Below are 115,343 nucleotides of genomic sequence, written 5' to 3'. Positions count from 1 at the left end.
GTCTGGTATTGAAAGTAAAAAGTTTGATGATGCCACCAAGATTATTTTTGAACAAATGGAGGCCATGAAAGCTGGTGATTTCACTGAAGACGATTTAGAACAAACAAAGGCTGTGTTTAAAAACCAATTATTAGAAACGATGGACGTACCGAGGGGACGAATTGAGTTAGAGTACCATAATCAATTGTCAGATAAGAAAAGGCCAATTGAAGAATGGATCAAAGAAATCGATAATGTAAATAAAGAAGACATCGTACGGGTAGCAGGAAAAGTCCAATTAGATACTGTCTATTTCTTAAAGGGAAAGGAGGAGACCAATAATGGATAAAGTAACCTTTGATCAATTGCAGGAAACCTTATATCACGAAGAACTGCCTAATGGGTTACACGTTTATATCCTTCCAAAACAAGGGTTTAATAAAACGTTTGCCACGTTTACTACAAAGTACGGTTCCATTGATAACAACTTTATTCCATTAGGGAAAGAAGAGGCAACAAAAGTTCCCGATGGCATTGCCCATTTCTTAGAGCATAAGCTCTTTGAGGATGAAGAGGGGGATGTATTTCAGCTTTTTAGTAAGCAAGGGGCATCTGCTAATGCCTTTACAAGTTTTACAAGAACCGCTTATTTATTTTCGAGCACCATGAACATTAAACAAAATCTAAAAACCCTATTGGATTTTGTACAGAAGCCTTATTTTACAGACGAATCGGTGGAAAAGGAAAAGGGCATTATTGAACAGGAAATTCGGATGTATGATGATAATCCAGATTGGCAAAATTATTTTGGTTTAATTAGAACCATGTATGAAACGCATCCTGTAAAAATTGATATTGCCGGTACAGTAGAGTCCATCAACAAGATAACAAAGGAGATGCTGTATACATGCTACGAAACATTTTACCACCCGAGCAATATGGTATTTTTCGTTGTTGGAAATATTGATCCTGAAGAGACAATGGCTATTATTAAGGAAAATCAAGCTGGTAAGAAATTTTCAGATCAGAAGGAAATTCAACGGTTCTTTGAAACGGAGAAAAAAGAGGTTCATGAGAAAGAATTGGTCTTGCCTATGAATGTAAATACAGGTAAATGTCTTGTTGGATTCAAGGACAGCAATCCTATTCTTCAAGGGAAGGATTTACTGAAACATGAACTGTCCATTCAATTGCTACTAGAAATGATGTTTGGGCAGAGTACGGAGAATTATCAGAAATTATATGATGAAGGGCTAATTGATGATAGCTTTTCCTTTGACTACTCCGGAGAACAGGGCTTTGGATTTTCTGTTATAGGTGGAGATAGTGATAAACCTCAGCAATTAGCTGAAAGAATTAAGTCAATAGTGGATTCCTTTGAAAAAACAGACCTTGACGAAAATTTAATGGAAGGATTAAGGAAAAAGAAAATTGGCTATTTCCTACGCTCATTAAATTCACCGGAGTATATTGCTAACCAATTTACTCGGTATCGTTTCAACGATATGGATTTGTTTGATGTAATACCTGTTTTAGAAACCATAAAGAAAGAGGATTTACAAACGGCGTTTAAAGAACATTTTATAACGGAAACACAAATGAGCCGTTGCCTTGTAACTCCTAAAGGGGCGTAACAAAATTAAATGAGAGGGAAACCAGTAGCATTTTTAACAGGGGCAAGTGGGGGAATAGGCAGTGCAATTGCCACAAAGCTTGCCGCTGATGGCTATGATCTTATCCTTCACTACAATAGTGGTGAAGGGAAGGTTCAGGAGCTAAAGGAAACAATTCAAACGAAGTACGGGGTTGATTGCTCCTTATTTCAAGCTGACTTTACGGATATAAAAGTATCCATGGAAAAGGTAACTTCCTTACACGTCAAACCGGATGTTGTTGTACACAATAGTGGAACATCCAGCGTTGGGTTAATAACAGATGTAACCTATGAACAGCTACAAAAGGAAATATCTATTGGAATCACTATGCCATTTTTACTTACACAAGCCTTCCTCCCTTCTATGATAAAGGGGAGGAAGGGAAAGATAATTGTTATTTCATCCATATGGGGGTTAACTGGTGCGTCATGTGAAGTGCTTTACTCCACCGTAAAAGGAGGACTAAATACTTTTGTAAAGGCACTTGCTAAGGAAGTGGCTCCAAGTAATATTCAAGTAAATGGAGTCGCTCCTGGAGCAATCGAAACCCCTATGTTAGATCATTATGATGACGAGGAAATAGCCAATTTAACAGATGAAATACCAGCTGGCAGGTTGGGGACGCCAGAAGAGGTAGCGTCTCTTGTTTCCTTTTTAGTGTCTGATCAAAGCCAGTACATAAATGGACAAATTGTCTCCATCAATGGCGCGTGGTACTGTTAACAATATATTCACAATCTAGGGTATTATCTAATTGTTGACGATGAATAAATTTCCTTCCCAGTGAAAAACTATGTATGAATTTTAACACAAGGAGGAATTCATCAATGTCAGTATTAGATAATTGGCAACAATGGAAAGACTTTTTAGGTGATCGTTTAGAGCAAGCGAAAAGCGAAGGTATGAATGATCAAGTAATTTCTGATGTTGCTTATCAAGTCGGTGAATACTTATCTGAGCAAGTAGAACCTAAAAATGAACAAGAAAAAATACTTGCAGACCTATGGCATGTAGCTTCTGAGGAAGAACAGCATGCCATTGCGAATATGATGGTAAAGCTTGTTCAAAAAGGATAGCATGATAGAAAAAGTGTCGCCCCTGCGGCACTTTTTCTTCTTAAGCTTTTAAATAAAAGGCTGTTTTTGTAAATTTTGTTGCTTTTTTTAAATGCTTGGGAAGCGAAAGGCGGCGACTCCAGCGACGAGCGTTTACTTCACGAGTAATCTACGAGTTGTCTCGGAGCGTCATCGTTTACGATGACTCTTTGATGCAGCTCCAAAGCGAAGCTAGTAGAGGAAGAGACACAGTTTTCCCGAGGGGGCCTATCCAATCAATAATATATGCTTAAAAAATAACAATCTATACGAAAAGAGCCAAATAAATAGAAACATTAAAAGGAATTATTATTTATCATATAAATCACTTTAAATGGGGAAAAAAATCAATTATGATTAGTATAAGTTACATGAAATAGATAGAAATGGGAATATACATAAAGGAAGGGGTTGAACAATGGAGGAGAAAGAATGGTATTTAGAGTATCAAATTAATAAAAATCGGCCAGGCCTTTTAGGAGAAATAGCTTCATTACTTGGAATGCTGCGCATTAATATCGTAACCATCAACGGTGTGGAACATATGAGAAGGGGAATGTTAATAAAAAGCCAGGATGATGAGGCGATCATGCGTTTAAAATATATTTTAGAATCCATGGACGTTATTTCATTACGTAAAATACGTGAACCGAAGTTAAGGGATCGATTAGCGGTTCGCCATGGGAGATATATTGAAAGGGACGAGGATGAAAAGAAATTGTTTCGTTTCGTTCGTGACGAATTGGGATTACTCGTTGATTTTATGGCCGAGCTATTTAAAAAAGAAGGTCACCGCTTGATAGGTATTAGAGGAATGCCCAGGGTTGGGAAAACGGAATCTATTGTTGCCGCAAGTGTTTGTGCTAGTAAACGTTGGTCTTTCCTTTCTTCCACGTTATTAAGACAAACCATTCGCAGCCAGTTAGCAGATGATGAGCTTTCCGAAGACCATATTTACATCATTGACGGGATCGTTTCCACCATGCGAGCCTCCGAAAGGCACCAAATGCTCGTTGGTGAAATTATGCGATTACCAGCAACGAAAGTAGTGGAGCATCCTGATATTTTTGTGAGAGAAACGGAATATTCTTTAGATGATTTTGATTATATAATAGAGCTCAGAAGCGAAGAAGGTGAGAAAATAACCTATGAAGCGGTAGATTCAGGCTTCTCATCTTTCGATATTAGCTAAGTTGGTAGGTGTTTTCATTGTCAGAGTTAGGAATTCGGTTAAAAACCGCTAGAGAAGAAAAAGGATATTCGCTGGATGAACTTCAAAAAATCACGAAGATTCAAAAGCGTTATTTGGCAGCTATTGAGGATGGGGATTTTTCTCGATTGCCAGGGGATTTCTATGCCCGTGCCTTTGTTAAAAGCTATGCTGAAGCAGTGGGAATCCATCCAGATTTGCTTTTTGAAGAGCATAGTGATGAACTTCCCCAACCAAAGCGAGAGACAGCCACTTTACCACCAAGGGTTAACCGATCTAAACCTAAAGTGGTTAAGAAAAAATCAAAATTTGCTTCCCTTCTTCCGACTATCATAGTCGTTCTCTTCATATTATTTATAGGAATAGGACTTTGGTTCTATTATCAAGGGAATAATGATGAATCTGGTGCAGTGTCGCGAGAAGAGCAGCAAAATGACCCATCCGTCGACATTAGTGACACAGCAATTGATGACGAAGAAGTGGAGCCAGAACTCGAACCAGAGCCGGAACCAGAGCCAGAACCCGAACCAGAACCCGAACCGGAGCCCGTGCAAGTCCTGGAATTAGACCGTACAGAAGGATCCCGTTCCTACTTTATCCTTTCTAACACAAATACTTTTAATATCCGAATGGAGTTTTCTGGAGACAGTTGGGTAGAAGTGTATGATGCAGATAACAGTAGATTAGCATTTCAAATGTTTAATGATGGTAATGAGTGGCAATATGATTTTAGTGAGGAAAGCCTAGCTCATATTAAAATAGGAAATATAGCAACTACAAGTTTATTTATTAATGATGAATTGTTAGAGTTTCCTCTTGACACAACGACGCAACAAATTTTTATTCAGTATGAGCCATTAGTTAACGAATAATAGTAAAACGAACCGCTAAAAAAAACAGCGGTTCTTTTTTTAATGGTTTTAGCAAAAAATTAATGAGAATATTTTTTCTTTACAGTTTCCATTCGCATTATGTGTTGTATTTTGGTAAAATTGATAAAGCTTATGTACGGTTTTATTTTATAACTGTTTTTACATACCATGGTGTAAGGAGGATTACGGTGAACGTACCTAATCAAATTACGATTTCACGCATTTTACTAATTCCCGTTTTCATGATCTTTTTACTCATTCCATTCACGTGGGGCGATGTTCACTTATTTGGGGCAAATATCCCCATTCACCATCTTATTGCAGCAATTATTTTTATTATTGCTGCTTCCACAGATTGGTTGGATGGATATTATGCCAGAAAGTATAACCTTGTTACTAATATGGGAAAGTTTTTAGATCCATTAGCTGATAAATTATTAGTTACTGCCGCTTTTATATCCTTAGTAGGGTTGGGACTTTTTCCTGCTTGGGCAGCAATTATTATTCTAAGCCGAGAATTTGCCGTTACAGGACTACGCTTAGTAGCATCCGGCGAAGGGAATGTCATTGCAGCCAGTATTTGGGGAAAGTGGAAAACGGTAAGTCAAATAATTGCTGCTTCTGCTGTAATGTTACACAACATGATCTTTGAGTGGTTATCTATTCCGTTTGCATCCATCATGATCTATGTTGCTGTATTCTTAACGATTTTATCAGGTGTAGATTATTTTATAAAAAATAAGCATGTTTTAATTAAATGATTTGTTTAGTCGGAAGGATGTTTTACTTTGAACGGAGAAATTATTGCTGTAGGATCCGAGCTTTTGCTTGGACAAATTGTAAACTCTAATGCTAAATATTTATCAGAGCAATTATCTCACATTGGTATAAATGTTTATCATCATTCCGTTGTTGGCGATAATGAAACCAGGCTTTCTGAGGTTTTAGCAGTTGCATGTAATCGATCTGATTTAATTATCATCACTGGTGGTCTAGGTCCAACAAAGGACGATTTAACAAAGGAAACAGTAGCTAAATTTCTTGGCAGGAATTTAGTTTATGATCAGGAAACGGAAAAGCGAATTGAAGCTTACTTTAAACAGCGGGACCGTACAATGACAGAAAACAATAGGAAGCAGGCAATGATTATAGAAGGGGCACATGTCTTTCCAAATGATCATGGCCTAGCTTGTGGGATTGGTATAAAAGCTGATGTTCAGATCATCATGCTTCCAGGTCCACCGAGTGAACTTAAGCCTATGTTTGAAACATACGTAGCCCCTTATTTAGGAAAACAATTGAAGAAACAGGCCTTCATAGAGTCAAGGGTACTTCGTTTTTTTGATATTGGTGAATCACAGCTTGTTAAAGAAATAGATGATCTATTAGAAACACAATCCAACCCCACGATAGCCCCATTAGCATCAGATGGAGAAGTAACTTTACGTCTTACTGTGAATGGCGATCAAAAGGAGTTAAACCGTACATTATTAGATGAAACACAAGAAAAAATCCTCCAGCGAGTTGGAAAGTATTTTTATGGTGTTGGGGAGGAATCCCTTTTTCATAAGCTTGTTTCATTATTAAAGGAATACAATAAAACCGTTACAACAGCAGAAAGTTTAACAGGAGGGTTATTTGCTAGTGAAATAACTACTATTCCTGGTGTCAGTAATGTTTTTTCAGGAGGATATATTACGTACTCCAATAAAATGAAGATGGACCAATTGTTTGTCCCTGAGTCTTTGCTCTCTGAAGCAGGTGCTATTAGCTGTGAATGTGCAAAGGAGATGGCGAAAAATGCAAAGGCAAAGGGTAAAAGCGACTATGGAATTAGTTTTACTGGGGTCGCTGGACCTGACCCGTTAGAAGGGAAGCCCCCGGGTTTAGTTTATATTGGAATCTCCTCTGAGGAAAAAACAGAATGCTTTGAATTGAAATTAGCCGGAAGCCGCCCTAATATTCGAGGCCGCTCCGTTAAGTATGGAGCATATTATCTGTTACAATGGATTCGTAAGGAAATGGAAAAGGTGGATGAATAAATGTTGAAATTTGAAGATTTTCAAATCTCCGATGATATTAAACGTGCAATAAAGGATATGGGCTTTGAAGCACCATCGCCCATTCAAGAAAGAGTAATTCCTGAAATACTAAAAAAGCAAGATGTAATTGGACAAGCTCAAACGGGTACTGGTAAAACGGCAGCTTTTGGAATACCTCTCTTGGAGCATGTGACAGAGCAGCGCCACGTACAATCATTAATTTTAACTCCTACGAGGGAATTAGCGATCCAAGTATCTGGAGAGCTTCAAAAGCTAGCAAGGTATAAGCGGGTACAAATTCTCCCTATTTATGGTGGCCAGTCCATTGGTCATCAAATAAAAGCCCTAAAGCGTGGAGTTCAAATTGTTGTTGGTACTCCGGGACGTGTTTTGGATCATTTAAGTAGAAACACGTTGCAGCTTAGGAAAGTTCATACGTTGATTTTAGATGAAGCGGATGAAATGCTGGACATGGGCTTTATTGATGATATTGAAAAAATACTTCAGCAAGTGAATGTGGATAGGCAGACATTGCTGTTCTCAGCTACCATGCCGCCACCAATCCGAAAACTATCTAATAAATATATGAATAAACCAAAACAGGTGACTATTAGTAAAGGGGAAGTTACTGCTCCTTCTATTAATCAGGTTTATTTTAAGGTGTTGGAAAAAAATAAACTCGATTCCCTTTGCCGTGTTATTGATAGTGAAACAATTGAATTAGGAATTATCTTCTGTCGTACAAAAAAAGGTGTAGCAGAGCTGACAGAGGCTTTACAAGCAAGAGGATACATGGCAGATGGATTACATGGTGATTTAACACAATCACAACGAGATCTAGTTATGAAAAAATTCCGTGACTCTTCCATTGAGTTTCTTATCGCTACAGATGTTGCAGCCCGTGGAATTGATGTGGAAAATGTGTCTCACGTTATTAACTATGATATTCCTCAAGATCCTGAAAGCTATGTACATCGAATTGGACGTACCGGCCGTGCGGGACGAGAAGGGGTAGCTGTAACCTTAGTAACACCAAGGGAAATGAAGCATCTCCGCTCCATTGAATCGGAAATTAAGATGAATATCCCATCTCAACGACTCCCGTCCGTTGAGGAGGTAGTAGAGAAGCAACAGCACGTATGGAAGGGACAAATCATTGATCTGATTGAAAGTGAAGATGATGAGCCTGGATTGTATGATGCTTTAGTTAGCGAACTTTTAGATCAATACCCACCAGATAAGATCATTAGATCATTGTTGAAACTGGCATTCTACAGCCATGAAGACTTAAATGATGATGGTTACGATTTTGGTGAAACAGGCGCACAGCAAGGGATGACGAGGTTCTTTATCAATGTAGGACGTAATGTAGACTTAACACCAAAAATTTTAGCGGAAGAAGTTTCCCAGTTAGTTGGCATTCCAGCTAAGTCCATTGGAAAAATTGATATTTTTGATAACTTTACCTTTATGGAAGTCCCACAAGATGTGGCACCATTTGTATACGAAGGATTAAAATACTCCCGAGTAAATGGAGCCCGAATCAACCTAGAACCAGCAAAACCAAGACCTAAGCGCCGATAGAATTCGATATATCAATTAAATTACAAGCATGCATTTCCATCCCATACGGAAATGCATGCTTATTTATTTTATAAAAGTTCGGGGACCCGGTCCCCGAACTTTTTGTGAACATTGGATTTTCTTCTCGTTAAAATACAGGACTACTAAGGGGGGCTAGATAAAACTAGTCTGAATTATTCCATTTCGCAAAATGGCGAACGAACGTTTGCAAATCTATTGGCAAATAGATAGAAAAAGGGTAAGATAGATGTAGAAATGATAAGAGCCTATTTGAGGTATCTATTATTAATTCTATGAATTAAATTTTGAAAGAAAAAGGAGAGGAAAACATGTCAGATCGTAAACAAGCCCTTGACATGGCCCTGCGCCAAATTGAAAAGCAATTTGGTAAAGGATCGATCATGAAGCTAGGTGAACAAGCAGAGCAGCGAGTATCGACAGTATCCAGTGGTGCCCTTGCTTTAGATATTGCCCTAGGAGTAGGAGGGTACCCAAAAGGAAGAATCATTGAAATTTATGGTCCTGAATCATCTGGTAAAACGACAGTAGCATTACACGCAATTGCAGAAGTACAACGTAATGGTGGACAAGCAGCTTTCATAGACGCGGAGCATGCGCTCGACCCTGTTTACGCTCAGAAACTAGGCGTAAACATTGACGAGTTATTATTATCACAGCCAGACACAGGAGAGCAAGCCCTAGAGATCGCAGAGGCACTTGTTCGAAGTGGAGCTGTTGATATGATCGTAGTTGACTCGGTAGCAGCATTAGTACCAAAAGCAGAGATTGAAGGGGAAATGGGAGACAGTCACGTTGGTCTTCAAGCGCGATTGATGTCTCAAGCCCTTCGTAAACTGTCTGGTGCCATTAATAAGTCCAAAACGATCGCTGTATTTATCAACCAAATTCGTGAGAAAGTCGGAGTTATGTTTGGTGAACGGGTGCTATTTAATTTATAAGCACTTTGCCGTCTAAAAAAGAAATTTTTTAGATTATGAATGCGGGATGAAGCGGGGATGCTGAAACGCAAATCCGAACCGAAGGCTATTTGTAAAATTATAGTCAGGGGCAACGCATAGAAGGTGAACCTGTTAGTAGCAGAATATAATCCTTCCAAGAGACCGCATCATCTTAACGAGTAATGTCGCAGATGAAAAGATATGCTGAGCTGGACCAGAATGGACTGGTCGTAGTCCACTTGTTGGACATGAGGGAATATAAACCTCCAGAAACAAGGGATAAAAAACTCTTGTGATAACAATACTGAATCCAGAAACGACACCTGGTAGGATTTTTTAATTTCCTAACGATAGAAAAGGAAATTAAAGCACACTGCCGTCTAGTAGAGAAATCTTCTAGATTATGAGCGGGGAAATTCGATGAAGGCTGAGATGCTAATATCGAGCGGGCTATGATCAGTAGTCTGTGTAACGCATAGGGATTGAGCGCTATGATAGCAAAAATATCCCCACGAGGCTCCGCCGCCTTAACGGATAATGCCGAAGGTGAAAATGTATGCTGAACTTGCTCGAAAGAAAGAGTAAGAGCTATCGGATAAAAAGCCGGTAGGATAACAAATTGGGTCGTGCATTAAAATTCTATTCCTCTGTAAGACTAGAAGTACGCCGTGCTGAAACTTTAAAGCAAGGCAACGATATGGTTGGTAACAAAACAAAGATCAAAGTTGTGAAGAACAAAGTAGCTCCTCCATTTAAAGCAGCGGAAGTTGATATTATGTATGGAGAAGGGATCTCCCGTGAAGGATCTATTCTAGATATTGCGTCAGATTTGGATATCGTTCAAAAAAGTGGTGCATGGTATTCCTATAATGAAGAGCGTTTAGGCCAAGGCCGGGAAAATGCAAAGCAATTCTTAAAGGAAAATCCAGACATAACGGAAATCATTGAATCTAAAATTCGTGAATTTCATGGTTTAGATGTACCGCAAACAGTACCTGCAGAAGATGACAAAGATTTAGCACTAGATTTAAAATAATTTCATATTTAAAAAGAGTAGTTGCTCTCCTGAGTAACTACTTTTTTATAGGCTCTGTTAAACTTTGACGATGATTTCCGCTTCAGGCACTCCCTTGCCGGGGGTGTTCTGTAAATATTTCAAACTTCCAATCAATGGTTAATTCGCCCTCGGTAAATGTCGATTTAAAAAGGACGAAAAGCCCCATGGTAGAACTGTTATAGTATAGTTTTCTAACACCTATATCAGTGTTATTTAAACGGAATAATCCCCAACATATAGCACCAGATACTAAATACTTGTTTAAAGCTTAATATAGAAGTGTTACCAATGCTTGACATTAAATACTATGAAGCATACAATTAGGTAGAATACTGTATTACCTTAATCATACTCAATCTGTATTTAAACTGTGCTGGATGTGCGCTTTAATGAAAAATGACAATCAAAAACATGAAAACTGAGTTTCATCGAGAAATAGCATGAGGAGGTGAATCAGTCTTGGAAAACTTGGCCGTTCAAATCCTCATTTTGCTATTCACTGCAGTAATCGGTGTTTTAATTGGATACTTCGTTCGCAAATCCATCGCCGAAGCCAAAATCTCTAGCGCAGAGCAATTGGCAAAACAAACGATAGAAGATGCGAAGCGTGAAGCGGATGCTAGCAAGAAAGAAGCTATCCTAGAAGCAAAAGATGAAGCTCATAAGCTTCGTATGGAAGCGGAACGTGAAGTCCGTGATCGCCGCAACGAAATTCAGAAACAGGAAAACCGATTAGTTCAAAAAGAAGAAGTTTTGGATCGCAAAAGTGAAACGTTAGACAAAAAGGAAGAGTCTCTTGAAAAAAGAGAAAATGAATTGTCGAAACGTCAACAACAAATCGACGAGATGAATAGCAAAGTCGAGGAAATGTATCAACAGCAATTACAAGAATTAGAACGTATTTCAGGATTTACAAAAGATGAAGCACGTGACATCATCATGAAAACAGTTGATGAGGAATTAACACATGAAAAAGCCGTGTTAATTAAGGATGCTGTAACAAAGGCGAAAGAAGAGGCTGATAAGAAAGCGAAAGAGATCTTATCAATATCCATTCAACGATGTGCAGCGGATCATGTTGCAGAAACAACCGTATCCGTTGTTAACTTACCAAACGATGAAATGAAGGGTCGAATTATCGGTAGAGAAGGTCGAAATATTCGAGCTTTAGAAACCTTAACAGGTATCGATTTAATTATTGATGATACTCCAGAAGCAGTAATTTTATCTGGTTTTGATCCTATTCGAAGAGAAATTGCAAAAACGACTTTAGAGAAACTTGTACAGGATGGTAGAATTCACCCGGCTCGTATTGAAGAGACAGTGGACAAGTCTCGACGTGAAGTAGACGAATTAATTCGTGAATACGGAGAGCAGTCAACATTTGAAATGGGTATTCACGGGTTACACCCAGACCTTATTAAAATCCTTGGCCGTTTAAAATTCCGTACAAGCTATGGACAAAATGTTCTTAAGCATTCTATGGAAGTGGCATATCTCAGTGGTCTAATGGCAGCTGAAGTAGGGGAAGATGTTCAGTTAGCCCGTCGTGCAGGTTTGTTACATGATATTGGAAAAGCAATTGACCACGAAGTGGAAGGAAGCCACGTAGAAATAGGCGTTGAGCTTGCAACAAAATATAAAGAACATCCGGTTGTTATAAACAGTATTGCATCACATCACGGGGATACCGAAGCAACTTCCATCATTTCTACCCTTGTCGCTGCTGCAGATGCCTTATCAGCAGCAAGACCTGGTGCGAGAAGAGAAACTCTTGAAACGTATATTAAACGTCTAGAAAAGCTAGAAGAGATTTCTGAGTCTTTCGAAGGCGTAGAGAAAACATATGCTATTCAAGCAGGTCGTGAAGTTCGAATTATGGTTAAGCCTGACTTCATTACAGATGAAGATTCTTATCGATTAGCTCGTGATATTACAAAGAAAATAGAAGACGAGCTCGATTATCCTGGCCACATTAAAGTGACCGTGATTCGTGAAACAAGGGCAGTTGAGTATGCGAAATAAAGTGGCGTTTTTATGCCACTTTATTTTTATACATAATACGAAAAAAACATACAGGGTAATATAAGCAATATAAGATCTTATCGCTTTTCTTATAAAAAGGAGATATTATTAAAATGAAGGTATTATTTATTGGTGATGTTGTTGGTTCACCAGGGAGAAAGACTCTAAAAGAGTATTTACCGAAATTGAAGCAGAAATACCGTCCCGATGTGACTATTGTTAATGGTGAAAATGCTGCAGGGGGAAAGGGATTAACAGATAAGGTTTATTACGAAATTCGCGAAACCGGTGCTGACATTATAACCCTTGGAAACCATGCTTGGGACAAAAAAGAAATTTTTGATTTTATTGATAAGACAGATGAATTAGTTCGTCCCGCAAACTTTCCAGAAGGAACTCCTGGTGTAGGCTATGTAATTAAAAAGGTTGGAAGTCAGAAAATTGCAGTAATAAATGGACAAGGGCGTGCATTCATGCCTGCAATTGATTGTCCATTTAGAACTTTAGAGAATATAGTTAATGAAGTTAAAGAAAAGACCCCTATCATCTTTGTTGATTTTCACGCAGAAGCTACGAGTGAAAAACAGGCAATGGGTTGGTTTTTGGATGGAAAGGCATCAGCTGTCGTTGGTACGCATACACATGTACAAACGGCAGATGAAAGAATTTTACCTGGGGGAACTGCTTTTATCACGGATGTAGGTATGACAGGACCTTATGACGGTATTTTAGGTGTAGAAAAGGAAGCGGTTATTCACAAATTTTTAACTAGCTTACCTGTAAGATTTGAAGTAACTTCAGGTAGAGAACAGCTTAGTGGTGTATTCATAACCATTGATAATAAATCAGGATTAGCTGAAAGCATAAAACGAATCTCCATTAACGATGATCGTCCCTTTTTTGATTAATTTTATGTATTAAGAATAATTAAAGAGGTTTTGAATATATACAAAGAGAGAGTAAAACAGTGGTGCATAAAAAATGAAGCAGTAACATATCAGTAGTTTGGAAAAATATAGAGAACAACACTGCTAGATATGTCATTATATACCACCAATTCATCCTTAAGGAGGTTCTGAAGTGGAAGTATTAAAAGTTTCAGCAAAATCTAATCCTAATTCTGTTGCCGGTGCTTTGGCTGGAGTAATTCGAGAAAGAGGCGCAGCTGAGATTCAAGCAATAGGGGCAGGTGCTCTTAATCAATCGATTAAGGCCATTGCCATCGCTAGAGGATTCGTAGCACCTAGTGGTATTGATCTCATTTGTATTCCTGCATTTACGGACATTCAAATTGATGGAGATGAGCGTACAGCAATTAAATTAATTGTTGAACCTCGCTAATAAAAAATTTATTCGCCTGCTTAACATGTCATTGGGTTAAGCAGGTTTTTTGTGTTTTTAAGAGTAAAAGTGTAAAAAATTATAAAAAGGTTTTATGTAAAAAAATCGTTAGAACCTTAGTAAATCTAGCATTTTAGTAGATAAGTTATAAAACTTAACAAAATAGAATGAATATTCATGTTTAAGTAAATATGAAAGTTATGTTACAATATAAAGAGATTGTACAGATTTAGGGAGTGAAGACGCTTCTATTAATAAATCTATAATTGCGGTTTTGCTTCGTAGTCTGATTATAAACGAAGCCTGTAATACGGTGTCGATGAAAGTTGAGGTGTTTCTTGGACGTCTTCGTTTAAAGGGTATACCGAGGATCACATGTACATATTTTTTATTGAAAATGAATGTGTTCACATTCACAAGTAATGTACATCTAGTTTCATTGTCAGAATAAAAGGGGTGTAGAAAAGATGATCAAACAACTTTCATGGAAAGTTGGAGGGCAGCAAGGTGAAGGTATTGAAAGTACTGGAGAAATTTTTTCAATAACATTAAGTCGATTAGGTTACTATTTATATGGCTACCGACATTTCTCTTCAAGGATTAAAGGGGGACATACGAATAATAAAATTCGTGTAAGTACCAAACCTATGAATTCCATTTCCGATGATTTAGATATTCTTGTAGCATTTGACCAAGAAACAATAGATTTGAATCATCACGAATTAGTCTCAGGGGGGGTTATTATTGGTGACAGCAAATTTTCACCACAACTTCCAGAAGGGTGTACTGCAAATTTATTTTCCGTACCATTTACTGAGATTGCTACAGAACTAGGTACTTCTTTAATGAAAAACATGGTAGCAGTTGGAGCTTCCGCTGCACTATTAGGCGTTAAAGCAGAAGCATTCTATTCCGTTGTAGAACAAATTTTTGCTAAAAAAGGTTCATCTGTAGTAGAGAAAAATATGGATGCTATCCGTAAAGGAATGGAATATTTCCAAAGTGAGGCACAAGGTAATGTTGGGGACTTCCGATTAGAAGAAGCAGATGGTAAAAACCGTATGTTCATGATTGGAAATGATGCCATCGCTCTTGGAGCTTTAGCAGGGGGAGCACGTTTTATGCCTGCTTATCCGATTACCCCTGCTTCAGAAATCATGGAGTATTTAATTAAAAAACTTCCTGAATTCGGTGGAACAGTAATTCAAACTGAAGACGAAATTGCTGCTTGTACAATGGCAATCGGAGCAAACTATGCGGGTGTCCGTAGTTTAACTGCTTCTGCAGGCCCAGGATTATCCTTGATGATGGAAGCAATCGGTTTAAGTGGTATTACGGAAACGCCATTAGTAGTTGTAGATACTCAACGTGGTGGTCCAAGTACAGGCTTACCGACAAAACAAGAGCAATCTGATATTTTTGCCATGATCTATGGAACACATGGTGAAATTCCAAAGGTTGTTATGGCTCCATCTAGCGTAGAAGAAGCTTTCTATGATGCAGCAGAAGCTTTCAATATCGCAGAAGAATATCAAGTCCCAGTAATTTTAGTTACAGACCTAGCACTATCTCTAGGAAAACAAACGGTTGAACCTTTACAATACGATAAAGTTCAGATCCGCAGAGGTAAATTAAACGTATCAGAAGAATTACCTGAATTAGAAGGTAAAGAATATTTCAAGCGCTATGAAGTAACAGAGGATGGTATTTCAAAACGTGTTATCCCTGGTATGAAAAATGGAATTCACCACGTTACTGGTGTTGAACATAATGAACAAGGGAAACCGTCAGAAAGTCCTGAAAACCGTAAGGCACAAATGGATAAGCGTATGAAGAAGCTTGATAAGCTTACAGAAGTATTCCCGACTCCTGTCGTGAAAGATGAGCGACACGAAGAAGCGGATTTATTGATCCTTGGATTTAACTCTACAAGAGGTACTATCCAAGAGGCAATTCCTAAATTAGAGGCAGATGGCCTTAAAGTAAATCATGGCCATGTTCGTCTTCTTCACCCATTCCCTACGGAAGAAGTAGCTGAAATGGTCAAGAAGGCGAAGGAAGTAGTTGTGGTTGAAAACAACGCCACTGGACAACTAGCACAGCTGGTAAAAATGAATTTAACTTATGGAAATGTAAAATCCATATTAAAATATGATGGAAACCCATTCCTGCCATCTGAAATCTACAACCAATGCAAGGAGCTGTTCTAATATGGCAACATTCAAAGACTTTAGAAATAATGTAAAACCTAACTGGTGTCCTGGATGTGGTGATTTCTCTGTACAAGCGGCTATTCAGCGTGCAGCAGCAAATGTTGGTGTAGTACCGGAAGAATTAGCGGTTATTTCAGGGATTGGTTGTTCTGGTCGTATTTCCGGTTATATTAATTCATACGGATTCCATGGAATTCATGGTAGATCCCTTCCTATTGCACAAGGTGTAAAAATGGCAAATCGTGATTTAACTGTTATTGCATCTGGTGGAGATGGAGATGGATTTGCTATTGGAATGGGTCATACCATTCACGCTATCCGCCGTAATATCGATGTGACTTATATCGTAATGGATAACCAAATTTATGGGTTGACGAAAGGACAAACTTCTCCACGAAGTGAAATGGGCTTCAAAACAAAAAGTACACCAGGAGGATCCATTGAATCTGCTCTTGGCGTAATGGAGTTAGCCATTGCTTCTGGAGGATCCTTTATTGCTCAAAGCTTCTCCAGTGACTTAAAAGAACTTACGTCACTTATTGAGCAGGGGATCCAGCATAAAGGATTTTCATTAATTAATGTATTTAGCCCTTGTGTAACTTTCAATAAGATCAATACGTATGATTGGTTTAAGGAAAACTTAGTTTCCCTTTCTGATATTGAAGGATACAACCCTCACGATCGCTTACAAGCAATGAATACATTAATGGAAAACAATGGCCTTGTTACAGGATTAATCTATCAAAATAAAGAAAAACCTTCTTACGAATCCCTTGTACAAGGATTTAAGGAAGAACCCCTTTCTGCACAGGATCTGCAGCTAGAAGAAGAACAATTCGATAAATTAATGGCTGAATTTATGTAAGCTTCAAAATAAGGTGACTCCACGGAGTCACCTTATTTTATTTGGAAAAAATTAAAATTTTTTCTAAGAAATTTTCTAGGGGAATCAAATGTTTTTCTCCGGTGGACAGTACTGTTTACGTGTACAAATACCCGTGATAAAATGTAAATGTATAATATAATGTATCTTTTAACATAGATTGTTGTTCTTTTAATAACTCGAAGGAGTGTAAGGCGGCGACTCCAGCGGGAAAAGCAACAGCTAAAAACAGCGCAGGGCGGTTTTCCCGAGGAGGCTGAAGCGTTGCCCGCGGAAAGCGTCCGCCTGTAACGGAGTCGAGTGATAACCTAATTTAAAAGCAAGATTCATTTAGAAAACAGTCTTTATAAATTTATAATTTATCACATCAAAGGGTGGGATCTATAGATGGAAAAGAAAACAATGAAAGCCATAGTAAAGGATAAACGTGCCCCTGGAGCAACTCTAAAGGAGGTTCCTATCCCTGAAATAGGAGACCAAGAGGTGCTCATTCAAGTAAAGGCAACTTCCATTTGTGGAACAGATGTTCATATTTATGCTTGGGATGAGTGGTCCCAAAGCCGTGTAAATCCACCGTATGTTTTTGGTCATGAATTTTCCGGTATTGTTGTGAAAAAAGGGAAGTATGTGAACAATGTAGAAGTAGGGGATCATGTTTCTGCAGAAACTCATATTGTTTGTGGCCACTGCCCACAATGTTTAACAGGGCAAGCACATATTTGTGCAAACACCCAAATCATTGGTGTCGACCGAGACGGTTGTTTTGCAGAGTATGTCGCCCTCCCTGCCGAAAACATGTGGAAAAATGATCCGGAATTACCATTTGATGTAGCTAGTGTTCAAGAACCATTTGGTAACGGTGTCCATACTGTTTTAGCTGGAGATGTGGCAGGAAAATCCGTTGCAATTATCGGTTGTGGTCCAATTGGAATTATGGCTGTAGGTATTGCTAAAGCGGCAGGTGCTTCCCAAGTCATTGCTTTTGATTTAAATGAATACCGGTTGGACTTAGCTAAAAAAATGGGAGCAACAACCGTTGTAAACGCAAGTAAAGAGAATCCACTTGAGGTAGCTAAGAAACTAACAAACGGCCATGGCGTAGATGTCGTTTGTGAAATGAGTGGGCATCCAGTGGCCATGAACCAAGGTTTTAAAATGGTTACAAACGGTGGTAGAGTATCTATCCTAAGTTTACCAGTAAAGCCTGTTGAGATTGATGTAACAAATGATATAGTATTTAAGGGAATTACAGTTCAAGGAATAACAGGCCGCCGCATGTATGAAACTTGGCAGCAAGTATCAGGGTTATTGGGCTCCGGTCAAGTGGACGTAAAGCCAATAATAACTCATCATTTTCCTCTTGAAGAGTTTGAAAAAGGGTTCGACCTAATGCTACAAGGGAAATGTGGAAAAGTCGTTTTACATCCTTAAAAACATAGAAATTGAGGGAGGTTATTTGATTGAAAGGATTTGAATATCTAGAACAAGAATTGCAAGAAATGAAAGAGGAAGGTTTATTTCGTACCCTCGTTCCTCTTGAGTCTGATCAAGCTGCAAAAGTAGTGATTAACGGCAAGGAAGTGATCCAGCTTTCTTCTAATAACTACTTAGGGCTGACAAACCATCCAAGAATGAAAGAAGCAGCCATTAAAGCTGTGGAAAAATACGGTGCTGGTACAGGCTCTGTTCGTACCATTGCAGGTACTTTTTCCATGCACGAAGAATTTGAGAGAAAGCTTGCTGAGTTCAAGCACACAGAGGCAACGCTAGTACTTCAATCTGGTTTCACAGCTAACCAGGCCATTCTGTCTTCCATATTAACGAAGGACGACGTGGTGATTTCTGATGAGTTAAATCATGCATCCATTATCGATGGAATTCGTTTAACCAAGGCAGCACGTAAAATCTATAAACATGTGGACATGGAAAGCTTAGAAGCAGCATTAAAGGAATCTGCTGACTTTCGTAAGCGACTTGTCGTTACAGACGGAGTCTTCTCCATGGACGGAAATATTGCTCCGCTTCCTGAGATCGTAGAGTTATGTGAAAAATACGATGCATTAGTGATGGTAGACGATGCTCACGCTAGTGGTGTTTTAGGTCGTAACGGTCGTGGAACAGTGGATCACTTTGATCTAAATGGCCGTGTTCATATTCAAGTGGGAACGTTGAGTAAAGCCATTGGCGTACTTGGTGGATATATCTCTAGTACCCAAGCAGTTAGAGACTACTTGATCCATAAAGGACGTCCATTCCTATTTAGTACTTCTCACCCACCAGCAGTAACAGCAGCTTGTTCAGAAGCGATTGATATTTTGCTGGATGAGCCGGAACGTATTGAGAAGCTGTGGGAAAACGCAAGGTTCTTAAAAGAAGGATTGAAAGCGTTAGGATTTGAAACAGGAATTAGTGAAACACCAATTACACCTGTTGTGGTAGGTGACGGTGCAAAAGCACACGCTCTTTCTGATAAATTGCTATCCTACGGTGTGTTCGCCCAAGGAATTGCCTTCCCAACCGTTCCTAAAGGTGCTGCACGTGTTCGAACGATTGTCACTGCCGACCACACGAAAGAGCTCCTACAAGAGGCACTAGATGCCTTTGAAAAGGCAGGAAAAGAGTTAGGGATAATTTAATGGGGTTTATGAACCAATTCATTCTTTTTTGATGAGTTGGTTCTTTTTTGTTTTGCTTTTCAATCACCATCCACTGCACCAAACCCTAAGCTCAGCTCTTGTTTCGTGCACTACATACCTCCGTACCAAACATATTCATAAACGAACTAACCGTTTATAAACAAAATACAGTTAGTTTATCGGGAATTTTAAACTTTTTAAGCAGGAAAGTTTAAAAAGTATGTTGAATTAAAAAGAGTGTGACTTATTTGTGACAAAACCACAACTATAAATGACAAGAAAAGGATGATTCAAATGGCATTAACGTTTAAACAAATGCTAGCAGAAGCTAGAGAGCATGTATCTGGAGTTACTACAGCAGAAGCACGGGAAAAAATTAACAACAACCCAGAAACATTAGTCATTGACGTACAGGATGCTGCAGATGCTGGTGCATGTGGATTAATCCCAAGCAGCTTAAACATCTCCCTAGGGATGCTGCCAATTCGTGCAGACCTTGAATTACCTGAACAATTAAGGGAGCCTCAATTAGCGGACCGCAACAGACCTGTATTAGTTACTTGCGGTGCTGGGGGTCAAGCGACCCTAGGAGCGTACCTCCTAAAACAAATGGGATTCACAGACGTTGCGTACATTGAAGGCGGTACAAAAGCTTGGAAGGCAGAGGGATATGAGGTAGAATAATACCTATACCACAAAAGAAAATGAAAGATGAGGCTGGGACATAACTAAAGTGTTTAGATGAAAATACGAACAATGTATTATTGTAGCGGAGGAAATATACGTAGACTCCTGCGGGAGCAAAGGCAAAGATGAGACCACACGTGCGTAAGCACGAGGGGGCTCACCAGCCGCCCGCGGAAAGCGAAGTATATTTCCGAAGCGATTTATATGCTTCGTTCGGAATTCTCATTGATAAAACGCTTTTGTCCCAGCCTCATCTTTTTTTACAATTTATTTGTTATTACCTTAAACACCATATTTATTGTAAAAATTGGTCAAATCTCAAATGATATTGTTTGTTTTCCCATAAGGGTTTATAATGATAAGTTGTATGTCAACAATACAAAGGTAGTTTCACATTACCAATTAAGGTAATAATAAAACTTTTTGTATTCGTTGAAATACAAAATTTTTCATAAAAAGCTAGAAAACGAAAGGAGCTTGGAAATGAACGAACAACAACGTAAACAGCAAACACAAGCAGCGGAGGGAACTTATTCTGCGGACAAAAAATCCGACCAGGGTAAAGACTTCTCTCAATATTTCCAAACAACGTATATTCCACCAGATTTAAAACAAGCAAAAAAGCGTGGGAAAGAGAATGTTGAAATCCACTATGATTTCGAGATTCCAGAAGATATGAGAGAGATTGGAAAAGGGAAGAAATTCCTTATTCGCACCTATGGCTGTCAAATGAACGAGCATGACTCTGAAAACATGGCTGGAATCCTATTAAATATGGGCTTCGAATCCACTACGGAAACAGAGGATGCAGATGTAATTCTATTAAACACATGTGCCATTCGTGAAAATGCGGAAAATAAAGTTTTCGGTGAGATTGGTAACTTAAAACCGTTGAAGCGTGAAAGACCGGAGCTTATTGTTGGCGTTTGCGGCTGTATGTCACAAGAGGAATCAGTAGTAAATAAAATCCTTCAGAAACACCAGCAAGTTGACCTTATTTTCGGTACGCACAATATTCACCGTTTACCTACTCTATTAAAGAATGCTATCTTTAATAAAGAGATGGTTGTTGAGGTTTGGTCTAAAGAGGGGGACATCATTGAGAACATGCCACGTGCCCGCAAAGGCCAAATTCAAGGTTGGGTAAACATTATGTACGGCTGTGATAAGTTCTGTACGTACTGTATCGTTCCTTATACTCGTGGTAAGGAAAGAAGCCGTCGTCCTGAGGATATCATTGAAGAGGTACGTCACCTTGCTCGAAATGGCTACAAGGAAATAACGCTACTTGGTCAAAACGTAAATGCTTATGGTAAAGATTTAGCGGATATGAACTACGGACTTGGTGATCTAATGGATGAAATTCGTAAAATAGATATACCTAGAGTTCGTTTCACCACTAGTCATCCAAAGGATTTTGACGATCATTTAATTGAAGTGTTAGCCAAAGGTGGAAACCTTGTAGAACATATCCACCTCCCAGTACAAAGTGGTAATAGCGATGTATTAAAGTTAATGGCAAGAAAATACACCCGTGAAGAGTATGTAACATTAGCTAATAAAATTAAAAAAGCAATTCCACATGCGTCATTTACAACGGATATTATCGTAGGATTCCCTAATGAAACAGAGGAGCAATTCCAAGATACACTATCCTTAGTGAAGGAAATGGAATACGACAGTGCCTATACGTATGTTTACTCTCCTCGTGAAGGAACTCCAGCTGCGAAAATGCGGGATAATGTTCCTCTAGAAGTGAAAAAAGATCGTTTACAACGATTAAATGCTGTAGTAAATGAAATTTCAGCAAAGAAAAATAAAGCATACGAAGGGCGTATTGTTGAGGTATTGGTTGAGGGAGAAAGTAAAAAGAACCCAAACGTATTAGCTGGTCGAACCAGAACGAACCGTCTCGTAAACTTTGAAGCACCGAAATCAAGCATTGGTCAAATTGTTCATGTAAAAATTACAGAAGCAAAATCATGGTCACTAAATGGTCATGTAGTAGAAACTGCCGAGGTGAAATAACAATGTCAAAGCAATACACAAAGCAACAAATTGTAGATCATGCAAAGGAACTTGCAAAAATGATCGCCGAAACGGAAGAAGTAGATTTCTTCAAGCGTGCAGAACTGCAAATCAATGAAAATTTACGAGTACAAGAAATTATTGCACAAATTAAATCCCTACAGAAGGAAGCAGTTAACCTTCAGCATTATCAAAAGCAGGAAGCACTAAAAGCAGTGGAAGAGAAAATTGATTCCTTGCAAGATGAGCTAGATGAAATTCCTTTAGTAAAAGAATTTAAGCAGTCACAAACGGATGTTAATCATCTTCTTCAATTAGTCAGCACTACCATATCTAATAATGTAACAAATGAAATTATTAAGTCCACTGGTGGAGATGTATTAAAAGGTACAACGACGAAGAGTCCTTTCGATGCCCACGGATGTGAACATTAATACTGTGAACATTAATACAATGGATGCTATAAGGTTTCTACCTTATGGCATCTTTTTTATTTTTAGAAATGACAAAAAGCTTTTAGAGTAGTTTAGATAGGAGTTTTTAATATAAAAAATAATTATTTATCACTTCTCAATCATGAACTTCATTATTGTTACATATACATAATTGAACTATTAGAATAATAGACATTTCTATGAAGTGATGTGCACTAGCAGCCTGGATTCATGCCCTTCGGTAAGAAAGGACCAATGAAAAAGGAACCATTTAGAAGAAAGCTTCATAGGTTGCAGTAGGCAGATAATTTAATTATCACATTGGTCATTTGTCTTGCATATCATGCAAGTGAAACCGTCTTGATTCCTAGGAATTTCGTTTGCTGCGCGCAATCAATTGTTTGAGGAGGGAAAAGCATGTCACCAGCAGACAGAGAGCTTAATTACAGAGAGATTATTACGAAAGCCGTGTGTGGAAAGGGAAGAAAGTTTTCGCAGGCAAGTCACGCAATAGCACCTGCAAACCAACCTACTAGTATTTTAGGATGTTGGATTATTAATCACAAATATGAGGCAGCAAAAAAAGGTGATGCTATCGAAGTACGTGGGAAGTACGATATTAATATCTGGTATTCCTACAGCAATAATACGAAGACAGACGTAGCCACTGAAACGGTTACGTATACAGATGTGGTACCTTTAGCCATGCAGGATAAAAACGTCCTGTCAGATCAATTAGAGGTAGTAGCAAGAGCGGTGCAGCAGCCTAATACGTTAGAAGCAACAATCGCCTCCAATGGAACAGACGTAAACGTACAAGTGGAAAGAGAATTCCTAGTGGAAGTAATCGGTGAAACGAAGGTTTGCGTTTACGTGAATCCAGATGGTGTAAGTGACGACTGGGACGACAAAGTTTGGGACTATGATGTGGCAGATGAAGACTTTGAAGACTTAGATCCAAACTTCCTCATGGGTGATTTAGAAGAATAATGCATTAGGAAGAAGATTTGTCTCTTCTTCCTTATTTCTTTTTATTAGGCCGTTTTCGTAAACTCTTTTTCTATTTTTGAAAAGCTTCGAGAAGCGGAAGGCGGCGACTCCAGCGGGAAAAGCAACGGCTGAAGACACCGCAGGGCGTTTTTCCCGAGGAGGCTGAAGTGTTGCCCGCGGAAAGCGTCCGCCTGTAGCTTATCCAAGCCTCTTTATATATAAAGAAAAACAATAGTGGTCTTTATACGACGAGTAATCGCAGGAGAAAATCTTTAGAATACAGCATTTATATAGAAATAGAACCCTTTTAATAGTAAGGGTTAATGAAGGCATAAAAAGGAGGGGAATGATATGGAAGAAATTTTAAGCGTACATAATATAAAAGTCACTAATGAAAATAACAATGCCTTTCAGCTAATTGTTCACGGAGAAGAATTTTTCCCACAACGGATACAAGTACAACTTCCTGGTGAACAATCCTTTTCTATGATAAGGAGAAAGGAGATTAATCGTTTTTATTTAGGACAAGAGTTGTTAGATTTAGCTATGATGTCTGCTTATTACTTGAATATTCCTGCCTTCACTTCCCATATACAGCGGCGAGGGAAAGAAATATCCGTTATTTCTGTTCATCACAGTTCGACTCCTTCTCCGTATATTGGAGATAACAATCCCTATAAGAATACTCAAAAACTATTAGGTGCAGATTTAGAGGTGATGGCTAGGAAGCGGATAAATGGCTCCTTTGTGGCAATTCCAGTGTCCGATGTATCCCAGGAGCAGATTGGAGTAGATCGTGCACTTTTGAGGAAAGGGAATAAGTTTTTCCAACCGATCATTGAATTAAGGGCGAGGCCACAAGAGACGGGATTAAAGTTACAGAGAGAATTCCTACGTTTAAAAAAGGCTTTAGAAAATCGCGCCGTAAAGAATCAGTTAAATATTGTTGCAGAAGAAAATCCTAAAGGAAGATTTCTCCTTGGGGGACACATTCATATTTCCAATGAACGTCCAAGTTATCGAAAAGTAGCATTATTGGATGCTTTAATAGCACTGCCCTTTAGCTGCAAATATGAACACACTAATCCCTCTCGTAGACAAAGCTTCGGACGCTTGGGAGCCGTACGTATCAATTCCTTTAATGGGTTCGAGTACCGCACATTACCAACCTGGTATAAATTTATAGACGATGGGGAGACCTTTTTTCGATGGTTGGAAATAGTTTTTTTAAACGAGAAAATTCCGTTCGTCACCATTCCTCCAGAAGCTATAAGAGCCTATTACAGTGAAGAAAAGAAAGTGTTACAAAGGGAAGTAATCAAAATATTTTCTGGAATTCAAGAATTTTTGACCCATAAAGAGAAAGAAGTCATGAAAAATTGGCTCCGTTGGCTGGATATTCCTTATACAATAGATTAGCAGATATGCTGTCGTATGTTATAATATTTTGTAGACTAAAAGTTAGTATTTGGAGGATTACCATGGCAGCAAAACAAACGCCAATGATGGAGCAATATTTAAAGATTAAGGCACAGTATGAGGATGCCTTTTTATTTTTTCGCTTAGGAGATTTTTACGAGTTATTTTTTGAAGATGCGAAGAAAGCAGCGAAAGAATTAGAGATTACATTAACGAGCAGAGGAAAGGGAGAAGAAAGTGAACGTATCCCTATGTGTGGTGTTCCCCACCACTCTGCGGAACAGTACATATCTCAATTGATAAAGAAAGGCTATAAAGTAGCTATTTGTGAACAAACGGAGGATCCTCAGCAAGCGAAGGGAGTTGTCCGCAGGGAAGTAGTTCAGGTAATTACACCTGGAACGGTGATGGAAGGAAATATTATTGAGGAAAAGGATAATAACTATCTATTATCTATTACCCCTTTTACAGAAGATAAATTTGGGTTAGCTGCAGTGGAAATGACAACGGGAGAATTTCTAGTTACGAATATTTCCGGTGGACTGGAGGATCTTATCCACGAAGTAGCCCGCTTCCGGCCAAAGGAAGTAGTTGTCTCTTCTTCCTTTCCCAATGAAGGACAGGCTATGCTGAAGGAAAGATTAGGAGCAGCCCTTTCCTTTGAGGATGAATTGGCTAACGATGGCCTAGTAAATAATTTAATAGAGGAGATTAAGGATAAGGAGCTTAAGAACACCTGTCTTCAATTAATTCAATATTTATTTAGGACGACGAAGAGGAGCTTAGATCACATCCAACGGGCATTCTATTATTTACCCAATGATTATATGGGGATTGATGTACATTCCCGTAGAAACCTTGAATTAATAGAAACCCTACGAGAGAAGAAAAAACAAGGGTCCTTGCTTTGGGTTTTGGATGAAACGGAAACTGCCATGGGTGGGAGACTGTTAAAACAATGGATTGAGCGTCCTCTTATTTCAAAAACGATGATTGAGAACCGTCACCAGCTAGTGGAGACTTTAATGGAAAGATTCTTTGAAAGGGAAGCCTTGAAGGAACAGCTTAATGGAGTATATGATTTGGAACGCCTTTCAGGGAAAGTAGCTTTCGGTAATGTGAATGCTAGAGACATGCTTCAGTTGAAGAGATCCCTGCAGGAAGTTCCACGAATTTTTGACACGGTAAAGGAATTAGGAAACGAATTTGCCTTGAAACTTATTGAGGGTGTGGATGACTGCCATGAGCTTAAAGAATTACTGGAAAAAAGTATAAAAGAAGATCCCCCATTAACCATAACAGATGGTAATGTAATTAAAGACGGTTATCACCCTGAATTAGACAATTACAGAGATGCGATGCGTAACGGAAAAACGTGGATTGCCTCCCTTGAACAGAAGGAGAGACAAGAAACGGGGATAAAATCCTTGAAAATCGGCTTTAATAAGGTTTTTGGCTATTATATAGAGGTTACAAAGGCAAATATCCCTAATCTTCCAGAAGGTCGTTATGAAAGAAAGCAGACACTAGCCAATGCAGAACGGTATATTACGGAAGAACTGAAGGAAAAGGAAGCACTAATCTTAGAAGCAGAAGAGAAAAGCGGGAAGCTTGAATACGAGTTATTCATGGAAATTCGGGAGCAGGTAAAGGCGTTTATCCGTCCCCTCCAGCAACTAGCCAATGTTCTCAGCACTATCGATGTTCTTCAAGGATTCGCAGAGGTGGCCGAACGAAATCACTATGTAAAACCAGTTATTAAAGAAAACGGTGAAGTGAACATTGTGGACGGAAGACACCCTGTAGTGGAGCAGATGATTGACTCCGGAGATTATGTAGCCAATGATATTCAATTAAATGAAGGACGTGGGATGCTTCTTATTACTGGTCCTAATATGGCAGGTAAAAGCACGTACATGCGCCAGCTGGCATTGATTTCTATCATGGCACAGATTGGAGCCTTTGTTCCTGCAACGGAGGCAAGTCTTCCTATTTTTGATCAAATATTTACGAGAATAGGCGCTGCCGATGACCTTGCCCAAGGACAGAGTACCTTTATGGTGGAGATGCTAGAGACAAAGAATGCCGTAACCCGTGCAACGAAAAATAGTTTGATATTATTAGATGAAATCGGCAGGGGTACCTCTACGTATGATGGAATGGCATTAGCCCAATCTATCATGGAATATATTCATAATGAAATTGGTGCGAAAACCTTGTTTTCTACCCATTATCACGAATTAACCACATTAGAGGAGCAATTACCTTTACTAAAGAATGTGCACGTGTCAGCTGTGGAAGAGGATGGTAAGGTAGTTTTTCTCCATAAGGTTATTGACGGAGCAGCGGACAGAAGCTACGGGATCTATGTAGCGGAGCTGGCAGACCTGCCACAACAGCTCATTTCCCGTGCAAAAACGATTTTACATTATTTTGAACAGGGGACTCATCGAGAAGATCATTCAAGTCGTAATATAGACTCCGCTCATCAGGAGATTGTACAAGCCCGGGAGGAAGTTGCACCGTCCATCACAGAAATGCAGCTAAATCTATTTGGAGAAGAATTGTCTCCTAATAAAAAAGAGCTAGAAAAGCTGACAACGAAAGAAAAGCAAGTACTAGACAAACTTAAATCTCTCAATTTGCTTCATATTACACCAATAGAAGCAATACAAGTACTAGACGAACTACAACGCAAAATATTTAAAAAATAACGGGGTGCTATCTATGGGGAAAATCTTTCAATTAAGCGATCAGCTATCTAATAAAATAGCCGCCGGTGAAGTGGTAGAACGTCCTGCCTCTGTAGTGAAAGAGCTAGTAGAGAACGCCCTTGATGCAAACAGCAAGCATATTCGAGTGGATATTGAAGAAGGTGGCCTGTCTTTCATACGGATATTGGATGATGGAGATGGGATGGAAGAGGATGACGTGGAAACGGCCTTCAGTCGTCATGCAACCAGTAAAATCCGAGAGACCCAAGACTTATTTCGTATTGCAACATTAGGTTTTCGTGGTGAGGCACTACCGAGTATTGCATCTGTCAGTAAACTTACATTAAAAACTAGCAGTGGGGAAGGAAAAGGACATGAAATAAGGTTAGAAGGTGGCAGGATTACGCATAAGGGCTCCACCTCTGCCCGCAAAGGAACAGAAATAGTTGTTACGGACTTGTTTTATAATACCCCAGCACGTCTTAAATACTTAAAGACGATTCATACAGAACTGGGGCATATCTCTGATGTAATTAACAGAATGGCCCTTGCCCACCCAAATGTGGCTTTCCACCTGACACACAATGATAAAACGTTGTTAAAAACAGCAGGGAATGGGGATATATTACGGGTAATAACGGCCATTTACGGTTCATCTATTGGAAAAAATATGCTACCTGTGGAAGGGGAATCATTAGATTTTAAAGTGAGGGGCTATATTGCGAAACCGGAGGTAACCCGTTCCAATAGATCCTACATGTCTACTATTATTAACGGCCGGAATATTCGAAATTATGCTTTAGTGAGAGCAATACAAGAGGGCTACCATACCCTCCTTCCTATTGGGAAACATCCCATTGTCATCCTTCATATAGAAATGGATCCAATCCTGATCGATGTGAACGTTCACCCATCAAAATTGGAAGTTCGTTTAAGTAAAGAACAAGCATTACAGGAATTAGTAACAGAAGCTATTAAAAAAGTGTTTCAAAAGACAAGATTTATACCAGAGGTGAATAACACTAGAAAGGAAAGGCCGAAATCGGAACAGCTTACATTCACCTTAGAGCATGAACTAGAATCCAAGACTTCCTTCGGGCAACCTGACCGACAGGCCTTGAAAACACCCAAACATGAAGACTCATTACGTAATGAGGATAGTGGAGTGGCACTCCCATTCACTACCTCCCAAACATCTACGTCTGCTACTGTTGATACGGAAGATAGGCAGGAAGATAGGAATCTCCAACTCAATAAGGCAGTAGAGTATGAAGGGGCTTCACTTGTAGAAGAACAGGCTGCTGTATTGGATACTCCAATAGAGGAGCTCCCATCTACAAAAACAGCCTCAATCATCAAAACGGATGACAACATTGATAAAGATCTTCCCACTCTTTATCCCATTGGACAGTTACATGGGACGTATATTTTGGCCCAAAATGACCAAGGATTATTTATCATCGACCAACATGCAGCACAGGAACGTATTAAGTATGAATATTTCCGAGAAAAAGTAGCTGATGTAGACCACACCCTTCAGGATTTATTAGTACCTCTCACCTTTGAAGTGACACAAGGGGAAGAAGAACGAATAAAGGAAAGGGGACACCTTCTAAAGGAAATAGGTATTGAACTAGAGCCATTTGGAACGAGAACCTACCTAGTCCGTTCCCATCCAACATGGTTTCCAAAGGGACAGGAAAAGGATCTAATCGAAGAAATGATGGAACAAATAAAGGATAAAGATAGTATAGATATAGGCAAACTAAGGGAAGAAGCGGCAATTTTAATGTCCTGTAAAGCAGCCATTAAGGCAAATAGATATTTAACAAAGGATGAAATGTTTCGCCTCTTAGAAACGTTACGGACTTGTGAAGAGCCTTACACATGTCCACACGGCAGACCTGTCATCATTCATTATTCTACGTATGAGATGGAACGAATGTTTAAAAGAATTATGTGATGAGGAAGGAATAAGATGAAAGATGTAATAGTAACCACATCTGGACGCCCTAATGACTCCATCATTCGTGAGGCCGAAAAGATTGCAAAAGAGTTGAACATCCCTTATAAGTCAAGAAATAAACAATCGGTGGATGGTATGATCGCTAAGCACAAAGCTTCTGTTATCGTTGTTGGGAAGGAGCGAATTACTGCCCAAGCCCTGCAAGAGCAGGATCCCTTTTTCTTCCATCCCAATGCGGCCATGTTTCGGGCAAAGCGATGGATGAAAACAAAGGAAGATCCCCTCGTCCAAGCGTGTAATTTAAAGGAAGGGGATAGCTTTCTTGATGCCACAATGGGCCTTGCTTCTGATGCTATCATAGCAAGCTTAGCTACAGGCCCTAATGGAGAGGTAATAGGGATAGAAGAATCAGAAATGATTGCTTTTATAGTAAAGAGTGGGTTATCTAACTATGAAAGCAATGTTTCTGAAATCGATGAAGCATTAAGGCGAATTCGGGTATACTCCCATTCCAATCTAGAGTGGCTAAGAAAGGCCGAGACAGATTCTATGGACGTCGTTTATTTCGACCCAATGTTTGAAGAAGAAGTCTCAGGGTCTAATGGATTTGACCCGATGCGTCCTTTTACGGTAAAATCTTCCTTTACAGAGGAGGTTTTGGAGGAAGCGAAAAGAGTGGCGAAGAAACGTGTCGTATTAAAGGACCATTTCAGAAGCGACCGCTTTCAAAAATTTGGCTTTTCAGTTCAAGTACGCCCTTCGGCAACCTATCATTTTGGTACTATTGAAATGGAAGGATCTAACTAATGATGACAAATTTAGTTGTAATTGTTGGACCTACCGCTGTAGGTAAAACAGAAACAGGAATTACGTTAGCAAAAAATCTAAATGGTGAAATTATCAGCGGAGACTCGATGCAGGTTTATCGCGGTATGGATATAGGTACTGCAAAGGTAACGGAAGAAGAAATGGAAGGGATTCCCCATTATCTTATTGATATTAAAGATCCACTGGAGTCCTTTTCCGTTGCAGAATTTCAGCAAAGGGCAAAAGAATACATACAAACGATCCACGACAAAAATAAACTTCCTCTCATAGTAGGCGGTACAGGCCTGTACGTAAATTCTGTCATATATGATTATGATTTTTCTAAATCAGAAGGAGATGAAGCATTCCGCGAAGAATTAGAAAACTATGCTAATCAATATGGTAATGAAGCTTTGCACGAAAAACTAAAGGAGATAGATCCTGTAAGCTATAAGGAACTTCATCCGAACAATGTTCGCCGGGTGATCCGCGCTTTAGAGGTATTCCATTTAACTGGAAAAACCATAGGTGAAAGACCACAGCAGCCAGTAACCTCACCTTATAACACCATCATTGTTGGATTAACGATGGAGCGGGAAAAACTTTACGAACGAATTAACCTAAGAGTAGATATGATGGTCAAAGAGGGACTTATTGAAGAAGCAGAGCGGTTATATAATCAAGGCATCCATGATTGTCAATCGGTTCAAGCAATTGGTTATAAGGAAATATACGAATATTTGCGAGGAGATGTCTCCAAAGAAGAGGCCATTGAAACATTAAAAAGAAATTCCAGAAGATATGCAAAGCGCCAATTAACATGGTTTCGAAATAAAATGGACATCACCTGGTTTGACATGACAAAGGATCGAAAAAAAAAGGTTAGAGAAATAAATCATTTTGTTGAAGGAAAGCTGTTTTAAATATCGAATATAGATAATAATGTGATAAGAGGGAGGCCTGCTGACGATGAAACAACAACCAGTAAATATCCAAGACCAATTTTTGAATCAGTTGAGAAAAGAGAATATTCCAGTAACAGTTTTCTTATTAAACGGATTCCAACTCCGTGGGTATGTAAAAAGCTTTGATAATTTTACCGTTATCTTAGATACAGATGGAAAGCAGCAATTAGTATATAAACACGCTATTTCCACCTTTTCTCCTCAACGAAATGTTCAACTGAATCAAGACAAAGACAGCTAAGCTGCAAAAGAAAGGTACTCTCAACCAAAGAGAGTACCTTTTTACATTGGTAGACCTCCATGGAAATGATAATTCCCACCATGGAAAATGAAAATTTTAATCTACGTTGGAATGAGCGGAGTTCCACGACACTCCTGCGGAAGAACGAGCAAGCCAAGACCACACAGGGCAAAGCCCGTGGGGGCTTGACAGGTCACCCACGGAAAGGGAGCGGGCCGTAGCAAATGAACTCATGATTTGTTTTTCAGGGTAAAAGTCGATGCAAGTGAATTTGCACCAAGGAATATAAGATATATCAACCCACTTTTCCTAGCTTTAAAAAACAATAAAGTTTGCGAAAATAGCCTTGCTTAATACTTCTTTTCCAACTTCTCTGAATATGGTCCGAGCCCTTGTAAATAAGTATTATAAGAGGGGTATTATTATATAAGAATTTCGTGGGCATTTGTCACGAGTTCGATTCATTTGCGTATAGTAGTTGTGAGTAAATAATTTCCACTATACAATAGAGGATGGTGACCTCGTTGGAACAGGCAGCAAGAATGAGAAAAAAAGGACAAATCAATGTTGTACTAAAAAAAACATCAGAGCAGGAAGCTCTCCTCTCCCATAACGAATCGGACATGTTAACAAAGCCCGAGCATAGGGCATATAAGCAAATACAAAAAGAGCTAGATGAGTTTATTGGGCTTTCTAATATTAAACAATTTATGAAAGAAATCTATGCTTGGCTTTATTTAAATCAAAAACGTCAGGAAGAAGGATTAAAAGCCGGCAAACAAGTATTGCATATGGTGTTTAAAGGGAATCCTGGTACTGGTAAAACAACAGTTGCAAGATTAATTGCGAAACTTTTCAAAGATATGGGGGTATTAGAAAAAGGCCATCTAATTGAAGCAGAGAGAGCAGATCTTGTTGGAGAGTATATAGGACATACAGCTCAAAAGACGAGAGAACTTGTGCAAAAATCCCTTGGTGGGATATTATTTGTAGATGAAGCTTATTCATTAGCCAGGGGTGGGGAAAAGGACTTTGGTAAAGAAGCAATTGATACATTAGTAAAAGCAATGGAGGATCAGCAGCATTCGTTTGTTTTGATCTTAGCTGGTTATCCTAAAGAAATGGAAAGGTTCTTAAAACTTAATCCAGGTCTTCCATCTCGATTTCCCATGAAGGTAACCTTTCCTAACTACTCGATCAATGAATTAATCAGAATGGCACATAAGATGGCTAAGGAAAGGGATTATCGATTAGATGCGAGGGCAGAGGCAACTTTACAGGATCTGTTAAAGTATACGAAGGAAAAGCAGGAGGCCCATTTCAGTAACGGTAGATTTATCCGTAATTTATTAGAGCGTTCCATTAGAGCACAAGCTGTAAGACTACTAGAAGAAGGAAATTATGATACGGAAGATCTAATGACCATTAAAGGTGTAGATTTATCACATGCCTTTTATCATACGGATCTTTCCTTGGAATAGGGGGAGCAACAAACTCATGAACGAACACAGCAACATCCAGGAAGAAAAAGTACTCCTCGTTGGACTTAAGACTCCTCATATTAATGAGGAGGATTTTCTTTATCGCATGGAGGAACTGGAGGCATTAACGAAAACAGCCGGCGGTGTCGTGGTGATGGAAATGACCCAAAATCGGCAAAAACCAGATTCCGCCACTTATATCGGACGTGGAAAGGTGGAAGAGTTAGAAGCGGTTATTGAGGAGAAGGAAGTGGAGCTCGTTATTTTCAATGATGAGCTTTCCCCATCTCAGCTTCGCAATTTATCTAATCAATTAGACATTAAAATAATTGACCGTACCCAGTTGATTTTAGATATATTTGCTAGAAGGGCCCAATCTAGAGAAGGTAAGTTGCAAGTAGAACTGGCTCAGTTGAATTATTTACTTCCTCGCCTACGAGGTCAAGGTCTCGCCCTTTCCCGTTTAGGGGGCGGGATTGGAACACGGGGACCAGGAGAAACACAACTAGAAGTGGATCAAAGACATATCCGTTCCAGAATGGCAGATATTCGGGAACAATTGGAGCAAGTAGTTTCCCATAGGGAACGATACCGTAGCCGCAGAAAGAAAAATCAGGCCTTTCAAATTGCCCTTGTAGGATATACAAATGCTGGGAAGTCCACTTTGCTCCATAAATTGTCCGAGGCCGAGGTGTATATGGAGGATCAGTTATTTGCCACATTAGATCCAACAACAAAGAAAATAAAGCTTCCTTCTGGTATGGAAGTGTTACTAACGGATACAGTTGGATTTATTCAGCAGCTACCAACGGCATTAATTGCCGCCTTCCGTTCTACCCTAGAGGAAGTAAAGGAAGCTAATTTAATTTTACATGTAGTTGATGCATCCAACCCTGATTATACGAATCATGAGAAGACGGTATACAAGCTGTTGGAAGACCTAGACGCCGAAAATATCCCGATCCTTACCGTTTATAATAAAAGAGATCTCCTTACAGACGATTTCTTTTCCTATTCAACAGGGGCATCTACCTTAATTAGTGCACACGACACTTCCGACCTGGACAAGCTTAAGAAAAAGGTGGAGTCCATTATGGAAGAGAACTTTTCCCCTTATGTTGTTCATATTGAAGCAGAGGAAGGGAAATGGCTGCACCGTCTACAAAAGGAGACCATTCAGACAGAGCAACAATTTGATGAAGAGAATGAATGTTATATTGTTCGCGGCTATGCTACTGCAGAATCAGCTATCTATCATGAAATGCAAACAAGAGAGAATAGAGGAGAAGTAGAAACAGATGAACGATGATAACGTAAATTTAGATCAGTTAGTATCACAGGTTGAACAGGAATTACAACCAGCTTTTTTTGAGCGAGGAAAACTTAGTGAAGCAAATCAACGGAAAGTATTAAAGGCATTTAAAGAACATCAAGTATCGGAGTACCATTTTCAAGCATCAACTGGATACGGTTATGATGATGTAGGACGTGAAACGTTAGAAAAGATTTATGCTCAAGTTTTCGGGGGAGAAAAGGCAATTGTAAGGCCCCAAATTGTATCCGGTACCCATGCCATAAGCACAGCCCTTTTCGGCTTACTTAGGCCGGGTGACGAGCTCCTGTACATTACTGGAAAGCCATATGATACTTTGGAAGAGGTTATTGGAATTCGCGGGGAAGTAAACGGGTCGTTAAAGGATTTTGGAATTACCTATCAATACACTCCATTGAAGGAAGGTCGTATGGATTACCCTGCTGTTCAACAAATGATCCATGAAAAAACGAAGGTAATTGGAATACAGCGTTCCAAAGGATATGATAACCGTCCTTCCTTTACGGTGGCTGAAATTGGTGAGATGGTACGTTTTATTAAAGAAATCAATGAAGATTTAATTGTATTTGTTGATAACTGCTATGGAGAATTTGTAGAGCTGCAGGAACCGGGAGATGTTGGTGTCGATGTGATGGCGGGATCATTAATTAAAAACCCTGGTGGCGGAATTGTTAAAACCGGTGGATACCTTGTAGGTAAGGACAAATACATTGAACAATGTGCTGCTAGATTAACAGCACCTGGCATCGGATTAAAGGGAGGAGCAACCTTATATAGTCTTCTAGAAATGTATCAAGGACTCTTCTTGGCTCCCCATGTGGTAAATCAAGCGGTTAAGGGTGCCATGTTCACTTCTAGGTTTTTATCAGAAATTGGCATGGAAACATCTCCAGTGTGGAATGCTACAAGAACAGATTTAATTCAGTCTGTATCCTTTCCAACAAAAGAAATAATGATTGCTTTTTGCCAAGCCATTCAAGGCTCATCTCCAGTTGATGCACATGTTATGCCTCATCCTAGCCCCATGCCTGGGTACGAGGATGCTGTCATTATGGCAGCAGGAACCTTTATTCAAGGGGCGAGCATTGAATTAACGGCAGATGGACCCATTCGTCCCCCATATACAGCTTATGTACAAGGTGGACTTACTTATGAACATGTAAAAATAGGTGTAGTGGATGCCATAAGATCCCTATTAGAAAAAGGGTTGTGGGAGATAAATAACATTTAATGGAATATAAAGTTATTTTTTTCCGAACAATAACTAATAAAATTTAAAATATTTTCGTCTTTCTGAAAACGCTGTAAAGCCTATTACCACAGTAGTTAGCAAATTTACATTGATGATGTCAGATAAATTACCATGTCAGATAATCTGACATCATTCAACACAAGTGATTCAATCTTCGTTACTATATACATAAGCCAAGAGGAACACGAGGAAAAAGGATTGTTAGAAAATTGAAACTCGTTGTTGCTGCATTGATGTTTTGATAGGGAACGTGGTAATTTTCTATTAATCTTCAATGGATTATTCACAAGGAGGAGAAAGTTAATGAGCAAATATTCTAAAGAAGACATTTTTAGTATGGCAAAAGAAGAAAATGTACGGTATATCCGTTTACAATTTACTGACCTGCTAGGAATTATTAAAAACGTGGAAATTCCAGTAGACCAACTTCCTAAAGCATTAGACAATTTAATGATGTTTGACGGATCTTCCATTGAAGGTTTTGTACGAATCGAAGAATCTGATATGTACTTATATCCGGATCTTGATACTTGGGTTATCTTCCCTTGGAACCAAGAAAAAGGAAAGGTTGCACGTTTAATCTGTGATGTTTACAATCCAGATGGTACGCCATTTGCTGGTGATCCACGTGGAGCATTGAAGAGAGTTTTAGAAGAAGCGAAAGCAATGGGCTTTACAGATTTCAATATTGGTCCAGAGCCTGAGTTCTTCCTTTTCAAAACAGATGAAAAAGGAGAACCAACTTTAGAATTAAACGACAAAGGTGGATACTTCGACTTAGCACCAGTTGACCTAGGGGAAAACTGCCGTCGTGATATCGTGCTTGAGCTAGAGGATATGGGCTTTGAAATTGAAGCATCTCATCATGAGGTAGCTCCAGGACAGCACGAAATTGACTTTAAATATGCGGATGCTGTAACTACTTGTGATAACATCCAAACATTTAAATTAGTTGTTAAAACAATTGCACATAAGCACGGATTACACGCTACATTCATGCCGAAGCCGTTATTCGGTGTAAACGGAAGCGGTATGCATGCTAACATGTCTTTATTCCGCGGTCCAAAGGACAATGCTTTCTTTGATGAAAATGCACCTGGTCAATTAAGTGAAACAGCATTACAATTCCTAGCAGGAATTTTAAAGCATGCCGCAGCATTCACTGCAATTGCTAACCCAACAGTAAACTCTTACAAGCGTTTAGTACCTGGATATGAAGCACCTTGTTATGTTGCTTGGTCCATGAGAAACCGTTCTCCATTAGTGAGAATTCCTTCTTCAAGAGGTCTAAGCACACGTGTTGAAGTTCGTAGTCCAGACCCAGCGGCAAACCCTTACCTTGCAATGGCAGCAATGCTTGCAGCTGGTTTAGATGGTATCCGCAACGAGTTAACTCCTCCTCCTGCAACAGATAGAAATATCTATGCAATGGACGAAGGGGAGCGTGCAGCAGAAGGAATTGATGCCCTACCATCTACTCTTAAAGAAGCTCTTGAGGCACTTAAGAAAAACGAAGTTATTACAAGCTCTTTAGGTGAGCACGTACTAGAACACTTCATCGAAGCGAAAGAAATCGAGTGGGATATGTTCCGTACGCAAGTGCACCCATGGGAGAGAGAGCAGTATATGACTAGCTACTAATAGTGAAAGAAAAGCCCCTGATACACTTCTCGTATCAGGGGCTTCTATGTTTTGGAAAAAAATTTAATAACCATAAATGACTTTATCCCTCATACAATTTAAATAACAATTAAAAAGGGGGAGGTTCAATGAGTCATTTTACTTTAGAGGAAACAAAACGAATATTGGAGAAAATTGATGATATCCAAAGGATTGCATCGGAAAATTATGAAGACAACAGTACGTTGATGGCTACAATTGATCACTTAGCTAGGGTTGCTGGAATGTTTGCTGATATTAAAATACAAGAGTTAGAAGGAGAAGTCAAAACTTCCAATCCTCAAGTATATATTCAAAATAAATTAGATATTGCCTATTCTAAAATGAGAAAATATGAAAATGATAAAAGTTACTATGGATTTTAAAAAAAAGCTACCCTGAAAATACGAATTTGGATGTCATTCGCTACGGTCTGTTGCTGCACCACTTCGTTTCCTCGTCACAACTCGTCGCAAAATGCTTTCACTCCCTTTCCGCGGGGCATCTGTCGAGCCTCCTCGAGCTTCGCTCTGAGGTGTCTCGGCTAAACCCTTCTTCCGCAGGAGTCTCGTTGACCTGCGCTCACTCCAAGGAGACTAAAATTTTCATTGTCCATGGTGGTCTTTGTTAAAGGATATTTTAGTCACCCTCTTTGTTTCCTTTTTATTTCGTTTTTGGAATGATAAGCAACCTTATTTAATACTCTTGCCAATTTCTGAATTTTTTTCTTTCGTTGCTTTAACATCATGCATTCTAAGCAGGCCCCCCTATTGGAGCGGCTTCTTCGTTTTGCTGGAAATTCCTTTGCATGTTTTATTTGACCGCATTTAGAACATTTACTATAAACAAAAACGGTGAATTTTGAAAATATACTAGCTTGGTTATTTTTCTCTAAAGTAATGTGTGGGTAATAAAGCATTAGAATCCTAGAAGTGTTGATAGCATCATCGATAGCGCTGTGCTGATTTCCTTTTACAGTTAGACCCGCAAGCTTTAAACTATTAGTCAATGAAATTTGCTGTTTCACCTGGATCATTTCCCCAAACTTTTCTTGGAGATCATTATAGTTTTGAATCCAATTTAAGTTGAACCTTTGGGAAAAAGCATAATTCCGAATAAGTATGTGTAGATCAGACTCACTCCATGTGCATAAGTAATGTGGCTCATTTCCAATCCATCGAACAAATTCATTCATGGCACGATTTAATTTTTTGGCATGTTTGAAATCATCCTTTGTAGCCTTTATAAATTCCCGATCCCCTTTTCTCACATATAAAGTAGGGGGTAGAACATAGCATTGGAAGCTAGAGTGATATTTAAACTGGTTTCCCGCTTTAATAAGCTTAACAGCCCCAATTTCTATAATGTGCTGCATAGGATTTCTTTTCGTTTGTCTTGTAGTTTCCAAGTCTAAAACAATCACGTTCATGAATTAACACCCGCACTTTTAATTTATAACTCTTAAAAAAATTATAACAGAGATTTTTCAAGTTACGGGGAATCAATTTCTTTTATTTCAGGAAAATAAGGAAGTCCTAGATTGACACAAGGCACTGCCTCAAGGGTTAATTCATAAAAGGGAAATTAATTTTTCTATTGTGTGTTTTTTGGTCATGCTATTAGCAGCGTTAATGTTCTTCAGCTCTATTGCAGTTTTAATCTAATCATTTTACAAATGTAATGCAACACTAAAAAAGACACGTTTTCATCTCCCTTTCCGTAAGCTTGAAAATGTGTCTCTCTTATGGTTAATGAATGGTTCGGAAGACTCCGATGACTTTTCCTAATATAGATACATTTTTTAAAAGGATAGGCTCCAATGTTGAATTCTCCGGCTGCAATCTTATATAATCCTTTTCTTTGAAGAAACGTTTTACGGTGGCTTCATCTTCCTCTGTCATTGCCACAACGATATCTCCGTTGTTTGCTGTTTTCTGTTGTTTTACAACTACATAGTCTCCATCGAATATTCCAGCCTCTATCATAGAGTCCCCAGAAATCTCTAAAATAAATGAGTTTTCGTCATGGGCAAATTGTGCAGGTAATGGGATATATTCTTCAACGTTTTCAATAGCAGTAATAGGTTGTCCTGCTGTAACCTTCCCGATAATTGGCACATAAATAGAAGGTGTCTCTGTTACATTCCTGCTGTCTTCGTTTTGCCCTATTACCTCAATTGCCCGGGGTTTTGTAGGATCCCTCCGGATGTATCCCTTTTTTTCCAATCGTGCTAAGTGACCATGTACAGTAGAACTGGAAGCAAGCCCTACAGCTTCCCCTATTTCCCTAACGGAAGGGGGGTAACCCTTTACACGAACCTCTTCCTTTATAAATTTAAGTATATCTTGCTGTCGTTGCGAAAGATCTGTCATTATTTCCCACCTCTAATTTGTTGTATTTGCTATGTCAAACTTTCGTGAATTGAAAATATGTAGAATCTTCTAATCTTACAGGAACATTATACCATGTACTAGGAAACGGTGCAAACATTCGTTCTACAAAAACATTGACACGAACTAATGTTCTTGTTAGACTGATTTTAGAACATACATTCTGTTAGGGGAGATAAATGATGAGTTTTATTTTAAATAAAGTAAAGAAGAGTGCAGATGCATCCATTTTTATATTAATATTGTCGGCGGGATTATTTTTTTGGACATCAACAGCTGCAGGAGAACCTAAGGAAATGAAAGAATACATAACGTCTGAATGGACAGTAACTCAAGGGGAATCTTTGTGGAGCATTGCGACAAGCAATGGTATAGGGAGTGACATGTCAACAGAGCAGATGGTCCACTGGATCAAAACTTATAATAACCTCACTAATGAAACTATTTATCCTGGGCAAAAAATCCATATACCTGTAGTATTAGATACATTTGCATCCAATTAAATCCGCTATTTTATTAACGTATAGGCTACCGAGAAGATACGAATCAGATTTGTAATTCGCTGTGGTCCATTCCAAGTAGAGTAAAATTTTCATTTCCATGGGGGCCCTGTTAAAGAACAGTGTTGAATTTGAAATAGTGTTAATTGAAGCGGGGGATGCGAAACTCCGGTGAGAAAAGTAACAGTGCTCTTAATGGGACGAGTAATCGCAGTAGTATCCTGAAGGGACAATCAACATTAAATTTTTAACAGAGATAACCGATAAGGATTCTATATAAGAAGTGACTTCCGAAGTGAAAACTTGAAAGATTTACATCAGTTGGGTACCATAAGGGATAATGATAGTACACACGGAGGTATGTTATGCTTAGTAACGAAAAGCTTCAACGAATAAATGAACTGGCTGCTAAATCGAAAAAAGAAGGTCTTTCCTTAAAAGAACAAAAGGAACAAAAGGATCTTCGGGAAGCGTATTTAAAAAATGTAAGAAAATCACTGAAAAATCAATTGAAGTCAGTAAAAGTAGTTGATAAGGAAGGTAATGATGTAACCCCAGCAAAATTGAAAGAAGAAAAGGAAAGAAATCCGTTCCAACACTAATAATGGAGTAAAAAAAGCTGCTGACTAACCTGTAGCTTTTTTTATTTATCCTTACTACTTCATTAACTTAAGCTATTTTCGTAAACTTTGTTGTTTTTTTAGAGCTTGTTGAAGGGAAAGGCGGCGATATCAGCGACAAGCAAAGCTTCCTGAATTCGCTACGAGTTGTCTCGGAGCATCATCGTTTACGATGACTATTTGATTCAGCTTCGGAGCAATACTCACAGAGGAAGAGACATGGCCCGAGGGGACTGAAGCGTTGCCCGCGGAACAAGGACGCGGGCTGCCTTTAGGTATAATTGTTCCGCTTGTAGCTTATCCAAGCCAACTATTTTATTATAAAAACAACAATCTTTTACAGCTTTAACTTAAATTAGATTAATTTAAAGTAGGCTGGTTACAATATGTTAAGATAAAATAGTTTTTTTCATTAAATTACATTAATTTGTGAGAAACGTATGAAACGTAGGATAAACTATTGTTTTGCAAGGTAAGAAGGTATATGATAAACACAGAGGTCAGACAACTACTTGTAAGGAAGGATGAAAGAATTTATGGGAATTAATATTCATGATCTATCAATAGCAACCATCAGAACATTATCAATTGATGCAATTGAAAAGGCAAATTCGGGTCACCCGGGAATGCCAATGGGGTCTGCACCAATGGCATATAAGCTATTTACAGACTTTATGAATCATAACCCTAAGAATCCAGATTGGTTTAACCGTGATCGATTCGTATTATCTGCGGGACATGGCTCCATGCTCTTATACAGTTTATTACATCTTCATGGTTATAATGTTTCAATTGAAGATTTAAAAGAGTTTAGACAATGGGGGAGTAAAACTCCAGGACACCCGGAATATGGACATACACCTGGAGTAGATGCAACAACAGGACCACTTGGCCAGGGGATTGCGATGGCTGTTGGGATGGCAATGGCGGAGCGTCACTTAGCAGCAACGTATAATCGTGACCAATATAACATTGTTGACCATTATACATACAGTATTTGTGGGGATGGAGACTTAATGGAAGGTGTTTCTGCTGAAGCAGCTTCATTAGCAGGTCATTTAAAGTTAGGACGATTGATCGTACTTTATGATTCCAATGATATTTCACTAGATGGTGATTTACATCGCTCCTTCTCTGAAAGTGTGGAAGATCGTTTCAAAGCTTACGGTTGGCAAGTGATCCGTGTTGAGGATGGAAACGACCTTGAGGAAATTGGCCGTGCAATTGAGGCGGCAAAGGCTGATGACAGACCATCTATGATTGAAGTAAAGACTACAATTGGTTATGGTTCCCCTAATAGAGCAGGAACATCCGAGTCTCACGGGAAACCACTTGGTGAAGAAGAAGCTCAATTAACGAAGGAATATTATAACTGGACCTTTGAGGAAGACTTCCATGTACCTGAGGAAGTTGCTGAGCATTATCAGAAGCTTGCTGACGAGGGAATTCAAAAGGAACAGAAATGGAACGAACTATTTGAGGCCTATCAACAAGCCTATCCGGAATTAGCACAACAGTTAACAGCTGCAATTAACGGAGAATTACCTTCTGGATATGACCAAGGACTTCCTGTTTATGAAACAACAGATAAATTAGCAACGAGACAATCTGCTGGAGAAACCTTAAATGCATTGGCTAAAAATGTGAAATCAATGTTTGGTGGATCTGCTGATTTGGCTTCATCCAATAACACAATGTTAAAAGGAGAAGAGGATTTCACTAGGGAAAATTACGCTGGTAGAAATGTATGGTTTGGAGTTCGAGAATTTGCCATGGCAGCAGCTGGAAATGGAATGGCTCTCCATGGGGGATTAAAACCGTATGTAGCCACATTCTTTGTTTTCTCTGATTATCTCCGTCCAGCGGTACGTTTATCAGCATTAATGCAGATACCAGTAACTTATGTATTTACACATGACAGCATAGCTGTAGGAGAAGACGGACCGACACATGAACCAGTAGAACAACTTCCTGCTTTAAGGGCAATGCCTGGTCTATCTCTCATTCGCCCTGGGGATGGAAACGAAGCGGTTGCTGCATGGAAGCTGGCAGTAGAAAGTACAGATCAACCAACCGCATTAGTCCTTACACGTCAAGGTCTACCAACAATAGAAGGTACAAAAGAAAAGGCATACGATGGTGTTAAGAAAGGGGCATATGTTATTTCTGAAGCTAACGGAAATCCAGATGGGTTGCTCCTTGCATCAGGTTCGGAGGTTTCTTTAGCTGTCGAGGCTCAAAAAGCCCTTGAAAAAGAAGGAATCCATGTTGCAGTTATTAGTATGCCAAGCTGGGATCGCTTTGAAAAGCAATCTCAAGAATATAAAGACTCTGTTCTTCCAAAGAATATAAAGGTACGACTAGGAATTGAGATGGCTAATCCATTAGGTTGGGAGCGTTACACGGGAGATCAAGGGGCTGTATTAGGAATTGATGGTTTTGGAGCTTCTGCACCAGGTGAACGTATCCTTAAGGAATATGGTTTTACTGTTGAAAATGTGGTAGCTAATTTTAAACAATTGTTAAATAAGTAAGAATGAAAGAGGGTGACTCGTGGAGTCACCCTCTTTGAATAAGACTGTTTAAAAAAGATTGCTCCTTCGCCACTTGGTATGCTCCTGCGATTACTCATCGCATTAGACCATGTTGTTTTTGAGAGAATATAATGTGGCTTGGATACGCTACAGGCGGACGCTTTCCGTTTCTCCAAATTTTTAAATAAGCAAAACTCCAACCCTTAGCGACAAAATTAGTCATGGTTCATTGCATGAACTGACAATTCTTGTATAGCTTGTCCTATATAATAGGTAATGAGACAGGAAGCTTCGGGGGGTTGGAAATGTGAGAGAGTATGACATCTATATTATTCGGGAAGATATCGCAAATGACTACTATGGATTAGAAGGTAAACTGTTTCGTCTGTTTGATGAGAATAGATTCGCCAAAGGAGAACTAAAGAATGTCACAGACAATCAAATTGATTTTATTATTGAACCGATAGATGTAATCCGTTTACAAAGAATGCTTCAAAAGAATCTTTCTGGCACTGTTGGTTATGAAATGGAAGATAATAAGCATTTTATACGTATGAAAGAAAAGAACAGTCAGGCTGGTCTATATATAGATGAAAACCATTTAACGTTATTTTCCGAGGGTACCCTTGATGCAGAGGCATGCTTTTTTGAAGTCCTGCGTCATTATCATCCGTTTTTTATCGCAATGGAATTTGACCAAAGGAGATATGGATGGCTCCGTCCAGTAAAATCGTTAGAAATTGTTCATCAATCCTAGACAAAATAACGCATTTTTTTGACTTTCCCTTTTATTGTACGGGTCAATACGTTATAATAAATGAGGTTATAACAAATAGTTAAGTTTTTCCGAGAGACAACATAGAGAGAAGGAGGGTCATTGTAATGTGGCCATACATTTTAACAGGCTTCCTAGCATTGCTTGCAGGAATTGCTATCGGTTTCTTTATTGCAAGACAATACATGATGAATTATATGAAGAAGAACCCACCAATTAATGAAAAAATGCTTCGCGTCATGATGATGCAAATGGGTATGAATCCGTCACAAAAGAAAATTACCCAAATGATGAAAGCAATGCAAAATAATATGAAATAAGTTAACACTCCACTACGGAGTGTTTTTTCATATTAAATAGAAGGCTCATTAAAGGAGAAGTGTTGATTGAAGCGAAAATCAGCATTCAAAGTTTAACAGATCTAAACGGAAGTAGGTGTTGATGATGGAGGTTACCTTTTCACTTCCAAAAATTAGTCATAAACAGTTTTCCTCAAACAAATATTATCTCATAGATGTTCGATCTCCAGGGGAATTTAAAGAATTTCATATTCCAGGCTCCATTCATCTCCCTCTATTTACCGATGATGAACGAAAAGCCATTGGTACTTTATATAAACAGGTATGTCCAGATTCTGCCAAGAAAGAAGGAGTAGCCATCTTTTCGAAGAAATTGCCAGCTTTTTATGTAGAGTGGCAGAAGCTAGAACGTGTTGCGGAAGGGAGAAAAGCTGTGGTGATGTGTGCCCGTGGAGGGATGAGGAGTGCTACTTTTGTATCCATGATGCAGACCCTTGGAATAAATGCATATCAGCTCTCCGGTGGAATACGTAGTTTTCGTGAAGAGGTAAGAACGCAACTGAACCATTTTGCCAACCTACAGTGGAAGGGTATCGTCCTTTCCGGAAATACTGGAACGGGAAAAACGAGATGGATAAGGGTGTTAAATGATAAAGGTTATCCTGTCCTTGATTTAGAAGGATTAGCCAATCATCGGGGGTCCATTTTTGGTCATATTGGACTGGGATCACAATCACAGAAACAGTTTGAGTATGATCTTGTCAAAACTTTAGAAACATATGAACAAAATGGGGTTGTGATTTTGGAGGCGGAAAGTAAACGGATTGGGTCGATTATCGTTCCTGAATTTTTACTGCAGTTAAAAAATCATTCCCAACATATTGAAATCAAAGATTCATTAGATAATAGAGTGAAGAGAATTATAGAGGATTATCATCCGGACAAACATCATGATGCATTTATTGCAGCCTTTAATCATTTAAAAAAGCGAATACCTTCATCCATTCGTCATATTGTTTCAGCGGCTTTCGAAAAGAAGGATTACGAATTAGCTTTTTCTCAATTACTACTGCACTATTATGATCCAATGTATCAGTATAAACGCCAGAAGTATACGAATGAAAATATAGATACATTAGATATTTCATGTTATAGCAATATAGAAGTTTTGCGGCTATTAGAGAATAAAGTGAAAGAAGCTATAAAATAAATATTTATTTTCTTTTCCGTCAATTCCTTTTCTGATATGATGAAATTGGTCTTTTTAAAGACACAAATAGGATAAGGGGCAGCACGATGAGAGTTTTTATCGATTTACTATGGTATTTTAAGAAAGAAAAGTGGAATTACGGCGGAGGAATATTCGTTCTTGCTTTAGTATCTTTTCTATCCTTATTACCTCCCTATGTGGTGGGGGTAATCGTCGACCATATAGACAGGAATACTTTAACAGAAGAAATACTTCTCCAATGGATGCTATTATTATTTGTTTTAGCAATTATCGTATATATATTACGCTATCTTTGGAGAATCTTAATTTTTGGTCCTGCCATTCGTTTAGCAAGACTATTGAGAAATGATCTTTATGAACATTTTTCAAAGATGTCTTCCTCTTTTTTTCAAAAAAGAAGAACAGGAGATTTAATGGCTCATGCTACCAATGATATTCGTGCTATTGAACAGACGGCAGGGGTAGGGGTTCTTACCTTAGTAGATTCTATTACAATGGGAAGCTTTGTCATTATCACAATGGCTGTTACTATCAGCTGGGAGCTTACATTAATTGCTTTAATTCCTATGCCATTTATGGCTATAGCGACAAGCAAATATGGCTCGATGCTACATAAGCGCTTTTCGAAAGCCCAAGCTGCATTTTCTTCTTTAAACGATAAGGTACAGGAAAGTATGTCCGGAATTCGTGTTACAAAAACGTTAGGGTACGAAGGGGAAGAGGTAGAAGCCTTTAAAAAGGAATCGGCTGATGTGGTAAAGAAAAATGTTCAGGTGGCAAAGGTTGACGCTCTATTCGATCCAACTATTGCTGTTATTGTCGGGTTTTCCTTCTTTTTATCTATCGTTTTTGGTGCTAGATATGTAGTAATAGAAGAATTAACGATAGGACAGTTGACTAGTTTTACAGTGTATCTTGGCTTATTAATATGGCCTATGCTCGCTTTTGGCTGGTTGTTTAATATTGTGGAGCGAGGTAGGGCCTCCTATGATCGTGTATCGGCTCTCCTTAAAGTAAAGCAAGATATTGTGGACAACCCAGAAGCAGTCAATGAAACTCCCAAAGGGGATTTAGAATTCCAAGTGAATGAATTTGTCTACAAAGAAGGAGAAAATCCAGCATTGAAGGATGTTTACTTTCAAATTAAGAGGGGGCAAACCCTTGGGATTGCTGGGAGAACGGGAAGCGGTAAAACAACACTATTAAAAGGCTTAATGCGTGATTTTAATATAAAAAATGGAAATATCTATTTGGATGGACGGGCCATCGACAATTATACGTTAGATGCATTGCGGTCTGCTATTGGTTATGTACCACAGGATCATTTCTTATTCTCAGCAACCATTGCAGATAATATTGCCTTTGCTAATCCTGATGCTAGTTACCAGGAAATCATTGATGCTGCCAAACTAGCATCCATTCACGACGATATTATCCGTTTTGATGAAGGCTATGAAACAATTGTAGGAGAACGAGGGGTCACCTTATCTGGTGGGCAAAAACAGCGCATTTCCATCGCCCGTGCTCTCCTTGCTAACCCAGAAATACTTATTTTAGACGACTCCTTATCTGCTGTTGATGCAAAAACGGAAGAGGAGATTCTACATGCTTTACGAGAGATAAGAAAAGGAAAGACCACCTTAATTACAGCCCATCGTTTAAGTGCAATTAAACATTCTGATCTTATTCTTGTATTAGATCAGGGAGAAGTGCTGGAGCGAGGAGACCATGATTCCTTAATGGACCAGGACGGCTGGTACCGACGTATGTATGAGCATCAACAATTGGAATCTCTAGTGGAGCGGGGAGGGAAATCATCATGATTGAAAGACATAAACATCTACTTATCCCTTTAGCTCAAGGACTAGTTTTTAAACGTTTAATACAATATGCCAAGCCACACTGGCAGTGGCTGCTCGTAGCCTTCCTTTTATTAGTGGGAGGTACGGCTTCTCAGTTAATTGGCCCGATTCTTATTCAGATATTTATTGATGATTATTTAACACCGAGAATATTTGAAGTACAAGCGCTGCTAATACTAGGAATAGGCTATATCGTTTTGCATATTGCTTCTGCAGTAATGAATTATTTCCAATCCTTACTGTTTCAGAAAACGGCGTTGGAAATAATCCAGGAGCTCCGTATTGATATTTTTTCAAAGGTGGAGCGTTTAGGATTATCCTTTTTTGATCAATTCCCTACAGGGGGACTTGTGTCAAGAATTACGAATGATACGGAGCAAGTAAAGGAATTATATGTTAGTGTAATGGCTGTTTTTGTCCAAAATATCATTTTCTTAATTGGTGTTTTTATTGCCATGTTCTATTTGAACGTTCAACTCGCTCTATTTTGTTTAGTTATTTTACCGATTATTATTGTAATCATGCAACTATATCGTCACTTTAGTTCCAAGTATTACTCAGAAATGAGCGAGAAGCTAAGTCAATTAAATGCAAGGTTAAATGAATCCATCCAAGGAATGGCTATCGTTCAGATTTTTAGACAGGAAAGAAGAATGAACCGTGAATTTCAAAAGACGAATCAAGAGCATCATGAAGCTTGGTTCAAAAGCATCAAGTTAGATGGGTTATTGTTACGTCCTGCTGTGGACTTTATTTCCATTATGGCTCTCGTTCTCGTTCTAAGTTATTTTGGAATTACCTCGTTAAATAGTCCTGTTGAAATTGGGGTATTATACGCTTTTGTGAATTATCTGGACCGCTTTTTTGAACCAGTGAACCAGATGATGCAGCGCCTTTCTATTTTTCAACAGGCGATTATCTCCGCTGGCCGTGTTTTCCGTTTGATGGATCACGATGAACTGGCTCCTGTAAAACAAGGAAGTGAGGAGCCTACAGTTAAATTCGGGGAAATTGAATTTAGAGATGTTACTTTTTCTTATGACGGGAAACAGGATGTTTTGAAAAATATTAGTTTTAAGGTTCGTCAAGGGGAAACGTTAGCCCTTGTTGGGCATACGGGAAGCGGGAAGAGCTCTATTATCAATTTATTGATGCGCTTCTATTCCATTAATAAAGGTCAAATCCTTATTGATGGTACTCCCATTGAACAATATAGCGACGAAGAGCTGCGCTCTAAACTAGGTCTTGTACTTCAGGATCCATTTCTATTTGTTGGAGACATTAAGCATAATATCCGTTTGTACGACCCGTCTATTACGGATGAGGATGTGGTGGAAGCAGCGAAGTTTGTTCATGCCCACGGATTTATTGAAAGATTACCAAAGGGTTATGAGACTCCAGTAGGAGAACGAGGATCAACTTTTTCCAGTGGGCAGCGCCAGCTTATTTCCTTTGCTAGAACGATGGCACGGAACCCGAAAATTCTTGTCTTAGATGAAGCAACTGCAAGTGTTGACACGGAAACAGAAACAGAAATACAAATTGCCCTAGAAAAAATGAGACGTGGCCGAACAACAATTGCCATTGCTCACCGATTATCCACCATTAAGGACGCTGATCAAATTCTAGTCCTTCATCAAGGGGAAATCGTAGAGCATGGAACACATGGAGAACTATTGGATCAAGAGGGACTATATCATAAAATGTATTTATTACAGCAAGGAGCAGAAAAGTTAGAGGAAATAACAGTAGAAGATTAAATAGTAGAAATGGAAGGCATTTATGAACGGAGGTTAAGCCAATGGCTGATTTACATGAAGAAACGATAATCGATAAACCCTTAAGTGACATTTATCCCTTTCTAGCCAATCCAGAGAATCGAACAGAAATTTTTACGAATGTAGTTAAAGTGGAGAAGCTGACAAACTCAGGTGGAGAGGCAGGCTCCCGTTATAAAGAGGTAAGACAACTTTCGCCGACCCGTAAAGTTGCCTCCGAATTAGAGATTTTGGAAGTAGTCCCAAATAAAAAAATTTCCTTTTTCACAGAATCTAACGCCTTAAAAGTAGAATATATTTATACATTTGAGGAAGTGGAAGAAGGGACAAAGGTTGTTTTTGAAGGAACTGTTCAAACAAACAGTCTCCGTACAAAAATCATGAGGCCCTTTCTTGTAAATATGGTAAGGAAGGAAGATGGAGATAATCTTCTAAGTGTGAAAAAAGCTTTAGACAGCTAATTATTTTGGTAAATATTACTTATAGGAAGCTCGCAATCAGTGTAAAAACGTTGCGGGCTTTGTTTAGAGGTGTTTGTCTGCCTGAATATCAACTTAATAAATGTGACATGTTTATCTTTTGGCTGGTATATTATTGACAAGAGATACGTACCAGGGGTATGGTATAATCAGATCAGAGGTGATAGATAATTGGATAATAAATTAAACATTCCATTAACAGAAATAACGAAACCGGGAATGATGAGAACAGATGAGGAAAAGCAAGAGCTTCTGAAAAGATTAAGACGTGTAGAGGGACAAGTAAGGGGTATCCAGCGAATGATAGAAGAGGATCGTTATTGTGTGGATATTTTAGTTCAATTATCTGCCATTAGCGCAGCCTTAAAAAAGGTTGGATTTCACTTGCTGGAAGACCATACACGGGGATGCGTCTCCAATGCGGTAGCAAATGGAGAAGGATCTGAAGCCATTGAGGAGCTTATGAAAGTTATTCAGCAATTTTCGAAGTCTTAATTATCATGTTTTACTTTATTTAGGTAAAGCGTAATAATATTTTTTACTAGTAGAAGGAGAGTGTTTTTGTATGAAAAAGGAAGTAATTAGAGTAGATGGAATGACTTGCAACCATTGTAAATCAACTGTGGAAGGTGCCCTTAAAAATGTAGCAGGTGTAACTTTAGCTGAAGTGAATTTAGATGAAAATAATGTTTCCGTTGAATTCGATGAATCAGCTGTGACTCTAGATAAACTTAAAGAAGAAATTGAAGAGCAAGGCTATGATGTAGTATCCTAATCTATAATATATACGCTGGTTTGTTCCAGCGTTTTTTTCATGTTTTTTCAGGCGTGAAAATGGATACTTTTTCGTGAGGGATTGAGATGTTAGTTAAACGAACTATTTCCATATTACTTATCATAACTATTGTATTTTTCCTATGGATGGGTCAAGAGCAACGGCGTTTTATGGAATACGGAAATGTAGAGATGCATGGGTTGCCACATATCGGTCATTTAGCACCGGATTTTACTTTAGATAACTTACTGACTCCTCATGAAACCATTCAGCTATCATCTACAATTAATAATAGTCAACAGGGGACAGTAATTTATTTTTGGACATCCTGGTGCCCCTTTTGCGCTTCATCTATGGAAGCTTTGCAAAGGGCCCATGCTACTTACGAAAATGAAATTACCTTTCTAGGGGTTAATGTTACGAGTCAGGATTCAAAGGAAGCTGCCGAACAGTTTATAAAGGACCATGATATTGAGTTTCTAAATGTATCTGATGTAAATGGGCGTGTATCTTCCGCCTACTTTGTCCCCCCAGTTCCTGCCACTCTTTTTATCGATAAGGAAGGTTTTATCGTCCATCGTAAGGTCGGGGCTCTAACATATCAAGAAATTACACAGACCATCAGCCAGCTTGGAAGGGGGAGCGAGTAATGCTTGAACCATTACATACATTTTCATTTGGCCCCTTAACAGTCACTATGGAAATGTTATTTTTCTTGCTAGGGACCGCTTTTGGATATGCTATTATTCATTACTATTTAAAACGTTTAAAAGTAAATGTAAGGGAAGAGTTCTTAGATTCTGTGTTAATGGGAATTGTTATTGGAGTTATTTTCTATAAATTTTGGCCGTTTCTATTGGAGCCAAGTTTGTTATTGGATTTGAGAAATATTCTTTATTTTGCAGGTGGTCCTTATGCTTCTTATGGGGCTATAGGCATTGGTTTTTTGTATTTAATTTTTCAAGGTTATCGAAAAAAATGGCCTTACCACTGCTGGGATAGTTTATTATTTGGAACGGTATCTATGTTGCTTTTTTATTCCCTGTGCGTTAAAGCTTATGGGGCGCCAACTCCTTTTTCTTTCGGTTTTACAGTAGAAAATACTGTTTACCACCCTGTAAATGTATATATGACTTGGCTTTATTTATTGCTATTGGGAGTTAGCATTTTTCTAGTTTCTCCTAAGGTAAAGTATGCAAGGACAGCCGTTTTATTAATAGGAATGGTGTTCATTCATCTTTTGGTTTCACCTTTTAGTATATAATTTGTCCTATGTTTTATTAATTAACAACACAATTGTGTTATAATTATTGCATAAGTTGATAAACAGAGGAGCGCACCCCTATGATAGGCATTTTTTTAAGTATTGTAGCAGTAATGATGGCATTATTAGCCCTATTCATTAGAATGAAGGCAATGAAAAAACCAGCAACAGTAAGAAAAATTATGATACCACCTTTAGCCATGTCTACAGGTTTTCTTATGTTTCTATATCCACCAGTAAGACCCTCAGCACTTGAACTTATTGAAGCATTTTCTGTTGGTCTATTATTTTCTATATTGTTGATTAAACTATCCTCTTTTGAAATCCGTGATAATAATATATATATGAAACGGTCAAAAGCATTCCCATTCATATTATTTGGATTATTGGCCGTACGTTTATTGGCAAAAACTATTTTGGGGATCCATTTTGAATACGAAGTATTAGCAGGAATGTTTTTTGTATTAGCGTTTGGAATGATTCTCCCATGGCGATTGGCCATGCTATACAAGTTTAAGCAAGTGGAAAAGGAATTTAAGCTAAAGCAGAATTCCAATGCTAATTGGAACTTCCAATCAGAAAACCCAACACCAAGGGAGAGTTGATCTCCTAGAGTGTTGGGTTTTATGTTTTGATTGGTTCTTTTCGGAACCTTTGTTGATTTTTAATAAGCTTGGAGAAGCGGAAGGCGGTGACTCCAGTATTGCCCGCGAAAAGCATCCGCCTGTAGCGTATCCAAACCATACTATTGCTGGAAATAAGCAGCATATTGATTCATGTCAATTTCTTTTTCTTTTAACTTCTTCTTTAGAAACTTATGATCTCGCTTAGGTGTGGCAGCAATATATCCTTTGATAATTAAGTCCTCGGTCATTCTCGTTGCATTTTCTTCTAAAGCTAGCTCACCAATTTTGCCGGCAATCTTTCCTTTAGCAACATCACGAAAAAGCTCTGGAACAGGCTCTAAGAGCTCGTCCAAAAATGCTTTATTTTCCTCTGTCCATAAATGTCTTGTTTCATTAATATAATGTTCCTGCCAGTCAAGTATGGACTTCCCATCCTCCTTTGGCAGCTTTTTGAGAAATTTACGAAACATAAAATAGCCGCCGATACCAATGATCACCGTCATAAATAGGGACCAAAGGACGATAAACCACATAAATAGATCGTTTGGCATCAGACATCACCTCTCCCTTATACCTGTTCTATATTGTACGACATTCTTTTGCATATGAAAAGGGAGAGAAGGTTTTTTTAAGGAATTGAGGTTTAAGATGAGGTTGTTGAAACGCGAGAATGGAGTGATGGAAGAAGTTGGCGTTTCAAACTCCTCTTGCTCACTAAATAAGATTAACTAATACTATATCCCTCTAGTCATTATTTCTTGGGTATAGTGTAAATACTCTCTAGCTTCCAAAAGATCCTCGCGCTGCTTTGGAGTTGCATTCGCTAAATAATCTCCCATATCCTCGTTCAACTGTTGCAACTGCTGCATTAAGTAGCTGTAATCTGTTGGGTCATTTTCCCTTACTATTTTAACTTCAGCTAGTTCCTTCTGAGCCTCGTTTATTGTTTCTTTTATTTTATTTATATACTGTTCCACTTGTTCATTAGTCATCAAATATCCCCCTAAATAGTATTCCTAAGTGTAAAGTTCCAAATTTCAACTATTCTTATACTTTCTAATACAAGTAAAGAAACTTAACAGGTGAGGTGATACCTTTGAGTTAGTCTATTTTTCTTTGTGACATTTCGCCCTTTTCCCTGCATATGATGGAATAAACATAAACGAGGGGGTATGTTGATGGATTTTTGTAAGGAGTGTGGTCAGCCTGCTGTTTTAATTACTCATATCCGTGACAATGGTCGAGAATGCCAAACCTGTGGAGCTTGGTATTGCCCCAGTTGTACGATTTCCCTTATTAACATTGGAGACATTTGCCCCTATTGTGAGAACAGTTAACTTTTTGGTTTTTTTCGACAGATTTTTGTTTAATTATCTCGAAGGAGTGAGAGGCGGCGACTCCAGCGACGAGCCAGGGCTTCTAGAGTTGGCTACGAGTTGTCTCGAAGAATGCGCTACGAAGCAATGCTTGTAGAGGAAGAGACAGGTATAACTGCTGAAGACCCCGCAGTGAGCTGTTTTTGCGAACGAAGGAGGCTAAAGCGTTGCCCGCGTAACCAGGACGGTGACATTACGCCGTTGCCCACAAGCGGGACCTGAATGCTTCCTTGAATAGTTTGCGTCGAGTAATCGCAGAAGCAGGACGTGGGCTGTCTTTAGGCGTAATTGATCCGCCTGTAACGGAGTCGAGCAATAATCATATTATCAAAGCAATGATCTATTAGAAAACAGCCACTATTTCTTAACGAACTAATTTTTAATTTATTCCAAAAATAAAAACCAAAAATGACCCAAAGGGGATCCTTTGGGTCATCTTTCTAACTAAATGTTTTATTTACTTCAAGGTCTTTATTATCAAGTACTTCTACGAGGTTCATTTGTGTTTTCCCTAACTTTTTTGTCCGTTCCACCAGGCTGATAATATTTCCGTACGTTTGCTTTGCCCCCTTTACTAAGAGGGGTACTCCGATGAAATCAATATGTAGCCTTCTTGAGAAAAGGCCACCAAATGTCATTGCCAATGGAACAGTAGGGGAAGCGTTGGAGAAAATCACCTTGTCCTTCAGTTTTTCATTGCCATTCATCATCGTAAGAAGGTTCGTCAATGCTGGCATTACCACTTTAGAGTTGCTTCGTCCGAAGGTATAAACCTTATCTCCATTTTCGTCCATCCCGTGATAAATTATCCTTCCCATATCTTTGGGTGTCAGCTTGTTGAAAATATCGATGCCTAATATTTCCTCCTTCGTAGGAAGGCGGTCTTTCGGAAGTTTGTTTAAATGATAAGCAGCTGCTAATGCAGAGGAATGGGTACCTGCATAGCAATTGTAAATATAAATCATTCGCAACCTCCTATTAGTTTTTAATGGCAATATTTCCATTGTTAAATGGATACAAATTACCACCGGTTTCTAATAAGTGTTTCAAACTTTCGCTTGATTGATACATTCCAAGGCTCGTGTTCCGGTTCTACGGGATGTACAAGGACGGTCTTCATCCCTAAACGCTTCCCGCACCACACATCTGTAAAGAGTTGATCACCTAAAAATATACTTGTTTCAGGAACTGCTCCTACCTCTTTCATTATCCCTTTAATTTTACTAATTGCAGGTTTATTGGCCATACCATACCCCTTAATTCCATATGGTTCGGTAAACTTGTCTACTCTTCCTTGACTGTTATTGGAAAGGATAACGAGTTGAATATTGTGTTGGTGGAGGCGATCTAACCATTCTTCAAATTGTACGGAACCTTGTTGGTTATGGGCTGCCAGTGTACTGTCCAAATCAGAAAAAATATGGGTTATTCTATTGTTATCTAACCATGTCATTGTAATATCGGAAAAATGCTCGAACAAAAAATCAGGCTTGAAATAACTCATAATGAATATATAATCTCCTTTTTTTCTTAGTTTGTACGTAATTGATAAAAAAATGAACGGTGCAACGATAATTTATATCTCCACACTGTCTAATATTTTCATTGTAGGAGAAATGAGGTATTTTTTACAGTTACTTTTTTATATTTCTTGTTAAAATCTCTTGATATTTTCATTTAATTTGTTCTTTGCTTATATTATACACATACATTTAAAAGTGTCACATATAAGTAAAAAAAGGGTTAAAAGGGGTGAGAACCGTTAAATTTTTAGCACTAGTTCTAGGGTTAGCTGTTTTTACTTTTTTAAGTAATAGGTATAGGGATAATTTCACGGAAGCACATTCCTTTAGTAAATTTCATAAACATGGGGAAAAAACAACATTAGAAAAGAAGTCAATGGATGGAAACATAGGTAATTTTGTGGATAGTGGTGAATAGACAAAAATTAAAGTTCAGTTAGACAATTATTTACCTTCATCAATGGGAATGGTATGTGTAAATACTTATTTATGGGGTGAAAAAAATTGTCTAACAAGGAATATTTAGATAATAAAATAATTATTAAAGATGATAGCGGCTATGAAAAAGAATTCCATGTGGAAGCAATGTTTAAAATGGATGGAGAGTCCTATGCCATTGTAACTGGTGATACAGAGACCTTATTAATGAGGATCGAAGACGAGGGAGATGAGCAGTACCTAGTGGGTATTAATGACCCTGAAGAGAGGGATGCCATCCTTAGTGCTTACGAAATAGCGATGAATACAAATAAGATGGAAAGTGACTAATACAAAAAAATAGTATAACAGAGAAAAACACCTTGAATTTCAGGTATTCGAGGTGTTTTTTTATATGGAGGGAGTAGATCATGGGGACGAAGGATTTACGCGAACTTTTCAATGAAGAAAGCATAGTATGATTGAAGGGAAAACGGTTTATCCGATTTCAAAAATACTCCAAATACGTGCTCCTTCCATATTTTTTCATTGCAATCAACCTAGTGAAAGGGGGGAATTGCTTGGACTGGAACAACTTTGATCCACTTAAGTATTTTATGCCTAAGATAGATGAAAGAAATAATATGGTAAACGGAATTGATAAATATGTCCAAAATATGTTAAATCAATATTTAAATGGGCTAGGGAATGTACAAACGGATGAAACAAATTCAACGACAGAAGATCCAAATGAAAATCCACAACCTAATGAGGCTCCTCCTACAAATAATAGCGAAAACCAAAATAATAATGGACCAGCTTTTCTTCCAAATCTTAATTCTAACCAAGGAGGTCCAACCAATCCTCAAGCTCAAGCAAATCCATCTAGTATGGAAAATTCTCCTCAAAGAACCCCCCCCCAATCGAGGGTGATTGAACTACATGGATTTATTATTATTCAAATATTAATTCCGAAACATATCGATATTAATGATATTAATGTAGAGCATGATGCCACAAGGATTGTTGTCAGCGGGTTTCCATCAGGGGAACCATTTGAAATAAAACTACCAAACTTGGTGCGAAGTAAAGGTGGGAAGGCTATCTTTAAGAAAAATATTCTCGAAATTAGATTAGTGAAACATGAAGATGACCATTTACACCCCATACCCATACGGAGGAAGTGACATAACTTAAAGTTCAAGGCTAGTCGGAGACTGGCTTTTTTTATGGTTTAGAAAATTATATTTTTCACTCTTGTGGAAAAGTTTATTTATTATTAATCACGTCTAGCTTCAGCGCCTTCTCGCTCGAGGTTAAATGATCTGCCCGATTAAAAGTAAAAAGCACTTTTTATCGGGGCAGATGCATTTGCTGGTCGCTCGTGGACAAGGCGCATTGCACTTTTGTTCTTTTGGAAAAGAATTTTTTAGCAAATGTTGTTACTTTAAAAAAACTTGGAGAAGCGTCACCAGTAGCGTATCCAAGACAATATTCTCCTCAAAGCAATCTTTTAGAAATTAGCATTGAAAAAAATAAAACGAGCTTGCTTAAGCTCGCGGCTATACCAAATGTGATTATTCAAATACTAGTGGTACTTCTTGGTATTGGATATTTAACTCTTTAGGGATATTTATTTCTAAAATATTATTTTTCACTACAGACATGGCTCCATCCGTTTTGCCGATGACAGGCAATTCGATAATTTGAGGTCCTAAACTTTCAATCCCGTCTATTCTAATCCTATTAGCAGCATGATATATTTTTAGTTGATTGGGATGGATAGGGTGGGGAAGTAAGACTTTAACAATGATATTGTAATGGCCTTCAAATACTTCTTTTTGAAGGGGCGGTGGGGGTTGATTAGGGTTTGTTGACTGAGACTGATGCTGGTTTGGATTGCCACCCCGTTGGTCCATGTTTGGCATGGACTGGGATAAAACACTTTGAATGTATTCTTCAATCCATTGTGGGTCCTTGGATGAAGATCCGAAAAAAGGATTTCCCATAAATCCTTTATTTTTAAAAATATTTTGGAATTGGTCCCAATCTATTTTCCCTGGAACAAATTTATCCTTACCAACCATTCTTTATCCCCCTTTCTTTAAAAATCGATGAATGTACTTACATACTTAAAGCTTGCAAGATTCCTTCACTGATTCATATTAAGAATGACTTCAAAATAGAATATGAATAAAAAAGAAATTAGGTGATTGTAAATGGGTACCAAAATATCGTTTAAAAGTTTAAGTATAAACCAAGTTTCCAGTTCTTCAGGGGTCTTTTCTGGAAGAAATAAACATATCGGGTGGAAAAGCTCATCGAAACTAAATGAAGGGTTTGGAAAGATTGACGGGCAGGATAATATTGTGGAAAACAACTATAACATTACCTTTGACCCGGATTATATTGATGTATATCAACCGCAACGAAAAAAGGAATAATCAAAATTTGATAAAATGATTGAGGAGGGTTCCATGGCTTCATCTTTTTCCCCTACATTTTATATTGGGTCGATTCGTATAGGTACAGTGGAGGGTGCATCCAGTGTTAATATTGGACATAATACGAACTCAGGCTTTAAAAGTGAAAAAAAGCATAATCAAGGTTTTGGATCTGTAAGCGGGGATAGTAATGAATTTAAGGATGCTAGAACCCTATTAGATGATGCTGATTTTCTGGATATGTTTAATGGTAGTGATGATATCCCTGATTGGTTAAAGGAGAAAATTTTGGCATCCCTAGAAGAAGGAGAAGAAATAGATGTGGAAGGAGAGGCCGATTTCTCAAATGACCTTAATGAAACAAATGAATCAGATGATAATAATGAAAACAAAGATTCGACTCTAAAATAATGAGGGAATCTTTGTTTTCTTTCCTTATGTTTCGAAAAAATTTTAACCTCTTTGATCTAGGAATCCAGGTTTATAATCTTGATCATTGATCGGAGTGTCAATATAATCATTGTCTTCCAAATGATTATGGTTGTTATTTGTCACATTCGTACCGGAAAATTTCCCATTTCCAAAATTCCGTTTACTATGTCCACTCCAACCGTACATATTATTTTCTCCAATTGCTACGGAAGAATTGTTTATAAGGGTATTTACATTAATATCCTGGAAATCAACTTGATTTACTCGATTCATTGGAAGATTTCTACTAACAAATACATCACGATCATCGAATGGAGAATCGATGAAATCATTATCCAGTACAATGGAAAAATTATTTGAAGAAATGGTATTACTCATGGAGCCAAAGCCGAAATTCGCTTTATACATGGTTGACCAACCATTTGCAATATTAGTCCCGGAAAAGATTCCTGAAGTATTTTCAATGGTGGTAACATACAAGTTTTGGACAGCAATATGAACATGTGATCCGTTACCCAGTTCACTCTCCTCCTATGCCTGCTGATTGTTTAAACCAGGTTTAATATCTTGGTCATTAATTGGAGCGTCAATAACATCCGTATCTGCCACGATATTTATATTATTGGCTGATCCATTAATACCTAAAAATTGACCACTTCCATAACTAAACTTTTGATGTCCATCCCATCCCACTTGATTATTACTCCCTACAAATAAACCAGTACTGTTTGACTGCGCATTAATATTTACAGCAGCAAAGTTGATTGCTAATGCCATACACATTCCTCCTCATTTTATAATTGCTGATTATTTAAACCAGGTTTAATATCTTGATCATTAATTGGAGCATCAATGATATCCTGGTCCATTAAAATGTTCAGGTTATTAATCGTGCCGTTCATACCTAAAAATTGTCCATTGCCGTAACTGAATTTAGAATGGGAATCCCAACCTACTTGATTATTAGAACCTATGAAAACACCAGAGTTGTTACTTTGCGAGTTCACGTTAATTGCCAAAAAGTTAATAACAACCGCCATAAATAACCTCCCTTTTTCCTTTAGGTTACTAAGGCTAGAAACAGGGTTTATATTTTAAACCTTATCAATTACCTCATCACCACTCATTTTGATTTGGAAAAGATATTTAATAAACCCCATATTAATTGATAAAGTCTTATCTTTTTTAGAGTATTCAATCCAGTGGATAATGTGCACCTGTCAAATGGCTCCGAATGAATGTTTCAAGTATCTTTATTTAAATCGCATATATAGTTTTCCGTTTTTTTTTACTGCTGCATAAAATACCTCTTCCAACGAGGTTACCCCCGCATTCCGAAGTTCCCCTTCCATTATTTTTTCGTTTTTAACTAATATAATAGACTTTCCTTCCAATGCTTTACGGGCATCTAAAGTATCCACTATCCCCATTACTATTGTTAGAACACTCCCATCCCCCTAAAGCAATGAGGCCATTTTTTATACTCAAGTTTTGATTGACTACAAGGGTGGTACCGATAGAACCGATGGAAATCCCCGAAACAAAATTGAAAAATGTCATTTAAGTAAGTTCTTTTCTCCCCATAATTCTTGTTAAAAGGATAAGGGTGAAAAAGGTTAAAACAATACGCAGAACAAGTTAGAACAAATAATCGAAAAGTTGGATGATAAGAAAATTGAGTATCACATTAACGTGGAAAAATTGGATATTAATGATCCAGTTATAGAGAACTTAACCTTTCGCTTAGATAACTTGGATATTAAAGATTTAAGTGGTGCTTTGAACTTAGGAACTAATTTCGGAATAACAGTTAATCAGGATGAAAAAAAGAAAAAAACGCCGAGTGAGTCGAAGGAGTCGGGAAAGTTTCAAACGAAGAAAACATCAAATGCAAAGGAAACGGATACAGTTGTGAATCAAAATAGCAAAGGCTATTCTTTTAAATTCAATAACGGGAGAGAATAGTTTATTACTACTAAAGGGTGTTCAAAAACTGTCTTTCAAGTCTGTTCAAACGGGGAAAAACAGCCCCTTTTTATACGAAAACTATGAATTAATACATTGTTTATTATCAAAAGAAGTTGATTGAAGCGAAAGGCACGAGACTCCCGCGGAAAGCGAGTGCCTGAAGCATAAATCAATTTCCAAATTTAGCACAGTCAAAAATAGTTTTCATTTATCGTGGTGTCTATAAAGACATGGGAGTTTTGAACAGACTCTACTAAATTAATTGAAAAAGTTAGGAAAAGTATTCAATAATTTATTCTAGATATATTGCATTATATTAAAAAATAGTTTATCATTACTTTTATACTAATAAAATTGGATAAATTATGAAAAAGGCAAACTATTTGAAAGAATAGGACGCAAAGCCTAGGGTCTAAGGTCTTGAAGACTATGATCGCCTGGTTACCAATGTAATTCTTTTGTACTATAAAATGCTTTGGCTATTCATTCAACGAGTAGTCATTTTTTTGTTTTAAAAGAATTACAGTATGCCTTTAATAATTTTCATGAAAGGGGTACTATTTATGCAATTAACAAGAGAAAGCATCGCAACTGCAAATTCAAGAATTATTTTTATTGATCATCAGAATGAGATATCATCGAAAACAAGGGAATCCATTTCTAAACTTTTAAAAGAATCATACACCAAGAAAGTAATGAGCCGGGATATAATCTTTTACCTAATGGACGAAAATAATAGTGAAAGATTGGAAGCAGTAAAATCCCAGCTTCAGTCAATGAGTAGCCAATCCCATTTTTTGATTGTAAGCAAAACACCTTTACATAATGGATTAATCTCCTACTTATCCTTATCCATTAGCGGAATTGTTTCTTTAGATTTTTTAGAAAAAAATACCTCCATCGTAATAAAATCACTTATGGAAAAGGGAATATTCTTAGATCCTGACTTCCACAAGGATATGGTTTGTGAAATTGAAAAAAGACAAAAGAAGGATGCGCCCATCAAAAAATTTGTTTTAAATGAAAAGGCAGGGGAAGTACTTTCCCAAAAGGAACAAGAGGTTCTTCAATTAATTTTAGATGGTAATAATAATATAAAGATTGCTGAAAAATTATTTTTTGCTCAGTCTACCATAAATTCTATCATTAGTAGGTTATTAAAAAAGCTAGATGCTAACGATCGTACCGATGCGGTTATTAAGATCATTCGTAGCGGCTGGGTAGATGCAATCCGTTAATAGTTACGAAAAACTTTAAAATTGAACTTAAATGTCTAACAAATGGTTGTCCGATTTGTTAGACATTTTTTATTTATAATAGTTGATCTGAAACTGGTTAACATTTATCCTTAGAAACCACCTTTTCTGTGTATAAATATTTATAACCATCATCAATATAAGGAGAGATAGTTGTTTTTGATGTAGTACGTAAAGGAGATTCGAAAATGAAGAAGAAATTTGATCTCATCGCACTAGCATCAATACCACTGATTGTAACGTTAGGGAATTCCATGTTTATACCAGTATTACCTACAATGGAAAGAGAATTGGACATTACAGCCTTTCAATCTAGCCTTATTATTACGGTGTATTCCATTGTTGCCATCATACTTATACCCATTTCAGGTTATTTATCTGATAAATTCGGACGTAAAAAGGTTATCATTCCGAGTTTGATTTTAACAGGAATTGGGGGAGCAATAGCTGCATTTGCTTCATGGAAATTATCAAATGCATATACGTTTATATTACTTGGACGATTTATTCAAGGAATAGGTGCTTCAGGTGCATTTCCAGTTGTCATCCCGACAGTTGGTGATATGTTTGACGATGAAAAGGATGTAAGTAGGGGATTAGGTTTCATTGAAACCTCAAATACAATGGGGAAAGTTTTAAGTCCCATTTTAGGATCATTATTTGCGTTAATCACTTGGTTTTTCCCATTTGTTGTAGTCCCTGCAATTACGCTTATTTCCATATTGTTAGTTGGATTTCTTGTAAAGCCCCCAAAGGAGCAAGAAGAGCAAAAAAATTTCACGGAGTTTTTCGAAAATTTTAAGATTATATTTAAAAACAATGCAAGATGGTTGATTGGGGTATTCCTCATCGGTTGTATCAGTATGTTTGTATTATTTGGGTTTCAATTTCATTTATCTAATCTTTTGGAAAATCAATATCGTATAAATGGAATCAGTCGTGGTCTCATTCTAGCTGTGCCTCTCCTGTTTTTATGCAGCGCCGCTTTCTTAACTGGAAAGAAAATAGGTAGTAGCAGGAATTTAATGAAATGGCTTACTTTCTCTGGATATGTTTTAGTTTTTGGATCACTGATCTTTATTCAACCTGAACAAAAATTAATGTTTATTTTAAGCCTGATGACCATTGCAGGTATTGGTATTGGGATTTCCCTACCATGCTTAGATTCCTTGATTACGGAAGGAATTGAAAAAGCAGAAAGGGGTACCATTACTTCCATCTACAGTAGTATGCGATATATTGGAGTTGCGGCTGGGCCTCCTGCCATTGCATTAATGATGAATAGCATACCCAATTTTATTTACGTTGTCTTATCCTGTTTTGGGGGATTAGCGGCTCTCGCTTCCATCTTCTTGATTAGACCGAATGAACGCAAACAAGAAGATACACATGGATTAGCCCAAAAAATAACCCTGCAGCATAATACGAGTAGTCTTTTTAAGCCAAAACAGGAAAAAGACTAACTATATAAAGGTTAGTGTTAATTTTTTTTCGAAGTAAAGAAATAGACGAGGGTGCAACAAAAGGTTTTTGGCCTTTTGTTGCACCCTCTTACTATTAGAATTCCGAATTTGCAAGATAGTAAATGGCTCTAGCGTAAATGGCTGTTGCCTTTAAGAGATCGTCCACCTCAATATATTCATCCTTTTGATGTGCGGTCATGACCTTTCCGGGGAACACAGCACCGTAGGCTATACAGTTTGGCAACAGACTAGCATAAGTGTTCCCGCCACTAGATAGCAAAGTAGCTTCTTCGTTCATTTCTTCCTCGTAAGCTTTTTGAAGGGCCTTAATCATTGGCGTATCCTTGTCCACATGATGAGGATTTTTATTCCTAATTTTCCCCCATGTGAAAGGGGTTTGTTCAACTACACTGTGAAGTTGCTTTTCTATGGCTTCATATGTTGCTGTCACAGGATAACGAATATTTATATGGATGGAACCACCGGACTCTTTATCATAATGAAAAATTGCAGGATTAACGGTTAGTGGTCCGGTAATCTCATCTTCATGGTCAATACCTAATTTTTTTCCTCATATTGCTCGAATCCGTTACAGGCGGACGCTTCCCGCTGGAGTCGCCGCCTTTCACTCATTCGAGTCATGGAATTACAACAATCTATGTGAAATGAGCCTGAATAAAAAAGGGATAAATACTTCGAATGTCGAAATATAAGTTAAGCTGTTAAAATGGAGGGATTTCTTATGCTTAAAACAAGGAAAAGTGATATTATGGAGGATTTCCACGGTACGAAGGTGGCAGATCCTTACCGTTGGTTAGAGGATGCAAACTCGGAGGAGACGATTAGTTGGGGAAAAGATATCGAAGAAGAATGTAAAAAGTACTTTTCTACAACGGAAAGAGAAGAAGATAGAAATAGATTAACGGAGCTTTGGAATTACCCTAAATTCTTTGTTCCTAAACAAGTGGAAAATCAATTGTTTTATCAAAAAAATAATGGATTGGAAAATCAAGCCGTTCTCTATAGGAAAGATGGGAAAATAGAAAAGGTTGTCATTGATCCAAATCTCCTTAGTACAGATGGCACAGTCGCTATGACGAACTATTCCTTTAGTGGTGACGGGAAATATGTAGCCTATGCCACATCCACCCACGGTAGTGACAGACAAGAGATTCGTGTAAGGGAAATTTCCAGCGGTGAAGACCTATCAGATCATATTCAATGGGTGAAATTTACAGGTATTTCATGGGCTCCAGATCATACCGGATTCTATTACAGTCGTTTTCCTGAGCCAGGAACCGTAAGTGAAGAAGATGAAAGTAATTATAACAAGGTCTATTTTCATAAGGTAGGAACGACACAGGAAGAAGATAAGCTTATATATGAGCATCCTGATAATAAGGAATTTCTCTTTCACCCTGCCGTATCTCATGATGAAAAGTATTTATATTTAAATGTATATTATGGTACAGCAGCGGAAAATCGTTTTTACATTAGAGAACTACATTCATTACATCCATTTACACGATTGTTAGACGAGCAAGATGCTCAATACACTTATATTACGAATGATGGGAGCATTTTTTATTTCAAAACAAATTTACATGCACCTCGAGGAAGAATTATTGCCATTGATTTGGAGAATCCGGAACGGGATGCCTGGAAAGAGGTTTTACCTGAGCAAGTGGATGTTATGGATGGAATAAAATTCGTGAACGGACAATTTGTTATTGCTTACTTGCATGATGCCCACCATCAGCTTCATGTTTATAACAAAGATGGATCTTACGTAAAAAAGATTAATTTGCCAATCATCGGCACGTTGACTGAAATGTCAGGGAAAAAGGATGAGAAGGATCTATACTTTGGTGTTACTTCCTTTCTAGAACCGACAGTTGTGTATCATTATGATTTTCAAGAAGAGAAGCTAGAGGTTTTTGCTCAATCGAATCTTCCAATAGATACTTCAGAATTCGAAACGAAGCAAACTTTTTACCGTTCTAAAGACGGGACCGAGGTTCCAATGTTTATTACCCATCGAAAAGGTTTAGAGCTAAATGGGGGAAATCCTGTCATCCTATACGGCTATGGTGGGTTTAACATTAGTGTAACTCCAGCATTCAATCCAGCTATTTTAAGATGGCTAGAAAAGGGCGGTATTTACGCTGTGGCTAATCTCCGTGGTGGCTCTGAGTACGGGGAAGAATGGCATAAAGCCGGAATGCTTGATAATAAACAAAATGTATTTGATGATTTTATTGGAGCAGGAGAATGGCTGATCGAGAATAAATATACTCGTCAAGGGAAGCTTTCCATTATGGGAGGATCTAACGGAGGGTTACTCGTTGCAGCATGTATGGTACAACGTCCTGACTTATTTGGCGCTGTTATCTGTCGTGTACCCGTTATTGATATGCTTCGATATCATAAGTTTACCATTGGCCGGTATTGGATTCCGGAGTATGGAAATGCGGAGAATCCTGAACACTTTCCATTTCTATATGCCTACTCTCCATTACACAACGTTAAGGAAGGGGAGAAATACCCACCTGTCCTTATCGCAACTGCCGAAAGTGACGATAGGGTAGTACCTGCTCATGCGAAGAAATTCGCTGCCACATTATTGGAAAAAGCAGATAAAGAATCCACAATCGTTTTGCGCTTAGAGGCTAAAGCTGGCCATGGATTAGGAAAGCCAACTTCTAAGCTAATTGACGAGTGGGTAGATTTCTATGCGTTCTTAGACAAGGAACTAGGTTAACATTTAAAAATATAAATCTTTTTTGTCAAATCCTGCGCTTACCAGGGAAATAAGTTTTAAAGTAATGCTTATTGAGGCTGGGACAAAAGTATTTTTACTAATAAGAAATCCGAACAAACTAGATGTGGTGCAATCTACCTGCTTCGGAAATATACTTCGCTAAGGAAGTGCATTGTTCGTATTTCCGATTAAACACTTTAGTTATGTCCCAGCCTCAATATTATTTATTGGTATCTATTTAGGTTTTGTTGTATTGTTGGTTGTTGATACAAGTGTGCTTGATTTAAACGTTGATTCTCTTGAATAATTTGAGAATACATAGTTGCTAACTGTTGCGCTTGCTGGCTAGCCATACTTTCATGTTGTGCAATTTGCTGTAACTGATTAGCAATATTTCTTAGCTGTTGAGCATGCTGCTGCTCCATTTGCTGCATTTGTTGGAGCATTTGTTGTGCTTGAGCACCCACATTTGTTAAATTAATTTGATTTTGGTACATAGATGATTCCTCCGAGTTGTTTAGATTTTAAGAATAATTATAATTAAATGCATTAAACTGTAGCGTGAAATTTAAAAATAGAGAGCTTTAAGAAATCTCAAGGCTCTCTTTCCATCGTTCTAGTTATTACGGTTGTTACGATTGTTTCTTTGAGCGTTATTGTCTCGATTTTCATTTGCAAATTCAACATTTGCATTGTTTACATCTAAATTGTTGTTATCAGCATTGTTGCGGTTATTGCGTGCGTTGTTACGGTTATTGTTCTTAGCCATTTTTAATCACCCCCACGGGTAATAATATTTGATTGTTTAAGTCAATTTAATCTTGTAAGTTTTGCTAAGTTGGAAAATTACTTTTGAATTACAAAAAGCTAATTTTGTCAAATTCTGCGCTTGCCTGGGAAATTTACGTGAAGGAAATACCATAAAACAGAATAAAAAGGAATTGAACTGTCTTATCCAGAATGGTACATATGTAGATGACTCTGAGCCATTAAAAATACATGAAAATAAAAATCCGGAGGTGATTCCATTGGAACCGAAGTGGTTGGAATATGCGAAGAAATTGCAATCTATAGCTCAAGCAGGTCTTGCTTATTCTAAGGATAAATTTGATAAGGAAAGGTTTGAACAAATTCGGGATTTAAGTATAGACATTATTCACAACTATACAGATATAGAACATGAAAAAATAAGGGATTTGTTCGCAAATGAAACGGGGTATCAAACACCGAAAATAGACGTTCGTGCAGCAATTTTTGAAGGTGAAACCATTCTACTCGTAAAAGAGCAGAATGATGGTCGTTGGTCTTTACCAGGTGGTTGGGCAGATATGGATACGTCTTTAGCCGATGCTATTATAAAGGAATCGAAAGAGGAAGCAGGTCTTGACGTCTTGCCCAAAAGGGTGATCTCTATTTTTGATTATAAAAAACACCACTCGAAGCCATTACCATATGGGATTCTTAAAATATTTGTAGAGTGTGAGCCCATAAAAGGGGACTTTATAAAAAATATTGAGACCTCAGAGGCTAAGTTTTTTGAACTAGAAGCTTTGCCCCCATTATCTTTAAACAGAAACACGAAAGAACAAATTGAATACTGCTTTCAAGTGAGAAAAAAAGATCATCACGAAGCAGCCTTTGATTGATAGTAAAAATTAACGTTTTTTTGTAAACTTTTTGAGAGGCTTGGAGAAGGGGAAGACGTCCGCCAGTAGCGTACCAAGCTAATCTATATTCTTCTATTAACAATCTTTTAGAAAGCAACCAAATAAAAAAGAACACGTTTGGAGGGGAGCCATTTGTTTTATACAGAAGAGTCTTCTAATTGGATGGAAATGGGAATAGGTATTTTATAACCCGAAATATTGGAATGGCGGTTATGGCAAAGGAAGGAGCTGTTTCCCATCAAAAAAGTTTTTTTAGGTTTGTTCGTTCTTGTGGTCGTATGGGTTGGGAATATGTATTATTTTCAATCTAACCAGTTGAGCAAACCTGTTTTTTTAGAGCATTATCATGAAAGGCCAATTTATGAAGGGTGGGACTCTATTAATTTTAGTTTGCATTATTTAACAAATATAGATGACCCTACGAGGATAGCTTCTATTTCTATTCCTGAATACGGTATTTATCTACGACAACACCAGGAACATACTACTAGTACTTATCAATATGTAGAAATGCGGGAAGTGAGAGTTGACCTGAATGTAGATTTGTGGAGAGAGCAATGGTTTTCATATACCCTTTTGAGACCCCCTCAAGCCCACCCGAGGCCACTGAAAAAGGACGTTTTTCCCTTTTTCAGTGGTCTTGCTCATCAATTGGACATTTCCTTATATTTTACTGCTAGTTCTTCTTTTTCTTCATCCGATAACATTTTCTCAGCCATTGGAAACAACACTTGTTCTTCTTTCATAAAATGATCCGTCAAGGTAGCATAGACAATTTTCAGATGCTGAAAAACCTCCAATGCTTTTTCCCTAGTCAATGTTTCATTAGTGGATTTAGTACTTGCCACTTTTTCAAAGAAATACTTTAGGTGAAGTTTAGCCGTATTATGTTCGTGTTCCATCACTGCAATAGGTCCGCTTTCCCTGCCAATGTACTTTACCATCATTTCGAATAGGATATCTTCCTCACGGTCAGCATGTGGTTCTAACTCCGCAACGAATATTTCCAACTTCTCATGTAGTTGTTCGACTGCTTCATTCCAATTCGTGTAAGAGTCATTTGCTTCAAAGGCTTGTACCATATTTTTAAACTCAGCCATCTTCGCTAATAGTGGTGGGTGTTCGTCAAATAATTGTTGCAAAGGGGCACAAAAATCAATCTCCCCCAGATCTCCAAAACCGCCAGCACAAGGTGAATGTTGATTCATCAGCTATTCCTCCTATTTAGAACTTTTAATTAGTTACTATATAATTAAGTTTAACTAATAAGTATTGTTTTGTTAGTGATACTAATCACAAATGAATGAATTACTTCTAAAAAGGAAAATGTAATGACGAGGTGATGGATAAATGGGTAAAAATGATGAGTTGCAGCAGCTACTGCAATCTTCACTAGATCATGAGGAAGAAATGATGCGTACATACTTAATAGCAGCGGAACGGGTTCACCATAACGACGAATTGAAGCTTAGGCTTCGAGAATTTGCAGAAGGAAATGCCAAACGCTCACGGCAATTAATAGACGAAATAAATCGTTTAACAGATTAGAGGGACGGTACCTAACTTCGAGTGATGAAGCTAGGTACCATCCCTTACTTTATCTCTGATATATCAATGATAAGCACTCCGGCGTTAACCCTTTCGTGCTGATTACTCCTAGTGACCGCATAGTCATTATAGGTTGCGATGATTTTCTCGGCACTTACTGGGAAGGTTACTTCCGTATGAATTTCTGAATGATGTCTTTCTCCTGGTTTTACTTCAGAAGAAACATGTGCATCTAATGTACCGGTTGTATAGGAAACAGCGTCGTATAATGTCTCCCCATTATCATCTATCACAGTAATGGGTCCCACTAAGCTTTTATGATAAAGAATAATCGGCTCTTCTCCGTGATTCTCAATAAACCCCCGAAAGGTAATGACATCCTCCTCCACCGAGGTGTATTCTACACCATAAGTGAATAATTCATTAGAAGCAGTGATTTCATTTTCAAAGTTTGGTAAAGTCAATAAATAAAAACCAATGGGACTTAAAACAATAATAAAAAATCCAAGGGAAAAGTAAAAGACCTGATTATTTTTAATCATTTTCAGGAGGCTCCTTTTATGTGTATTCTCATTAACACTATTAGAATACCATTATTTATCGTAACTTTGACCATGTTCACAATTAGTTCAGATTTTTACAGAAAAAAGTATTTGTCTTGTCTCACTTTATTTTTTTCGTAATAGCCAATTAAAGGAAATTAATGTTAAGATGAATGTAGATATTTTTCTAAATGCTCAGACGGAGAATGGTACCTGATTGCATTAGGACGGTCGGCATTTAATCCATAAGAAAAACAAGGTTTAGGGGGAGTAGAAGTGATACATCAGTTAAGGGAAAAAGATAGAGAACAATTGATGGCATTTGTAAAGGAGAAACCTGCGGAAAACCTTTTTATTATCGGAGACGTTGAGGCATTTGGTTTTGAAGAGGATTTTCAAGATGTATGGGGTGATTTTAACGAAGAAGGTCAGTATAGAGCGGTTGTTCTTCGATACCGAGAAAACTATATTGTGTATGCCCCAGGAAAATTTGATGCTGCTAGTATTGCAGATATAATTGATCAAGACAATAGACCAAATAAGATGATCTCTGGCATATCCGCTACTGTGAACAAACTAATGAAACATTTGCAGAGGAAACCAGCAAAAACAAGGGAATTGTATTATGCAAAATGTGAGTCCCTTCAAGAGCTGGAGGTGCCTCCTGTAGAGATAGAGAAAGCTACTGTAAATGACGTCCCACGACTGGTAAAGTTATATGCACAAATTCCTGAATTTGAAACAAGAGATGATCAAGGAGAGGGTATTGCTCGGAACATGGAAGAGGGAATCGCCCGCTGCTATTATATAGAACAGGATGGAGAGATGGTGTCAACGGCGATGAGCACTGCTGAAAACAGCATGTCAGCCATGGTTATCGGCGTTTGCACCTTGGACGGATACAAGAAGCGGGGATATGCGAGCGCCTGTATGATGAAATTATGCGCTGAATTATTAGAAGAGGGGAAGTACCTTTGCCTATTTTATGATAACCCGGATGCAGGCACAATCTATAAAAAATTAGGATTTGTAGATATAGGAAAGTGGGTTATGAACGCATACTAAAATCTCTCAATATTGGTGGACCTTCCCATTCATCTTGATATTGTCTATTTAGTCCTAAAACATTCTCATACCAAGTTATGGACTCTTCTAAGTTGCTAACTGTAATGACAACATGGTCAATATGATTAACATTAAACATTGTATTCTCCTAATCTATAATAATTATTTTACTTCCAATAGCTTATCATTCAGCATTGTGAAATATCCACTTTTGCAAATTACGTTGTAATGATTAGAACAAAAAGGGAGAGCGACGGATGGAAATCGTTCTCCCTTTATCATTCATTTATACTTAATCCTTCTTTTTGGCGACGCCCGTTTCATAACCAGCTTTTATTACTGCTTCGCGGATTTTAGGAACTACTTGATCGTTGAACACACCAGGGATGATATAATCTTCATTTAGCTCTTCCTCACTTATGGTGGAGGCAATGGCTTCTGCTGCAGCTAGCTTCATTTCTTCATTTATATCCGATGCTCTGCAATCGAGCACCCCTCGGAACATACCAGGAAAGCATAGTACATTGTTCACTTGGTTTGGATAATCAGATCTTCCTGTGGCCATTACCTTTACATAAGGCTTTGCTACTTCAGGAGATATTTCCGGATTAGGGTTGGCTAGGGCAAAAACGATTGGCTCATGTGCCATGTTTTTCACGTCTTCTACCTTAAGAACATTAGGAGCGGATACTCCAATAAAGACATCGGCACCCTTTATAACAGATGACAGTGGCCCTTTTTCATTGGACGGGTTGGTATTACTGGCGTACCAGTTCCACATCTCATTGTCATAGGTTTCATCTCGATTTAAAGCCCCATGACGATCTACCCCTATAACGTTCTTTGCTCCTCCGGCTAAAAGCATTTTTGTAATGGCAATTCCTGCAGCACCTATCCCACAAACAACAATCTTACAGTTTTCTATCCTTTTTTTCGTAACCTTCAGGGCATTCAGTAAGCCAGCTAAAGCTACTATTGCCGTACCGTGCTGGTCATCATGAAATACAGGGATATCCAATTCTTTCTTTAGCCTTTGTTCAATCTCGAAGCATTGTGGGGAGGCAATATCCTCTAAATTAATACCTCCAAAGGATGGACTTAGTGCTTTAATGATTCGAATCATTTCCTCCGTATCGTTGGAATGAAGGCAAAGTGGGTAAGCATCCACTCCTGCAAACTGTTTGAAAAGCATCGCCTTTCCTTCCATTACTGGCATGGCAGCTTCTGGACTAATTTTTCCCAGTCCTAAAACAGCGGTTGCATTAGAAACAACAGCAACTGTATTTTTCTTAATGGTTAAATTATAAGCTAGTTTAGGGTTTTCTTCGATTGCCATACAAATTCTTGCTACTTCGGGAGTATAAACTTGGGATAGTTCTTCCCTGTTGTCAATGGTCGTTTTTGATTTTACCTCAATTTTTCCACCTAAGTGGAGCAAGAATGTCCGGTCTGACACGTGTTTCACGCTGACTCCAGGTAAGTTATGGATGGAATCTATAATCATTTTTTGTTTTTCATCGCTGTTAACATTAACACTAATATCCCGTACGGTCATTTCCGGTCCTTCTTTAATAACGTCAATCGCTATCATGTCCCCACCGGATTTACTAATAACCGTAGCAATTTCACCAAAGGTAATTTCCTTCTTATGTATTTCCAAGCGTAATATAATGGTCATATTTGTTCGAGGCAATTCACTCAATCCTTTTTTAAAAGTATATGGATAGTATTACTTATATGGTAAATTTTTATAAATTAATACAAAAATCAATCTTTTTTTACAAAAGATGATGAAAGCAGTGGGGAAAAGTATTAAATATTTTACTCAATAAAAAAGTTGTGGAAAGCTTTCATCAATCAGGACTTGAAATGTAGAAAAAGCAAGTGAAGTAGATAGGTAAATTAACTAGTTAAAATTGATAGAAAAGTCTTGTAGAAATACAGAACGTATGTTTGGTATAATAGTTGCAGCAACTACATAAAGCAGGTTGGCGGCAGAACTCCCTGGGGAAAGGGGGTGATGCATTGACGATATATGAGTCTCTAAGCTTAATAGCGCTGTTTGGACAAGTCCTGATTGCCCTTCTAGTACTAGTTGTCACCATAGTCGTCTTTCTAAACAAAAAGAAATAGCCACCCTGCCGGCAAGTAAGGTGGCTATTTCTGTAGTAAACACTATTTGTTGCCGCTAAACGGCTGTAGTTGCTGTGACCGGACGTTCCTGCGTTCGGTCTTTTTTTTCATTATATTCTCATCTTAACCTTAGTATACAAAATGGACGGTATTTTAGCAATTGTCTACTAATGAGTTTACTCTGACAAAATTAAATATTCTCCTGCTTTAATGTTTCAATAATATTCTCTTTTCTCACCTTGGAAGTGGAGTATAGCATTGCGGCAGCGACAATGATAAATACAGCCACGATAACATAGATAATACTTATCCATGGAATTTCAAATTGATAACTAAAGGTGTGCATCATAGAACGGTAGAAAAGATACATGATCCCGATACTAATTGGCAGTCCATAAAGTAAGGACTTTACCCCGTAGAAAATACTTTCGTAATTAATCATTTTCATAAAGGATTTTGGTGTCATTCCAACAGATTTAAGCATAGCAAACTCTCTTTTTCTTAGAGAGATGCTCGTTGAAATGGTATTGAATATATTAGCGATAGAAATGGCCGTGATCAATACGATAAAACCATAGATAAATACGGACATTAACATCATCATCTGTCTATCCTGTTGTCGCGCACGGTGGTGGTTGTACACCGTCATTTGATTTGTTTTCAATTCCTCAATTTGATATTGCGTATCAAGGGGTTTAGAGCTATTTAGATAAATATAATTATTGTAATGGATTCTTTCCTCGGTGCGTACCAGTTCTACAAAGACATTATCCGAAACAATTACATTCAATCCGCCCAGATTAGCAGTGAATATCCCCATTGGAACCACATCCGTCAATAATCCAATCTCTACTTCGTTAACAAAGACAGATTCATTTGTTTCCCAATTCTCGTAAAACAATTCAAGGGTTTCCCCAACGTTGGCATGAATAGCCTTCGTTTCAATGTATCTACCCGATTCCCAATCATGATATTGAATAGTGTCCACAATAATAGCCATTTTTTCTTCCGTATGAAAATATGCTTCTGGATCTACACCAACTTCGCTAGCATATTCTCGTAAACTATCCTCATCTAATCCATGTATACTTATATAATAAGGATATTTATCATCCTTCAAAATCTCTGGATTATATTGAAGGTTCTCTTTTAATATCTTATTTATTTGCTGTTCCTCAATCCAAGAATTTAGCTGAGTCTCTTTTACTCTAGAAAAATCCGTTACATCCTGTAATTGTGTTATGGAATTTACTATCCCTTCGTCTTTAGATGTTAGCTTTCCACCAGCATATACCTGTATATCATAATTAACCCCTTGACTGGACAGTTCCACGGATTTTTCTAGGCTGTAGGTAAAGAAGGAAACAGTAAGAAAAAGGACAATACTTACAACAAGGGAAAAAACAGTTACCTTATATTTCCGTTTATTTCGTTTTAAGTTCTTAAGGCCTAATTCCCCTTCAATTCCAAAGACCTTTCGAACTAACTTCGTCGTTTTTACCCCTTTACGGGTAAGTTTAATATCAGCTGTTTGACGGATGGCATCAATAGCTGAAATCTTCGATGCCCTTTTTGCCGGAATGTACGTAGAAATAAAGATAGTTAGAATGGAAACGAAACAAGCAACAATAATCGAACCGCTTGTTACCGTTAGCATAAATCTCTCCGAAATACCTAAAGCATCTTCAATAAACCTATTAATAAAGTAGAAAGTGATCCCGATGCCTCCAATACCAGCAAGGATACCTATAGGAATACTAATGGCACCAATGACTGTCCCTTCAAAAAATACAGAGTTCCTCTTCTGACGCTTCGTTGCACCTACACTGGATAGCATCCCTAAATGACGGGAGCGTTCCGAAACGGAAATAGCGAAGGCATTATATATTAATGCAACGGAACCTACAATAATAATAGAAATAATAATTGTCGATAAGCTATAAAGTGTTGCTCTTAATCGGTCATCATTCGTTACACCATAATACCGAAGTAAGGAAGTGTTATATTGAACAGATTCATCTGTTAGGCCCATTGCCTGTGCCAATGCTTCGGCATCAGTAAATAGATTTCTATGGATACTGTTTAACACAACGGAGACACGAACGGTATCCCCTTCTACAAGTCTATCTTTGTCTAAGTATCCAACAATAGTGTAACCTGGAGCCCAGGATGGTTCCCATGTAGGTCGTTCTACCGTACCAACAATAGTATAGGTTTCTGTTGTAACGTTTTCCAATGTTTCTGCGATTTCTCCATCCGTGTGCATAAGGGAGTAGGTCTGGTTTAGTTGTTGCGTATATTCCCCAGTTCCGTAACGATCTCCCACATCAAGGGTTAATTCTTCTCCTATTTCATAATGAATATTTGCATTATTGGCAATTTCCTCTGAAATAACAATTTCATTTTCCTTCTCAGGGAAACGACCTTCGCTCAGGGTAATGGGAAAGTGTTCGAAGCCATTTTCATCATATTGTCTTATAAACAAGTAGGGTTTATATTGATTTTCACTTCCTTCTAAATAGGCATAGCCTCGATCATTGGAAAGGATGACATCCTTCGTATTTTTATCATTTTGAATGGTTTCTACTTGCTCTTGATCCACACCATGATATTGAACATGCCATTCTCCAGATTGGGCAATTTCATGCCGCTGCATTAAATCAAAGAAAGAGACAACCAAGGTTGAAACGGCCGTGATCATAGCTACGGAAATAATGGTACCAATAATGGTAACAAGGGTGCGCCGTTTATTTTCCTTTAAATGTCTTAAGGTTAATTTATTGACGATATTCATCCCCGGATCACCTCGTCCTTGGCAATCCTTCCATCCTCAATAGAAATTAACCGGTCCGCTTGAAGGGCAATCCGTTCATCGTGAGTGATGACCATAAGGGTTTGATTGTACATCTTATTAAACATTTTTAATAGTTCAATAATTTCGCTACTGTTCTTACTATCTAAATTTCCTGTAGGTTCGTCTGCGAGCATAATAGCGGGGTTACTAATTAGTGCTCTGCCAATGGATACCCGTTGCTGCTGACCTCCTGAAAGTTGGTTCGGTAAATGGGATAGCCGATCTCCTAAATTTAATACTTTAACGATATCTCCCAATTGCTTTTTGTCCACTTTGTGTTGATCTAAGAGAAGGGGGAGCGTGATGTTTTCTTCTACTGTTAAAATTGGGATAAGATTATAAAATTGATAGATTAACCCAATTTGTCTCCTTCGAAAGATAGCCAGCTGCGTTTCATTTAAAGCGTAAATATCCGTATTATCCACTAATACTTTCCCACTAGTAGGGTGGTCTACACCACCAACAAGGTGTAATAACGTAGACTTACCAGATCCAGATGGTCCAATAATGGCAACAAACTCTCCTTTTTTAACGGAAAACGATACATCATCCAGCGCCTTTACTGCCGTTTCTCCTTTCCCGTAAACTTTAGACAGATTTTCAATTTTTAATATTTCCATAAGATTACCTCCATGCCATTCATAATGACCTCAGTATATCTGTCCAAAATGACTATCAAGTGACTCCAAAGTGACAATTTAGTCACTTAAGTCAACTCGAGAGGAATATAATGACTTGTTCAATTACTCGAAGGAGTGAAAGACGGTGACTCCAGCGACGAGCGTTACATCATGAAACAGCTCCGAGTTGTCTCGACGCAAGTTTCTACAGAGCGATGCTAGTAGAGGAAGTGACACAGTTTTTTTCCCGAGGAGACTGAAGCGTTGCCAGCGGAAAGCGACCGCCTGAAATGGATTCGAGTAAAACCTCATTTTAGTATTATAGTACTTGCTTATAAAACTTCAGTCTAAATTTCGTCCCCTTACCCACTTCACTTTGTACATCAATGGTTCCATTCTGACTTGTAACGATGGTCTGAGTCATTGCCAAGCCAATTCCTACCGTTTCTTCACCTGCATTTTTCCCTTTGAAAAAACGCTTAAATATGTATGGAAGTTCTTCCTTAGAAATCCCTTTACCATTATCGGTAATGACAATTTCCGTAAATAAGGGATTTTCAGAAAAGGATATTTCCAATTCTCCCCCATGAGGTGTGTGTTCCACAGCGTTTTTTACGATATTGATTAATGCTTCAGTTGTCCAGTTGAGGTCACCTAAAAAGGTCACAGAGTCATCCCCTTTTATGGAAAGGGTTTGCTCCTTTATATCCATCGGTATGAGCAATGGTGTCACTGCTTTCTTAACTAAGTCCTTGACTTGTATAGGATTCTTTTTGAATTGAATCGTACCAGCATCAATTTTTGAAAGCTTCAATAAGGACGAAACAAGCCACTCAATTCGCTCCAGTTGCACCCGAATGTTCCTCGTGAACTCCGAGCGTTTCGCTGGTTGTAAATTTTCATCCCTTATTAAATCCGTCATGACAACCATGGAAGTAATGGGTGTTTTTAATTGATGGGAAATGTCAGAGATGGCATCCGTGAGCGTTCCTTTATCCTTTTGCAGGTGAGAGCTTTGTTCCGAAAGCATCAATGTTACTTTGTAAATATCATTTTTTAATATACTCAGTTCTCCCTCCTTATTATCACGAACATCTAGTGCATAATCTCCAGCGCTAATCTTTCGCAAATAGCTCGATAGTTTTTCAATTTCCCGATATCTCCAGGCAGTAAAGAGAAGGGTACAGGTGAGGAGGAGAGACGTAGTAATAATCATGATCAACGCTGCTTCTGTGGAAAAAAACGAGACTGCAAACGTTGAAAGGAAACCGATCGTTCCCATAACGAATAAAAGAAGCTTGAATTCTTTATTTCTGAACAATCTATTCACCTACTTTATAGCCTAAACCACGGACTGTTTTTATGATTCTAGGCTGTTGAGGATTATCTTCTAGCTTCTCACGGAGTCGTTTAATATACACCGTTAATGTATTATCGTTCACAAAGTCTCCCGCAACATCCCAAATCCGTTCTAAAAGTTGATTTCTTGTAAGGACTTGTCCAATATGATTGGCGAAGATAAGTAATAACCGATATTCTAAAGTGGTGACAAGGATCTCCTTACCGTTTTTATATACTTTTCCCTCAAGTGTATTTATAAGGATATTCTCCAGTTCAATGGTGGATTTCGTCTGTGTTTGTTTATTGTAACGTCGCAATACGGATTTAATTCTTGAAAGAAGTTCGCGGATACGAAATGGTTTCGTTATGTAATCATCAGCACCCATGTCTAGTCCCATAACAACATTCACTTCTTCTTCCATAGCTGTTAGAAAAATAACGGGAATGTCTCGCTGTTTTTTTACTAGTTTACAAAGCTCGTAGCCATTTCCATCAGGCAAAGAAATATCAAACAAACATAAATCAATGTTGCCGATCTCATCCGTTATAACTTTTGCAGCAGTAGAAGCATCATAACATAACTCCGTAGTATAGTTATCCAGCTGCAATGAATACTCAAGACCGGAAGCAATTGTTTTATCGTCCTCTACGATCAGTATTTTCATTCGTCTCACCCTAACTTTTCCAAAGAGAAACTGTTTTCCCCATTATATTACATCATTCATTAATGTTAAATAATTGTTAACACTGTAGGAATCCTATATTTGTGAAAAAACGTCACTGGCGTTTACTGACTGTCACTGGCCTTCACTGAAGGAGGTGAGTAGCCAAAATGGCGAAATTCCAACTTTGACCATTTTAAATGCCGTATGCTAATTTTAATTTAACAACACGCCGGCAGTGTAAAAGTTTTTGAAAATATAGGTTCTGTTAAAGTATACTGTTGTTTTTTAAACAGTGTTGATTGAAGCGGAAGGTGCGAGAACTGTCTCTTCCTCTGCTAGCATTGCTCTGTAGCATGATGCGTCGAGACAAATCGATGAGTATTCGACGAAGCAACGCTCTTTCCTGCGGGAAAAGCAACAACGCTCTTCCGTGCGACGAGTAATCGCAGGAGCAGCTGAAGACACCGCAGGGACGAGCGTTACTTCAGAGAGGCAACACGCATGATGCCACTTGAGTAAGCTTCGAGTTGTCTCGGAGCGTCATCGTTTACGATGACTCTTGTATGCAGCTCCAGAGCGACACTCGCAGAGGAAGAGACATGGCCCGAGGAGGCTGAAGCGTTGCCCGCGGAAAGGAAGCACTTTTTATCTGCGACGAGTAAACGAAGTGACGCAGGAGCATCCTGTAGCGAAAATCAACATCAAAGTTTAATAGAGCTAAAATAGAAGAGGTGACAAACAAATGACGAAAGAAAGGGAAAAGTTGAATTTAATAGATACAGATATTCATGAACGAGTTTCCTATGAGGAGTTATTACCCTATTTAGAGAATCCATGGAAACGATATATAACAGACTGTCATTGGATCCAAGAAAAACGGATGCCTTATACGCAACCAGCTGTGGCAGGGGTGGACCGAGCAGATGCAAGAGTACCTGATGGCCGACCAGCAGGTTCAGACCTTGGGTTTATGCAAAAACAACTGTTAGATGATGTTGGTCATGAGTTTGGTATTTTAACAGGGGCCTTAGATCCTTCCCCGTCTTCCATGCATGGTTGGTACGAGATGGCTTCAGCTTTGGCAAGGGCTTATAACAACTGGCAGATTGAAAATTGGTTGGAAAAAGATGATCGTCTGTACGGTTCCGTTCACATTTGTGCAAATGATGTGACGGAAGCAGTAAAGGAAATAGAGCGAGTTGGTCCCCATCCGAAAATGGTTCAAGTATTACTTCCAATAGATGATTTCATGTGGGGCGATCCCTATTACCATCCGATTTATGAAGCGGCACAACGTCATGATTTAGTCATTGGTATGCACCATAACGAGCCTCCTCTTTATTATGGAAAATGGCCAAGGTATTTTATCGAATGGCATACCTTATTGCCTACTTCTCATATGATGCAGGTAACGAACATGGTCTTTAATGGTGTTTTCGAAAAGTTTCCGAAGCTAAAGCTACTCATGATTGAGGGTGGATTTACACATATGCCTCATCTTATGAGAAAAATGGACCAGCAATATAAAGACCTCCGCCATGAAGTCCCTTGGATAAAACGCATGCCAAGTGATATTGTTCGTGAGCATATTAAATTTACCACACAACCGTTGGAGGAAATGTCAAAAAGGGAGTTTATGCAACTCATTGAACAAATGGGTTCAGAAGATCTTGTGTGCTTTTCCACGGACTATCCGCACTGGGATTATGATTCACCATTTGCCGCCTTACCTCCAAATTTAGATGAGGGGTTACGTAGAAAAATATTTTCAGAGAATGCAAGGGCCCTTTACCCGAAATTACCTCAATCAAAAGGAGGTAATTAAAATGAGGACAGTTGTTTGTAACAAAAATGATATGGCCCCTGGAGATATGAAAGAGGCCACATTAGGGAGAGCATCCATTGTCATTTGCAGAACATCCGATGGGGAGTTCTACGCTTTTGCTAATCGTTGTATTCATCAAGGAGCACCATTATCGAAAGGGAAGCTTTGTGGTGCACCGGAACCTACAGATAAGGTTGGCGAATACAAGTTTTGCAGAGAAGGGGAAATTATTCGCTGCCCATGGCATGGAAGGGAATTTGATGCAAAAAACGAAGGTCGTACCTTATCCAACCCTAAATTTAAGTTAAAGGAATATAAGGTAGAAATCGAAGAAGACCAGGTAGTTGTTTATAAATAAATCGGAGTAAATCGAGGTGAATACTATGTTAAAAATGTTCATCAATGGGAAATGGGAAGAGTCCCTTTCTGGGGAAACTCGTGAAATTATCAACCCATTTAATCAAGATGTGATTACACTTGCAACAGAAGGAAATCGCTTGGATGCACAAAGGGCCATAAAAGCAGCTAGAGAAGCCTTTGATACAGGTGAATGGAGAGACGTTTCTAGTGTGGAAAGGGGACATCTCCTATTTCAAGTGGCAGAGAAAATAAGGGAATATAAGGATGAACTTTCCCACCTTGAAACCTTAGATACGGGAAAAACATTAGAGGAAAGTAAAGCAGATATGGATGATATTGCTGGCGTGTTCCAGTACTATGCAGGTTTAGCGGATAAAGATACGGGGGATGTAATAGAGTCACCCATTCCAAACTCTATAAGTAGAGTCGTAAGGGAACCCGTTGGTGTTTGTGGTCAAATAACACCATGGAATTATCCTCTTCTACAAGCATCTTGGAAGCTTGCCCCTGCCCTTGCAGTCGGAAATACGATCGTTTTAAAGCCAAGTGAGATTACTCCATTGACCACCATTAAAATGGCGGAGATATTTGAAGAAGTAGGATTTCCTCCAGGAGTGATTAATATTGTTTTAGGATCTGGTGCCACTGTTGGTGCCGAATTATCCGAGAACCCTGATGTGGATCTCATCTCCTTTACTGGTGGTGGGAATACGGGGAGAAAAATTATGCAGGCAGCCTCCGGCAATTTTAAAAAGATTTCCTTAGAATTAGGAGGCAAAAACCCAAACGTTGTCTTTGCCGATGCCCATATGGAAACAGCAGTTGATTATGCATTAAATGCCGTTTTCTTTCATTCAGGACAAGTATGCTCAGCTGGTGCACGATTACTCGTTGAATCCACTATTCACGACGAGTTTATTGAAAAACTGAAGGAGAAGGCGAGTAAGATTCGTATGGGAAGCGGATTAGACGAAAAAACACAAATGGGACCTGTCATTTCCAAAGAACACTTAGAGAAAATTGAAGACTTTATTCAACTAGGGAAAGAAGAAGGGGCTGAACTTGTTTTAGGTGGGAAACGTCCAGAAAATCCTGCATTACAACAAGGGTTCTTTATGGAACCTACCATTTTTACAAACTGTCATACTCGTATGCGGATCGTGCAGGAGGAAGTATTTGGCCCTGTCTTAACGGTGGAAACATTTGATACGGAAGAACAAGCCATTAAACTAGCCAATGATAGTGTTTATGGTTTAGCAGGAGCCGTTTGGACACAAGATGGGAATCGTGCAGAGAGGGTTGTTAAACAGTTACGAATGGGAACCACGTGGATCAATGACTTTCATCCTTATTTTCCACAAGCTCCTTGGGGTGGCTATAAACAATCTGGAATTGGCAGAGAACTCGGGTCTGCGGGTCTTGAGGAATATACAGAATTAAAACATATCTATACAAACCTTCAGCCACAACCAATGGGTTGGTTTTAGTAAAAGTACGGAGATTTTTGAGGCTGGGACAAAAGTATTTTTACTAATAAGAAATCCAAACAAAACTAGATGTAGGTTGCAATCTACCCGCTTCGGAAATATACTTCGCTAAGGTAGTGTATTGTTCGTATTTCCGATTAAACACTTTAGTTATGTCCCAGCCTCGATCCTACATAATTTTTTATAACAAATTTAATTATTGAGAAAAGTAGTAAATTTATTATTAATTAATAATAATTATTTAAAAAATATTATTATAATCAATGGAAATACTATTTTTTCCCTATATTCGTGCTAAATCACGAATATGTCCTTTGAACTTTAATCGATTATCGTGATAGCATATTAAAGTGTTATGGAAAGGAGGTTAATAAAACGTTGAAAAATAAAGTAGAAGTGAAGCAAGTAACCAAGTTATTTGGTACGAGAAAAAAGGAAGCAATTAGTAAGCTGATTGAAGGGAAGTCGAAGGAAGAAATACTTAAATCAACAGGTGTTACGGTAGGTGTTAACCAGGCATCATTCGATGTAAAGCCTGGAGAAATATTTGTTATTATGGGACTTTCCGGCAGTGGGAAATCAACGTTAATTCGGTTGATTAACCGATTGATTGAGCCAACCTCAGGGGAAATTCTTATTGATGGGCAAAACATTGTTACTATGAATCAAAAAGAACTACTGAATACCCGGAGAAAGAAACTTGCCATGGTATTTCAGAAATTTGCCCTATTTTCCCATCGAACCGTCCTTGAAAATGTTGCTTACGGACTAGAAGTGCAAGGATATGATAAGGAAGAACGTTTAAAAAGGGCTCAGGAATCGATTAACGTTGTTGGTCTAGGTGGCTATGAAAACCAATACCCGGATCAATTAAGCGGTGGTATGCAGCAGCGAGTCGGATTGGCAAGGGCCTTGGCAAATGACTCGGATATTTTATTAATGGATGAAGCGTTCAGTGCATTAGATCCTCTCATTCGTAAAGATATGCAGGATGAGTTATTACAGCTTCAGGAAAAATTGAATAAAACGATTATATTTATTACCCATGATCTGGACGAAGCACTGAAGCTTGGAGATCGCATTGCCATCATGAAAGACGGGGAAATTGTTCAAATAGGTACATCAGAACAAATTATGAAGGAACCTGCGGATGATTATGTATCCACCTTTGTCCAAGATGTAGATCGGTCAAAAGTTTTTGTGGCTGAAAATGTAATGCTTAAGCCGGATGCAATAGCTACGTGGAAAGATGGACCCCGAGTTGCCATTCGTAAAATGAAGGAGAAAGGTATTTCTAGTATTTTTGTGATGGGTAAAGATCAAACCCTAAAAGGATTGTTAACCATTGATAATGCAGTACAAGCAGTCAATGAAGACCGTTGGGTGGAAGACTACTTAACTACGGAATATCCTACTACCGCTCCAGATACACCACTAACGGAACTGATTCAAATTGCTTCAGAGTCAAAATATCCAATTGCCGTTGTTGATCAGGAGAAGTTAAAAGGAATTATCGTTCGAGTTTCCATTCTTTCAGGATTAGTACTTGGGAAAGAAAACGTTGCAGTGGAGGAAGAAAAGGAGGTGAATGTATCATGAATTATTTTCACTTTCCTTTGGAAAAATGGACAAACACCTTTGTAGATGATTTCTTATTACCCATATTTGGCCTGTTGTTTGATTTGTTGAGTACATATATTGGTAGTTTTATAGGGTTGGTAATCAATTTTCTCACTTGGATCCCACCAGAAATCATAACCATTACTATCGTTATTTTAGCGTGGCGCATTGCAGGGAAAGGGGTTGCCATCTTTAGTTTACTAGGTTTCCTTTACCTTGGTTCTGTTGGTTTATGGGACTTAGGGATGCAAACCTTAGCCATTGTTTTAGTGGCAACACTGTTTTCCATTATCGTTGGTATTCCAGTGGGGATATTAAGTGCTAAATATTCGGCGGTAGATAAGGCGGTACGTCCTATACTTGATTTCATGCAAACTTTACCTAGTTTTGTATATTTAATTCCTGCCATTTTATTATTTGGCCTTGGAGGTGTTCCTGCGGTCATCTCTACCTTTATATTTGCTACTCCGCCTTGTGTTAGATTAACAGCTCTAGGCATAAGGCAGGTACCAACGGAAGTTATTGAAGCAGCGAAGGCCTTTGGTTCCACCTCTTCGCAAATGTTATTTAAAGTGCAATTACCATTAGCCGTTCCGACGATTATGGCCGGAATTAACCAGACAATTATGTTAGCCTTATCCATGGCGGTAATCGCATCTATGATCGGTGCACCTGGACTTGGTAATGAAGTTTTATCAGGAATTTCAAGGGTTAACGTAGGGCAAGGGTTAGTCGGCGGTTTAGGTATTGTTGTGTTAGCAATAATGCTAGATCGTATTACCCAAGGTATAAATGAAAAAACGAAAAGAGGAGAGAGAACAACGTGAAGAAAGTTAGTCTCATTTTTATAACTGTTTTATTAACAGCTATTCTTGCCGCATGTGGGGAAGAGGAAGCTACAGGAGGAAATAACGAAGGCGGAGTCGATCGTAATGTAACGATTACATTAGGTGTTACACCTTGGACAAGCACTATTCCACCAACGTATATCGTAAAAGAAATTTTAGAAGATTTAGGGTACCAAGTAGAATTAATGTCTGCGGATGCTGGTGGAGTATTTGCTGGTCTTGCACGTGGAGATATTGATGTATTTATGGATTCTTGGTTACCGGATATGCACCGAAACTTTATGGAGCGTTACGGCGATGACCTGGTAGAACTTTCTGTAAGCTATACGGAAGGAGAGTTAGGCTGGGTTGTACCAACGTATATGGAAGACATTAACTCTATGGAAGATTTAATTGGGAATGAAGATATCATTCATGACAATACGGTTTATGGTATTGAAGAAGGTGCTCCAATGGGAGAAACTTCACGAGCAATGATTGAAGATTTTGGTCTTAATTTAGAATATATGCCATCAAGTGAAGGTGGCATGCTTGCCCAGGCGCAACGTATTATTGCCGATGAAGAACCGGTTATCTTCTTGGGCTGGAGACCACACCCAATGTTTGTTAACTTTGACCTTAAAGTATTAGAAGGTCAAGAAGGTTATTTTGATACTTCCGAAGTACGAGTGATCGGAAATGCTGTCCTACAAGAAAAAGCACCAGAGGTTTATGACTTCTTAAGTAATTGGAGTATCGACGTTTCCGATATTGAAGAAATGATCATCGAATATGATGAAAATGGTGTTCCTGAAGAGGAAATGGCGAGAACTTGGATCGAAAACAATCAAGACAAAGTCGATGAAATGTTAGGAAACAACTAATCTACATGAATAAAAGTGAACGGGCTTATTATAAGTTACAGCAGCGTATGTCACTTTTTAACAGGAACTTTACTTAATTGAAATCACGCTCCTTTGAAAAGTAACTTGATTTGTATGCAAGTAATTTTTATTTTAAAATAAATACTTTTTTAGCAGAGCTTAGGATCATCTGGATCCTAAGCTATTTTTTTGTAAAAGTATTTTTTGGGAAGTTTTTAAATCTTTTTGAAAAACTTTTCGTTAATATTAGTAGAGGAAGTAGAAATACAGGTGGTGATCAAGGTGCCGATAGATGAGGAATTAATTGAAGAAATTAAAAATGGAAGTCAAGCAGCAATGGAAGTACTAATAAAAAAACAGTATAAAACGATTTTTGCCTATGTGTATCGAAAAGTAGGAGATTACCATCTTGCATATGATATGACCCAAGAGGTTTTCATAAAAATGATGAAGTCGATCAACGAGTATAAAGGAGGAGGAAAATTTCAGCATTGGTTGTTGAAGATTGCCGTGAATCATTGCCGGGATTACTTTCGCAGCAGTGCTTAGCTTTCCCACTATCTTGTTAAATACCCGGATGAACAAAAAATCGATGCAACGATTGATACGTTACGCCAATATGTTCCAGAACGGAAAAAACAATCTATGACTCTTCTGGAGCGTTTCATCCAAATAGTGAAGAGGTCAACGGAGGAGGTCTCCGTCGTAAGTAAATCCTACTGGATTACCAGTATGGTACTTTTTCTAGTTGGTTATTTCCTAACGAACTATGGAGCCTATAATCCGTTATTTACCCTTGTCTTGCTAGCGCCGATCCCATTTATTTTTGGTTTACTAGAGGTTTTTAAAGGAAGGGAGCAAGGGTTGTTGGAAATGGAAATGGCCTGTAAGTTCTCTGCCCATGAAATTATTCTCGCGCGACTATTTCTGGTGGGGATGTACAACATCACTTTAAATAGTCTCCTCGCGGTTAGTTTTGTTCCCCTAGTGGATTCCACGACTATTTGGGAGATGTTCCTGATCTGGTTCACCCCATTTACTATTTTTGCTGCCTTGGCACTGGCTTTAAGTATGCGGTTTAGGGGAACGGTATTTGTTACGACATTCTTTTCTCTGTGGCTGATTTTTATTGGCTTGCTCTTAAATCATCATGCTTGGACAGCGCACTTTTTCAATGCTAATACGGTCATGTACTTTCTATTGATGGGGGTTGGGATGTTACTATTGGCTATTCAAGTGAGGATGTTAATTCGGAAATATTCTACTTACGAGGAGGGAAGGACCCTTGAGGCTAACTATTGAAAATCTATCAAAGGAATATAAAGAGAAGAAGGCGGTTTGTGGTTTTTCAGGGGAATTGACAGATGGGGTGTATGCCCTCCTAGGACCAAATGGAGCAGGAAAAACCACGCTTATGCGCATGCTAGCAGATATTTTGAAGCCTTCATCGGGAAGAATTCTCTATAATGGCAGGGACATTTCCTTGATGGGGGATGATTACAGAGATATATTAGGATATTTGCCCCAAGAATTTGGGTTATATAAGAACTTCACTACGGAACGTTTTTTAATGTATTTTGCCAGCTTAAAGGGTTTAGATAAAAATCAAGCGAAGAGTAGGGTTAACGAAGTTTTGGCGTTAGTGAATTTGACGGAGGAGCGGAAACGGAAGACAGGGACATTTTCCGGAGGCATGAAACGAAGGTTAGGAATTGCCCAAGCCTTGTTAAATGATCCGAAGATTCTGATTGTGGATGAGCCTACGGCCGGATTGGATCCAAAGGAGCGGATTCGCTTTAGGAATCTATTATCGGAAATCTCAGGAGAGCGGATTGTCCTCCTATCCACGCACATTGTCTCAGACATTGAATATATAGCAAAGGAAATCCTTCTCTTGAAGGAGGGGGAACTGATCCAACGAAATGATGTGGAAGGATTGCTGGAGTTAATGGGTGGGAAGGTTTGGAAAGTAACGGTCACCCAAGAGGAGTTAGGATCCCTCCAGAAGACGTTTAAAGTGGGAAATATTCATCGTAAAGCGTCAGGTATAGAGCTTCGAATTGTTAGCGGGGACAGGCCGCTACCAAATGCAACGGAAGTTCAACCTTCTTTAGAGGATGTGTATTTGTATTATTTTGATGAGGAGGCGGTCGGCGTTGTATAGTAACGAGTGTTATAAAATTTTTACAAGGAAAAGTATTTACATCGTCTTATTCTTTGTTATCCTCACCATGTATTATGGAGATTTGATTTATCCTGGGGACATGCCCATGAATGAAGGAGTGTATGAGGAACTTCACGAAGCCTGGGGCGGCCCTGTAACCGATGAAAAAATTGCATTAGCACGTGAAGAGATGGGCTTATCTGATAGTGGAGAAAAAGCTAGTGCTAGTTTCGAAGACATGGCAGCAGCGGAAGTGCATTTTATGGTGGCTATTGCTGGGATGAATCGAGACCGATTAAATGAGCGTATCGAAAACTTGAGTGGCGAACTGGCCCACTTATCCAGTGGATCTTATGAATATAGAGTGGCAAGCAAAGAATGGAGCATGCTTCAGGAGCTTAATGAGCCCCATGGTTTTTTTCTTATTCGGGCATGGCGTGGGATGTTTGATTTTATTGAACCTGTTTCCGGGGTTATCTTTCTATCCACATTGATCCTATTAGGGTTAACCCCAGTGTTTGCTGACGAATACACGAAACGAACGGCTGATTTAATTTTGGCTACGAAACATGGGAAGAGACGAATTGTTTCGGTGAAAATTATGGCCGCCATAACGTATATATTTGTTCTCTTTATTCTATTGCATTTTGTCAACCTCGTATTTCAATGGGGCAAGTTTGGTGGATTCCAAGGCTGGAATGCTCCCATTCAAAGCTTACCTGGAGGATTATCAATAGATTTGTTATACGAACAATCTCCATACGGATGGGAAGTTTGGCAGTTTTTTATCCTTTCCTTCACGATCCAATTTTTTGCCTGTGTGGCCTTTGGAATTCTAGTATTGTTCCTTTCTGTTGTTTGGAAAAATTCCATGATTGCCTTCTTCATAAGTGGAGCATTATTGGGAATTCCCTTCATGATCCAGCAAATAGGCTTAAATCGCGGGGCCTTCCAATACGTTTCTAGTTTTAATTACAGTGAACTCATGAAGGCTGCCACTTTATTTGAACAATTTAAAGTGTATAATGTGCTGGGGTATCCAATTCTCTACCCACCGTTGATTTTGGGAATATTCCTTGTCCTGACATCAGTGCTTACTTATTTAATTTATTATAGATTTAGATATCAGCAAGTTGTGAATTAAAAAAAGTATAGGAGATGTGTCTTAATTGTGACAATAGCAAGTAAAGCAGCTGTTTTGGATAGTAAAATCAACATAAGGAGTAAAGGTTATAAGTAAATAACTCCATAATTTGTTAGATTAGACCATATTCGAAAAGATTATGGTTTTTTTATGATCTTTAAATAGAAATGAAGACACCAATATTGAAATCAGCAAGTTGTGAGTTAAAAAAATAGTAGGAGTCGATGAAGATATGTGTCCAACTTGTGACAGCGGCAAGTAAAGTAGCTGTTTCGGATAGTAAAGCACTCATTTCCGCTAGTAAAGTATCTTAAACGGCAAGTAAACTCCTCAAATCGGATAGTAAAACAATATAGGGAACAGATGCTTTGATAAAAGGACGAATAATATGATAGGTTAAACCATATTTGAGTGCGAAAAGTGTTCTTTTTCACATTGAACAGGTAATTAATGTTAAACTTTTGATAGATTGATAATATCGTAGGGGATAACCATACAGGCAGGGTAGAAATTTGGTTAAGATTTGTGAAAGTTAATTTTATCAGTAGGAAGGGATGCTGGATGTTTGAATATACTATTTGTTTTATCAGACAAGGAGAAAATATTTTATTGCTAAATAGGGAAAAGAATGCGTGGATGGGGGCATGGAACGGTGTCGGCGGCAAAATCAACAGAGAAGAAACACCTCTTGACTGCATTATACGTGAAGTAAAGGAAGAGACAGGAATAGAATTAGAGATTGATAGGGTGAAGTATAAAGGGGATGTAACTTGGACTAATCCAAAAGGTTCCTACTACGGTGGTATGCACCTATTTATTGCGGACTTACAAGAAGAATATGCATTTCCTACACCGATAAAAGTGGAAGAAGGGATATTAGATTAGAAGAGCCTATCCTGGATTCTTCACCCCGATAACAAAGGGATTGCTAATCTTAAGTACTATCTAACTACCCTTTTTGAAGACGAAGGGATTTATCAGCATAATTTCACTTATGACGGTAACCATGTTCATTCTTTTCATTCGGTACTATTACAAGAAGCAATGCTATCAAAATAATGAGAGGGAGAACTTTGTAATGCGTAAAGTGGAAGTATGTGCCTATAACGAAGCTTGGCTCATCATGTTTAAAGAAGAAGAAAATAAACTAGCTAACATTTTCGAAGATGAGTTGGTTGCTCTTCACCACATTGGAAGCACAGCGGTCCGCGGACTCCAAGCAAAACCGATTATAGACATCATGCCCGTCGTGAGAGACATTGAAAAAGTAGATAATTACAACCAAGCAATGATAGAAATTGGGTATGAACCAAGGGGAGAGAATGGTATTCCTAAACGTCGCTACTTTCAAAAGGGTGGTGACAATCGTACTCATCACGTACATATTTTTCAAGTAGGAAGTGAAGATATTACAAGACATTTAGCTTTCCGTGAATATCTAAGTACCTTTCCGCAGGTTAAAAAAGAGTACGGCGAATTAAAACAATCACTGGCTCAACAATTTCCATACGAAATAGCAGCATACATTGAAGGAAAGGATGGCTTTGTGAAGGAGATGGAGCAACGGGCACTGAAATGGTATCAAAAGTGAGGTGTTTTTTTTGAAAGTAAGAAAAGCCGTTTTAACGGATGCATCTGGAGTTGCGAAAGTCCATGTGGACAGTTGGAGAACGACCTATAAAGGTATTATACCTGATGAATATTTAACTAATTTGACTTACGAAGGTCGGGAGCAAATTTGGAAAAATAATATACCGAAGGGCAATGTTTTTGTCGCTGAAAATGAGAAAGGGGAAATTATTGGATTTTCCACTGGTGGAAAAGAAAGAAGCGGAGAGTACCAGGGGTTTAAAGGCGAACTTTACGCCATCTACATAGTAAAAGAATCCCAAGGGCAAGGGATTGGAAGGTTGCTTGTAAAACCAATTATGGAAGAATTAGAGAAATCCGGTATTCATTCCATGCTTGTTTTAGTGTTGGAAGATAATCAATCCCGGCTGTTTTACGAATCATTAGGCGCTAAAGTAATCGACAAAGTAGAGATTGAGATTGCCGGAAAGAAGCTTAAAGAATTAGTTTATGGGTGGGAAAATATTAGAACAATTATGGTAAAGATATAGTTTCTCTATGTGGGGAAACCTTATAAAAAACCTTATAAATGAAGAACGGAAATCTTACTGTGAATTTAATGAAAACCAAATCACGTTCATAGTTCAATAAACGCGAAAGGAAGAAAGCTCGAGTCCAACGCGTTTATTGATTTTTTTTCAATGATAACGATAGGAAGTTTTAAAAGGTTACTTAAACCATAAATCTTTATAATTCACCCTCCCAAAGCCTTCTAAGCTGACTCCTTGTAGTTGGGAGTTACTGTTCACATTAATCGCATGACTTCGATGGTAAAGATGAATAATCGCAAAATCCCCTTTGATCATACGTTCAAGCTCGAGTAAATAGCCCATCTGTCTATCCATATCTGGCTCTTGTACCACTTTCATTAGTTGACTTTCTATTACACTCCCTAATTCTTTACCCATTAAATTTTTCACAAAGCTGGCTGGCATTTGTAAATAACGATAGAAGGAATAGACAATGTCGTTTCCGAAAGCCACTCCGCCAATAATCATATCCGCTTTTTTCCTAGTTTGTTCCCTTAAGAGATCATTAATGGGCACAACATGGACATCGACCATAATCCCCACTTTCTCACACTGTTCTTTGATCCAGAATGCTTCCTTCCGAACAGAAGCATTCTTCCTTAATTGGGTTGCATAAAGTGTTAGTGTCTCTCCTGAATAGCCAGCCTCATGAAGTAGTTCCTTCGACTTATCTGGGTTATATTGGTTTACATATGTCTTATCCGTTTCATTTATTAGTTGACTATCTGCAGGGAAGATATGTTTTCCTCCTAAAAAATCGCAAAGGGCATCCTTATCAATAGCATAGTTAATGGCTTCTCTAACCTTGATAGATTGATGTGGTCCACCTTTAAATAAATTAAAAGTTATATATGTTGCCCCTTCTTCAGGTTGTTGAACTTCCTCCCAATACATAGGGCTGTTCTTCTCGGAAACATCATGGGAAAAATAGTCAGTAAAATCACGTTTGGTAGTCTGATCTAAATCGGCTAAGGTGATAATTTCCACGCGGTCCAAATGGGGGCGTCCCTTAAAGTAATGCTGATGGGCATCCAGTCTTATCATAGACTCATCATGTTTTGTAATCTTAAAAGGTCCAGTTCCTGTTGGTAGTTTCGTGAATCCTTCCCTTGCATTTTGATAAATTTCAAGGGGTATAATGGATAATTGTTTGTGACATAATGCGTGTGGAAATAAATAATCAGGCTTGAATAAGGTGAATTCCACCATCCACGTTTTTACAACGTCAACACTACGTATATTCCTTATCATTGATTTGTTATGAAACGCGGTTTCTTTCAGCCTTTGAAACGATTGAACAATGTCATTTGCTGTTAATTCCCTTCCATGGTGAAAATAAACTCCCTTTCTCAAATAAAATCGCCATTTCATCCCGTCCTCGCTAGATTCGTAGTGATGAGCCAAGTGCGGCTCCACTGATTTCGTCTGTAGATTATAAACGAGGAGTGTATCAAATATATGATCAACTAAATGGTTTTCATGTATGGAATTAATATGGGCGGGATCTAAATGAACAATAGAATAATAAAAAGGGTAGCGTAAGATATCTAATTGTTCATCTTGATGACTTTCTTCTATGTAGCCAAACTGATTCACGAGCCAGTCATTTAATAGTTGCTGATAAGGTGGACCCACTGAACTTATTGTTTGGAGCCCCTCTTTATAGCGCCCGGATCGAATATGAGATTTAGCGACTTCAAAAAGGACTTCCCCTTTGTTTTTCAAAAAGGTAAGTGTCGGTCGCTTTCCCCTGCCGTAGGCTACTTTCCAATTAATCCAGTTTTGATTGTGCATTTCCTTCATTATCTTCTTTGTGTACCTAGGTGTGCAGCATAAAATATCGGCTAATTCATCAATGGTTATGGTAAAATCCTCGTTTTCTACCGTATTCCCTAGACTATCCCTCAGTTGAAGATAATGTTCCGTTAATTTCATCATGTTCTCATCCCTTACTATTGGAGTTTAAAAAGGTGAACAATTATAAATTAATTGTACACTTTTTAGTCACCTTTTCCACAGATAAAATTTGATTTGTAAAAGGCTATTTAGCAAACTTAATTTTTTTAATTCGTTACGAAGTTTGTCTCTAGAAATGCATGAACCACGAGCGAGAGAGGAGAATTTCGCGTTTCAAAAGCGTTATTTTAAAACAACAATCTATACTAAAAGATCCTTGTAAAAAGATTTAGGGAGTGATGAACATGAAAGCAGCAGTGAAAGAAAAAGTCAATGAACCAGTGGGAAATGGAAACAAGTCATTATGGAGAAACAGCCAGTTTTTGCTCCTTTTAACCGGTAGTTCCATATCTAACTTAACCTTTTATATCTTTACCTTGGCATTGCCAATTATTATTTATGATTTAACCCAGTCCACATTGGCAATGGGAACGATGCGGGGAATTGAATTTTTACCAAATTTGTTATTAGCCATTTTTGTCGGAGTTCTCGTGGATCGGTTTAATCGAAAATATGTATTGCTGAGTGCCGCAAGTATACAAGCACTTTCCATATTAGGGATTATTATCTTTTTAATGTCCTCCAATATTCAGTTATGGCATCTTTATCTTTTTGGATTTATTCTTTATACAGCAGGGTACACATTTGGCAATGCCTATCATACGGTCCTCCCTTTAATGGTAGATAAGAATCAATTGACCTCAGCTAATTCCATTATCTCGTTTATTCGTACTACCGTAAGCTTAGTCGGCCCAGCCTTTGCTGGGATTATATTAGTGGCCATGAATTATGTTTACGGACTTTCCATAACCCTCATAGGTTTATTATTCCTATTATTGTTCACTAGCTTTTTAAGGCTTCCACTTGAGGAAAAATCGGATGTAACGAAAACAAATAATAGTATTTTCAAAGATATTAAAGAAGGCTGGAACAGTCTTATAGAAAATAGGGAGCTGTGGAATCTAACGATCATGGTGCTCCTAAGTAATATCGCCTCAGCAGCAACACTAGCAGTCCTTATTTTCTTCGCATTAGATGTCATGAATGTAATGGAAACACAAATGGGTCTCATTCTTTCCAGTTCCGCAGTTGGAGGATTGCTAGCTGCCATCATTGCAAAGAAAATTACGCGGTGGATCAATCGGGGATCACTATTCCTCCTAGCGTTAGGTTTAGAGAGTATCGGCTATGTCATTTTGTTTTTGTCAATGGATTGGTATTGGCTTGCCATAGGGATGTTTTTTAATGGTTTTACTGGAGGATTAATCAATATTCACTACTTCACACTTCGGCAGGAAACAACCCCTAATCATTTATTAGGTCGTGTAGCGGGTACCTCTTCCACCATCATGAAGCTTGCAGTTCCATTTGCATTTATAGGGGTAGGAGCTTTAGGAGAGGTTATACCAGTCCATTTTATATTCTTAGGTTCAGCTATAATCACAGGCATGATCATTTTGTACTTAAGGAAAACCCCTGTTGTAAAAATGAAGTAATCCTTTGAAACCGGCAGGAAAGCAATGTATTTGCATACCAATAATGGGTCTTTTCTACCGCGATTAAGATATTTCAAAGAACCTCTTTTCTTTTTTGTTGAATTATATCTATTATTGTAATGTGCTTTGTTTTTCTATGTTTAAAGTTTAAAATTTAATATTCTATTTCTATCTTTGAAAAAGGCAAACCTTGCGAAAGCTGGGGACGCAAAGCTACGGGCCTAAAGTATACGTTACAATGGCAGCCGAGTTACCAAAATGGATAGGTTGTTAGTAAAGTTCCTGCAAAACCTTTACCAGCTCACCAGTCTTTTTTGGTGAGCTTTTTCTAGAGATTAGAATTGATTTTATGAGATATTGGAGTGATCGTTTTTGAAAAGTTTAAGGTTGAAGATACTTAGTGGCTTTGGATTAGTGGTGCTGACTGTTTTAGTTATGGGGATTTTTGGATACATCGGGATCTCAAACTATACAGACGATGTAAGGAAAATGGTGGAAGAGGAATATGAATTATTAAAAGCTGCAGAAGAAATGAAGCATAATGTTACATACCGAGTTGTGACAGCCCGAGGTTATATTTTATATGGAGATCCGGAACTAGCAAAAGAGTTTGAGGAACTCACAGAATACTCTATTGCAACACAAGAAATGTTACTTGAAAGCTTTGGGAATGATCCTGAATATGCCGATGCTATTGCTGCAGCAGATGAGCGAACAGCAAGGTGGAGAACCTTAATTACGGATGAAGTTGTTCCAACGTTTGATGATCATAATGGTGTATTTGGGAATGGGAATCCTGATCAATATTCCCATACCTTTAAAAGACCTTCCTTTGAACATACGATTGATATAATGGAAGAATTTTGTACTGTTTATGCAATGGAAGCAATTGAAGCATGGCAGGTGATATTTGACTTACAGGATGCCAAAATTGTAGAGCTTGAAAAGGATTTACTACAAAACGGTCAGCTATTACAGTGGACATTTATCCTCATTACCATTGCTGCCATCGTGATCGCGATTACAGCTGCACTTATTATTGCAAATATGATTGTAAACCCTATTTCCTCCGCGGCAACTCGTTTAGAGGATGTAGCTAACGGGGACCTTACAGGAGAACCATTAGCGGTTAAATCTAAGGACGAAGTAGGAAAGTTAACAGAAAGCTTAAACGAAATGGTTGAAAACTTAAGGGGGCTTGTTGGTGAGGTAGAAAGCTCCGCACGAACTCTCGCTTCTTCTTCAGATTATATGGCAGCTTCCAGTGAGGAAGTTACCAATGCCATAAATAGTATATCCAATAATAGTCAAGTTACATCAACAGATGCGGAGAAGGGAAACTGTACAATGCTAGAAGTATCGGCAACCCTGTTAGAACTCTCTTCCTTAATTCAAATTGCGAAAGAAAAGTCCTATTCTTCTGCTAAAAATTCTAAGAGTACCTATGAGACGGCTAATGTTGGGAAAAAGACAGTGGAAGATGCCATTAAATGTATGGAAAATATTAAATTATCAACGGATGAAACAGAAAAGTTTATTCAAACGTTAAATGAGTATACAGGGGCAATAAAAACAATTACGGATATGATAACAAACATTTCTGATCAAACGAATTTATTAGCATTAAATGCAGCAATTGAAGCAGCTCGAGCAGGAGAAGCAGGGAAAGGTTTTGCAGTTGTAGCGGATGAAGTTAAGAAATTGGCGGAACAGTCCAGTCAAGGTGCAACAAAAGTGGCGGAATTGATCTTACAAATCTCCAATAGCACAAGTGATGCAGTACTAGCTATTAAAGAAAGTAAATCACAAGTGGATCAAGGTTCATCTATTGTAAGTGTATGTGGTGATTCATTAGAAGAAATTCTTAAAGCAGTTAAGAAAACCGTAAATGATATTGAAAGTATTTCTGAGGTTACGAGTGAAGAAATTGCATCATCTGAGAAAATTGTAGAACTTATTGACACCCTTGCAGCTGGTATTGAAAATACCTCCATCAATGCTCAAGAGACCTCAGCATCATCTGAGGAAACGAAATCAGCTATGGAATCCGTCGCGGCCACCGCCAGCGAAACGAATGAATTAGCACAATCTTTAAGAGAGTCTATCGATAAATTCAAAATATAAAAGGAATGATAGGAATGTCTCATTCTACAGATATACGAGATAACAAGGTAATTGTTCATTTAAGTGGGGCTATCTATTCAAAAGAAGCAGCCTTATTACGAGAGGACTTAATTCACTATATTACTAAGGGGTATTACCGTTTTCTTTTTGACTTTAGCCAAGTAAATGATATAGATAGTACTGGGCTAGGTGTGATTGTTACTGTAAGAAAACGTGCGATTGCTAATGGAGGCAGTGTCGTTGTGAATGATCTCCCCCCGAGAGCAAAGGAATTGTTTAACCGAACAAGATTAAACAAAATTTTAGCAACTAGTAACGTCTAGATCTATTATAAAAACCGGGCTACGTATAGTACGTAGCTCCTTTTTATTCGACATAAAATGATGTTAAAATTTAATTATGATAACCCTTATAGAAACGTTGAGGTGGTATACTTGAAAATAAAAGGTCTGAATCATTCTTTATTCTCTGTATCTGATTTAGAAAAGTCTATTGATTTTTATCGTAATGTATTTGATGCGAGATTGTTAGTAAAAGGGAAAAGTACTGCCTATTTTGATTTAAATGGTATGTGGCTTGCCCTGAATGTAGAAGAGAATATCCCTCGGACAGAAATACATAAGTCTTACACACACATAGCTTTTTCCATTGAGGAAAAGGATTTTGAGAGTGTATATCAGAAGCTCATAGATTGGAAGGTTAATATTTTACCAAGTCGTGCTAGGGATGAACGGGACAAAAAATCGATTTACTTTACGGATCCAGATGGTCATAAATTCGAATTTCATACTGGTACCTTACAAGATAGATTGGATTATTATAAACAGGAAAAAGGACACATGGAGTTTTACAATTGACGGGAATCCTTCCTTGTTTCTACGAAGTCTATATAATTTAAATAGAATTGGAGTGAGATAATTGACTACTATCTATGTTGTAAGACATTGTGAAGCGGAAGGACAACCTCCAGAGGCATCACTTACTGAAAAAGGCTTTAACGAAGCAAAAGACTTAGCAAATTTTTTTTCAAATGTTAGGATTGACCGAATCCTTTCCAGTCCATTTAAAAGGGCTATTCAATCCATACAACCACTAGCTGAAAAGTTAGAAATTGACGTTGAAATTAATAACGGATTGGCCGAGCGGACCCTAAGTACAATAAATATGCCTGATTGGTTAGAGAAGATAAAGGAAACTTACGAGGACATGGATTTGAAATATAAAGGTGGGGAGTCAAGCAAGGAAGCAATGGACCGAATCGTGAACGTTGTAGAGAAAGCCCTAATCAGTGAATCACAGAATATAGTAATAGTAACACACGGAAATATCATGTCCTTACTTCTAAGATATTATAACAGAAACTTTGGGTTTAATGAGTGGAGTGACCTTACTAATCCTGATGTATATATGTTAAAATTAGAAAATAATAAGGTGAACTATGAACGTTTATGGCAAAAAAACTCGAATAAGTAGGTAACACAATTATTCAAGATCATTTTCTTAGAAAACCAACCTATTTTTTCTTGAGAAACAGCCCATGATTGTTCTTATATTTAAAGATGTGTAAAATAATATAGGGGTGAAGTATATGCAAATTCTCGTTGACAAAACAAAGGAGAAAAAAATGCCAGAATATTCAAGAACAAATCCATTTCAAGCAAAGGTACTCAAAAATATTAATTTAAATCGTGAGGGTTCAAGTAAGGAAACAAGACATATGGAGTTATCTCTAGAAGGTTCAGGATTTTCCTATGTTCCAGGTGATACCCTAGGAATTGTTCCAGAAAATGATCCAGAACTAGTGGGTGCCCTTCTTTCGGAAATGAATTGGGACGGCGAAGAGACAGTAACCATTAATAAACAAGGAGAAACACTTCCATTAAAGGAAGCATTGACTGACTACTTCGAAATTACCTTATTGACAAAGAAGACCCTACAAAAGGCGTCAGAATTGACGGATAACGAAGAGTTAAAAAACCTCGTAGATAAGGAAAACGCAAGTCAGTTGAAGGAGTATATCGACGGACGTGATTTACTTGATATGTTACGTGACTTTGGTCCATGGAACTGCTCTTCCCAGGACATCGTATCCCTTTTAAGAAAGATCCCGCCGCGTCTTTATTCTATTGCTAGCAGTCTTGCAGCACATCCAAATGAGGTGCATTTAACCATTGGTGCTGTACGCTATACGGCACACGGACGAGAGCGAAACGGAGTTTGTTCCGTTCAATGTGCGGAACGTGTTCATGAAGGTGATACACTACCAGTATTTGTTCAAGTGAATAAACACTTTAGACTCCCTGAGTCAGAAGAGGCAGACATTATCATGATTGGTCCAGGAACAGGAATCGCGCCATTCCGTTCCTTTATTGAAGAACGAGCAGTAAATAAAGTCAGTGGAAGATCATGGTTATTCTTCGGAGACCGTTACTCATCAACAGACTTCCTATATCAGGACGAGTTAGAAAAGTATCAAGAGGAAGGTGTCCTAACAAAGCTAGACACTGCGTTTTCCCGTGATACCACTGAAAAAGTTTACGTACAGCACAAAATGTTGGAAAACAGCCAAGAAATATATCACTGGCTACGAGACGGGGCCTATTTCTACGTTTGTGGAGATAAGGAGTATATGGCAAAAGATGTCCATGAAGCATTAATTACGATTATTGAAAAAGAAGGAAACATGAGCCGTGAAGAAGCGGAAGAACAGTTAGCAACCATGAAGAAAGAAAAACGTTACCAGAGAGATGTTTATTAATAAAGGCTGTGCTTTAACTTCATATGTTATTAAGTGAACATTGTCAGCTAAAAGGAAAAAACTAACACTTTTATAAAAAGGGTAGCAGCGTTGTCTGTTACCCTTTTTAGATTTTCTCGAATACACGCATGCAAAAAAGACATTTCTTCCCTACAAGCAGTTACTGAAACATTCATTTAATTTTTTTGAGGCAAAATTAGGTAAAAGACATAGGATATATGGAAATCAAAAAAGTAGGTGAATGTAATGTATTATTCTTATCGGCAGGATTGGTCGTCTGTTCTGGAGTTGTTAAGCCAAAGTTTACATGGGGAAGAAATGGTTTGTTCCATGAGTTCGCAATTATATCATATCCCGGAAACGGAAGATTTAGAAGGGAATCGACAAATGCATGAACATCTTTATGATGCTTCGTATCACCGAGTCACGGCATTGGGTAGTGCCAAGCGACTACAGGGTAGCGAGTCTCACGAGTCGATTATAAAAACGTTGGTTTCTTGTGTAGACAGTGCATTGGATGCAGATCAAGAAGTAACGAAGTGGCTATATGTCATGAGGGACAATGCCCCGGCTGACTTTAAAGAATTTATCCAAACGATCATCAGCTGGCAGCAGTATACGGAAAATACATTAAAAATGGCACAGGAGCAATTAAGACAAATGGGGTATGAACCGGAAAATCAAGACGCCAATAGTGGCTATTAATTCCTACAACATTCTATCCCCACGTTAACAAAAGGTAGCATTCTTTTATAAAGGAATGCTCTTTTTATTGCCTTGTAAAAGGAAAATAATGCTAAACTATACTAAAATAAAAACACGAAATCAAAGGCTAGCTTTTTATAAGGTTTAGTGTGAGAAATAAAAACAAGGGACTTTCCTTAACACTGTGAAACTTTTTACTATTTATAACGTAGATAATTTTAATGGTGATTTTAGGAAACAACATTAGGAACAAAGTAATTTACTTTTACTAATCATATTAAAAAAACGGAATAGGGCAAGCGCTTGTGGGGGAAGAATTATGATGAAACTACCATTTTTATTAATGTTTATTATTTTATCAAATATGGGAATAGTTGTTACTGAAAAAGAAATCGAAGAAAGAAAGGAGGCAATGTTTCCTGACTCCAAGGCAAGTGAAAGGTTTGAAGAAAATGAATTTAAAGAATTCTTTGAGCAAGCCGCAATACTAGGGGTATCTTCCGAAGAATACTTTAAAGTTTGGGAGGATATTTCTATTACCACAGTAGCTTATATGGATCAATATGTCTATGAAAATTTTGGTGAACCAGCTAACCCGGAAGATATTGAATTTGGGAACCAGAAAGTAAATGAACATATTGATAGCTTATTCGAGGGAAATTAATATTTAAATGAAATTAGAGACGGCAGAGGATATTGTAACTACTCTCGTTAAAGTAATGGGGAGAATACTAAAATAGTAGTTTGTTTATGCAAAGGGAATGTCGCCGATTAGAAGGGGGAAATAAAATGAAGGATAAATTATTATTAGTAATTGTATTAACGTGTATTTTAGGTTCTGTGCTGGTAAGTAGTCTGGAATTCCTTAGTTACACTTTTAAAGCAATCTTCTACGCTATTTCAATGACAGTTTTACTTATAATCGGAAACGTAGTTTTATTTAAATATTTCAGGAGAGGGAATGAAGGAAGTATTTAAGAGGTCGTTTACAAGTAATGGTTAATTTGAAAGCTGACTAAGTAATTACTACTATTGTTCAAGTAAAGGAGAGAGGGAAATGGTTATATTTTGGATTATCGCTTTTGGTTTGTTAATGTCTACGCTATTTGCAATTGAACGTAAATTGAATAAGGCAAATGAACAAAAAAAAGAGATTATAGAATTACTGAAACAATTGAAAGATAAATAGGTCATTCTTCTTAGTAATATCGTGAATACATAATTAGAGTTTAAAAAACAACGCTATTTGCGAAGTCATGAATTGATTTTGAAAGGTAGAAATAGCCAAGAAAACAACATGTTGTATTTCAATGAAATCAGATCCAGAACTATGGTACTAGTAATTGGATTTGGTGAAATATAAGTTGGATCCGAACGATCCTTCCACCTACTTTGTGGTGTGGGATATTGCCCCCGCCAGTGATATGACGCGTTTGAAATTTATTTAATGAATCGTAGAGCGTACTAGGTAAGTAATGATGTACATAATTAGGAAATAATGATACCGCTAAAGGAGGGGGGAGTAATAAAATTTTTTATAATGGATTGTTCGTTTTTCTATGTTAACACATAACTTTTGGTAAATGTTACTGTTCATCAAATTCAGATAAATGGCGTACCGTATGTAGTGAAAGCCCCACGTACGGTACAGAGCAGGGGAGAAGCTGGAATTAACATCAAACGCTTACCTATTGTTACGATGATTAGATAATAAAACTATAAATTCTCAATTCTTCGATGTGTAATATTTAATAAATAGAAATATTTATACATTATTTTGAGGTGGTGGGTTTATGGCTATGATTTGTGAGTCTGATAAATTGGATTACTAGAGTTTCTTTGTAAAGATTGTACTTAACTGCAGTGAATGATATCCCCTTCAGCGAATTAGCTGATTTTGAGGGGCCTTTTATTTTGTTTGCAATTCTTTGAAGAAGTTTCTTTACTCAAAGCCAATAATAGAATCATGAGAATGATAAAAGTTGTACCAAACCATTGAAAAGTTCCAAAGGGTTCTTTCAACCAAAATACGGTGGTGAAAACAGCTGCTAATGGCTCGGCACTTCCTAGAAGACTAGTTTCTTTAGCTACGAGACTTTGTAAACTTTTTATATAAAACCAAAATGCAATCATTGTGCCAAAAATGATAACAAATAGTAAGTATAAATAAGCCTCTACTGTTAAGGATTTAAAATCCATTTGCCAAGGTGGATGGACAAAACTTAGGGCAAAACTACCGATAATCATAGTCTATTTATAAATAGTGGCTGTCTGCACATGGCAAAAGATCAGAATGATTCGAGTTGTGTTTACATTTGTTTAAATGTTTCTCCAAGTTTCGTTTTATCACAAGAACTTTATACCAGCTTTGTAAACCCTTATATACAGGCAACTAACATGCCTTATTTACACTTGGTTCCAAAAGAGCTTTGGGCAAAAAATATTTTAGACTCAATGATGAAAATTAATCAGTTAATAAAAGAAAATCCACCATATTATGAAATTGACATCAGCCAACATCTAACATTCATTTGGAAGAACCTAATTATGAATGGTGTTCAATTAGTGTACGAACAGACGGAAATGTTAAAGAATCATCGAATGAAGCAAATGTTAAATTGGATACACACACACTATTCTGAGAAAATTTTGTTAGACGATATTGCACGAGCTGGCGGGTTAAGTCGTTCTGAATGCTGCCGATATTTCAAACGAACACTAAAGAAAACACTCTTGAATTACGTAACCGATTACCGAATTCAAAAAAGCCTACTTTTACTTCAACAATCAGAAACCAATGTCACTGATGTTGCCTATCAAGTAGGGTTTAATAGCACAAGCTATTTCATTGATAAATTCCGAAAGTCAATGAAGATGACCCCATTAGCATACAAAAAATATAAAGTAGCTGACTTATAGGTAGAGACGGTACATTCTTGTGGCTGTAATCAAATGAAATATTGAGTACTGGAGCGTGCTAAGGGAGAGGTGTGGGGAGATATTATGAGAAATTTAGTATTATTTATTGCAACCAGTTTAGACGGGTATATAGCAACAAAGGATGAGTCTTTAGATTGGTTATTTAAGGTTGAAGGTGAAGGTGACAATGGTTATGCAAAGTTTTATGAAACTGTTGACACTGTTTTAATTGGTAAAAAAACTTATGATTGGATAATGAAACATGAAACAGGTGAATTCCCATATAAAAACAAAGAGTGCTATGTTTTTACAAGGTCTCCTATTGAAGATAACGAAAATGTACGTTTTATAAATGATGATATAACTAGTTTTACAAACGAACTTAAAAACCAAGAAGGAAAAAATATTTGGATTGTTGGAGGAGGAGAATTACTACAATCTTTCATAAAAGAAAAATTAGTTGATGAAATTATTTTAACAATTGCCCCGACTGTAATTGGTAATGGAATACCATTATTTAAAGAAGGTGATTATCAATTAGATCTAACACTAAAAGGTACAAAAAACTATAATCAGTTTATAGAACTACATTACGGGGTTAACAACTAAAGTATCCTTATCTACAGTTTTCTCGATTAAAGGTTGCTAGAATGTACCTTTTATCTTTATACACATGAATGCCAAGATTGGGGCTTATGGACTTAACGTGAAGCGCTCACTAGGCATGATTGGTCTTGAAAGGCTGAAGCTATGAATACGGACAAAAGTTATACAGAATTTGATATTCTTCTCTCTGCACAATTTCTAATTATGTATGCGAACAATATTAAAACGCTAGCTGAGTTATTGAGTGTTACGAAAGAAATTAAGCTGGACAAGTTAGAGGAGGCTGGGATGTATCGTGTGGTGAAGGATGTGGAGGGAGAAGGAACCGAGATGCGTAAAAACGTATATGCACAATTTAAAATAGTGGATGAACCTTGGATGTGTGTTAGAGTTGCACCATCCAGTTTTTTACGCAAATGGCATAATTAGCTGGAGTGAGGAACTTTTTGTATTGGCTACGAGAAGAGCAGATAAGTTTTATAAAGTAATTGGTTTTTTTGAAATAATTACTTCCAACTTTTTTCTTTAATGAGTTTTAAGGCTTCAACTAGACCTGGAAGTTTATCGTGATTTTGAATTTCATTATTTTGAAGGATTTGATTGATTCTACCCTGCAAAAGCATTTCAATCTCTTCCAGTAATTTTTTTGACATTCACAGTCTCCCCCTAAAACCTAATGTTATTTATCATTTCCGACAGAAGCCTCCCTCTTCAATCGCGAGAAGGGCTTTAGCCCAGCGATAAGAGGGAGATGAATGTCAGTTGGCGATAGCCAAAATAAGGCTGAATGGTACGGCAAGACCGTTGTGGAAGTGAGTAAGACCTTTCCTAGTTCCCAACTATGTTCATGTTGTGGCTATAAAAACAAAGAAGTTAAAGATCTGAATTTGTTGTGAGTGGACTTGCAAATGTGGAGCCCATCACCAAAGAGATATTAACGCAGGACTAAATCTTAGAAATGAAGCTGTAAGGCTTCTAACCGCAGGAACTGCGGGGATAGCCTAATCAAAAATTGGCGGTTACGCTGGTGTTCTTAGGAATCCCCCACTTCAATCAGACCATAAGGTCGATAAGTGGTGGGTAGTTCAAGATATGCACTAAAGCTTTAAAATGTTATACTATAAAATTAGTAAAATGTTGTAATTGATACTTAGTACAACTATCTCTGACAGTAAAGAATATTGTAAATAGTAAATAATTGTTTATACGAGGGATGGGAAAATTGCCGAATTTCTTCGGGAGTGGGCAAACAAGAAGAACCACAGTAGAAAAATCAATAAAATCAGAAGGTTGATGTTTTCTGCATCAACCTTCTTTCTTATTTTGGGTTTTATTATTAATTTTCTTAGGGATGTGAATAACTGCTGGCGCGTTTGTCGGTTTGAAGGGTTGTAGCTACACGATCACAAATCCCGTAGTAGGCTTGTTAGGAACTAGACATTATCCTCCACTCACATCTAAGAAGTAATGTCCACTTCCGTGGAAACTATATACTTCAATGAAATAATTTCCTGTTCTTCGAGGAACAAACGAAACTGTCTCCTGCCTATCTGTTGAATTGGAGTATCCAATTATATTTCCATTTGAATCATAGATATAGAGATCAAAGTCAATCCTTTCATTTTCTTGGATCATGGTTATAGAAACAGGGTAAGATAGATTGTTCACTGCGTATTGCCATATGTCTTGTGATCGATTTTGTAGAGAGCCGTTTTGTGAAATGTGCGTAGGGGTTTCTGGTATATCTCCACGTACATCAGCGGCTGTCATGACAGCTTGATAGCCTTGCAAACGTCCATACCCATAATCGATATCCTTATCAGGTCCTCCCCAATCTTGTGAGGATTCAAACAGGATCCCTTTTATTTGATTGTTAGTTAATTCACGATCTGCTTCTAACATTAAGGCTACTGTTCCTGCTACATAAGGCGATGCCATACTCGTTCCACTAAATGTTATATAATCAGACCTTGAATTTGCTCTTGCTGCTGTTATTCGGTGACCTGGTGCGATAATATCTGGCTTGATTCGTTCATCGGCAGTTGGTCCTCTGGAGGAATAAAGGTTTAGGAAAAATCCCCTCTCTCCAACGTCTGCCATTGAACCGACAGTAATCGCTTTTTCCGCAGCAGCAGGAGTCCCTATGGTGTATCGATTAGGTCCTGAATTTCCAGCAGATACGACTACAATGATCCCATGATCGACGGCAACATTGCAAACTTGAGATAATGCATCAAGTCCATCTGAGCTTCCTACTGAACCCAGGCTAAGATTTGCAATATGAATATTATAGGTGTCTTTATTATCGATGAGCCATTCTATTCCTTCAATAATTTGCGACATCGAACCAGACCCAGTTCGGTCTAATACTTTTACCCCAACAATGGAAGCTTCAGGGGCGACACCATGATATCGGTAGTTTCCATCCCCTGTTCCAGCCGCAATACTGGCAACATGGGTACCGTGACCTTGATCATCATAGGGGGATTCAACGCCATTAACAAAGTCACTCCAGCCAACAACCTTATTTCCACTCAGATCCATATGCTCGTTATCGACACCTGTATCAACAATGGCAATGGTTATTCCTCGTCCTGATAATTGAAAATCCTCTCGAGCTCTTTCGGTACTAAACCATTTATTAGCCGTATCTAGATTGATATGAATTTCAATATTTTCCTCGATAAATTTAACATCCTGTTGTGTATTTAATTTTCTAATCTGAGCTGGTGTTAACTCAGCTAGAAAAGCATTAATATACTTAAAAACCTTTTTCGGTTTAAAAGAGTTACCAAGAATCTTATCTAGTCTTTTAAGGTCCTTTTGGACATCACAATTTAAATGAACAATAACATCAAAAAGTTCAGTTGCTACTGATTTTTTAACTTTGTCTTCAAGTTGTTGTTGAATCTTATTCTGTTTTTGGTAAGCGGTAATCCTTTGATTATCCGGTTGTGGAGTTTGCTTTTGAGATTTCAACTCATCAGAGGCACGAAAAGTCGGTAAGTTTTTTTCTGAATCAATTCGTTTAATCTTCAAAATGAAACCCTCCTCTTCACTACTTTGTTATCTTATGAAAAAGAAACAATAAAAAGTATAGGTCCATATGCTGAAATTAGTATCTAAGGTGGACTTTTCCATATACCATTTTTCTTTGTATCTGTTACTATCCTATTCATTCGTTATTATCTAACCTCCTAAATTCATCTTGTAATTCAGAAAGCGTAAGTTTATATAATTGTTTGTTATTCACTTTGTAAACCCCAGAAGAAATCAATAAATCAATTAATTTTTGCCTTTTTGCTTCAATTGCTTTATTTAAAATACCCATTGTTTTAACGCCTTCCTTTTCTATAGTCGAATTTTGCTTGTTTAGCTTTTCTAATTGCCGCGTGTTCAAATAATCTTTAAATGGTCGTTTGCTCTGTTATCTAAAAAGATTGATTGGAAAAATCATAGAAAGAATAATAGTCTCAGAATTTAAAAGATAGCATACTAAAAGTTGTAATTTTAGGGATTCCTGCAATTACATACTTTTGACCATTCTTGTGAAATAATTTAATTTATTTTATAAGAAGCCTTCTATCACCTATCCTTAATTTTATTTTACTAGATAACTTTATTCATTTTTATTTAATAACTTTATTGTAATTTACTCTTAATATTGTTGTGCATGTTGTCATAAAAAGGTTAAAAGTAAAGGCTTATTGTAATAAATTAATAAAATTTATATTTACTTTCTTTTTCTAAAAAAAGGACTAAACTGTATTGGAATTCAAAATGTTTGGCTACGACGGGGGCGTTAGTAAAACAAACTTAAATCTCAATGAAGCCAAGTGACCAAATTTCCTGGCGTACACAACCATGTCACCTTTCCACTACTACGCAATTGCCTAAATTTGGAACAAAACAAACCATCCTGTGAATAGTCTAGTTTTGAGCATCTAGGTTTGATCATTTTGTTCTAAATTATAAAAGGGAGTTGTAACGGAATGAGTAATCATTTAGCTTGGCATGAAACGTTAGAAATCCATGAACTTGTTGCCTTTCAGTCAATCGGGCTGCAAAAATTGAAGAAATCCCTTCCTGAGGTGACCGATCCAGAGTTAAGACGGTTATATCAAAAGGCTATTCAAGGTACGACAAGGAATTTAAGGGATTTATTAGTGTTTTTTCCTGAGATGCCTCCGTTTAAAGATAGGGAAGATCTAGATGAAATGCGTTCAGATTCAGAGGAAGAAGAAGATCGTGAAGACCCTATGACTGGCTTTTTTGCAGGTGAGTTATTAGGATTAGCAAAGACAACCGTACGAAATTATGGTATTGCCATAACAGAAACGGCAACACCTTCAGTAAGAAAAGTGCTGAAAAGGCAGTTAAGCGAATGTATCGATTCACATGAAGAAGTGTTTCGATTTATGCACCAAAGAAGTTTTTATCCTGCATATAACCTGGAAACTCTTTTAAAGAACGACATGCGTTTAGCACAAAGGGCATTATCCGGTAGAGAAGATTAAAATAGCCTATTTAAAAGTAGGGTCCAATTAACTCAAGTACGTTGGCTAGAGTTTATTTCTTCTTCTGATACACTGTGAATTTTCCAATCATTGTTAACCTTTTCTAAAAGAATGATTCCGTTAAAGTCACTACACCATCCAGACCTGGCTTCATATGTGAGATAGTAATACGAGACAGCATAATAGGATTTAACAGAAGTATAATATATATACACACTGGTGATATTCCCAAATTTTTGAATGTTATTCTCAATATATTTCTTATTACCATAAGTTTCTTTAATAAAATGATCGTTCAATACACTTATAAACCTCTGTGCATCTTTTTCATTAATGGAATCCACCATTTGGTTAATCGTCGCCATAATTTTCATTTCTTCCGTTTCGTTTAGGTCAAATCCTAATAGGAAGATAGTAGTGCATAATAGGAATAAAAGCATTTTTCTTCTCAACGGTATCGCCTTCTCTTTTTTGATAATAAATAGGGAGGTGAGTGTGTTAAATACTTGAAAAGTATTTGCTTTTTTACTTTATTAAATGCTAGGGAAAAATTCACATAATTGCTTTAAGTTTTTTTATATAGGAATACAAGGGAGTTTAAAAGGAGAATTGTTTTTCTTATCTAATTATTTCCAGTATTGAATTTAGGGAAAAAATTAATAATATCTTTGTTCCCTAAAATTACCGAAATAAGAACAGGAGCTACTCTCCTCCTCCGGTTCTAACCGAAATGAATAATTACCTAATGCTTAAACGAATTCTCTCTTACTGCGGAGAGAATTCATTTTTTTCTTTTTGCTCATTATATTACGGGGCTGGGGGGTATTATTTTTATTTGGCTGCTTTCGCAAACTTTGTTGCTTAATTTTAAAAGCTTGGAGAAGCGGAAGGCGGCAACTCCAGCGGGAAAGGCAACATTCTTTTCTTGCGACGAGTAATCGCAGGAGCAGCTGAAGACATTCAAGTGGCTGTCTCTTCCTCTACTAGCTTAGCTACGTAGTGTATCCGTCGAGACAAATCGAAGAATACTCGACGAAGCATCGCTCTTTGAAGCGTTGCCCGCGGAACCAGGACGGTGACATAATGCCTGTAGCGTATCCAAGCAGAATATACTTCCTTATACCAACAATCTCTTAGAAAATAACTTTTTATTTCTATACTTAAATTTTTAAAAAAAAATGGGATATTAATTTAAATTGTACACAGTCTATTTTCAGGAGGTGAAAACCATGCCAAATCAAAATCGAAACCATAACAATCAACAAAATGGTCAAAACCAGCAAAATCAGCAAAACCAACAGAATCAACAGAATCAAGTAACTCAAGGTGTTGCAAATACAATTAAAAGCACTGCTGATGTTGTTTTTGACGCTGCGCAAAATACGATTCAAGCCACAGAAAATATTGCTATGAACGCGGTTGACCAAACTGCACAGGCCGTTGGCAAAACAGTAAACACCATTGGGAATATCGGACCTAACCAACAAAACAATCGTCAGCAAAATAACCAACAAAATAACCAACAAAATAACAATAAATAAATTCTGTAATCTAAGATGCAGTCATATTTATTATTGGGTTTCCGACCCTTTTATAAGGTTAACCAGTTTACTGGTTGACCTTTATCCACTGAACAATATATCAGTAACAAGCTTAGGAACTTGATAATTATATATTAGGAAAAAAGAGTAAATAAATTCATGACCTTACATAGTGCTACATAAAAAATAAATGACAGATTTGGGTAAAGGATCGCAAAGTATTTGAGTTACATGTCTGCTAAAAAAAAGATTACTCAATTGGTAAGAGGAAGCCCATTGAGTAATCCTTTATATAGTAGTATTAAAAACCGAATAAATCCTCTTCTGACATTTCCACTGCATTATTTATAACGTCTTCGGGAATTTCGATAAAGTCTAGTTCATTAAAGTTACTGAATTTAATATGCATGTTCTGGGTTGTAGAGATGGCTTCTCCCATAAGATCCATCGTGAATGCCATTTTTACGGTAGCTTCTGTTTGATACATTGTATCTTTGTCAATAACAATCTCGTATTCTAGTTCATCAATGATCATCTCAGAAAGTAATTCGTCCATTTCTCCCATTCCATCTCCAAACAAACCGCTCAATTGTTCAAAGATAGCCTGCATATCCACATCTTCTCCTGTTAGGTTGATAATATAGGAATCATTATCTGTTGTTAAGGAGAGGTCAGATATATACTGCTGCAATGTCATTAATTGATCCTCAGGACTCATCTGTGCTTCTAGATCCATTAATTCAGTAACGAGAGAGTCTGGGTATTTGATCCATTGTCCCATCATAGGGTCCTCTATATAAAATCCATGTTCTTCTGAGAAATATGATTCATAGGAAAGTGTTTCCCCAAACATATCCATTGACATTGTTTGGAAAAGAAGCATTGGGTCTTGATGTATTTCTGATGTCATATTCATATTCATTGTTACGGACTCTTCCCCTGTCATACCCAGTTGTTGTTCCATTTCTTGATCCATAGTGTAACTCTTTAGTTCTTCCATTGTGGTTATGGACTCGTTTAAGATATCTTCTAACGACTTATCTCCAGCCACTTGATCACTACATGCACCTAGGAAAAAAGCCGTAGAGCATGCTGTAAGAAATGCAATTATTTTTTTCATTAAATAAAACCCCCTATTTTTTGTACGTGTATATTTACGTGTTGTTTTATAAAAGGTTTCACTTTCTTTTAATAAATAAATAATTCGGAGGCATTTGGTTGAAATAAGAATGGATTTAAAAGAAGTGCTTTTTTGTCAGTTGTAAAGGAAATGAATGTTAAAATGTAAATAAACATTTGGAACTGATACATAAAATTGGGGGTTGTACTATGGGAAAGGTTGAAACAAAAAAATGTTATATGAGAAATGGAGAAGCGTTTTTTCTACGAACAGCCTTTCCAGATGATGCAGAAAAAGTGTTAGAATTTAATAAAACCATTATTTGTAAAGAACCTTACCTGATTACTACTGAGGAAGAGTTTAAATTAACGGTTAATCAACAAAAGTGTTTTTTACAGAAAATGTTAGAAGGTGTAAGTAAGTTAGCCATATTGGCTGAATATAATGGAGAAATTGTTGGAACATTAGATTTTCATGGTGGACAGAAAAGGAGAATTGAACATCAAGGCTCTTTTGGTATGAGTGTGAAAAAGGAATTCAGAAATCAGGGGATAGGGAAGATATTACTTACTGAATTTTTAGAATGGGCAAAGAATAACTCTAAAATAGAAAAGGTATGTCTTGAAGTGGTATCTGAGAATAGTAATGCTGTTCGATTATACAGAAATTCTGGATTTCACGAAGAAGGTCGTAAGAAAAATGCAATCAAAATAGACGTTGGAAAATACTATGATTTAATTTCAATGGCTTGTTTTGTAAAGGCAAAATAATTTTTTAAAAGGTGTGTTGATATAGTGAGGCTCGTAATTTATCTTTTCGTCCTTTTCATTTTTTTATTAGGTTGTATGGGTACCAATGAAAACAAAGAAATAACAAGAGAAGCGGATCTTCAAGGGATAACTTATCTGGGTGACTTTGATGACCAAATGATTTTTGTACATGTAGATGATGATAGAAACCCAAGAGAAAAGCAAAGTTTTACTGGAACGGAATATGTTTACGGATATTGGCTTAAAGTTACGAATGATACGGAGATCATAAACGAAGCTGGTGAGGAATTGACCCTTGAAGAAATTTCAGTACGTTATATTGAAGCATGGGTGAAAGAGGAATTTGTAGAAGAACGTACAGTAGCAAATATTTATGAAATATCCTTAGAGGAAGAGGGACGGACATTGTTCCCAATATATACGGCGGAAAAAATCAAACATGTAGAAGTGGTACGAACAAAAGAGGACGTTATTGAACAACTTAAATCCTATGAAGAAGGAAAATATACGTTGCATCTGTTTTTTGATAGTATGGAAAGTCACAATGATAGGGTTGATGAGGCAAATGAAGTCATGGATATCATTTCCGATTTAGAAACAATTGAAACGGGCTTCGTAAGTACAGGGGCGGAAGGGCCACCAGAAAATGCAAAATTATTAGGAATTGAGGAGTATCCTAGTTACGTTATTTTTAATACAAGAGATGTTGTTTTAATAACAAGTAATTTAGATGAAGTTAAAGAATTTTTTGGTTTAGAAGTGGAGGAGTAATGATTCGATTATTTTCAAAAACAATAGGTTGACCGTTTACGGATGAGGGACCTTTAAAAATGAATTTTAATAAAATTAGGAGAAAGTAAAATGAATAAAATAGAACCGATAAAGGCAGCAAAGCAATTTGTTAATAAACATTTTCCAGACTGCCAAGGAGCTTTGTTAGGGGGAAGTGTCGTTCGTGGTCAAATAACGGAAACATCAGACCTTGACATTATTATCTTTGATAAACAGCTCCCCTCATCATACAGGGAATCAATCGTTGATTTTGATTGGAATATAGAAGTATTTGCCCACAACTTAACATCATATAAAGATTTTTTTAATAGTGATGTTGAAAGGGCTAGACCTTCCATGCCAAGAATGGTTTCAGAAGGAGTAATAATAAAAGATAAGGGAATAATCGAATCAATAAAATTAGAAGCTAAAGAGTTATTGGATAAAGGCCAGCCGTATGGTCGCCTAAAACCATTGAAATTAAAAGATATTTTCTTACTGATGCCCTGGATGATTTGATAGGCTGTACAAATAGAGCAGAAGAAATTTTTATTACGAATACCCTAGCTGAAGGAGTTAGTGAATTTGTATTAAGAACAAATCGACAATGGATTGGTTCCTCAAAATGGGTAATTCGTTCACTAAAACACTATGACGAGAGTTTTACAGAACAATTTGTAGAAGCGTTTGATACATTTTATAAATTTGGAGAAAAAGATAAAATCATTCAATTAGTGGATAGCATTTTACAACCATATGGAGGGCGTTTGTTTGAGGGATTCTCTTTAGGAAAAGAATAAAATACTCTTTAAGAAAAACAAGTTGCCGCCCGCTGCTCTTTTGGCGTTTACGAACATTTTAAGAAACTTTTTTGTTATCTAATCGTAATAAGGATAAGGGGGTGCGAAATGGTAGCTTTATTAGGGTTTATTTTAGTGTTTCTGTTTTACTCATTGATGATTATATATAAGATGTTGAAAAAGAAAAATAAAAATGTAGCAGTAGATTTGGTATTAATCTTCGTTGGCGGTCTTCTAATTCTTGTTATTTTTATGTATTTAAACGTATTTTTAATATATTTCTTTGGACTATACACACTTGGAATTATATTAAAATATTACGCTAACCAGTCTTAAAATTTATCGCATTTTTTTAGACGGAGAATTAGGCTGGGGAAATGTTGTTACTATGAGTATAGCTGGTCTTATAGGTGTACTTATTGCATCAAGGTTTAAGGCAGTTTTAATAAAATATGAAGCCTAATAGAATTTCATAGCTTATTGAAGTAAAGAGGTGATAGTGAATGAAGCTTCTTGATTATTGTCGATACAACAAAAAAAACACCGATTCTTTTATTTTTATAATTAGGATCAGTGTTTCTTCATTTTTAATTATTATTTCCGCAATATCTTCTCCATCGCCTTTCCCTTTGCTAACTCATCAATCAGCTTATCCAAATAGCGAATTTCCTGCATCGTCGGCTCTTCGATGTCTTCCACTCGGACACCGCAGACCACACCTTTGATCAAAGCCCTCGAAGGATTCAGTTTGGGAGCTTCCGCAAAAAAGGTTTCAAAGTCTGTCTGTTTTTCTAGTTGCGATTCTAACTCTCCCTGGCTGTATCCTGTCAACCAACGGATGATTTCATCGACCTCTGTTTTTGTACGTCCTTTTTTCTCTGCTTTCGTAACATAATGGGGATAGACCCTTGCGACACTCATTGTATAGATATGATGTTTGGTCATGATACATCCTTCCTTATAGGCTTTTCTTTAGTATAGTACGAAAAATGGTCGGGTTCAAACAAAGTAACCATCGATGGAGTATTGGATTTATTCTTGAATGAAATATGCAGCTCTTTTTTGTACCTATAAAGGGGAAGTGTTTCTGCAACAAGCGGAGACGCCTTTTTTACATTTTTATCCTAAATAAAAGGGAATTAGTGGTATCATTAAGACAGAGATGAAGTATTGGGAGTTTAGAAGAATTTGAAGGGGATAATGGCATAACTGTCGGACAACTTGCCATAGCTGAAGAAAAGTAAAAAAAGGAGTACCTCCCCTAATGTCTATTTTACTCTTCTTCTAGTTTGAAAAGAAAATGGAAGACTAGTTAGAAGTTTACTTGTCTCATAAACAAATTTATGGAACATGTATCGTACCAGAAGCATAAGTTACGTGTTTCATAAAGCGTACATGAAACGCGTAACGAAATGGAAGTGTGACTTACGTGTCTCATAAAGGCATTATGAAACGGGTAAAATTAATTATTTTTAAAAAGATATAAATATTATTCTATATATGTTCTCATTATATGAAACTGAATTATGAAATTGATTCAAGTAGTAAAAATCATAAAATATTACTTTACTGAGCACATAAAACTTATCTAAAGGGGAAGGTAATGAGCACGAAACGCGACTAAACAGTGGAGGAGATATTTTGGAAAAAATGCAAAAAAAGATTATTTTTTATTTTTTACTATTTGAATGAATTTCATAAATCTCGGCCCTTATGGGCCAAGGGTTTCAAAGCATGAAAAAAGGAGTACCTCCCCAAATGTCGAATTTAGTAAGTGACCAAACCAACAAATTCGAAGGGGGAAGACTCCTATGTCTATTGTACGACAAGAGAGCCTTTTTAGCATGCAAATTTTATTTGATTTAGAGCCTACCCAACGTTACGATGAAATTTTTTCAGCGATTGATATCAATCCAATCCTTTCTATCGTAGCGAAAAAATCCCAATTAGGTAGACCTGTTGAATTAAACTATCCTGCAATGGTTCAAGCACTTGTGGTAAGACTTGTTGAAAGAATTCCTGAAATACAACTTCTAGTTGAACGTTTAAACTCAGA

At 37.7% G+C, this 115,343-nt stretch carries 122 protein-coding genes, 5 pseudogenes and 2 riboswitches (1 of these 129 running past the window's edge); of the genes and pseudogenes, 97 read left to right on the top strand and 30 right to left on the bottom strand.

Annotated elements, in window-relative coordinates; genetic code table 11:
- The 33 genes and pseudogenes from yfmF to J2S74_RS04785 all read left to right on the top strand — a co-directional run.
- Window positions 1–328 carry the final stretch of an EF-P 5-aminopentanol modification-associated protein YfmF gene (yfmF, locus tag J2S74_RS04945; RefSeq protein WP_307322590.1) on the top strand. The gene continues 950 nt to the left of window position 1, outside the view, so 328 of the gene's 1,278 nt are visible here — the last part of the coding sequence; the start codon falls outside the window, past its left edge; the stop codon is at window positions 326–328.
- Complete coding sequence (yfmH, locus tag J2S74_RS04940) at window positions 321–1,613, top strand: EF-P 5-aminopentanol modification-associated protein YfmH (protein WP_307322589.1); 1,293 nt, start codon at window positions 321–323, stop codon at window positions 1,611–1,613. Before yfmF ends, yfmH begins: the two co-directional genes overlap by 8 nt.
- Before the next feature lie 9 nt (window positions 1,614–1,622).
- Window positions 1,623–2,357 (top strand): elongation factor P 5-aminopentanone reductase, encoded by a 735-nt coding sequence (ymfI, locus tag J2S74_RS04935; protein WP_307322588.1) that lies wholly within the window; start codon window positions 1,623–1,625, stop codon window positions 2,355–2,357.
- Window positions 2,358–2,461: 104 nt separating this feature from the next.
- Window positions 2,462–2,710, top strand: coding sequence for a DUF3243 domain-containing protein (locus J2S74_RS04930; RefSeq protein ID WP_307322585.1), 249 nt, complete (start codon window positions 2,462–2,464; stop codon window positions 2,708–2,710).
- Between the two features lie 436 nt (window positions 2,711–3,146).
- A complete protein-coding gene (locus J2S74_RS04925; RefSeq protein ID WP_307322583.1) occupies window positions 3,147–3,920 on the top strand; it encodes a DUF3388 domain-containing protein in 774 nt (257 codons plus the stop codon).
- Window positions 3,921–3,937: 17 nt separating this feature from the next.
- Window positions 3,938–4,810: a helix-turn-helix domain-containing protein gene (locus tag J2S74_RS04920; RefSeq protein ID WP_307322580.1), complete on the top strand. Its 873-nt coding sequence runs from the start codon at window positions 3,938–3,940 to the stop codon at window positions 4,808–4,810.
- Window positions 4,811–4,998: 188 nt separating this feature from the next.
- Window positions 4,999–5,571 carry a CDP-diacylglycerol--glycerol-3-phosphate 3-phosphatidyltransferase gene (gene pgsA / locus J2S74_RS04915; protein WP_307322578.1) on the top strand — a complete coding sequence of 191 codons (573 nt, stop codon included), beginning with the start codon at window positions 4,999–5,001 and terminating at the stop codon, window positions 5,569–5,571.
- A 27-nt stretch (window positions 5,572–5,598) separates the two neighbouring features.
- Window positions 5,599–6,852: a competence/damage-inducible protein A gene (locus tag J2S74_RS04910; protein ID WP_307322576.1), complete on the top strand. Its 1,254-nt coding sequence runs from the start codon at window positions 5,599–5,601 to the stop codon at window positions 6,850–6,852.
- On the top strand, window positions 6,853–8,436 hold the full coding sequence (locus tag J2S74_RS04905; protein WP_307322573.1) for a DEAD/DEAH box helicase: 1,584 nt from the start codon (window positions 6,853–6,855) through the stop codon (window positions 8,434–8,436). It begins immediately after the preceding gene.
- A 329-nt stretch (window positions 8,437–8,765) separates the two neighbouring features.
- Window positions 8,766–9,371, top strand: a pseudogene (gene recA, locus J2S74_RS04900) (recombinase RecA); the annotation flags it as partial.
- A 643-nt stretch (window positions 9,372–10,014) separates the two neighbouring features.
- Window positions 10,015–10,431, top strand: a complete 417-nt coding sequence (locus tag J2S74_RS04895) for a recombinase RecA family protein (protein WP_370875964.1) — start codon at window positions 10,015–10,017, stop codon at window positions 10,429–10,431.
- 489 nt (window positions 10,432–10,920) lie between these two features.
- Window positions 10,921–12,477 carry a ribonuclease Y gene (gene rny / locus J2S74_RS04890; protein ID WP_370875973.1) on the top strand — a complete coding sequence of 519 codons (1,557 nt, stop codon included), beginning with the start codon at window positions 10,921–10,923 and terminating at the stop codon, window positions 12,475–12,477.
- A 113-nt stretch (window positions 12,478–12,590) separates the two neighbouring features.
- Window positions 12,591–13,385 (top strand): TIGR00282 family metallophosphoesterase, encoded by a 795-nt coding sequence (locus tag J2S74_RS04885; RefSeq protein ID WP_307322568.1) that lies wholly within the window; start codon window positions 12,591–12,593, stop codon window positions 13,383–13,385.
- Window positions 13,386–13,557: 172 nt separating this feature from the next.
- Complete coding sequence (locus J2S74_RS04880) at window positions 13,558–13,818, top strand: stage V sporulation protein S (RefSeq protein ID WP_307322565.1); 261 nt, start codon at window positions 13,558–13,560, stop codon at window positions 13,816–13,818.
- 467 nt (window positions 13,819–14,285) lie between these two features.
- Complete coding sequence (locus tag J2S74_RS04875; RefSeq protein ID WP_307322562.1) at window positions 14,286–16,028, top strand: 2-oxoacid:acceptor oxidoreductase subunit alpha; 1,743 nt, start codon at window positions 14,286–14,288, stop codon at window positions 16,026–16,028.
- A gap of 1 nt (window position 16,029) precedes the next feature.
- Window positions 16,030–16,896: a 2-oxoacid:ferredoxin oxidoreductase subunit beta gene (locus tag J2S74_RS04870; protein WP_307322559.1), complete on the top strand. Its 867-nt coding sequence runs from the start codon at window positions 16,030–16,032 to the stop codon at window positions 16,894–16,896.
- Between the two features lie 405 nt (window positions 16,897–17,301).
- Window positions 17,302–18,345, top strand: a complete 1,044-nt coding sequence (tdh, locus tag J2S74_RS04865; protein ID WP_307322556.1) for an L-threonine 3-dehydrogenase — start codon at window positions 17,302–17,304, stop codon at window positions 18,343–18,345.
- A gap of 29 nt (window positions 18,346–18,374) precedes the next feature.
- Window positions 18,375–19,550, top strand: a complete 1,176-nt coding sequence (locus J2S74_RS04860; RefSeq protein WP_307322555.1) for a glycine C-acetyltransferase — start codon at window positions 18,375–18,377, stop codon at window positions 19,548–19,550.
- 294 nt (window positions 19,551–19,844) lie between these two features.
- Window positions 19,845–20,234, top strand: a complete 390-nt coding sequence (locus J2S74_RS04855) for a rhodanese-like domain-containing protein (protein WP_307322553.1) — start codon at window positions 19,845–19,847, stop codon at window positions 20,232–20,234.
- A gap of 486 nt (window positions 20,235–20,720) precedes the next feature.
- Complete coding sequence (gene miaB, locus J2S74_RS04850) at window positions 20,721–22,265, top strand: tRNA (N6-isopentenyl adenosine(37)-C2)-methylthiotransferase MiaB (protein ID WP_307322551.1); 1,545 nt, start codon at window positions 20,721–20,723, stop codon at window positions 22,263–22,265.
- A gap of 2 nt (window positions 22,266–22,267) precedes the next feature.
- Window positions 22,268–22,699: a YlbF/YmcA family competence regulator gene (locus tag J2S74_RS04845; RefSeq protein WP_307322549.1), complete on the top strand. Its 432-nt coding sequence runs from the start codon at window positions 22,268–22,270 to the stop codon at window positions 22,697–22,699.
- 417 nt (window positions 22,700–23,116) lie between these two features.
- Window positions 23,117–23,689 (top strand): outer spore coat protein CotE, encoded by a 573-nt coding sequence (locus tag J2S74_RS04840; RefSeq protein WP_307322546.1) that lies wholly within the window; start codon window positions 23,117–23,119, stop codon window positions 23,687–23,689.
- A gap of 351 nt (window positions 23,690–24,040) precedes the next feature.
- Window positions 24,041–25,108, top strand: a complete 1,068-nt coding sequence (locus tag J2S74_RS04835) for a putative amidoligase domain-containing protein (RefSeq protein ID WP_307322543.1) — start codon at window positions 24,041–24,043, stop codon at window positions 25,106–25,108.
- Between the two features lie 62 nt (window positions 25,109–25,170).
- Window positions 25,171–27,822: a DNA mismatch repair protein MutS gene (gene mutS, locus J2S74_RS04830; RefSeq protein ID WP_307322541.1), complete on the top strand. Its 2,652-nt coding sequence runs from the start codon at window positions 25,171–25,173 to the stop codon at window positions 27,820–27,822.
- 13 nt (window positions 27,823–27,835) lie between these two features.
- Window positions 27,836–29,785: a DNA mismatch repair endonuclease MutL gene (gene mutL, locus J2S74_RS04825; RefSeq protein ID WP_307322539.1), complete on the top strand. Its 1,950-nt coding sequence runs from the start codon at window positions 27,836–27,838 to the stop codon at window positions 29,783–29,785.
- A gap of 15 nt (window positions 29,786–29,800) precedes the next feature.
- On the top strand, window positions 29,801–30,595 hold the full coding sequence (locus J2S74_RS04820; protein WP_307322536.1) for a class I SAM-dependent methyltransferase: 795 nt from the start codon (window positions 29,801–29,803) through the stop codon (window positions 30,593–30,595).
- Window positions 30,595–31,518: a tRNA (adenosine(37)-N6)-dimethylallyltransferase MiaA gene (miaA, locus tag J2S74_RS04815; protein WP_307322534.1), complete on the top strand. Its 924-nt coding sequence runs from the start codon at window positions 30,595–30,597 to the stop codon at window positions 31,516–31,518. The genes J2S74_RS04820 and miaA overlap by 1 nt, the downstream gene beginning before the upstream one ends.
- A gap of 46 nt (window positions 31,519–31,564) precedes the next feature.
- Window positions 31,565–31,801 (top strand): RNA chaperone Hfq, encoded by a 237-nt coding sequence (gene hfq / locus J2S74_RS04810; RefSeq protein WP_307322531.1) that lies wholly within the window; start codon window positions 31,565–31,567, stop codon window positions 31,799–31,801.
- A gap of 524 nt (window positions 31,802–32,325) precedes the next feature.
- A complete protein-coding gene (spoVK, locus tag J2S74_RS04805) occupies window positions 32,326–33,282 on the top strand; it encodes a stage V sporulation protein K (protein ID WP_307322528.1) in 957 nt (318 codons plus the stop codon).
- Window positions 33,283–33,298: 16 nt separating this feature from the next.
- A complete protein-coding gene (hflX, locus tag J2S74_RS04800; RefSeq protein ID WP_307322525.1) occupies window positions 33,299–34,591 on the top strand; it encodes a GTPase HflX in 1,293 nt (430 codons plus the stop codon).
- Entirely contained in the window at window positions 34,581–35,846 is a 1,266-nt protein-coding gene (locus J2S74_RS04795; protein ID WP_307322522.1) for a methionine gamma-lyase family protein, read from the top strand. Before hflX ends, J2S74_RS04795 begins: the two co-directional genes overlap by 11 nt.
- A gap of 324 nt (window positions 35,847–36,170) precedes the next feature.
- Entirely contained in the window at window positions 36,171–37,508 is a 1,338-nt protein-coding gene (gene glnA / locus J2S74_RS04790; RefSeq protein ID WP_307322519.1) for a type I glutamate--ammonia ligase, read from the top strand.
- 128 nt (window positions 37,509–37,636) lie between these two features.
- Entirely contained in the window at window positions 37,637–37,912 is a 276-nt protein-coding gene (locus J2S74_RS04785; RefSeq protein WP_307322517.1) for a hypothetical protein, read from the top strand.
- A 257-nt stretch (window positions 37,913–38,169) separates the two neighbouring features.
- On the opposite strand, the gene J2S74_RS04780 is transcribed toward J2S74_RS04785, so the two are convergent.
- Entirely contained in the window at window positions 38,170–38,955 is a 786-nt protein-coding gene (locus J2S74_RS04780) for a 3'-5' exonuclease (RefSeq protein ID WP_307322514.1), read from the bottom strand.
- A 319-nt stretch (window positions 38,956–39,274) separates the two neighbouring features.
- On the bottom strand, window positions 39,275–39,898 hold the full coding sequence (gene lexA / locus J2S74_RS04775) for a transcriptional repressor LexA (RefSeq protein WP_307322510.1): 624 nt from the start codon (window positions 39,896–39,898) through the stop codon (window positions 39,275–39,277).
- A gap of 200 nt (window positions 39,899–40,098) precedes the next feature.
- Here lexA and yneA point away from each other — a divergent pair, with 200 nt between their 5' ends.
- The 14 genes from yneA (at window position 40,099) to J2S74_RS04705 (ending at window position 52,638) form a co-directional block, all read left to right on the top strand.
- Window positions 40,099–40,419 (top strand): cell division suppressor protein YneA, encoded by a 321-nt coding sequence (yneA, locus tag J2S74_RS04770; protein ID WP_307322508.1) that lies wholly within the window; start codon window positions 40,099–40,101, stop codon window positions 40,417–40,419.
- Between the two features lie 362 nt (window positions 40,420–40,781).
- Window positions 40,782–41,018, top strand: coding sequence for a DUF896 domain-containing protein (locus tag J2S74_RS04765; RefSeq protein WP_307322506.1), 237 nt, complete (start codon window positions 40,782–40,784; stop codon window positions 41,016–41,018).
- 554 nt (window positions 41,019–41,572) lie between these two features.
- Window positions 41,573–43,570: a transketolase gene (tkt, locus tag J2S74_RS04760; RefSeq protein ID WP_307322502.1), complete on the top strand. Its 1,998-nt coding sequence runs from the start codon at window positions 41,573–41,575 to the stop codon at window positions 43,568–43,570.
- Between the two features lie 307 nt (window positions 43,571–43,877).
- Window positions 43,878–44,327, top strand: coding sequence for a sporulation inhibitor of replication protein SirA (sirA, locus tag J2S74_RS04755; RefSeq protein WP_307322499.1), 450 nt, complete (start codon window positions 43,878–43,880; stop codon window positions 44,325–44,327).
- 125 nt (window positions 44,328–44,452) lie between these two features.
- Window positions 44,453–44,665, top strand: a complete 213-nt coding sequence (locus J2S74_RS04750) for a YneF family protein (RefSeq protein ID WP_370875959.1) — start codon at window positions 44,453–44,455, stop codon at window positions 44,663–44,665.
- Window positions 44,666–44,789: 124 nt separating this feature from the next.
- Window positions 44,790–45,854, top strand: coding sequence for a tRNA 2-selenouridine(34) synthase MnmH (mnmH, locus tag J2S74_RS04745; RefSeq protein WP_307322496.1), 1,065 nt, complete (start codon window positions 44,790–44,792; stop codon window positions 45,852–45,854).
- 86 nt (window positions 45,855–45,940) lie between these two features.
- The gene (locus J2S74_RS04740; RefSeq protein WP_307322495.1) at window positions 45,941–47,698 is read left to right on the top strand and encodes an ABC transporter transmembrane domain-containing protein; all 1,758 of its coding nucleotides are present in this window, start codon (window positions 45,941–45,943) and stop codon (window positions 47,696–47,698) included.
- Window positions 47,695–49,497, top strand: a complete 1,803-nt coding sequence (locus tag J2S74_RS04735) for an ABC transporter ATP-binding protein (RefSeq protein WP_307322492.1) — start codon at window positions 47,695–47,697, stop codon at window positions 49,495–49,497. The genes J2S74_RS04740 and J2S74_RS04735 overlap by 4 nt, the downstream gene beginning before the upstream one ends.
- 41 nt (window positions 49,498–49,538) lie before the next feature.
- Window positions 49,539–49,976, top strand: coding sequence for an SRPBCC family protein (locus tag J2S74_RS04730; RefSeq protein WP_307322488.1), 438 nt, complete (start codon window positions 49,539–49,541; stop codon window positions 49,974–49,976).
- 237 nt (window positions 49,977–50,213) lie between these two features.
- Window positions 50,214–50,489, top strand: a complete 276-nt coding sequence (locus J2S74_RS04725) for a metal-sensing transcriptional repressor (protein ID WP_307323157.1) — start codon at window positions 50,214–50,216, stop codon at window positions 50,487–50,489.
- Window positions 50,490–50,559: 70 nt separating this feature from the next.
- Window positions 50,560–50,769, top strand: a complete 210-nt coding sequence (copZ, locus tag J2S74_RS04720; RefSeq protein WP_307322487.1) for a copper chaperone CopZ — start codon at window positions 50,560–50,562, stop codon at window positions 50,767–50,769.
- An 86-nt stretch (window positions 50,770–50,855) separates the two neighbouring features.
- A complete protein-coding gene (locus J2S74_RS04715; RefSeq protein ID WP_307322484.1) occupies window positions 50,856–51,419 on the top strand; it encodes a TlpA family protein disulfide reductase in 564 nt (187 codons plus the stop codon).
- A complete protein-coding gene (locus J2S74_RS04710; protein ID WP_307322482.1) occupies window positions 51,419–52,033 on the top strand; it encodes a hypothetical protein in 615 nt (204 codons plus the stop codon). The genes J2S74_RS04715 and J2S74_RS04710 overlap by 1 nt, the downstream gene beginning before the upstream one ends.
- An 80-nt stretch (window positions 52,034–52,113) precedes the next feature.
- A complete protein-coding gene (locus J2S74_RS04705; protein ID WP_307322480.1) occupies window positions 52,114–52,638 on the top strand; it encodes a CcdC family protein in 525 nt (174 codons plus the stop codon).
- 140 nt (window positions 52,639–52,778) lie between these two features.
- Here the strand turns inward: J2S74_RS04705 and J2S74_RS04700 are convergent, their stop codons facing one another.
- On the bottom strand, window positions 52,779–53,210 hold the full coding sequence (locus tag J2S74_RS04700) for a DUF2621 family protein (protein WP_307322477.1): 432 nt from the start codon (window positions 53,208–53,210) through the stop codon (window positions 52,779–52,781).
- Between the two features lie 183 nt (window positions 53,211–53,393).
- Entirely contained in the window at window positions 53,394–53,651 is a 258-nt protein-coding gene (locus J2S74_RS04695; protein WP_307322474.1) for a DUF2524 family protein, read from the bottom strand.
- Window positions 53,652–53,837: 186 nt separating this feature from the next.
- On the opposite strand from J2S74_RS04695, the gene J2S74_RS04690 reads away from it, so the two are divergent.
- The gene (locus tag J2S74_RS04690; RefSeq protein ID WP_307322473.1) at window positions 53,838–53,996 is read left to right on the top strand and encodes a hypothetical protein; all 159 of its coding nucleotides are present in this window, start codon (window positions 53,838–53,840) and stop codon (window positions 53,994–53,996) included.
- A gap of 479 nt (window positions 53,997–54,475) precedes the next feature.
- Here J2S74_RS04690 and J2S74_RS04685 read toward each other — a convergent pair whose 3' ends face one another.
- The gene (locus tag J2S74_RS04685; protein ID WP_307322470.1) at window positions 54,476–55,000 is read right to left on the bottom strand and encodes a DUF3189 family protein; all 525 of its coding nucleotides are present in this window, start codon (window positions 54,998–55,000) and stop codon (window positions 54,476–54,478) included.
- Window positions 55,001–55,056: 56 nt separating this feature from the next.
- Window positions 55,057–55,539: a YqeG family HAD IIIA-type phosphatase gene (locus J2S74_RS04680; RefSeq protein WP_307322468.1), complete on the bottom strand. Its 483-nt coding sequence runs from the start codon at window positions 55,537–55,539 to the stop codon at window positions 55,057–55,059.
- Between the two features lie 248 nt (window positions 55,540–55,787).
- Between J2S74_RS04680 and J2S74_RS04675 the strand changes: the two genes are divergently transcribed.
- The 3 genes from J2S74_RS04675 (at window position 55,788) to J2S74_RS04665 (ending at window position 57,162) form a co-directional block, all read left to right on the top strand.
- Window positions 55,788–55,976, top strand: coding sequence for a hypothetical protein (locus J2S74_RS04675; protein WP_307322466.1), 189 nt, complete (start codon window positions 55,788–55,790; stop codon window positions 55,974–55,976).
- A gap of 86 nt (window positions 55,977–56,062) precedes the next feature.
- Window positions 56,063–56,326 (top strand): DUF1292 domain-containing protein, encoded by a 264-nt coding sequence (locus J2S74_RS04670; protein ID WP_307322463.1) that lies wholly within the window; start codon window positions 56,063–56,065, stop codon window positions 56,324–56,326.
- 230 nt (window positions 56,327–56,556) lie between these two features.
- Window positions 56,557–57,162, top strand: coding sequence for an Hsp20/alpha crystallin family protein (locus J2S74_RS04665; protein WP_307322459.1), 606 nt, complete (start codon window positions 56,557–56,559; stop codon window positions 57,160–57,162).
- 390 nt (window positions 57,163–57,552) lie between these two features.
- Here the strand turns inward: J2S74_RS04665 and J2S74_RS04660 are convergent, their stop codons facing one another.
- The gene (locus J2S74_RS04660) at window positions 57,553–58,062 is read right to left on the bottom strand and encodes a hypothetical protein (RefSeq protein ID WP_307322457.1); all 510 of its coding nucleotides are present in this window, start codon (window positions 58,060–58,062) and stop codon (window positions 57,553–57,555) included.
- A gap of 132 nt (window positions 58,063–58,194) precedes the next feature.
- On the opposite strand from J2S74_RS04660, the gene J2S74_RS04655 reads away from it, so the two are divergent.
- Window positions 58,195–58,419: a hypothetical protein gene (locus tag J2S74_RS04655; protein ID WP_307322454.1), complete on the top strand. Its 225-nt coding sequence runs from the start codon at window positions 58,195–58,197 to the stop codon at window positions 58,417–58,419.
- Between the two features lie 33 nt (window positions 58,420–58,452).
- Entirely contained in the window at window positions 58,453–58,830 is a 378-nt protein-coding gene (locus tag J2S74_RS04650; RefSeq protein WP_307322451.1) for a hypothetical protein, read from the top strand.
- A gap of 42 nt (window positions 58,831–58,872) precedes the next feature.
- On the opposite strand, the gene J2S74_RS04645 is transcribed toward J2S74_RS04650, so the two are convergent.
- The 4 genes from J2S74_RS04645 to J2S74_RS04630 all read right to left on the bottom strand — a co-directional run bounded on the left by J2S74_RS04645 (window position 58,873) and on the right by J2S74_RS04630 (window position 60,281).
- Complete coding sequence (locus J2S74_RS04645; protein ID WP_307322448.1) at window positions 58,873–59,259, bottom strand: hypothetical protein; 387 nt, start codon at window positions 59,257–59,259, stop codon at window positions 58,873–58,875.
- A 123-nt stretch (window positions 59,260–59,382) separates the two neighbouring features.
- Window positions 59,383–59,628: a hypothetical protein gene (locus tag J2S74_RS04640; protein ID WP_307322446.1), complete on the bottom strand. Its 246-nt coding sequence runs from the start codon at window positions 59,626–59,628 to the stop codon at window positions 59,383–59,385.
- A gap of 17 nt (window positions 59,629–59,645) precedes the next feature.
- The gene (locus J2S74_RS04635; RefSeq protein WP_307322444.1) at window positions 59,646–59,891 is read right to left on the bottom strand and encodes a hypothetical protein; all 246 of its coding nucleotides are present in this window, start codon (window positions 59,889–59,891) and stop codon (window positions 59,646–59,648) included.
- A 213-nt stretch (window positions 59,892–60,104) separates the two neighbouring features.
- Window positions 60,105–60,281, bottom strand: coding sequence for a DUF421 domain-containing protein (locus tag J2S74_RS04630; protein WP_307322441.1), 177 nt, complete (start codon window positions 60,279–60,281; stop codon window positions 60,105–60,107).
- A 229-nt stretch (window positions 60,282–60,510) separates the two neighbouring features.
- Between J2S74_RS04630 and J2S74_RS04625 the strand changes: the two genes are divergently transcribed.
- From J2S74_RS04625 to J2S74_RS04615, 3 genes are all read left to right on the top strand, one after another.
- Complete coding sequence (locus J2S74_RS04625) at window positions 60,511–60,816, top strand: hypothetical protein (protein ID WP_307322439.1); 306 nt, start codon at window positions 60,511–60,513, stop codon at window positions 60,814–60,816.
- 366 nt (window positions 60,817–61,182) lie between these two features.
- Window positions 61,183–61,268: riboswitch (cyclic di-GMP riboswitch) on the top strand.
- 114 nt (window positions 61,269–61,382) lie between these two features.
- Window positions 61,383–62,057 carry a response regulator transcription factor gene (locus J2S74_RS04620; RefSeq protein WP_307322437.1) on the top strand — a complete coding sequence of 225 codons (675 nt, stop codon included), beginning with the start codon at window positions 61,383–61,385 and terminating at the stop codon, window positions 62,055–62,057.
- 206 nt (window positions 62,058–62,263) lie between these two features.
- Window positions 62,264–63,538: an MFS transporter gene (locus tag J2S74_RS04615; RefSeq protein ID WP_307322434.1), complete on the top strand. Its 1,275-nt coding sequence runs from the start codon at window positions 62,264–62,266 to the stop codon at window positions 63,536–63,538.
- 94 nt (window positions 63,539–63,632) lie between these two features.
- On the opposite strand, the gene J2S74_RS04610 is transcribed toward J2S74_RS04615, so the two are convergent.
- On the bottom strand, window positions 63,633–63,989 hold the full coding sequence (locus J2S74_RS04610) for a M20/M25/M40 family metallo-hydrolase (RefSeq protein WP_307322431.1): 357 nt from the start codon (window positions 63,987–63,989) through the stop codon (window positions 63,633–63,635).
- 291 nt (window positions 63,990–64,280) lie between these two features.
- On the opposite strand from J2S74_RS04610, the gene J2S74_RS04605 reads away from it, so the two are divergent.
- Entirely contained in the window at window positions 64,281–66,299 is a 2,019-nt protein-coding gene (locus J2S74_RS04605) for a prolyl oligopeptidase family serine peptidase (RefSeq protein WP_307322428.1), read from the top strand.
- Between the two features lie 224 nt (window positions 66,300–66,523).
- Here the strand turns inward: J2S74_RS04605 and J2S74_RS04600 are convergent, their stop codons facing one another.
- On the bottom strand, window positions 66,524–66,796 hold the full coding sequence (locus J2S74_RS04600; protein WP_307322425.1) for a hypothetical protein: 273 nt from the start codon (window positions 66,794–66,796) through the stop codon (window positions 66,524–66,526).
- A gap of 119 nt (window positions 66,797–66,915) precedes the next feature.
- Window positions 66,916–67,068, bottom strand: a complete 153-nt coding sequence (locus J2S74_RS04595; RefSeq protein WP_307322423.1) for a hypothetical protein — start codon at window positions 67,066–67,068, stop codon at window positions 66,916–66,918.
- A 259-nt stretch (window positions 67,069–67,327) separates the two neighbouring features.
- On the opposite strand from J2S74_RS04595, the gene J2S74_RS04590 reads away from it, so the two are divergent.
- The gene (locus J2S74_RS04590; protein ID WP_370875958.1) at window positions 67,328–67,945 is read left to right on the top strand and encodes an NUDIX hydrolase; all 618 of its coding nucleotides are present in this window, start codon (window positions 67,328–67,330) and stop codon (window positions 67,943–67,945) included.
- Window positions 67,946–68,613: 668 nt separating this feature from the next.
- On the opposite strand, the gene J2S74_RS04585 is transcribed toward J2S74_RS04590, so the two are convergent.
- Entirely contained in the window at window positions 68,614–69,174 is a 561-nt protein-coding gene (locus J2S74_RS04585) for a hemerythrin domain-containing protein (RefSeq protein WP_307322420.1), read from the bottom strand.
- A gap of 142 nt (window positions 69,175–69,316) precedes the next feature.
- Between J2S74_RS04585 and J2S74_RS04580 the strand changes: the two genes are divergently transcribed.
- Window positions 69,317–69,514: a hypothetical protein gene (locus J2S74_RS04580; protein WP_307322418.1), complete on the top strand. Its 198-nt coding sequence runs from the start codon at window positions 69,317–69,319 to the stop codon at window positions 69,512–69,514.
- A 44-nt stretch (window positions 69,515–69,558) separates the two neighbouring features.
- On the opposite strand, the gene J2S74_RS04575 is transcribed toward J2S74_RS04580, so the two are convergent.
- Complete coding sequence (locus J2S74_RS04575; RefSeq protein WP_307322415.1) at window positions 69,559–70,056, bottom strand: hypothetical protein; 498 nt, start codon at window positions 70,054–70,056, stop codon at window positions 69,559–69,561.
- A 276-nt stretch (window positions 70,057–70,332) separates the two neighbouring features.
- On the opposite strand from J2S74_RS04575, the gene J2S74_RS04570 reads away from it, so the two are divergent.
- Window positions 70,333–71,121 (top strand): GNAT family N-acetyltransferase, encoded by a 789-nt coding sequence (locus J2S74_RS04570; RefSeq protein WP_307322412.1) that lies wholly within the window; start codon window positions 70,333–70,335, stop codon window positions 71,119–71,121.
- Here J2S74_RS04570 and J2S74_RS04565 read toward each other — a convergent pair.
- Both J2S74_RS04565 and J2S74_RS04560 read right to left on the bottom strand, forming a co-directional pair.
- A complete protein-coding gene (locus tag J2S74_RS04565; protein ID WP_307322409.1) occupies window positions 71,105–71,260 on the bottom strand; it encodes a VOC family protein in 156 nt (51 codons plus the stop codon). The two genes, J2S74_RS04570 and J2S74_RS04565, sit on opposite strands and share 17 nt — an antisense overlap.
- A 153-nt stretch (window positions 71,261–71,413) precedes the next feature.
- Complete coding sequence (locus J2S74_RS04560) at window positions 71,414–72,799, bottom strand: NAD-dependent malic enzyme (RefSeq protein ID WP_307322407.1); 1,386 nt, start codon at window positions 72,797–72,799, stop codon at window positions 71,414–71,416.
- Window positions 72,800–73,086: 287 nt separating this feature from the next.
- On the opposite strand from J2S74_RS04560, the gene J2S74_RS27380 reads away from it, so the two are divergent.
- Complete coding sequence (locus tag J2S74_RS27380) at window positions 73,087–73,254, top strand: putative holin-like toxin (RefSeq protein ID WP_370875957.1); 168 nt, start codon at window positions 73,087–73,089, stop codon at window positions 73,252–73,254.
- A gap of 190 nt (window positions 73,255–73,444) precedes the next feature.
- Here the strand turns inward: J2S74_RS27380 and J2S74_RS04555 are convergent, their stop codons facing one another.
- The 4 genes from J2S74_RS04555 to J2S74_RS04540 all read right to left on the bottom strand — a co-directional run bounded on the left by J2S74_RS04555 (window position 73,445) and on the right by J2S74_RS04540 (window position 78,734).
- Window positions 73,445–76,048 carry an ABC transporter permease gene (locus tag J2S74_RS04555; protein ID WP_307322406.1) on the bottom strand — a complete coding sequence of 868 codons (2,604 nt, stop codon included), beginning with the start codon at window positions 76,046–76,048 and terminating at the stop codon, window positions 73,445–73,447.
- Window positions 76,045–76,728, bottom strand: a complete 684-nt coding sequence (locus J2S74_RS04550) for an ABC transporter ATP-binding protein (RefSeq protein ID WP_307322404.1) — start codon at window positions 76,726–76,728, stop codon at window positions 76,045–76,047. Before J2S74_RS04550 ends, J2S74_RS04555 begins: the two co-directional genes overlap by 4 nt.
- 319 nt (window positions 76,729–77,047) lie before the next feature.
- Window positions 77,048–78,049, bottom strand: coding sequence for a sensor histidine kinase (locus J2S74_RS04545; RefSeq protein ID WP_307322402.1), 1,002 nt, complete (start codon window positions 78,047–78,049; stop codon window positions 77,048–77,050).
- 1 nt (window position 78,050) lies between these two features.
- Window positions 78,051–78,734, bottom strand: a complete 684-nt coding sequence (locus J2S74_RS04540) for a response regulator transcription factor (protein WP_307322400.1) — start codon at window positions 78,732–78,734, stop codon at window positions 78,051–78,053.
- A gap of 742 nt (window positions 78,735–79,476) precedes the next feature.
- Here J2S74_RS04540 and J2S74_RS04535 point away from each other — a divergent pair.
- The 13 genes from J2S74_RS04535 (at window position 79,477) to J2S74_RS04475 (ending at window position 91,165) form a co-directional block, all read left to right on the top strand.
- Entirely contained in the window at window positions 79,477–80,559 is a 1,083-nt protein-coding gene (locus J2S74_RS04535; protein ID WP_307322399.1) for an amidohydrolase family protein, read from the top strand.
- A 1-nt stretch (window position 80,560) separates the two neighbouring features.
- Complete coding sequence (locus tag J2S74_RS04530) at window positions 80,561–80,917, top strand: Rieske (2Fe-2S) protein (protein WP_307322397.1); 357 nt, start codon at window positions 80,561–80,563, stop codon at window positions 80,915–80,917.
- Between the two features lie 25 nt (window positions 80,918–80,942).
- Window positions 80,943–82,406: a betaine-aldehyde dehydrogenase gene (gene betB / locus J2S74_RS04525; protein ID WP_307323154.1), complete on the top strand. Its 1,464-nt coding sequence runs from the start codon at window positions 80,943–80,945 to the stop codon at window positions 82,404–82,406.
- 378 nt (window positions 82,407–82,784) lie between these two features.
- On the top strand, window positions 82,785–84,005 hold the full coding sequence (locus tag J2S74_RS04520) for a quaternary amine ABC transporter ATP-binding protein (RefSeq protein ID WP_307322395.1): 1,221 nt from the start codon (window positions 82,785–82,787) through the stop codon (window positions 84,003–84,005).
- Complete coding sequence (locus tag J2S74_RS04515) at window positions 84,002–84,853, top strand: ABC transporter permease (protein WP_307322393.1); 852 nt, start codon at window positions 84,002–84,004, stop codon at window positions 84,851–84,853. The genes J2S74_RS04520 and J2S74_RS04515 overlap by 4 nt, the downstream gene beginning before the upstream one ends.
- A complete protein-coding gene (locus J2S74_RS04510) occupies window positions 84,850–85,737 on the top strand; it encodes a glycine betaine ABC transporter substrate-binding protein (protein WP_307322391.1) in 888 nt (295 codons plus the stop codon). The genes J2S74_RS04515 and J2S74_RS04510 overlap by 4 nt, the downstream gene beginning before the upstream one ends.
- 225 nt (window positions 85,738–85,962) lie before the next feature.
- Window positions 85,963–86,286 carry an RNA polymerase sigma factor gene (locus tag J2S74_RS04505; protein WP_307322388.1) on the top strand — a complete coding sequence of 108 codons (324 nt, stop codon included), beginning with the start codon at window positions 85,963–85,965 and terminating at the stop codon, window positions 86,284–86,286.
- A gap of 126 nt (window positions 86,287–86,412) precedes the next feature.
- Entirely contained in the window at window positions 86,413–87,039 is a 627-nt protein-coding gene (locus J2S74_RS04500; RefSeq protein ID WP_307322387.1) for a hypothetical protein, read from the top strand.
- A complete protein-coding gene (locus J2S74_RS04495) occupies window positions 87,023–87,901 on the top strand; it encodes an ABC transporter ATP-binding protein (protein WP_307322385.1) in 879 nt (292 codons plus the stop codon). Before J2S74_RS04500 ends, J2S74_RS04495 begins: the two co-directional genes overlap by 17 nt.
- Window positions 87,894–89,045, top strand: coding sequence for a hypothetical protein (locus J2S74_RS04490; protein ID WP_307322383.1), 1,152 nt, complete (start codon window positions 87,894–87,896; stop codon window positions 89,043–89,045). Before J2S74_RS04495 ends, J2S74_RS04490 begins: the two co-directional genes overlap by 8 nt.
- Window positions 89,046–89,606: 561 nt before the next feature.
- Window positions 89,607–89,930: an NUDIX hydrolase gene (locus J2S74_RS04485; RefSeq protein WP_307322381.1), complete on the top strand. Its 324-nt coding sequence runs from the start codon at window positions 89,607–89,609 to the stop codon at window positions 89,928–89,930.
- A gap of 193 nt (window positions 89,931–90,123) precedes the next feature.
- Window positions 90,124–90,636, top strand: a complete 513-nt coding sequence (locus J2S74_RS04480) for a GrpB family protein (protein ID WP_307322380.1) — start codon at window positions 90,124–90,126, stop codon at window positions 90,634–90,636.
- Between the two features lie 10 nt (window positions 90,637–90,646).
- On the top strand, window positions 90,647–91,165 hold the full coding sequence (locus tag J2S74_RS04475; RefSeq protein WP_307322376.1) for a GNAT family N-acetyltransferase: 519 nt from the start codon (window positions 90,647–90,649) through the stop codon (window positions 91,163–91,165).
- Between the two features lie 177 nt (window positions 91,166–91,342).
- Here J2S74_RS04475 and J2S74_RS04470 read toward each other — a convergent pair whose 3' ends face one another.
- Window positions 91,343–93,142, bottom strand: coding sequence for an ABC transporter substrate-binding protein (locus tag J2S74_RS04470; protein ID WP_307322373.1), 1,800 nt, complete (start codon window positions 93,140–93,142; stop codon window positions 91,343–91,345).
- Between the two features lie 263 nt (window positions 93,143–93,405).
- On the opposite strand from J2S74_RS04470, the gene J2S74_RS04465 reads away from it, so the two are divergent.
- The 11 genes from J2S74_RS04465 (at window position 93,406) to J2S74_RS04415 (ending at window position 101,954) form a co-directional block, all read left to right on the top strand.
- Window positions 93,406–94,656: an MFS transporter gene (locus tag J2S74_RS04465; RefSeq protein WP_307322370.1), complete on the top strand. Its 1,251-nt coding sequence runs from the start codon at window positions 93,406–93,408 to the stop codon at window positions 94,654–94,656.
- Window positions 94,657–94,828: 172 nt separating this feature from the next.
- A riboswitch (cyclic di-GMP riboswitch) is annotated at window positions 94,829–94,914 on the top strand.
- 114 nt (window positions 94,915–95,028) lie between these two features.
- A complete protein-coding gene (locus J2S74_RS04460) occupies window positions 95,029–96,780 on the top strand; it encodes a methyl-accepting chemotaxis protein (RefSeq protein WP_307322369.1) in 1,752 nt (583 codons plus the stop codon).
- 14 nt (window positions 96,781–96,794) lie between these two features.
- Window positions 96,795–97,103 carry an STAS domain-containing protein gene (locus J2S74_RS04455; protein ID WP_307322367.1) on the top strand — a complete coding sequence of 103 codons (309 nt, stop codon included), beginning with the start codon at window positions 96,795–96,797 and terminating at the stop codon, window positions 97,101–97,103.
- Between the two features lie 60 nt (window positions 97,104–97,163).
- Window positions 97,164–97,637 (top strand): FosM family fosfomycin resistance protein, encoded by a 474-nt coding sequence (gene fosM / locus J2S74_RS04450; RefSeq protein ID WP_370875972.1) that lies wholly within the window; start codon window positions 97,164–97,166, stop codon window positions 97,635–97,637.
- A gap of 61 nt (window positions 97,638–97,698) precedes the next feature.
- Entirely contained in the window at window positions 97,699–98,253 is a 555-nt protein-coding gene (locus tag J2S74_RS04445; RefSeq protein WP_307322363.1) for a histidine phosphatase family protein, read from the top strand.
- 115 nt (window positions 98,254–98,368) lie between these two features.
- Window positions 98,369–99,538, top strand: a complete 1,170-nt coding sequence (locus J2S74_RS04440) for a sulfite reductase subunit alpha (RefSeq protein WP_307322361.1) — start codon at window positions 98,369–98,371, stop codon at window positions 99,536–99,538.
- Between the two features lie 246 nt (window positions 99,539–99,784).
- Complete coding sequence (locus J2S74_RS04435) at window positions 99,785–100,243, top strand: hypothetical protein (protein ID WP_307322358.1); 459 nt, start codon at window positions 99,785–99,787, stop codon at window positions 100,241–100,243.
- 319 nt (window positions 100,244–100,562) lie between these two features.
- Complete coding sequence (locus J2S74_RS04430; RefSeq protein WP_307322356.1) at window positions 100,563–100,907, top strand: hypothetical protein; 345 nt, start codon at window positions 100,563–100,565, stop codon at window positions 100,905–100,907.
- Between the two features lie 125 nt (window positions 100,908–101,032).
- Window positions 101,033–101,221: a hypothetical protein gene (locus J2S74_RS04425; RefSeq protein ID WP_307322353.1), complete on the top strand. Its 189-nt coding sequence runs from the start codon at window positions 101,033–101,035 to the stop codon at window positions 101,219–101,221.
- 79 nt (window positions 101,222–101,300) lie between these two features.
- Window positions 101,301–101,432, top strand: coding sequence for a hypothetical protein (locus tag J2S74_RS04420; RefSeq protein ID WP_307322352.1), 132 nt, complete (start codon window positions 101,301–101,303; stop codon window positions 101,430–101,432).
- A 387-nt stretch (window positions 101,433–101,819) separates the two neighbouring features.
- A complete protein-coding gene (locus tag J2S74_RS04415; RefSeq protein WP_307322349.1) occupies window positions 101,820–101,954 on the top strand; it encodes a hypothetical protein in 135 nt (44 codons plus the stop codon).
- Window positions 101,955–102,130: 176 nt separating this feature from the next.
- On the opposite strand, the pseudogene J2S74_RS04410 reads toward J2S74_RS04415, so the two are convergent.
- A pseudogene (locus J2S74_RS04410) lies at window positions 102,131–102,490 on the bottom strand (DMT family transporter); the annotation flags it as partial.
- A gap of 3 nt (window positions 102,491–102,493) precedes the next feature.
- Between J2S74_RS04410 and J2S74_RS04405 the strand changes: the two are divergent.
- The 3 genes and pseudogenes from J2S74_RS04405 to J2S74_RS04395 form a co-directional block, all read left to right on the top strand.
- Window positions 102,494–103,162 (top strand): annotated as a pseudogene (locus J2S74_RS04405) (helix-turn-helix transcriptional regulator); the annotation flags it as partial.
- 84 nt (window positions 103,163–103,246) lie between these two features.
- Window positions 103,247–103,771 carry a dihydrofolate reductase family protein gene (locus J2S74_RS04400; RefSeq protein WP_307322346.1) on the top strand — a complete coding sequence of 175 codons (525 nt, stop codon included), beginning with the start codon at window positions 103,247–103,249 and terminating at the stop codon, window positions 103,769–103,771.
- A 141-nt stretch (window positions 103,772–103,912) separates the two neighbouring features.
- A complete protein-coding gene (locus J2S74_RS04395; RefSeq protein WP_307322343.1) occupies window positions 103,913–104,197 on the top strand; it encodes a hypothetical protein in 285 nt (94 codons plus the stop codon).
- 77 nt (window positions 104,198–104,274) lie between these two features.
- On the opposite strand, the gene J2S74_RS04390 is transcribed toward J2S74_RS04395, so the two are convergent.
- Complete coding sequence (locus tag J2S74_RS04390) at window positions 104,275–104,421, bottom strand: hypothetical protein (protein ID WP_307322341.1); 147 nt, start codon at window positions 104,419–104,421, stop codon at window positions 104,275–104,277.
- Window positions 104,422–104,547: 126 nt separating this feature from the next.
- Here J2S74_RS04390 and J2S74_RS04385 point away from each other — a divergent pair.
- Window positions 104,548–104,773, top strand: a pseudogene (locus J2S74_RS04385) (zinc ribbon domain-containing protein); the annotation flags it as partial.
- A 435-nt stretch (window positions 104,774–105,208) separates the two neighbouring features.
- Here J2S74_RS04385 and J2S74_RS04380 read toward each other — a convergent pair.
- Window positions 105,209–106,807, bottom strand: coding sequence for a S8 family serine peptidase (locus tag J2S74_RS04380; protein WP_307322338.1), 1,599 nt, complete (start codon window positions 106,805–106,807; stop codon window positions 105,209–105,211).
- 136 nt (window positions 106,808–106,943) lie between these two features.
- Window positions 106,944–107,168, bottom strand: coding sequence for a Fur-regulated basic protein FbpA (locus tag J2S74_RS04375; protein ID WP_307322337.1), 225 nt, complete (start codon window positions 107,166–107,168; stop codon window positions 106,944–106,946).
- Between the two features lie 592 nt (window positions 107,169–107,760).
- On the opposite strand from J2S74_RS04375, the gene J2S74_RS04370 reads away from it, so the two are divergent.
- Window positions 107,761–108,285: a spore coat protein gene (locus tag J2S74_RS04370; RefSeq protein ID WP_307322334.1), complete on the top strand. Its 525-nt coding sequence runs from the start codon at window positions 107,761–107,763 to the stop codon at window positions 108,283–108,285.
- 32 nt (window positions 108,286–108,317) lie between these two features.
- Here the strand turns inward: J2S74_RS04370 and J2S74_RS04365 are convergent, their stop codons facing one another.
- Window positions 108,318–108,737: a hypothetical protein gene (locus J2S74_RS04365; protein WP_307322332.1), complete on the bottom strand. Its 420-nt coding sequence runs from the start codon at window positions 108,735–108,737 to the stop codon at window positions 108,318–108,320.
- 777 nt (window positions 108,738–109,514) lie between these two features.
- On the opposite strand from J2S74_RS04365, the gene J2S74_RS04360 reads away from it, so the two are divergent.
- Window positions 109,515–109,826: a hypothetical protein gene (locus J2S74_RS04360; protein ID WP_307322330.1), complete on the top strand. Its 312-nt coding sequence runs from the start codon at window positions 109,515–109,517 to the stop codon at window positions 109,824–109,826.
- 301 nt (window positions 109,827–110,127) lie between these two features.
- Here J2S74_RS04360 and J2S74_RS04355 read toward each other — a convergent pair whose 3' ends face one another.
- On the bottom strand, window positions 110,128–110,946 hold the full coding sequence (locus tag J2S74_RS04355) for a DUF6612 family protein (RefSeq protein WP_307322328.1): 819 nt from the start codon (window positions 110,944–110,946) through the stop codon (window positions 110,128–110,130).
- A 209-nt stretch (window positions 110,947–111,155) separates the two neighbouring features.
- Between J2S74_RS04355 and J2S74_RS04350 the strand changes: the two genes are divergently transcribed.
- From J2S74_RS04350 to J2S74_RS04330, 5 genes are all read left to right on the top strand, one after another.
- Window positions 111,156–111,716 (top strand): GNAT family N-acetyltransferase, encoded by a 561-nt coding sequence (locus J2S74_RS04350; protein WP_307322326.1) that lies wholly within the window; start codon window positions 111,156–111,158, stop codon window positions 111,714–111,716.
- A gap of 24 nt (window positions 111,717–111,740) precedes the next feature.
- On the top strand, window positions 111,741–112,487 hold the full coding sequence (locus tag J2S74_RS04345; RefSeq protein WP_307322324.1) for a hypothetical protein: 747 nt from the start codon (window positions 111,741–111,743) through the stop codon (window positions 112,485–112,487).
- 90 nt (window positions 112,488–112,577) lie between these two features.
- Window positions 112,578–113,006 carry a nucleotidyltransferase domain-containing protein gene (locus tag J2S74_RS04340; RefSeq protein WP_307322320.1) on the top strand — a complete coding sequence of 143 codons (429 nt, stop codon included), beginning with the start codon at window positions 112,578–112,580 and terminating at the stop codon, window positions 113,004–113,006.
- Window positions 113,003–113,287, top strand: coding sequence for a hypothetical protein (locus J2S74_RS04335; RefSeq protein ID WP_307322317.1), 285 nt, complete (start codon window positions 113,003–113,005; stop codon window positions 113,285–113,287). The genes J2S74_RS04340 and J2S74_RS04335 overlap by 4 nt, the downstream gene beginning before the upstream one ends.
- A 108-nt stretch (window positions 113,288–113,395) precedes the next feature.
- The gene (locus J2S74_RS04330; RefSeq protein ID WP_307322314.1) at window positions 113,396–113,623 is read left to right on the top strand and encodes a hypothetical protein; all 228 of its coding nucleotides are present in this window, start codon (window positions 113,396–113,398) and stop codon (window positions 113,621–113,623) included.
- 258 nt (window positions 113,624–113,881) lie between these two features.
- On the opposite strand, the gene J2S74_RS04325 is transcribed toward J2S74_RS04330, so the two are convergent.
- Window positions 113,882–114,232, bottom strand: a complete 351-nt coding sequence (locus J2S74_RS04325; protein WP_307322311.1) for a DUF2200 domain-containing protein — start codon at window positions 114,230–114,232, stop codon at window positions 113,882–113,884.
- Window positions 114,233–115,098: 866 nt separating this feature from the next.
- On the opposite strand from J2S74_RS04325, the pseudogene J2S74_RS04320 reads away from it, so the two are divergent.
- Window positions 115,099–115,343 (top strand): annotated as a pseudogene (locus J2S74_RS04320) (IS5/IS1182 family transposase); the annotation flags it as partial.

Origin of the sequence: Evansella vedderi, from assembly GCF_030813435.1 — a bacterium.
Classification (GTDB): domain Bacteria; phylum Bacillota; class Bacilli; order Bacillales; family Salisediminibacteriaceae; genus Evansella; species Evansella vedderi.
This window is presented reverse-complemented; position numbering and strand designations above follow the sequence as displayed.

What these genes read in the sequence shown, in the direction of transcription:
- yfmH (WP_307322589.1), top strand. Translation starts at nt 321, where the DNA reads ATGGATAAAGTAACCTTTGATCAATTGCAGGAAACCTTATATCACGAA.
- ymfI (WP_307322588.1), top strand. Translation starts at nt 1,623, where the DNA reads ATGAGAGGGAAACCAGTAGCATTTTTAACAGGGGCAAGTGGGGGAATA.
- J2S74_RS04930 (WP_307322585.1), top strand. Translation starts at nt 2,462, where the DNA reads ATGTCAGTATTAGATAATTGGCAACAATGGAAAGACTTTTTAGGTGAT.
- J2S74_RS04925 (WP_307322583.1), top strand. Translation starts at nt 3,147, where the DNA reads ATGGAGGAGAAAGAATGGTATTTAGAGTATCAAATTAATAAAAATCGG.
- J2S74_RS04905 (WP_307322573.1), top strand. Translation starts at nt 6,853, where the DNA reads ATGTTGAAATTTGAAGATTTTCAAATCTCCGATGATATTAAACGTGCA.
- J2S74_RS04885 (WP_307322568.1), top strand. Translation starts at nt 12,591, where the DNA reads ATGAAGGTATTATTTATTGGTGATGTTGTTGGTTCACCAGGGAGAAAG.
- J2S74_RS04875 (WP_307322562.1), top strand. Translation starts at nt 14,286, where the DNA reads ATGATCAAACAACTTTCATGGAAAGTTGGAGGGCAGCAAGGTGAAGGT.
- J2S74_RS04870 (WP_307322559.1), top strand. Translation starts at nt 16,030, where the DNA reads ATGGCAACATTCAAAGACTTTAGAAATAATGTAAAACCTAACTGGTGT.
- tdh (WP_307322556.1), top strand. Translation starts at nt 17,302, where the DNA reads ATGGAAAAGAAAACAATGAAAGCCATAGTAAAGGATAAACGTGCCCCT.
- J2S74_RS04855 (WP_307322553.1), top strand. Translation starts at nt 19,845, where the DNA reads ATGGCATTAACGTTTAAACAAATGCTAGCAGAAGCTAGAGAGCATGTA.
- miaB (WP_307322551.1), top strand. Translation starts at nt 20,721, where the DNA reads ATGAACGAACAACAACGTAAACAGCAAACACAAGCAGCGGAGGGAACT.
- J2S74_RS04845 (WP_307322549.1), top strand. Translation starts at nt 22,268, where the DNA reads ATGTCAAAGCAATACACAAAGCAACAAATTGTAGATCATGCAAAGGAA.
- J2S74_RS04840 (WP_307322546.1), top strand. Translation starts at nt 23,117, where the DNA reads ATGTCACCAGCAGACAGAGAGCTTAATTACAGAGAGATTATTACGAAA.
- J2S74_RS04835 (WP_307322543.1), top strand. Translation starts at nt 24,041, where the DNA reads ATGGAAGAAATTTTAAGCGTACATAATATAAAAGTCACTAATGAAAAT.
- mutS (WP_307322541.1), top strand. Translation starts at nt 25,171, where the DNA reads ATGGCAGCAAAACAAACGCCAATGATGGAGCAATATTTAAAGATTAAG.
- mutL (WP_307322539.1), top strand. Translation starts at nt 27,836, where the DNA reads ATGGGGAAAATCTTTCAATTAAGCGATCAGCTATCTAATAAAATAGCC.
- J2S74_RS04820 (WP_307322536.1), top strand. Translation starts at nt 29,801, where the DNA reads ATGAAAGATGTAATAGTAACCACATCTGGACGCCCTAATGACTCCATC.
- miaA (WP_307322534.1), top strand. Translation starts at nt 30,595, where the DNA reads ATGATGACAAATTTAGTTGTAATTGTTGGACCTACCGCTGTAGGTAAA.
- hfq (WP_307322531.1), top strand. Translation starts at nt 31,565, where the DNA reads ATGAAACAACAACCAGTAAATATCCAAGACCAATTTTTGAATCAGTTG.
- hflX (WP_307322525.1), top strand. Translation starts at nt 33,299, where the DNA reads ATGAACGAACACAGCAACATCCAGGAAGAAAAAGTACTCCTCGTTGGA.
- J2S74_RS04795 (WP_307322522.1), top strand. Translation starts at nt 34,581, where the DNA reads ATGAACGATGATAACGTAAATTTAGATCAGTTAGTATCACAGGTTGAA.
- glnA (WP_307322519.1), top strand. Translation starts at nt 36,171, where the DNA reads ATGAGCAAATATTCTAAAGAAGACATTTTTAGTATGGCAAAAGAAGAA.
- J2S74_RS04785 (WP_307322517.1), top strand. Translation starts at nt 37,637, where the DNA reads ATGAGTCATTTTACTTTAGAGGAAACAAAACGAATATTGGAGAAAATT.
- J2S74_RS04780 (WP_307322514.1), bottom strand. Translation starts at nt 38,955, where the DNA reads ATGAACGTGATTGTTTTAGACTTGGAAACTACAAGACAAACGAAAAGA.
- lexA (WP_307322510.1), bottom strand. Translation starts at nt 39,898, where the DNA reads ATGACAGATCTTTCGCAACGACAGCAAGATATACTTAAATTTATAAAG.
- yneA (WP_307322508.1), top strand. Translation starts at nt 40,099, where the DNA reads ATGAGTTTTATTTTAAATAAAGTAAAGAAGAGTGCAGATGCATCCATT.
- J2S74_RS04765 (WP_307322506.1), top strand. Translation starts at nt 40,782, where the DNA reads ATGCTTAGTAACGAAAAGCTTCAACGAATAAATGAACTGGCTGCTAAA.
- tkt (WP_307322502.1), top strand. Translation starts at nt 41,573, where the DNA reads ATGGGAATTAATATTCATGATCTATCAATAGCAACCATCAGAACATTA.
- J2S74_RS04750 (WP_370875959.1), top strand. Translation starts at nt 44,453, where the DNA reads ATGTGGCCATACATTTTAACAGGCTTCCTAGCATTGCTTGCAGGAATT.
- mnmH (WP_307322496.1), top strand. Translation starts at nt 44,790, where the DNA reads ATGGAGGTTACCTTTTCACTTCCAAAAATTAGTCATAAACAGTTTTCC.
- J2S74_RS04740 (WP_307322495.1), top strand. Translation starts at nt 45,941, where the DNA reads ATGAGAGTTTTTATCGATTTACTATGGTATTTTAAGAAAGAAAAGTGG.
- J2S74_RS04735 (WP_307322492.1), top strand. Translation starts at nt 47,695, where the DNA reads ATGATTGAAAGACATAAACATCTACTTATCCCTTTAGCTCAAGGACTA.
- J2S74_RS04730 (WP_307322488.1), top strand. Translation starts at nt 49,539, where the DNA reads ATGGCTGATTTACATGAAGAAACGATAATCGATAAACCCTTAAGTGAC.
- J2S74_RS04725 (WP_307323157.1), top strand. Translation starts at nt 50,214, where the DNA reads ATGATGAGAACAGATGAGGAAAAGCAAGAGCTTCTGAAAAGATTAAGA.
- copZ (WP_307322487.1), top strand. Translation starts at nt 50,560, where the DNA reads ATGAAAAAGGAAGTAATTAGAGTAGATGGAATGACTTGCAACCATTGT.
- J2S74_RS04715 (WP_307322484.1), top strand. Translation starts at nt 50,856, where the DNA reads ATGTTAGTTAAACGAACTATTTCCATATTACTTATCATAACTATTGTA.
- J2S74_RS04710 (WP_307322482.1), top strand. Translation starts at nt 51,419, where the DNA reads ATGCTTGAACCATTACATACATTTTCATTTGGCCCCTTAACAGTCACT.
- J2S74_RS04705 (WP_307322480.1), top strand. Translation starts at nt 52,114, where the DNA reads ATGATAGGCATTTTTTTAAGTATTGTAGCAGTAATGATGGCATTATTA.
- J2S74_RS04700 (WP_307322477.1), bottom strand. Translation starts at nt 53,210, where the DNA reads ATGCCAAACGATCTATTTATGTGGTTTATCGTCCTTTGGTCCCTATTT.
- J2S74_RS04695 (WP_307322474.1), bottom strand. Translation starts at nt 53,651, where the DNA reads ATGACTAATGAACAAGTGGAACAGTATATAAATAAAATAAAAGAAACA.
- J2S74_RS04690 (WP_307322473.1), top strand. Translation starts at nt 53,838, where the DNA reads ATGGATTTTTGTAAGGAGTGTGGTCAGCCTGCTGTTTTAATTACTCAT.
- J2S74_RS04685 (WP_307322470.1), bottom strand. Translation starts at nt 55,000, where the DNA reads ATGATTTATATTTACAATTGCTATGCAGGTACCCATTCCTCTGCATTA.
- J2S74_RS04680 (WP_307322468.1), bottom strand. Translation starts at nt 55,539, where the DNA reads ATGAGTTATTTCAAGCCTGATTTTTTGTTCGAGCATTTTTCCGATATT.
- J2S74_RS04660 (WP_307322457.1), bottom strand. Translation starts at nt 58,062, where the DNA reads ATGGTTGGTAAGGATAAATTTGTTCCAGGGAAAATAGATTGGGACCAA.
- J2S74_RS04655 (WP_307322454.1), top strand. Translation starts at nt 58,195, where the DNA reads ATGGGTACCAAAATATCGTTTAAAAGTTTAAGTATAAACCAAGTTTCC.
- J2S74_RS04650 (WP_307322451.1), top strand. Translation starts at nt 58,453, where the DNA reads ATGGCTTCATCTTTTTCCCCTACATTTTATATTGGGTCGATTCGTATA.
- J2S74_RS04645 (WP_307322448.1), bottom strand. Translation starts at nt 59,259, where the DNA reads ATGTATAAAGCGAATTTCGGCTTTGGCTCCATGAGTAATACCATTTCT.
- J2S74_RS04640 (WP_307322446.1), bottom strand. Translation starts at nt 59,628, where the DNA reads ATGGCATTAGCAATCAACTTTGCTGCTGTAAATATTAATGCGCAGTCA.
- J2S74_RS04635 (WP_307322444.1), bottom strand. Translation starts at nt 59,891, where the DNA reads ATGGCGGTTGTTATTAACTTTTTGGCAATTAACGTGAACTCGCAAAGT.
- J2S74_RS04630 (WP_307322441.1), bottom strand. Translation starts at nt 60,281, where the DNA reads ATGGGGATAGTGGATACTTTAGATGCCCGTAAAGCATTGGAAGGAAAG.
- J2S74_RS04620 (WP_307322437.1), top strand. Translation starts at nt 61,383, where the DNA reads ATGCAATTAACAAGAGAAAGCATCGCAACTGCAAATTCAAGAATTATT.
- J2S74_RS04615 (WP_307322434.1), top strand. Translation starts at nt 62,264, where the DNA reads ATGAAGAAGAAATTTGATCTCATCGCACTAGCATCAATACCACTGATT.
- J2S74_RS04605 (WP_307322428.1), top strand. Translation starts at nt 64,281, where the DNA reads ATGCTTAAAACAAGGAAAAGTGATATTATGGAGGATTTCCACGGTACG.
- J2S74_RS04600 (WP_307322425.1), bottom strand. Translation starts at nt 66,796, where the DNA reads ATGTACCAAAATCAAATTAATTTAACAAATGTGGGTGCTCAAGCACAA.
- J2S74_RS04595 (WP_307322423.1), bottom strand. Translation starts at nt 67,068, where the DNA reads ATGGCTAAGAACAATAACCGTAACAACGCACGCAATAACCGCAACAAT.
- J2S74_RS04585 (WP_307322420.1), bottom strand. Translation starts at nt 69,174, where the DNA reads ATGAATCAACATTCACCTTGTGCTGGCGGTTTTGGAGATCTGGGGGAG.
- J2S74_RS04580 (WP_307322418.1), top strand. Translation starts at nt 69,317, where the DNA reads ATGGGTAAAAATGATGAGTTGCAGCAGCTACTGCAATCTTCACTAGAT.
- J2S74_RS04575 (WP_307322415.1), bottom strand. Translation starts at nt 70,056, where the DNA reads ATGATTAAAAATAATCAGGTCTTTTACTTTTCCCTTGGATTTTTTATT.
- J2S74_RS04565 (WP_307322409.1), bottom strand. Translation starts at nt 71,260, where the DNA reads ATGTTTAATGTTAATCATATTGACCATGTTGTCATTACAGTTAGCAAC.
- J2S74_RS04560 (WP_307322407.1), bottom strand. Translation starts at nt 72,799, where the DNA reads ATGACCATTATATTACGCTTGGAAATACATAAGAAGGAAATTACCTTT.
- J2S74_RS04555 (WP_307322406.1), bottom strand. Translation starts at nt 76,048, where the DNA reads ATGAATATCGTCAATAAATTAACCTTAAGACATTTAAAGGAAAATAAA.
- J2S74_RS04550 (WP_307322404.1), bottom strand. Translation starts at nt 76,728, where the DNA reads ATGGAAATATTAAAAATTGAAAATCTGTCTAAAGTTTACGGGAAAGGA.
- J2S74_RS04540 (WP_307322400.1), bottom strand. Translation starts at nt 78,734, where the DNA reads ATGAAAATACTGATCGTAGAGGACGATAAAACAATTGCTTCCGGTCTT.
- J2S74_RS04535 (WP_307322399.1), top strand. Translation starts at nt 79,477, where the DNA reads ATGACGAAAGAAAGGGAAAAGTTGAATTTAATAGATACAGATATTCAT.
- J2S74_RS04530 (WP_307322397.1), top strand. Translation starts at nt 80,561, where the DNA reads ATGAGGACAGTTGTTTGTAACAAAAATGATATGGCCCCTGGAGATATG.
- betB (WP_307323154.1), top strand. Translation starts at nt 80,943, where the DNA reads ATGTTAAAAATGTTCATCAATGGGAAATGGGAAGAGTCCCTTTCTGGG.
- J2S74_RS04515 (WP_307322393.1), top strand. Translation starts at nt 84,002, where the DNA reads ATGAATTATTTTCACTTTCCTTTGGAAAAATGGACAAACACCTTTGTA.
- J2S74_RS04485 (WP_307322381.1), top strand. Translation starts at nt 89,607, where the DNA reads ATGTTTGAATATACTATTTGTTTTATCAGACAAGGAGAAAATATTTTA.
- J2S74_RS04480 (WP_307322380.1), top strand. Translation starts at nt 90,124, where the DNA reads ATGCGTAAAGTGGAAGTATGTGCCTATAACGAAGCTTGGCTCATCATG.
- J2S74_RS04470 (WP_307322373.1), bottom strand. Translation starts at nt 93,142, where the DNA reads ATGATGAAATTAACGGAACATTATCTTCAACTGAGGGATAGTCTAGGG.
- J2S74_RS04465 (WP_307322370.1), top strand. Translation starts at nt 93,406, where the DNA reads ATGAAAGCAGCAGTGAAAGAAAAAGTCAATGAACCAGTGGGAAATGGA.
- J2S74_RS04455 (WP_307322367.1), top strand. Translation starts at nt 96,795, where the DNA reads ATGTCTCATTCTACAGATATACGAGATAACAAGGTAATTGTTCATTTA.
- fosM (WP_370875972.1), top strand. Translation starts at nt 97,164, where the DNA reads ATGTTAAAATTTAATTATGATAACCCTTATAGAAACGTTGAGGTGGTA.
- J2S74_RS04440 (WP_307322361.1), top strand. Translation starts at nt 98,369, where the DNA reads ATGCAAATTCTCGTTGACAAAACAAAGGAGAAAAAAATGCCAGAATAT.
- J2S74_RS04435 (WP_307322358.1), top strand. Translation starts at nt 99,785, where the DNA reads ATGTATTATTCTTATCGGCAGGATTGGTCGTCTGTTCTGGAGTTGTTA.
- J2S74_RS04430 (WP_307322356.1), top strand. Translation starts at nt 100,563, where the DNA reads ATGATGAAACTACCATTTTTATTAATGTTTATTATTTTATCAAATATG.
- J2S74_RS04425 (WP_307322353.1), top strand. Translation starts at nt 101,033, where the DNA reads ATGAAGGATAAATTATTATTAGTAATTGTATTAACGTGTATTTTAGGT.
- J2S74_RS04420 (WP_307322352.1), top strand. Translation starts at nt 101,301, where the DNA reads ATGGTTATATTTTGGATTATCGCTTTTGGTTTGTTAATGTCTACGCTA.
- J2S74_RS04400 (WP_307322346.1), top strand. Translation starts at nt 103,247, where the DNA reads ATGAGAAATTTAGTATTATTTATTGCAACCAGTTTAGACGGGTATATA.
- J2S74_RS04395 (WP_307322343.1), top strand. Translation starts at nt 103,913, where the DNA reads ATGAATACGGACAAAAGTTATACAGAATTTGATATTCTTCTCTCTGCA.
- J2S74_RS04390 (WP_307322341.1), bottom strand. Translation starts at nt 104,421, where the DNA reads ATGTCAAAAAAATTACTGGAAGAGATTGAAATGCTTTTGCAGGGTAGA.
- J2S74_RS04370 (WP_307322334.1), top strand. Translation starts at nt 107,761, where the DNA reads ATGAGTAATCATTTAGCTTGGCATGAAACGTTAGAAATCCATGAACTT.
- J2S74_RS04360 (WP_307322330.1), top strand. Translation starts at nt 109,515, where the DNA reads ATGCCAAATCAAAATCGAAACCATAACAATCAACAAAATGGTCAAAAC.
- J2S74_RS04355 (WP_307322328.1), bottom strand. Translation starts at nt 110,946, where the DNA reads ATGAAAAAAATAATTGCATTTCTTACAGCATGCTCTACGGCTTTTTTC.
- J2S74_RS04350 (WP_307322326.1), top strand. Translation starts at nt 111,156, where the DNA reads ATGGGAAAGGTTGAAACAAAAAAATGTTATATGAGAAATGGAGAAGCG.
- J2S74_RS04340 (WP_307322320.1), top strand. Translation starts at nt 112,578, where the DNA reads ATGAATAAAATAGAACCGATAAAGGCAGCAAAGCAATTTGTTAATAAA.
- J2S74_RS04330 (WP_307322314.1), top strand. Translation starts at nt 113,396, where the DNA reads ATGGTAGCTTTATTAGGGTTTATTTTAGTGTTTCTGTTTTACTCATTG.
- J2S74_RS04325 (WP_307322311.1), bottom strand. Translation starts at nt 114,232, where the DNA reads ATGACCAAACATCATATCTATACAATGAGTGTCGCAAGGGTCTATCCC.